The 115,343-nt window shown below is 68.7% G+C and carries 112 protein-coding genes (2 of these 112 only partly in view); 44 read left to right on the forward strand and 68 right to left on the reverse strand.

Annotated elements, in window-relative coordinates; genetic code table 11:
- Together glgP and LX88_RS37570 are read right to left on the reverse strand one after the other, a co-directional pair.
- Positions 1–633, reverse strand: the start of a protein-coding gene (glgP, locus tag LX88_RS37565; protein WP_258952520.1) for an alpha-glucan family phosphorylase. The gene continues 1,956 nt to the left of window position 1, outside the view; the window shows 633 of its 2,589 coding nt (coding positions 1–633); it begins with the start codon at positions 631–633; its stop codon lies off the left edge, out of view.
- Between the two features lie 120 nt (positions 634–753).
- Entirely contained in the window at positions 754–2,334 is a 1,581-nt protein-coding gene (locus LX88_RS37570; RefSeq protein ID WP_258952521.1) for a serine/threonine-protein kinase, read from the reverse strand.
- 242 nt (positions 2,335–2,576) lie between these two features.
- On the opposite strand from LX88_RS37570, the gene LX88_RS37575 reads away from it, so the two are divergent.
- Genes LX88_RS37575 through glgB form a run of 4 tightly spaced genes read left to right on the forward strand, consistent with a single transcriptional unit; the run spans position 2,577 to position 9,890 of the window.
- Positions 2,577–4,553: an alpha-1,4-glucan--maltose-1-phosphate maltosyltransferase gene (locus LX88_RS37575; RefSeq protein WP_258952522.1), complete on the forward strand. Its 1,977-nt coding sequence runs from the start codon at positions 2,577–2,579 to the stop codon at positions 4,551–4,553.
- Positions 4,554–4,586: 33 nt separating this feature from the next.
- Positions 4,587–6,395, forward strand: coding sequence for a maltose alpha-D-glucosyltransferase (gene treS / locus LX88_RS37580; RefSeq protein WP_090066549.1), 1,809 nt, complete (start codon positions 4,587–4,589; stop codon positions 6,393–6,395).
- 7 nt (positions 6,396–6,402) lie between these two features.
- Positions 6,403–7,713 carry a maltokinase N-terminal cap-like domain-containing protein gene (locus tag LX88_RS37585; RefSeq protein ID WP_258952523.1) on the forward strand — a complete coding sequence of 437 codons (1,311 nt, stop codon included), beginning with the start codon at positions 6,403–6,405 and terminating at the stop codon, positions 7,711–7,713.
- A gap of 2 nt (positions 7,714–7,715) precedes the next feature.
- A complete protein-coding gene (gene glgB, locus LX88_RS37590) occupies positions 7,716–9,890 on the forward strand; it encodes a 1,4-alpha-glucan branching protein GlgB (protein ID WP_258952524.1) in 2,175 nt (724 codons plus the stop codon).
- Here glgB and LX88_RS37595 read toward each other — a convergent pair.
- On the reverse strand, positions 9,813–10,508 hold the full coding sequence (locus LX88_RS37595) for a DUF7850 domain-containing protein (RefSeq protein ID WP_258952525.1): 696 nt from the start codon (positions 10,506–10,508) through the stop codon (positions 9,813–9,815). The genes glgB and LX88_RS37595 overlap by 78 nt on opposite strands.
- A 133-nt stretch (positions 10,509–10,641) precedes the next feature.
- Here LX88_RS37595 and LX88_RS37600 point away from each other — a divergent pair, with 133 nt between their 5' ends.
- The gene (locus LX88_RS37600) at positions 10,642–12,012 is read left to right on the forward strand and encodes a neutral zinc metallopeptidase (protein ID WP_258952526.1); all 1,371 of its coding nucleotides are present in this window, start codon (positions 10,642–10,644) and stop codon (positions 12,010–12,012) included.
- A 51-nt stretch (positions 12,013–12,063) separates the two neighbouring features.
- Here the strand turns inward: LX88_RS37600 and LX88_RS37605 are convergent, their stop codons facing one another.
- From LX88_RS37605 to LX88_RS37615, 3 genes are read right to left on the reverse strand one after another with little or no spacing between them, the layout of a single operon-like run.
- Entirely contained in the window at positions 12,064–12,768 is a 705-nt protein-coding gene (locus LX88_RS37605) for a hypothetical protein (RefSeq protein ID WP_258952527.1), read from the reverse strand.
- Positions 12,765–13,214: a DUF6114 domain-containing protein gene (locus LX88_RS37610; protein WP_258952528.1), complete on the reverse strand. Its 450-nt coding sequence runs from the start codon at positions 13,212–13,214 to the stop codon at positions 12,765–12,767. The genes LX88_RS37605 and LX88_RS37610 overlap by 4 nt, the downstream gene beginning before the upstream one ends.
- The gene (locus LX88_RS37615; RefSeq protein ID WP_258952529.1) at positions 13,205–13,795 is read right to left on the reverse strand and encodes a DUF6230 family protein; all 591 of its coding nucleotides are present in this window, start codon (positions 13,793–13,795) and stop codon (positions 13,205–13,207) included. Before LX88_RS37615 ends, LX88_RS37610 begins: the two co-directional genes overlap by 10 nt.
- 180 nt (positions 13,796–13,975) lie before the next feature.
- Between LX88_RS37615 and LX88_RS37620 the strand changes: the two genes are divergently transcribed.
- Positions 13,976–15,418: a neutral zinc metallopeptidase gene (locus tag LX88_RS37620; RefSeq protein ID WP_258952530.1), complete on the forward strand. Its 1,443-nt coding sequence runs from the start codon at positions 13,976–13,978 to the stop codon at positions 15,416–15,418.
- A gap of 32 nt (positions 15,419–15,450) precedes the next feature.
- A complete protein-coding gene (locus tag LX88_RS37625; RefSeq protein WP_258952531.1) occupies positions 15,451–16,245 on the forward strand; it encodes a helix-turn-helix domain-containing GNAT family N-acetyltransferase in 795 nt (264 codons plus the stop codon).
- Between the two features lie 335 nt (positions 16,246–16,580).
- Here LX88_RS37625 and LX88_RS37630 read toward each other — a convergent pair whose 3' ends face one another.
- From LX88_RS37630 to LX88_RS37640, 3 genes are all read right to left on the reverse strand, one after another.
- The gene (locus tag LX88_RS37630) at positions 16,581–17,555 is read right to left on the reverse strand and encodes a tetratricopeptide repeat protein (RefSeq protein WP_258952532.1); all 975 of its coding nucleotides are present in this window, start codon (positions 17,553–17,555) and stop codon (positions 16,581–16,583) included.
- Positions 17,552–18,376 (reverse strand): SCO6745 family protein, encoded by an 825-nt coding sequence (locus LX88_RS37635; RefSeq protein WP_258952533.1) that lies wholly within the window; start codon positions 18,374–18,376, stop codon positions 17,552–17,554. The genes LX88_RS37630 and LX88_RS37635 overlap by 4 nt, the downstream gene beginning before the upstream one ends.
- Positions 18,377–18,533: 157 nt before the next feature.
- Positions 18,534–18,839 carry an MTH1187 family thiamine-binding protein gene (locus tag LX88_RS37640; RefSeq protein WP_258952534.1) on the reverse strand — a complete coding sequence of 102 codons (306 nt, stop codon included), beginning with the start codon at positions 18,837–18,839 and terminating at the stop codon, positions 18,534–18,536.
- 51 nt (positions 18,840–18,890) lie between these two features.
- On the opposite strand from LX88_RS37640, the gene LX88_RS37645 reads away from it, so the two are divergent.
- Positions 18,891–19,388: a MarR family winged helix-turn-helix transcriptional regulator gene (locus LX88_RS37645; protein ID WP_258952535.1), complete on the forward strand. Its 498-nt coding sequence runs from the start codon at positions 18,891–18,893 to the stop codon at positions 19,386–19,388.
- A gap of 41 nt (positions 19,389–19,429) precedes the next feature.
- Positions 19,430–20,485, forward strand: a complete 1,056-nt coding sequence (locus LX88_RS37650; protein WP_258952536.1) for a phosphotransferase — start codon at positions 19,430–19,432, stop codon at positions 20,483–20,485.
- A 44-nt stretch (positions 20,486–20,529) separates the two neighbouring features.
- Here LX88_RS37650 and LX88_RS37655 read toward each other — a convergent pair whose 3' ends face one another.
- The 6 genes from LX88_RS37655 to LX88_RS37680 all read right to left on the reverse strand — a co-directional run bounded on the left by LX88_RS37655 (position 20,530) and on the right by LX88_RS37680 (position 28,275).
- Positions 20,530–20,853, reverse strand: coding sequence for a DUF3817 domain-containing protein (locus LX88_RS37655; RefSeq protein ID WP_258952537.1), 324 nt, complete (start codon positions 20,851–20,853; stop codon positions 20,530–20,532).
- 50 nt (positions 20,854–20,903) lie between these two features.
- Complete coding sequence (locus LX88_RS37660) at positions 20,904–21,947, reverse strand: ABC transporter permease (RefSeq protein WP_258952538.1); 1,044 nt, start codon at positions 21,945–21,947, stop codon at positions 20,904–20,906.
- Positions 21,944–22,855 carry an ABC transporter ATP-binding protein gene (locus LX88_RS37665; RefSeq protein ID WP_258952539.1) on the reverse strand — a complete coding sequence of 304 codons (912 nt, stop codon included), beginning with the start codon at positions 22,853–22,855 and terminating at the stop codon, positions 21,944–21,946. Before LX88_RS37665 ends, LX88_RS37660 begins: the two co-directional genes overlap by 4 nt.
- A gap of 78 nt (positions 22,856–22,933) precedes the next feature.
- Entirely contained in the window at positions 22,934–23,728 is a 795-nt protein-coding gene (locus LX88_RS37670; RefSeq protein ID WP_258952540.1) for a 3-methyl-L-tyrosine peroxygenase-related protein, read from the reverse strand.
- Positions 23,729–23,819: 91 nt separating this feature from the next.
- Positions 23,820–26,039 (reverse strand): helix-turn-helix transcriptional regulator, encoded by a 2,220-nt coding sequence (locus LX88_RS37675; protein ID WP_258952541.1) that lies wholly within the window; start codon positions 26,037–26,039, stop codon positions 23,820–23,822.
- A gap of 28 nt (positions 26,040–26,067) precedes the next feature.
- The gene (locus tag LX88_RS37680) at positions 26,068–28,275 is read right to left on the reverse strand and encodes a GH92 family glycosyl hydrolase (protein WP_258952542.1); all 2,208 of its coding nucleotides are present in this window, start codon (positions 28,273–28,275) and stop codon (positions 26,068–26,070) included.
- 382 nt (positions 28,276–28,657) lie between these two features.
- Here LX88_RS37680 and LX88_RS37685 point away from each other — a divergent pair, with 382 nt between their 5' ends.
- The 8 genes from LX88_RS37685 to LX88_RS37720 all read left to right on the forward strand — a co-directional run bounded on the left by LX88_RS37685 (position 28,658) and on the right by LX88_RS37720 (position 38,221).
- Positions 28,658–29,641 carry a LacI family DNA-binding transcriptional regulator gene (locus LX88_RS37685; RefSeq protein WP_090066570.1) on the forward strand — a complete coding sequence of 328 codons (984 nt, stop codon included), beginning with the start codon at positions 28,658–28,660 and terminating at the stop codon, positions 29,639–29,641.
- A 29-nt stretch (positions 29,642–29,670) separates the two neighbouring features.
- Complete coding sequence (locus tag LX88_RS37690) at positions 29,671–30,669, forward strand: class I mannose-6-phosphate isomerase (RefSeq protein ID WP_258952543.1); 999 nt, start codon at positions 29,671–29,673, stop codon at positions 30,667–30,669.
- Positions 30,666–31,430: an ATP-binding cassette domain-containing protein gene (locus LX88_RS37695; RefSeq protein WP_258952544.1), complete on the forward strand. Its 765-nt coding sequence runs from the start codon at positions 30,666–30,668 to the stop codon at positions 31,428–31,430. Before LX88_RS37690 ends, LX88_RS37695 begins: the two co-directional genes overlap by 4 nt.
- Positions 31,430–32,461 carry an ABC transporter permease gene (locus LX88_RS37700; RefSeq protein WP_258952545.1) on the forward strand — a complete coding sequence of 344 codons (1,032 nt, stop codon included), beginning with the start codon at positions 31,430–31,432 and terminating at the stop codon, positions 32,459–32,461. Before LX88_RS37695 ends, LX88_RS37700 begins: the two co-directional genes overlap by 1 nt.
- Positions 32,462–32,476: 15 nt before the next feature.
- A complete protein-coding gene (locus LX88_RS37705) occupies positions 32,477–33,451 on the forward strand; it encodes an ABC transporter substrate-binding protein (protein ID WP_258952546.1) in 975 nt (324 codons plus the stop codon).
- 222 nt (positions 33,452–33,673) lie between these two features.
- Positions 33,674–35,164 (forward strand): alpha/beta hydrolase, encoded by a 1,491-nt coding sequence (locus tag LX88_RS37710; RefSeq protein WP_258952547.1) that lies wholly within the window; start codon positions 33,674–33,676, stop codon positions 35,162–35,164.
- A 13-nt stretch (positions 35,165–35,177) separates the two neighbouring features.
- A complete protein-coding gene (locus LX88_RS37715; protein ID WP_258952548.1) occupies positions 35,178–36,692 on the forward strand; it encodes an alpha/beta hydrolase in 1,515 nt (504 codons plus the stop codon).
- A gap of 14 nt (positions 36,693–36,706) precedes the next feature.
- A complete protein-coding gene (locus LX88_RS37720; RefSeq protein ID WP_258952549.1) occupies positions 36,707–38,221 on the forward strand; it encodes an alpha/beta hydrolase in 1,515 nt (504 codons plus the stop codon).
- On the opposite strand, the gene LX88_RS37725 is transcribed toward LX88_RS37720, so the two are convergent.
- Genes LX88_RS37725 through wecB form a run of 3 tightly spaced genes read right to left on the reverse strand, consistent with a single transcriptional unit; the run spans position 38,206 to position 41,870 of the window.
- Complete coding sequence (locus LX88_RS37725; protein WP_258952550.1) at positions 38,206–38,820, reverse strand: hypothetical protein; 615 nt, start codon at positions 38,818–38,820, stop codon at positions 38,206–38,208. The genes LX88_RS37720 and LX88_RS37725 overlap by 16 nt on opposite strands.
- A 12-nt stretch (positions 38,821–38,832) precedes the next feature.
- Entirely contained in the window at positions 38,833–40,617 is a 1,785-nt protein-coding gene (locus LX88_RS37730; protein ID WP_258952551.1) for a DUF2334 domain-containing protein, read from the reverse strand.
- Positions 40,614–41,870, reverse strand: coding sequence for a non-hydrolyzing UDP-N-acetylglucosamine 2-epimerase (wecB, locus tag LX88_RS37735; RefSeq protein ID WP_258952552.1), 1,257 nt, complete (start codon positions 41,868–41,870; stop codon positions 40,614–40,616). Before wecB ends, LX88_RS37730 begins: the two co-directional genes overlap by 4 nt.
- A 374-nt stretch (positions 41,871–42,244) precedes the next feature.
- On the opposite strand from wecB, the gene LX88_RS37740 reads away from it, so the two are divergent.
- Positions 42,245–43,531 carry a glycosyltransferase family 2 protein gene (locus LX88_RS37740; RefSeq protein ID WP_307791868.1) on the forward strand — a complete coding sequence of 429 codons (1,287 nt, stop codon included), beginning with the start codon at positions 42,245–42,247 and terminating at the stop codon, positions 43,529–43,531.
- On the opposite strand, the gene LX88_RS37745 is transcribed toward LX88_RS37740, so the two are convergent.
- From LX88_RS37745 to LX88_RS37765, 5 genes are all read right to left on the reverse strand, one after another.
- Positions 43,528–44,181, reverse strand: coding sequence for a response regulator (locus LX88_RS37745; protein ID WP_090066581.1), 654 nt, complete (start codon positions 44,179–44,181; stop codon positions 43,528–43,530). The genes LX88_RS37740 and LX88_RS37745 overlap by 4 nt on opposite strands.
- Positions 44,172–45,680, reverse strand: a complete 1,509-nt coding sequence (locus LX88_RS37750) for a GAF domain-containing sensor histidine kinase (RefSeq protein WP_258952554.1) — start codon at positions 45,678–45,680, stop codon at positions 44,172–44,174. Before LX88_RS37750 ends, LX88_RS37745 begins: the two co-directional genes overlap by 10 nt.
- 185 nt (positions 45,681–45,865) lie before the next feature.
- Positions 45,866–46,474: a hypothetical protein gene (locus LX88_RS37755; protein ID WP_258952555.1), complete on the reverse strand. Its 609-nt coding sequence runs from the start codon at positions 46,472–46,474 to the stop codon at positions 45,866–45,868.
- Positions 46,471–47,421 carry a methylmalonyl Co-A mutase-associated GTPase MeaB gene (gene meaB, locus LX88_RS37760; protein WP_258952556.1) on the reverse strand — a complete coding sequence of 317 codons (951 nt, stop codon included), beginning with the start codon at positions 47,419–47,421 and terminating at the stop codon, positions 46,471–46,473. Before meaB ends, LX88_RS37755 begins: the two co-directional genes overlap by 4 nt.
- An 11-nt stretch (positions 47,422–47,432) precedes the next feature.
- Positions 47,433–48,623, reverse strand: coding sequence for an acetyl-CoA C-acetyltransferase (locus LX88_RS37765; RefSeq protein WP_090066584.1), 1,191 nt, complete (start codon positions 48,621–48,623; stop codon positions 47,433–47,435).
- A gap of 125 nt (positions 48,624–48,748) precedes the next feature.
- Between LX88_RS37765 and mce the strand changes: the two genes are divergently transcribed.
- The 3 genes from mce to LX88_RS37780 all read left to right on the forward strand — a co-directional run bounded on the left by mce (position 48,749) and on the right by LX88_RS37780 (position 52,148).
- Positions 48,749–49,189: a methylmalonyl-CoA epimerase gene (gene mce / locus LX88_RS37770; protein WP_258952557.1), complete on the forward strand. Its 441-nt coding sequence runs from the start codon at positions 48,749–48,751 to the stop codon at positions 49,187–49,189.
- Positions 49,190–49,352: 163 nt separating this feature from the next.
- Complete coding sequence (gene ccrA, locus LX88_RS37775; protein ID WP_258952558.1) at positions 49,353–50,666, forward strand: crotonyl-CoA carboxylase/reductase; 1,314 nt, start codon at positions 49,353–49,355, stop codon at positions 50,664–50,666.
- Between the two features lie 36 nt (positions 50,667–50,702).
- A complete protein-coding gene (locus LX88_RS37780) occupies positions 50,703–52,148 on the forward strand; it encodes a chromosome segregation protein (protein WP_307791849.1) in 1,446 nt (481 codons plus the stop codon).
- Positions 52,149–52,318: 170 nt separating this feature from the next.
- Here the strand turns inward: LX88_RS37780 and LX88_RS37785 are convergent, their stop codons facing one another.
- Complete coding sequence (locus tag LX88_RS37785; protein ID WP_258952559.1) at positions 52,319–52,528, reverse strand: histidine phosphatase family protein; 210 nt, start codon at positions 52,526–52,528, stop codon at positions 52,319–52,321.
- A complete protein-coding gene (locus LX88_RS37790; RefSeq protein WP_258952560.1) occupies positions 52,495–52,845 on the reverse strand; it encodes a histidine phosphatase family protein in 351 nt (116 codons plus the stop codon). The genes LX88_RS37785 and LX88_RS37790 overlap by 34 nt, the downstream gene beginning before the upstream one ends.
- 24 nt (positions 52,846–52,869) lie before the next feature.
- On the opposite strand from LX88_RS37790, the gene LX88_RS37795 reads away from it, so the two are divergent.
- Complete coding sequence (locus tag LX88_RS37795) at positions 52,870–53,415, forward strand: GNAT family N-acetyltransferase (RefSeq protein ID WP_258952561.1); 546 nt, start codon at positions 52,870–52,872, stop codon at positions 53,413–53,415.
- Positions 53,415–54,107: an alpha/beta fold hydrolase gene (locus tag LX88_RS37800; RefSeq protein ID WP_258952562.1), complete on the forward strand. Its 693-nt coding sequence runs from the start codon at positions 53,415–53,417 to the stop codon at positions 54,105–54,107. The genes LX88_RS37795 and LX88_RS37800 overlap by 1 nt, the downstream gene beginning before the upstream one ends.
- A 3-nt stretch (positions 54,108–54,110) precedes the next feature.
- On the opposite strand, the gene LX88_RS37805 is transcribed toward LX88_RS37800, so the two are convergent.
- The gene (locus tag LX88_RS37805; RefSeq protein WP_090066589.1) at positions 54,111–54,404 is read right to left on the reverse strand and encodes an Rv1322 family protein; all 294 of its coding nucleotides are present in this window, start codon (positions 54,402–54,404) and stop codon (positions 54,111–54,113) included.
- A gap of 32 nt (positions 54,405–54,436) precedes the next feature.
- Between LX88_RS37805 and LX88_RS37810 the strand changes: the two genes are divergently transcribed.
- Complete coding sequence (locus LX88_RS37810; RefSeq protein WP_258952563.1) at positions 54,437–54,643, forward strand: FmdB family zinc ribbon protein; 207 nt, start codon at positions 54,437–54,439, stop codon at positions 54,641–54,643.
- On the opposite strand, the gene LX88_RS37815 is transcribed toward LX88_RS37810, so the two are convergent.
- Positions 54,640–55,011 (reverse strand): hypothetical protein, encoded by a 372-nt coding sequence (locus LX88_RS37815; protein WP_258952564.1) that lies wholly within the window; start codon positions 55,009–55,011, stop codon positions 54,640–54,642. The two genes, LX88_RS37810 and LX88_RS37815, sit on opposite strands and share 4 nt — an antisense overlap.
- Positions 55,012–55,055: 44 nt before the next feature.
- On the opposite strand from LX88_RS37815, the gene sigJ reads away from it, so the two are divergent.
- Positions 55,056–55,958 (forward strand): RNA polymerase sigma factor SigJ, encoded by a 903-nt coding sequence (gene sigJ / locus LX88_RS37820; RefSeq protein WP_258952565.1) that lies wholly within the window; start codon positions 55,056–55,058, stop codon positions 55,956–55,958.
- Here sigJ and LX88_RS37825 read toward each other — a convergent pair.
- The 5 genes from LX88_RS37825 to dhaK form a co-directional block, all read right to left on the reverse strand.
- The gene (locus tag LX88_RS37825; protein ID WP_258952566.1) at positions 55,955–56,548 is read right to left on the reverse strand and encodes a DUF3558 family protein; all 594 of its coding nucleotides are present in this window, start codon (positions 56,546–56,548) and stop codon (positions 55,955–55,957) included. The two genes, sigJ and LX88_RS37825, sit on opposite strands and share 4 nt — an antisense overlap.
- 44 nt (positions 56,549–56,592) lie before the next feature.
- A complete protein-coding gene (locus LX88_RS37830; RefSeq protein ID WP_258952567.1) occupies positions 56,593–58,368 on the reverse strand; it encodes a 3-hydroxyacyl-CoA dehydrogenase family protein in 1,776 nt (591 codons plus the stop codon).
- Between the two features lie 759 nt (positions 58,369–59,127).
- Entirely contained in the window at positions 59,128–59,835 is a 708-nt protein-coding gene (gene dhaM / locus LX88_RS37835) for a dihydroxyacetone kinase phosphoryl donor subunit DhaM (RefSeq protein WP_258952568.1), read from the reverse strand.
- A complete protein-coding gene (dhaL, locus tag LX88_RS37840; RefSeq protein WP_258952569.1) occupies positions 59,832–60,458 on the reverse strand; it encodes a dihydroxyacetone kinase subunit DhaL in 627 nt (208 codons plus the stop codon). The genes dhaM and dhaL overlap by 4 nt, the downstream gene beginning before the upstream one ends.
- Position 60,459: 1 nt before the next feature.
- Entirely contained in the window at positions 60,460–61,452 is a 993-nt protein-coding gene (dhaK, locus tag LX88_RS37845; protein WP_258952570.1) for a dihydroxyacetone kinase subunit DhaK, read from the reverse strand.
- Between the two features lie 144 nt (positions 61,453–61,596).
- Here dhaK and LX88_RS37850 point away from each other — a divergent pair, with 144 nt between their 5' ends.
- Positions 61,597–62,589 (forward strand): ABC transporter substrate-binding protein, encoded by a 993-nt coding sequence (locus LX88_RS37850; protein WP_258952571.1) that lies wholly within the window; start codon positions 61,597–61,599, stop codon positions 62,587–62,589.
- A gap of 28 nt (positions 62,590–62,617) precedes the next feature.
- Here the strand turns inward: LX88_RS37850 and LX88_RS37855 are convergent, their stop codons facing one another.
- From LX88_RS37855 to LX88_RS37870, 4 genes are all read right to left on the reverse strand, one after another.
- Positions 62,618–64,123 carry an aldehyde dehydrogenase family protein gene (locus LX88_RS37855; protein ID WP_258952572.1) on the reverse strand — a complete coding sequence of 502 codons (1,506 nt, stop codon included), beginning with the start codon at positions 64,121–64,123 and terminating at the stop codon, positions 62,618–62,620.
- 88 nt (positions 64,124–64,211) lie between these two features.
- The gene (locus LX88_RS37860; protein WP_258952573.1) at positions 64,212–65,225 is read right to left on the reverse strand and encodes a DUF3558 domain-containing protein; all 1,014 of its coding nucleotides are present in this window, start codon (positions 65,223–65,225) and stop codon (positions 64,212–64,214) included.
- 227 nt (positions 65,226–65,452) lie between these two features.
- Positions 65,453–65,689 (reverse strand): hypothetical protein, encoded by a 237-nt coding sequence (locus LX88_RS37865; protein WP_258952574.1) that lies wholly within the window; start codon positions 65,687–65,689, stop codon positions 65,453–65,455.
- A gap of 11 nt (positions 65,690–65,700) precedes the next feature.
- The gene (locus LX88_RS37870) at positions 65,701–67,392 is read right to left on the reverse strand and encodes a sodium:solute symporter family protein (protein WP_258952575.1); all 1,692 of its coding nucleotides are present in this window, start codon (positions 67,390–67,392) and stop codon (positions 65,701–65,703) included.
- A 192-nt stretch (positions 67,393–67,584) separates the two neighbouring features.
- On the opposite strand from LX88_RS37870, the gene LX88_RS37875 reads away from it, so the two are divergent.
- Positions 67,585–67,935, forward strand: coding sequence for a hypothetical protein (locus LX88_RS37875; protein WP_258952576.1), 351 nt, complete (start codon positions 67,585–67,587; stop codon positions 67,933–67,935).
- 54 nt (positions 67,936–67,989) lie between these two features.
- Here LX88_RS37875 and nucS read toward each other — a convergent pair whose 3' ends face one another.
- The gene (gene nucS / locus LX88_RS37880; protein WP_258952577.1) at positions 67,990–68,649 is read right to left on the reverse strand and encodes an endonuclease NucS; all 660 of its coding nucleotides are present in this window, start codon (positions 68,647–68,649) and stop codon (positions 67,990–67,992) included.
- A gap of 54 nt (positions 68,650–68,703) precedes the next feature.
- On the opposite strand from nucS, the gene LX88_RS37885 reads away from it, so the two are divergent.
- Positions 68,704–69,240: an NUDIX domain-containing protein gene (locus tag LX88_RS37885; RefSeq protein ID WP_211335355.1), complete on the forward strand. Its 537-nt coding sequence runs from the start codon at positions 68,704–68,706 to the stop codon at positions 69,238–69,240.
- Here the strand turns inward: LX88_RS37885 and LX88_RS37890 are convergent.
- On the reverse strand, positions 69,237–70,163 hold the full coding sequence (locus LX88_RS37890; protein WP_258952578.1) for a GlxA family transcriptional regulator: 927 nt from the start codon (positions 70,161–70,163) through the stop codon (positions 69,237–69,239). The two genes, LX88_RS37885 and LX88_RS37890, sit on opposite strands and share 4 nt — an antisense overlap.
- Before the next feature lie 105 nt (positions 70,164–70,268).
- Between LX88_RS37890 and LX88_RS37895 the strand changes: the two genes are divergently transcribed.
- Entirely contained in the window at positions 70,269–70,847 is a 579-nt protein-coding gene (locus LX88_RS37895; RefSeq protein WP_258952579.1) for a DJ-1/PfpI family protein, read from the forward strand.
- The gene (locus tag LX88_RS37900) at positions 70,844–71,251 is read left to right on the forward strand and encodes a hypothetical protein (RefSeq protein WP_258952580.1); all 408 of its coding nucleotides are present in this window, start codon (positions 70,844–70,846) and stop codon (positions 71,249–71,251) included. The genes LX88_RS37895 and LX88_RS37900 overlap by 4 nt, the downstream gene beginning before the upstream one ends.
- Positions 71,252–71,256: 5 nt before the next feature.
- On the opposite strand, the gene LX88_RS37905 is transcribed toward LX88_RS37900, so the two are convergent.
- Positions 71,257–71,958, reverse strand: coding sequence for an SDR family oxidoreductase (locus LX88_RS37905; RefSeq protein WP_258952581.1), 702 nt, complete (start codon positions 71,956–71,958; stop codon positions 71,257–71,259).
- Between the two features lie 102 nt (positions 71,959–72,060).
- On the opposite strand from LX88_RS37905, the gene LX88_RS37910 reads away from it, so the two are divergent.
- Positions 72,061–72,915, forward strand: a complete 855-nt coding sequence (locus tag LX88_RS37910) for a helix-turn-helix transcriptional regulator (RefSeq protein WP_258952582.1) — start codon at positions 72,061–72,063, stop codon at positions 72,913–72,915.
- On the opposite strand, the gene LX88_RS37915 is transcribed toward LX88_RS37910, so the two are convergent.
- Both LX88_RS37915 and LX88_RS37920 read right to left on the reverse strand, forming a co-directional pair.
- Entirely contained in the window at positions 72,830–73,588 is a 759-nt protein-coding gene (locus LX88_RS37915) for an enoyl-CoA hydratase-related protein (protein ID WP_258952583.1), read from the reverse strand. The two genes, LX88_RS37910 and LX88_RS37915, sit on opposite strands and share 86 nt — an antisense overlap.
- 17 nt (positions 73,589–73,605) lie before the next feature.
- The gene (locus LX88_RS37920; RefSeq protein ID WP_258952584.1) at positions 73,606–75,600 is read right to left on the reverse strand and encodes an ethylmalonyl-CoA mutase; all 1,995 of its coding nucleotides are present in this window, start codon (positions 75,598–75,600) and stop codon (positions 73,606–73,608) included.
- A 103-nt stretch (positions 75,601–75,703) separates the two neighbouring features.
- On the opposite strand from LX88_RS37920, the gene LX88_RS37925 reads away from it, so the two are divergent.
- Positions 75,704–75,991, forward strand: a complete 288-nt coding sequence (locus LX88_RS37925) for a hypothetical protein (RefSeq protein ID WP_258952585.1) — start codon at positions 75,704–75,706, stop codon at positions 75,989–75,991.
- Positions 75,992–76,109: 118 nt separating this feature from the next.
- Here LX88_RS37925 and murA read toward each other — a convergent pair whose 3' ends face one another.
- Positions 76,110–77,375 carry a UDP-N-acetylglucosamine 1-carboxyvinyltransferase gene (murA, locus tag LX88_RS37930; RefSeq protein WP_258952586.1) on the reverse strand — a complete coding sequence of 422 codons (1,266 nt, stop codon included), beginning with the start codon at positions 77,373–77,375 and terminating at the stop codon, positions 76,110–76,112.
- A 35-nt stretch (positions 77,376–77,410) separates the two neighbouring features.
- Between murA and LX88_RS37935 the strand changes: the two genes are divergently transcribed.
- A complete protein-coding gene (locus LX88_RS37935) occupies positions 77,411–77,983 on the forward strand; it encodes a cob(I)yrinic acid a,c-diamide adenosyltransferase (protein WP_090066611.1) in 573 nt (190 codons plus the stop codon).
- 247 nt (positions 77,984–78,230) lie between these two features.
- Here LX88_RS37935 and LX88_RS37940 read toward each other — a convergent pair whose 3' ends face one another.
- From LX88_RS37940 to LX88_RS38010, 15 genes are all read right to left on the reverse strand, one after another.
- Positions 78,231–78,662: a DUF2550 domain-containing protein gene (locus LX88_RS37940; protein WP_258952587.1), complete on the reverse strand. Its 432-nt coding sequence runs from the start codon at positions 78,660–78,662 to the stop codon at positions 78,231–78,233.
- A gap of 22 nt (positions 78,663–78,684) precedes the next feature.
- Entirely contained in the window at positions 78,685–79,050 is a 366-nt protein-coding gene (locus LX88_RS37945) for a F0F1 ATP synthase subunit epsilon (protein WP_090008738.1), read from the reverse strand.
- Positions 79,051–79,456: 406 nt separating this feature from the next.
- Positions 79,457–81,187, reverse strand: coding sequence for an ABC transporter ATP-binding protein (locus tag LX88_RS37950; RefSeq protein ID WP_258952588.1), 1,731 nt, complete (start codon positions 81,185–81,187; stop codon positions 79,457–79,459).
- Positions 81,184–82,689 (reverse strand): ABC transporter transmembrane domain-containing protein, encoded by a 1,506-nt coding sequence (locus tag LX88_RS37955; protein WP_258952589.1) that lies wholly within the window; start codon positions 82,687–82,689, stop codon positions 81,184–81,186. The genes LX88_RS37950 and LX88_RS37955 overlap by 4 nt, the downstream gene beginning before the upstream one ends.
- Positions 82,690–82,705: 16 nt before the next feature.
- Positions 82,706–83,914: an MFS transporter gene (locus LX88_RS37960; RefSeq protein ID WP_258952590.1), complete on the reverse strand. Its 1,209-nt coding sequence runs from the start codon at positions 83,912–83,914 to the stop codon at positions 82,706–82,708.
- 126 nt (positions 83,915–84,040) lie between these two features.
- Positions 84,041–85,477 (reverse strand): F0F1 ATP synthase subunit beta, encoded by a 1,437-nt coding sequence (gene atpD, locus LX88_RS37965; protein WP_090066617.1) that lies wholly within the window; start codon positions 85,475–85,477, stop codon positions 84,041–84,043.
- The gene (locus LX88_RS37970; RefSeq protein WP_258952591.1) at positions 85,470–86,384 is read right to left on the reverse strand and encodes a F0F1 ATP synthase subunit gamma; all 915 of its coding nucleotides are present in this window, start codon (positions 86,382–86,384) and stop codon (positions 85,470–85,472) included. Before LX88_RS37970 ends, atpD begins: the two co-directional genes overlap by 8 nt.
- 8 nt (positions 86,385–86,392) lie before the next feature.
- Complete coding sequence (atpA, locus tag LX88_RS37975; RefSeq protein ID WP_258952592.1) at positions 86,393–88,039, reverse strand: F0F1 ATP synthase subunit alpha; 1,647 nt, start codon at positions 88,037–88,039, stop codon at positions 86,393–86,395.
- A gap of 46 nt (positions 88,040–88,085) precedes the next feature.
- Positions 88,086–88,919 carry a F0F1 ATP synthase subunit delta gene (locus LX88_RS37980; protein WP_258952624.1) on the reverse strand — a complete coding sequence of 278 codons (834 nt, stop codon included), beginning with the start codon at positions 88,917–88,919 and terminating at the stop codon, positions 88,086–88,088.
- 3 nt (positions 88,920–88,922) lie between these two features.
- On the reverse strand, positions 88,923–89,468 hold the full coding sequence (locus LX88_RS37985) for a F0F1 ATP synthase subunit B (protein ID WP_090066621.1): 546 nt from the start codon (positions 89,466–89,468) through the stop codon (positions 88,923–88,925).
- 31 nt (positions 89,469–89,499) lie between these two features.
- A complete protein-coding gene (locus tag LX88_RS37990) occupies positions 89,500–89,745 on the reverse strand; it encodes an ATP synthase subunit C-like protein (RefSeq protein WP_090008758.1) in 246 nt (81 codons plus the stop codon).
- 61 nt (positions 89,746–89,806) lie between these two features.
- Positions 89,807–90,583, reverse strand: coding sequence for a F0F1 ATP synthase subunit A (gene atpB / locus LX88_RS37995; protein ID WP_258952593.1), 777 nt, complete (start codon positions 90,581–90,583; stop codon positions 89,807–89,809).
- A gap of 148 nt (positions 90,584–90,731) precedes the next feature.
- Positions 90,732–91,178: a Cg1360 family ATP-synthase-associated protein gene (locus LX88_RS38000; protein ID WP_258952594.1), complete on the reverse strand. Its 447-nt coding sequence runs from the start codon at positions 91,176–91,178 to the stop codon at positions 90,732–90,734.
- 104 nt (positions 91,179–91,282) lie between these two features.
- Positions 91,283–92,425 carry a glycosyltransferase family 4 protein gene (locus tag LX88_RS38005; RefSeq protein WP_090066624.1) on the reverse strand — a complete coding sequence of 381 codons (1,143 nt, stop codon included), beginning with the start codon at positions 92,423–92,425 and terminating at the stop codon, positions 91,283–91,285.
- Between the two features lie 78 nt (positions 92,426–92,503).
- A complete protein-coding gene (locus tag LX88_RS38010) occupies positions 92,504–93,154 on the reverse strand; it encodes an L-threonylcarbamoyladenylate synthase (protein ID WP_258952595.1) in 651 nt (216 codons plus the stop codon).
- A gap of 242 nt (positions 93,155–93,396) precedes the next feature.
- Between LX88_RS38010 and LX88_RS38015 the strand changes: the two genes are divergently transcribed.
- The 10 genes from LX88_RS38015 to LX88_RS38060 all read left to right on the forward strand — a co-directional run bounded on the left by LX88_RS38015 (position 93,397) and on the right by LX88_RS38060 (position 101,394).
- Positions 93,397–93,843, forward strand: coding sequence for a type VII secretion target (locus LX88_RS38015; protein ID WP_258952596.1), 447 nt, complete (start codon positions 93,397–93,399; stop codon positions 93,841–93,843).
- Positions 93,843–94,376 carry a DUF3558 family protein gene (locus LX88_RS38020; protein WP_258952597.1) on the forward strand — a complete coding sequence of 178 codons (534 nt, stop codon included), beginning with the start codon at positions 93,843–93,845 and terminating at the stop codon, positions 94,374–94,376. The genes LX88_RS38015 and LX88_RS38020 overlap by 1 nt, the downstream gene beginning before the upstream one ends.
- 21 nt (positions 94,377–94,397) lie before the next feature.
- Positions 94,398–95,648, forward strand: a complete 1,251-nt coding sequence (locus LX88_RS38025; protein ID WP_258952598.1) for a hypothetical protein — start codon at positions 94,398–94,400, stop codon at positions 95,646–95,648.
- Positions 95,645–96,397, forward strand: coding sequence for an ESX secretion-associated protein EspG (locus LX88_RS38030; RefSeq protein WP_258952599.1), 753 nt, complete (start codon positions 95,645–95,647; stop codon positions 96,395–96,397). The genes LX88_RS38025 and LX88_RS38030 overlap by 4 nt, the downstream gene beginning before the upstream one ends.
- Positions 96,394–96,873, forward strand: a complete 480-nt coding sequence (locus LX88_RS38035; protein ID WP_258952600.1) for a YbaB/EbfC family nucleoid-associated protein — start codon at positions 96,394–96,396, stop codon at positions 96,871–96,873. Before LX88_RS38030 ends, LX88_RS38035 begins: the two co-directional genes overlap by 4 nt.
- Entirely contained in the window at positions 96,870–97,178 is a 309-nt protein-coding gene (locus tag LX88_RS38040) for a hypothetical protein (protein WP_258952601.1), read from the forward strand. Before LX88_RS38035 ends, LX88_RS38040 begins: the two co-directional genes overlap by 4 nt.
- Positions 97,175–98,407, forward strand: coding sequence for a hypothetical protein (locus LX88_RS38045; protein WP_258952602.1), 1,233 nt, complete (start codon positions 97,175–97,177; stop codon positions 98,405–98,407). Before LX88_RS38040 ends, LX88_RS38045 begins: the two co-directional genes overlap by 4 nt.
- Positions 98,404–99,003 (forward strand): hypothetical protein, encoded by a 600-nt coding sequence (locus LX88_RS38050; protein ID WP_258952603.1) that lies wholly within the window; start codon positions 98,404–98,406, stop codon positions 99,001–99,003. The genes LX88_RS38045 and LX88_RS38050 overlap by 4 nt, the downstream gene beginning before the upstream one ends.
- A gap of 400 nt (positions 99,004–99,403) precedes the next feature.
- The gene (locus LX88_RS38055; RefSeq protein ID WP_258952604.1) at positions 99,404–101,074 is read left to right on the forward strand and encodes an AbeC-like domain-containing protein; all 1,671 of its coding nucleotides are present in this window, start codon (positions 99,404–99,406) and stop codon (positions 101,072–101,074) included.
- Entirely contained in the window at positions 101,071–101,394 is a 324-nt protein-coding gene (locus LX88_RS38060; RefSeq protein WP_258952605.1) for a hypothetical protein, read from the forward strand. The genes LX88_RS38055 and LX88_RS38060 overlap by 4 nt, the downstream gene beginning before the upstream one ends.
- Before the next feature lie 4 nt (positions 101,395–101,398).
- On the opposite strand, the gene prmC is transcribed toward LX88_RS38060, so the two are convergent.
- From prmC to rpmE, 5 genes are all read right to left on the reverse strand, one after another.
- On the reverse strand, positions 101,399–102,265 hold the full coding sequence (gene prmC, locus LX88_RS38065) for a peptide chain release factor N(5)-glutamine methyltransferase (RefSeq protein ID WP_258952606.1): 867 nt from the start codon (positions 102,263–102,265) through the stop codon (positions 101,399–101,401).
- 20 nt (positions 102,266–102,285) lie between these two features.
- Positions 102,286–103,671: a dihydrolipoyl dehydrogenase gene (lpdA, locus tag LX88_RS38070; protein WP_258952607.1), complete on the reverse strand. Its 1,386-nt coding sequence runs from the start codon at positions 103,669–103,671 to the stop codon at positions 102,286–102,288.
- An 11-nt stretch (positions 103,672–103,682) separates the two neighbouring features.
- Positions 103,683–104,891 carry an acyl-CoA thioester hydrolase/BAAT C-terminal domain-containing protein gene (locus LX88_RS38075; RefSeq protein WP_258952608.1) on the reverse strand — a complete coding sequence of 403 codons (1,209 nt, stop codon included), beginning with the start codon at positions 104,889–104,891 and terminating at the stop codon, positions 103,683–103,685.
- 22 nt (positions 104,892–104,913) lie between these two features.
- Positions 104,914–105,978, reverse strand: coding sequence for a peptide chain release factor 1 (gene prfA / locus LX88_RS38080; protein ID WP_258952609.1), 1,065 nt, complete (start codon positions 105,976–105,978; stop codon positions 104,914–104,916).
- Positions 105,979–106,062: 84 nt separating this feature from the next.
- Positions 106,063–106,272, reverse strand: coding sequence for a 50S ribosomal protein L31 (rpmE, locus tag LX88_RS38085; RefSeq protein ID WP_258952610.1), 210 nt, complete (start codon positions 106,270–106,272; stop codon positions 106,063–106,065).
- Between the two features lie 243 nt (positions 106,273–106,515).
- Between rpmE and LX88_RS38090 the strand changes: the two genes are divergently transcribed.
- A complete protein-coding gene (locus LX88_RS38090) occupies positions 106,516–106,902 on the forward strand; it encodes a hypothetical protein (protein WP_258952611.1) in 387 nt (128 codons plus the stop codon).
- Between the two features lie 90 nt (positions 106,903–106,992).
- Here LX88_RS38090 and rho read toward each other — a convergent pair whose 3' ends face one another.
- The 6 genes from rho to argS form a co-directional block, all read right to left on the reverse strand.
- Positions 106,993–109,065, reverse strand: coding sequence for a transcription termination factor Rho (gene rho / locus LX88_RS38095; RefSeq protein ID WP_258952612.1), 2,073 nt, complete (start codon positions 109,063–109,065; stop codon positions 106,993–106,995).
- 318 nt (positions 109,066–109,383) lie between these two features.
- Positions 109,384–110,238, reverse strand: coding sequence for a homoserine kinase (thrB, locus tag LX88_RS38100; RefSeq protein WP_258952613.1), 855 nt, complete (start codon positions 110,236–110,238; stop codon positions 109,384–109,386).
- Complete coding sequence (thrC, locus tag LX88_RS38105; protein ID WP_258952614.1) at positions 110,235–111,302, reverse strand: threonine synthase; 1,068 nt, start codon at positions 111,300–111,302, stop codon at positions 110,235–110,237. Before thrC ends, thrB begins: the two co-directional genes overlap by 4 nt.
- Positions 111,299–112,600: a homoserine dehydrogenase gene (locus LX88_RS38110; RefSeq protein ID WP_258952615.1), complete on the reverse strand. Its 1,302-nt coding sequence runs from the start codon at positions 112,598–112,600 to the stop codon at positions 111,299–111,301. The genes thrC and LX88_RS38110 overlap by 4 nt, the downstream gene beginning before the upstream one ends.
- Positions 112,597–114,015 carry a diaminopimelate decarboxylase gene (gene lysA / locus LX88_RS38115; RefSeq protein ID WP_258952616.1) on the reverse strand — a complete coding sequence of 473 codons (1,419 nt, stop codon included), beginning with the start codon at positions 114,013–114,015 and terminating at the stop codon, positions 112,597–112,599. Before lysA ends, LX88_RS38110 begins: the two co-directional genes overlap by 4 nt.
- Positions 114,015–115,343: the 3' portion of an arginine--tRNA ligase gene (argS, locus tag LX88_RS38120; protein WP_258952617.1), read on the reverse strand. 300 nt of this gene lie beyond the right edge of the window; only the last 1,329 of its 1,629 coding nucleotides appear in the window; its start codon lies off the right edge, out of view — the gene reads right to left on this strand; the stop codon is at positions 114,015–114,017. Before argS ends, lysA begins: the two co-directional genes overlap by 1 nt.

Raw genomic sequence — 115,343 nt, forward strand, 5'->3', positions numbered from 1 at the left:
CATGGCCACGTGCACCAGCAGCGGCAGCCCGGACGGCTCGGTCAGCAGCTCCAGCGGCAACCCGCGCGGGTCGAGCGTCGGGTAGTGCTCGATCTGCCAGCCGTCGAGCGACAGCGACTGCCGGAAGTACCCGGACCGGTAGAGCAGGCCGACCGCGATCAGTGGAACGCCCAGGTCGGAGGCCGCCTTGAGGTGGTCGCCGGCGAGGATGCCGAGACCGCCCGAGTAGTTCGGCAGCGCCTCGTGCACGCCGAACTCCATCGAGAAGTACGCGACGCTCGTGGGCAGCGGTGTGTCAGGTGCCCCGTGCTCGCGGCGCTGGGCGATCTCGTCCTGCCTGCGCTGGTACCAGCGCGGGCCCTGGACGTACCGCTCCAGATCGCTCGCGAGGGCGTGGAGCTTGAGCAGGAACTGCTCGTCTCTGGCCAGCGACTCCAGTGTGCCCGCGTCGATGACGGAGAGCAGACGCAACGGGTCGCCACCGACCTCGGACCAGACGCGGGGGTCGATCGAGGAGAAGAGGTCCTGCGTGGGCGGGTGCCACGTCCAGCGCAGGTTGGTGGCGAGCGTGCTCAGCGCGGACAGGGGCTCCGGCAGGCTGGCTCGGACGGTGAACCGGCGAAGTGCTCGCATGACGAGCGAACTTACCTGCCACCCCTGAGTGCCTGACAACGTTCCCGGCCAGACCTGCAACGACTTGCAGAACCGGTCAAGACGTGGACGCCCGTGAGCAGCGGATACTTCGGCGCCCGATCAACCCCGCTGCTCGTTCGTGATCAGCAGCCTGTCCCCCTTGCCGGAGATCTTGAGCGTGTGCTCCTCGGTCGTCGCCTTGTCGGTGTCCTTCTCGGTCAGCTCCAGCGCCGTCGTGACGGTGAACGTGCCGTCCTCGTTCGCGTCGACGAGCGGGCCTTCCCTGACCGCGAGCTTGCTGTACTGGCCCCAGAACTGCTTCTCCGAGGCCAGGCCGGGTGCCCGGTCGGGGTCCCAGTCGCCACGGGCGGCCTCGACGTTCACCGGCAGTTTCGCGTAGTGCTGCTTCACGAAGGTGGTGACCTGGGCCGGGGTGAACTTGGTGGCCGGCGGCTTCGACGACGGCGGCGGGCTCGGCTTGGTCTGAGACGGCGTCTGCTTCTCGGTCGTCTTGGCCGGGGGGTTGGTCGTCGGCTTGTCGTAGGTGGGCTGCTGCTGGGTCTGCGACGTGGCCGTCGGCGTCGAACTGAGCCCGGTGCCGGTCGAGCCGCCGTCCCCGAGGTTCGAGATGATCGCGTAGGCGGCGCCCGAGATCAGGAGCACGCCGAGGACCGCGGCCGCGACCGCGAGGCCCCGGTTGCTCTTCTTCGGTTCGGGCTCGGGCTCGTAGTCGTCGTAGGTCGCGGGCAACGGCGCGGGCGGCCGGGTGCGCGGCGCCTGCGGGGGCATCGTGCGCGGCGGGCCCTGCATGGTGCCCGGACCGGCGGCCCCCATCACGGCGGTGCCGGTCGGCGGCGTCATCGGGCGCGGCGGGATCACGCGGGTGACCGGGACCGGGGCACCGGACGCGATCGCCTTCAGCTCCTCGGCGGCCTGGGCCGCGGTGGGGCGCTGCGACGGCTCGTTCGCGAGCAGCCGGGTCAGCAGGCCGGTGAGCGGGCCCGAGCGCGTCGGCGGGCGGGTCTCGCCGCGCGCGACCTTGTAGAGCAGGCCCAGGTCGTTCGTGCTCTTGCCGAACGGCGGCTCGCCCTCGGTCATCGCGTAGATCGTCGCGCCGAGCGAGAACACGTCCGAGGGCGGTGCGGGGTCGGAACCGCGGGCCAGTTCCGGCGCCAGGTACGCGGGCGTGCCCGCGAGCATGCCGGTCTTCGTCACGGCCACATCGCCCAAAGCGCGCGAAATGCCGAAGTCGGTGATCTTCACCGTGCCGTCGCGTCCAATGAGGACGTTTCCGGGCTTGATGTCGCGGTGCACGATGCCGGCGCTGTGCGCGGCGGCCAGCGCGCCGGCGGCCAGTGAACCGATCCGCGCCGCCTCCTGCGCGGGCATCGGGCCGCGTTCCAGCACCGAGGAGAGGTTGCGGGACGGCAAATACTCCATGACAAGACAAGGCTTGCCGTCCTCGACCACGACGTCGTACACGGCGATCGCGTTAGGGTGCTGCAATCGGGCCGCGATGCGGCCTTCACGCATGGCGCGCTGCACGGCCTCGTGGAACTCGTTCGACTCCACGTCGTTGAGAAGCAGCTGCTTGACCGCTACGTCACGGTGCAGGAACTCGTCGCGTGCTCGCCACACGACACCCATGGCACCGGCGCCGAGCTGATCGAGCAGGACGTAACGACCTCCAAGCTTGTTCACGCGCGCACGGTACCTGTAGCGCTCTCTTAACACGGTGAGTTGTACGGGAAGTGTCCAATGAGAAAGGCACCAAGCGCTGGGAACGTGGACGAGAGACCCTGGACACGATCAGCGCTTGAGGTGTGCGATCGACGGTGGCGGGGTACGGATCTAGATGGGGTAACCCGCTGTCAGACGGCTTGATCGAGCAAGGCAGGATTTGACGCATCAACGCGAAGCGATACGGCGGAAGGGCGCTGCCGATGAGCGGACGGCTCGGTATCGACGAGGTATCCCCGGTGGTGTCGGCTGGCAGGTATCCAGCCAAAGCCGTTGTGGGAGAACACATTCCGGTTGCGGCCACGGTGTGGCGCGAGGGGCACGACAAACTCGCGGCCACGGTCAGCTGGCGCGGACCGAACGACCGAGTCGCTCGTCAGACGCGCATGCACGAGGTCGGAGTCGGCCTCGACAGGTGGGGCGCGACGGTGGTTCCGGACGCCGAAGGCGCCTGGACGTTCCGGATCGATGCGTGGAGTGACCCCTGGGGCACCTGGAACCACGCCGTTGAGGTGAAGATCGCCGCCGGACAGGGTCCCGGTGATCTCGCAAACGATCTTGAGATCGGTGCCGGACTACTCGATCGGGTGGCAAGGCGACCCGATAGGCGACAAGAGCGAGCACTCCTCACGTCTGCCGCGGCGGCGTTGCGGGACGAGGACCGGCCGCTCGCCGAACGCGTCGCGCCGGCCTTCGCGGCCGACGTGCAGAAGGTGATGTTCGAGCACCCCGTGCGCGAGCTGATCACCAAGGGCAAGACGCACAAGATCTGGTGCGACCGCAAGAAGGCCGCCTACGGCTCCTGGTACGAGTTCTTCCCGCGCAGCACCGGCGGGATCGACGAGACCGGCCAGGCGGTGCACGGCACGTTCGCCACGGCGACCAAGGAGCTCGACCGGGTCGCGGCGATGGGCTTCGACGTCGTCTACTTCCCGCCGATCCACCCCATCGGCCGGGTCAACCGCAAGGGTCCCAACAACACGCTCGTCGCGACGCCGGAGGACACGGGATCGCCGTGGGCCATCGGCGCGGACGAGGGCGGGCACGACGCGATCCACCCGCAGCTCGGCACGATCGAGGACTTCGACGCGCTCGTCGCACGCGCCAAGGACCTCGGGCTCGAGGTGGCGCTCGACTTCGCGCTGCAGTGCGCGCCCGACCACCCGTGGGTGCTCAAGCACCCGGAGTGGTTCACGACGCAGCCCGACGGCACGATCGCGTACGCCGAGAACCCGCCCAAGAAGTACCAGGACATCTACCCGATCAACTTCGACCTCGACCCGCAGGGCCTCTACCACGAGGTGCTGCGCGTGGTCCTCTTCTGGGCCGAGCACGGGGTGCGGATCTTCCGGGTCGACAACCCCCACACCAAGCCACCGGACTTCTGGCAGTGGCTGATCTGGAAGGTGAAGGAGGTCTACCCGGACACGCTGTTCCTGGCGGAGGCCTTCACCCGGCCCGCTCGCCTCTACGGCCTGGCCAAGCTCGGCTTCACCCAGTCCTACACGTACTTCACGTGGCGGACGAGCAAGCAGGAGCTGATCGAGTTCGGCGAGGACGTCCGCGACCACTGGGACGAGGCGCGGCCGAACCTCTTCGTGAACACCCCGGACATCCTGCACGAGTCACTGCAGCACGGCGGTCCCGGAATGTTCGGGCTCCGTGCGGCGCTCGCGGCCACGCTCTCCCCCACGTGGGGTGTGTACAGCGGCTACGAGCTGTTCGAGCACGAGGCCGTGAAGCCCGGAAGCGAGGAGTACCTCAATTCCGAGAAGTACCAGTTGCGGCCTCGCGACTACGCCCGTGCACTGGCGGACGGTCGCAGTCTCGAACCGTGGCTGCGCAAGCTCAACCACATCCGCAAGGCGCATCCCGCGCTCCAGCAGATGCGCACGCTGAAGTTCCAGAGCATCGAGAACGACGCGCTGGTCGCCTACTCCAAGCGTGACCCGGAAACGGGCGACACCGTCGTTGTCGTCGTCAGCCTCGACCCGCACAACACGCAGGAGGGGACCTTGTACCTCGACCTGCCCGAGCTCGGGTTCGACTGGCACGAGCGGGTGATCGCGCACGACGAGGTCACCGGCGAGACGTGGGACTGGGGACAGGCCAACTACGTCCGCCTCGAGCCGTGGCGTGCGACCGCGCACGTCGTGAGCTTGCAGCGCCGCTTCAGCTGATCAACCCGCACAACCCCCGACGAGGTGGGAACCATGGCCGACGACTCCCGTCCCGATGCTGCGCTCGGGCTGGAAGGAACACCGCACACCGGAGAGGCCATCGACGACGACGGCTTCCTGGTAGAACCTCAGGCTGAGGACTTCAAGTCGGCAAAACCGGCATCGGCCAACCCGAGCTGGTTCAAGGGCGCTGTCTTCTACGAGGTGCTGGTCCGCGCCTTCAGCGACTCCAACGGCGACGGCACGGGCGACCTCCGCGGTCTCGCGTCGCGCCTCGACTACCTGGAGTGGCTCGGCGTCGACTGCCTCTGGCTGCCGCCGTTCTACGCGTCGCCACTGCGCGACGGCGGGTACGACATCAGCGACTTCCGGGCGGTGCTGCCGGAGTTCGGCACCGTCGAGGACTTCGTGTACCTCCTGGAGGAGGCGCACCGGCGCGGGATCCGCGTGATCACCGACCTGGTGCTCAACCACACCTCCGACGCGCACCCGTGGTTCCAGCAGTCCCGTCAGGACCCGACCGGTCCGTACGGCGACTACTACGTGTGGAGCGACGACGACTCGCGCTACTCCGACGCGCGGATCATCTTCGTCGACACGGAGTCGTCGAACTGGACGTACGACCCGGTGCGCGGGCAGTTCTTCTGGCACCGCTTCTTCAGCCACCAGCCGGACCTCAACTACGAGAACCCGGAAGTGCAGGAGGCGATGCTCGACATCCTGCGGTTCTGGCTCGACCTCGGCATCGACGGGTTCCGCCTCGACGCCGTGCCGTACCTCTTCGAAGAGGAGGGCACGATCTGCGAGAACCTGCCGCGCACGCACGAGTTCCTGAAGAAGTGCCGCAAGGTCGTCGACGACGAGTTCCCCGGCCGGGTGCTGCTCGCCGAGGCGAACCAGTGGCCGTCGGACGTGGTCGAGTACTTCGGTGACCCGGAGATCGGCGGCGACGAGTGCCACATGGCGTTCCACTTCCCGCTGATGCCGCGGATCTTCATGGCGGTGCGGCGCGAGTCGCGGTTCCCGATCTCGGAGATCCTCGCGCAGACGCCGTCGATCCCCGAGAACGCCCAGTGGGGCATCTTCCTGCGCAACCACGACGAGCTCACGCTCGAGATGGTCAGCGACGAAGAGCGCGACTACATGTACTCGGAGTATGCCAAGGACCCGCGGATGAAGGCGAACATCGGCATCCGCCGCCGCCTCGCCCCGCTGCTGGAGAACGACCGCAACCAGCACGAGCTGTTCACCGCGCTGCTGTTGTCGCTGCCCGGCTCTCCCGTCCTGTACTACGGCGACGAGATCGGCATGGGCGACAACATCTGGCTGCAGGACCGTGACGCGGTGCGCACGCCGATGCAGTGGACCCCGGACCGCAACGCGGGCTTCTCGAGCTGCGACCCCGGCCGGATCTACCTGCCGGTGATCATGGACCCGGTCTACGGCTACCAGGGCCTGAACGTCGAGGCGCAGCTCAACAGTTCGACGTCGCTGCTGAACTGGACGCGGCACATGATCGAGGTGCGCAAGCAGCACCACGCGTTCGCCGAGGGCGACTTCACCGAGCTCGGCGGCTCGAACCCGAGCGTGCTCGCGTACAAGCGGCAGTGGAAGCGCCCGGACGGCCGCGAGGACATCGTGCTCTGCGTGAACAACCTGTCGCGCTTCCCGCAACCCGTCGAGCTGGACCTCTCCGAGCACCGCGACTACGCGCCGATGGAGCTCACCGGAGGTGTCAAATTCCCCGCGATCGGGGAACTCCCCTACCTGCTGACCCTCCCGGGTCACGGTTTCTACTGGTTCCAGCTGGTAGAGGCGGGCGACGACAGCGAGATGAGGTGAATCACGCGTGACCGATCCCCACGAACTGGTCGAGAAGCTGGCCGCCTCGCTACCCGATCTGCTCCCGGCCGCCAGGTGGTTCGGCGGCAAGGACAGGCCCATCACGGCCGTCCGTCCACTGAGGACGACGGTCGTGGACGGCGACCTGGTGCACGTGGTCTTCGAGGTCGAACAGCCCGGTCGAACGGAGAACTACCAGGGCGCGCTGAGCCTGAGCACCGGCGCCTGGGACGTGCTGCTCGACCCCGAGCACAACGGTGTGCTGCTCGACCGGATCGCGTCCGGGCACACCGCCGACGGCATCACGTTCGCGCACGAGCCCGGCACCGAGGTGCGGTCGGGCCTGCGCGGGCGGCCGATCGGCGTCGAGCAGTCCAACACGTCGCTGATCTACGGCCAGCAGTACATCCTGAAGATCTTCCGCAAGCTCGCGAACGGCGAGAACCGCGACCTGACGATGCACCGCGCGTTGCGGTCGGTCGGCTGCGAGCACATCGCGCAGCCGCTGGGCTCGATCTCGACGACGCTGAACGACCAGCAGATCACGCTCGCGATGCTGCAGGAGTTCCTGCCGGACGCGGTCGAGGGCTGGGACATGGCCAAGACCTCGGTGCGCGACCTGATGGCCGAGGCCGACCTGCACGCGTTCGAGGTCGGCGGCGACTTCGCGGGCGAGGCACAACGCCTCGGCCACGCCGTCGCGAAGGTGCACGCCGATCTCGCCGAGGCCCTGGGCACGCGGATCGCGGACGAGGACGCCATCGACCGCGCCATCGAGGGCATGAAGCGACGCCTGAGCGTCGTGCTGGAGGCGGTGCCGGAACTGGGCCGCCACGAGGAGCCCTTGCGCGCCGCGTTCGAGGAGGCGCGCCACCACATCGGCGCGATCCCGATCCAGCACATCCACGGCGACCTGCACCTCGGCCAGGTGCTGCGGACCGTGCACGGCTGGCTGCTGATCGACTTCGAGGGCGAGCCCGCGGCGAAGGTCGAGGACCGCCTCGCGTTGCGGTCGCCGTTGCGCGACGTGGCGGGGATGCTGAGGTCGTTCGACTACGCGGCCAGGCAGCTGCTCATCGGCCAGCCCGACGACGACCAGCTCGCCTACCGCGCGATGGAGTGGACGAAGCGCAACCGGGCCGCGTTCTGCGACGGCTACGCCGAGGTGGCGGGCGACCCGCGGGACCACGCGCACCTGCTGCGCGCTTTCGAGCTGGACAAGGCGGTCTACGAGGTCGCTTACGAGCACGCCAACAGGCCGGAGTGGTTGACGGTTCCGCTGTCGTCGATCGCCCGGATGACTTCTGGAGGGAACTGAGCGTGAAGGCCGACCTGGACCGACTCCTGTCAGGTGCGCACCACGACCCGCACTCGGTGCTGGGTGTGCACTCCGTCGGCGACCAGGTGATCGCGCGGGCTCTTCGCCCAGGTGCGACGTCGGTCGCGGTGGCCTGGGGCGACAAGCAGGTCGAGCTGCCGCGCATCGCCGACGCGCTGTTCGAGGGCGAGCTGCCGGAGCTGCCCGGCGACTACCGGTTGCTGGTCAAGTACGACGGCGGCCCGGCCATCGAGGTCGACGACCCGTACCGCTGGCTGCCGACCGTGGGCGAGCTGGACCTGCACCTCATCGGCGAAGGCCGGCACGAGCGGCTGTGGGACGTGCTCGGCGCTCATGTCCGTTGCTACGAAACGGCTTCCGGTGACGTCACCGGCGTCTCGTTCGCGGTGTGGGCACCGAACGCGCGCGGTGTGCGCGTGACGGGTGACTTCGACGGCTGGGACGGGCGCGCGAACCCGTTGCGCTCCATGGGTTCCAGCGGCGTGTGGGAGGTGTTCCTGCCGAACGTCGTGGTGGGCTCGCGGTACAAGTTCCGCATCCTCGGCCAGGACGGCATCTGGCACGAGAAGGCCGACCCGATGGCGTTCGCCACGGAGGTCCCGCCGCAGACGGCCTCGGTCGTCACGCGGTCCGAGTACCAGTGGGGCGACGCGGAGTGGGAGGCCCGGCGCGGGGCCACGCAGTGGGCGAACGCGCCGATGTCGACCTACGAGGTGCACCTCGGCTCCTGGAAGCCCGGTCTCAGCTACCGGGAACTGGCCGTCGAGCTCGCGGACTACTGCGAGGACATGGGCTTCACGCACATCGAGATGCTGCCCGTGGCCGAGCACCCGTTCGGCGGTTCGTGGGGCTACCAGGTCACCTCGTACTACGCGCCGACCTCGCGTTTCGGGTCGCCGGACGACTTCCGGTACTTCGTGGACACGCTGCACCAGCGCGGCATCGGAGTGCTGGTCGACTGGGTGCCCGCGCACTTCCCGAAGGACGCCTGGGCGCTCGCGAAGTTCGACGGCACGGCGCTGTACGAGCACGCCGACCCGCGTCGTGGCGAGCAGCTCGACTGGGGCACGTACGTCTTCGACTTCGGGCGCAACGAGGTCCGCAACTTCCTCGTGGCGAACGCGCTGTACTGGATCGAGGAGTTCCACCTCGACGGCCTGCGCGTGGACGCCGTCGCGTCGATGCTCTACCTCGACTACTCGCGGCCGGCGGACCAGTGGCTGCCCAACGAGTTCGGCGGCCGGGAGAACCTCGACGCGGTGCGGTTCCTGCAGGAGCTGAACGCGACCGTCTACAAGCGGCACCCCGGCGTGGTCATGATCGCCGAGGAGTCGACGGCGTGGCCGGGCGTCACGCGGCCGACGCACCTCGGCGGACTCGGGTTCGGCTTCAAGTGGAACATGGGCTGGATGCACGACACGCTGCACTACCTGTCGCGCGAGCCGGTGCACCGCTCGTTCCACCACAACGAGATGACGTTCTCGCTGGTGTACGCGTGGAGCGAGAACTTCGTGCTGCCGCTCTCGCACGACGAGGTGGTGCACGGCAAGGGTTCGCTGTGGACCCGGATGCCGGGCGACGACTGGAACAAGGCCGCCGGTGTGCGGTCGCTGCTGGCGTTCATGTGGGCGCATCCGGGCAAGCAGCTGCTGTTCATGGGCGGCGAGTTCGGGCAGCGGCAGGAGTGGTCGGAGTCGCGGTCGCTCGACTGGCACCTCGTCGAGCAGGACCCGCTGCACCAGGGCATCCAGTCGCTGACGCGCGACCTGAACTCGGTGTACAAGACCGCCGCGGCGCTGTTCTCGAACGACGTCACGCCGGAGGGGTTCCAGTGGATCGACGCGAACGACTCGGGCGGCAACGTCCTGTCGTTCCTGCGGATCGGTGAGGACGGCTCGACGCTCGCCTGCGTGGCGAACTTCTCCGGGTCGCCGCACCACGACTACCGCGTCGGCCTGCCGTCGTCCGGACGCTGGAAGGAGCTCGTGAACACCGACGCCGCGCACTACGGCGGTTCGGGCGTGGGCAACCTCGGTGGCGTCGAGGCCGAGGCCAGGCCGTGGCACGGGAGGCCGTACTCAGCCATCCTGCAGCTGCCGCCGTCCGGCGTGTTGTGGCTGGTCCCCGACCCGGTGACCGAGATCGAGACTCTCTGAGACGTCCGGCAGCGCTCCGTTCCAGTAGAGCGCACCGGACACCTGCGCGGGACCGGTGCCCGCGCAGGTGCGGACGACCTGGTCCTCCAGGTCGAACGGCGGGAAGTCCGCGCAGCCGGTGACGGTGAGCTCCAGGCCGGTCAGCGGCTCGCTGCCGGTGTTGGTGACGGTGATCTTCAGGGTGTCCTGCCCGGCTTCGAGCGCGACGTCGTAGGCGGACACCCTGAGGAACACGCAGTCCCAGTGGACCTCGGTACTGGTGGTGGCGAAGAACTGGACGGTGGCGGCGTCACGCGGCGCGACCATGCCGTAACTGTTCTGGCGCTTCGTCTTGCGGCCCGGCCGGAGCGCGTAGGTGCGTCCGGTCTGGGCGCCGGCGCGGTCGTGGAACCGCAGTCCGGTCGCCGTCGCGGGTCCGGGCGCCTGGCTGCCTGCCCAGACCGACAGGTCGTAGACACCTCCCGGGACGACGTCCAGCACCGACTGGGCCGTGCCTGGCCCGACGATCACGCCCGCGCGCGGCTCCGGCGCGATTCCCCCGGTGCAACCGGGCATGGTCGGATCGGCCCCCGGCGGAGGGCCCAGAAGCAGCAACGCGGCGCACAACACTTCGCGCACGAATGGAAATGTAAGTCGATCGGGCGACTCCGGCCCGGTGAACCTGATCAGTCCGCCGCACGTTGCCCCTTGTATGCGCCTGACTTGGACGACTAGGACGCCCCGGGAGCCGGCCGGCAGGCACAATGGTTCCATGCGGCACCGGAGCATCGCGCTGATCGTCGTCACCGCCCTGCTTGCCGCAGGGTGCACAGCCCAGATCCCAGGGACGCCCCGCGCCGCCAAGGTGGTGAAGAAGGAGGCGTCCACCACCACCGTCCAGGTGCGCGGATCGGACAACGGCCCGATCGACAAACTGGCCGCCACCGCGCTCACGGACATCGAGGAGTTCTGGACCGAGTCGTTCCAGACGACCTTCAACAAGCCGTGGAAGCCGCTGGGCGGCGGTTACTTCTCGGTCGACACGGCCGACGCCACCGCGAAGCCGCCGCCGTGCACGCAGAAGGCCGCGGACGTGGAGGGCAACGCGTTCTACTGCCCGGCCGCCGACGCGATCGCCTGGGACCGCGCGTCCCTGCTGCCGGTGCTGCAGGACCGCTTCGGCGAGGCGGCCGTGGTCGTCGTCCTCGCGCACGAGATCGGCCACGCCGTGCAGAACCGCATGGGCATCACGCCTGAGGCCGAGCGCCGCGAGCCGGAGAAGTACCCGACGATCCTCACCGAGGCCCAGGCCGACTGCTTCGCGGGCGCGTTCGTGCGCAACGTGGCGGACGGCAAGTCGCAGCGCCTCGACATCAACGCCGACGCCCTGGACAAGGCCCTGGGCGCCCTCATCACGTTCCGCGACCCGGTCGGCACCTCCCCGGAGGACGAGCAGGCGCACGGCAGCGCGTTCGACCGCGTGGCGGCCTTCCAGGACGGCTACGAGCAGGGCACGAAGTTCTGCGGCGCGATGACGGTCAAGAACCGCCAGTTCACGCAGCGCGCGTTCACCAGCGTCAAGGACCGCGCGAACGGCGGCAACCTGCCGTTCGACGACATGCTCGAAGCCGTCACCCCGGACCTCGACGGCTTCTTCAAGAACCTCGCCACGACCGCGGGCAAGACCTGGCCCTCGCCGCGCGCGGAGGCCTCCCAGACCGAGCCGGACTGCTCCGGTGACCAGGGCCCCGTCGCGTACTGCCCGGCGGACAAGACCATCAAGATCGACACCAAGGACGAGCTGCCGGCCCTGCACAAGGAGTTCGGCGACTACGCGACGGGCACGCTGATCGCGACCAGGTACGCGATGGCCGAACTGGCCGTGCTCGGCAAGCCGACCGAGGGCGAGGACGCCTCCGCGGCGGCGTTGTGCCTGGCCGGCGCGTACACCGGCGCGGTGTTCCAGCGACAGGACGGGTTCGGCCTCTCGCCGGGCGACTTCGACGAGGCCGTGACGGTGCTGCTGCAGTTCGACTACGCGGCCCGCGACACCAAGGGCTCGAACCCCGTGGATCCCGGGTTCGAGCGGGTGAAGAAGTTCCGCGAGGGCGTGTTCGAGGGCGCGAAGAAGTGCGGCGTCTGACGACCTGAGAACAAGCGGAAGCCCGCACCGGCTCGAGGCCTGGTGCGGGCTTCAGCGTCGGGCGACCGGAGCCTGGTCGGACACCACGGAGATCCGCGCGCCCGGGATCTTCAGCGTTCCGCCGATCAGGTCCGTGTTGCGCACCGTGACCTCGGTGAAGGTCACGAACGGCACGTTCAGCGGCGGTGGGTGTGCCGCCGTGTAGTCCACCGGGATCTTGATCCCGAGGATGTCCAGGTTGCCCTTGAGCTGCACCGTGAACAGCTCGATCCGGCCTGGCGAGACCGTGGACGTGCTGCCCGGTCGTGCCGCCGTCACCAGCTTGACGCCCGGTGAGACTTCAGCCGACTGCACCAGGTCCTTGATCTTCATTTCCGACGCGGTGAACTTCAGGACCTTGACGACCTGCCCGTTCAGCAGCGTGTCGACGATCCCGACGAAGTCGAGTCCGCCCAGGTCGAGCCTGGACGCCGTCAGCGTCCACTCCCGCCCTCCCGCCGCCACCGGGGCAGGGGCCGGTGGCGGGGGTGCCGGCGCCGGAGGTCCTGTGCTGGGCGGCGGGGCAGGCACGGAGGACGACGCCGGCGGTGGGGTGGCACTGGTGCTCGACGCGGGTGGTGGCTCCGACGTGGTGCTGGTCGGGACCGGTGAGCTGCTGCCGGGGGTGGACGACGGCGGCGGCTCGGTGCTCGACGGCGGTTGCAGCGCCAGCACCGCGACCATCGCCACGGCGGCCAGCGGCTGTGTTCGCATCATGTGGGCTGAACCCTCTGGGTCGTCTCCGGCTCCGCGTTCTCGAGCCGCGCCTCTTTCGACCCTTTCGCCTCCTTCGGCTTCTTGGGTTCGTCCGTCCACGCGACGGCGAGCGCGCCGCCGAGGAGGCTCAGAACGGTTCCGGCCAGGAAGCCGCCGAGGTTGGTCACGACGAGCGCGACCAGGGACAGCAGCACCGCGACGAGGCCGGACGCCAGCCGGAACTTGGGTTGCAGCCACAACGCGGCCGCGCAGATCGCCAGCAACGCGCCGATCAGCAGCGCGGAGACGCCGCCGATCGTCTTGATCGAGATGACCATGTCGCCGAGCTTCACGCCGACGAACGGCGGGAACAGGATGATGAGTGCGCCTCCGGCCACGAACAGGCCGGCCCAGAAGGGCCGGCCACGTCGCCACGCGGTGAATCCGCGCCAGATGCTCAGAAGCACTCTTGCTTCCCCTGGCGAATGGTCAGGTTCATGCCCTTGAACCTGATGGTCTGGGCCGTGGTGGCCCAGGCGGTCTGCTGCAGCGACGTGATGTTGGCCGTGTCCGCCTGCAGGCCGAACGACCCCGGCAGACCCCTGAGGTTGTCCGGTCCCTTCGTCACCTTGTTCGCGTCGATGCCGATCTCGGGGTTGCCGAGGACGAGGTCGCCGTTGAGGTCCGTGAGGTTGACGACCAGGTTGTCGGCGGACATGCCGCCCACGCTGTCCGCGGTGATGCGCATCGTCACGTCACCGACGATCGGCATGCCCGGCACGAACACCGACTGGCAGAACTTGTCGAGCCTCGCCGTCTTGAACCCGCTGACCGCGACGACGTGCACCTTGCCCGCGCCCGCGTCCACACCGCCGAACTGGACGAATCCCTGGCCCGTCAAGTTGTCGGCGGAGACCTTGAAATTGGTGCCGGACACCGCGAACGAGGCGGCCAGCGCTCCCTGGGACATGCCGAACAGGAGGGCACCGGCACCGACGGCACCGATACCCAGCACCCCGGCGAACCGTGCCCAGCGCGTTCTACCCATATCCCGAACTCCTTCCACGCTGAAGGCTTGCGGAGGGGACTGTGCGCCCCCAAACGTCAGCCGTACAACGAAAACGAGCCCGCGCAGTTTTGAAATCACCCCGAGGGGTGAGGAGTTTTCACGTTTGGCCGAAGGTACGTGCCGAATGGCCTCAGAACGCGCTTAGTAGGGTCTGACCTCATGGGATTCGGACGAATCGCCGTCGCGCTGGTCGTGACCGCCGCCTTGACCGCTTGTGCTTCCGTGGTCGACGGCGAACCGAAGGGCGAGCGCCCCGACCCCACGAAGGTCGCGGGCCTGGAGATCTCCAACGGCCCGTCCGGCCCGAAGAAGGGTGTGCCGGACGCGGACCTGAGCGTGGAGAACGGTGACGGCGGCGACATGGACCGCCTGGCCATCAACACCCTCGCCGACGTGCAGGAGTTCTGGAAGGCGGAGTTCCCCGCCTCGTTCGCGGGCAAGACGTTCGAGCCGGTGAAGCGCCTCATCTCCTACGACTCCAACGGCAAGGGCGTCGAGGTCTGCAAGCTCGACACCACCGGCATCGCGAACGCCTTCTACTGCGCCCTCGACGACAGCATCACCTGGGACCGCGGCGAGCTCCTGCCGATGCTCAAGGACTCCTTCGGCCCGATGGCCGTCGTCACCGTCCTGGCCCACGAGATGGGTCACGCCGTCCAGTACAAGCTCGGCCCCGCCTCCAACATCGGCGCCAACACCCCGTCGATCGTCAAGGAGCAGCAGGCCGACTGCTACACCGGCGTCTTCATGCGCTGGATCGCCGAGAACAAGTCGAAGCACTTCGAACTCTCCACCGGCGAGGGCCTCAACCAGGTCCTGCAGACGATGTTCTTCATCCGCGACAGCGCCGGCACGTCCTTCGAGAAGCAGGGCGCCCACGGCAGCGCGTTCGACCGCGTCTCCGCCTTCCAGTTCGGCTTCACCCGAGGCTCCGCCCGCTGCGCCGAGATCAACGAGGCCGAGATCGGCAAGCGCATCACCGAGCGCCCGTTCGACCTCTCCGACACCGACCAGGGCCAGGGCCGCGGCAACGCCCAGGTGAACGAGGACAAGTACCTCAGGGCCCTGGAGGAGTCACTCCGCGACGCCTACAAGTCGAGCGGCGCGGCCTTCCCGGCCTTCGACAAGGCAGGCATCAAACCCTGCGCCAACGCCCAGACCACGTCCCCCGCCTCCTACTGCCCAGCGGTCAACCAGCTGCAACTCGACCTCCCGCAACTGGTCAAGATCGGCACACCCCCGAAGAAGGGCTCGAAGGGCGGCATCGGCGACTTCGCCGCGTTCGCGGTCATCGCGTCCCGCTTCTCGCTCTCCATCCAGCACGCGACGGGCTTCAAACTCGACGACGACGCAGCAGGCCAGCGCACCGCCTGCCTGACAGGAGCCTGGGCGGGCCTCACCAACCGCCCCAACGCGGCAGCGGGCCTGCGCCTCTCCCCAGGCGACCTGGACGAGGCAGTGGCAGAACTCCTGGCAGACGACAGCCTCATCGCGGCAGACGTCAACGGCAAAGCAGTGCCCTCGGGCTTCGCCAGGGTGGAAGCGTTCGGCGACGGCTTCTTCCGAGGCCTCTCGTTCTGCGTGAAGAAGTACTCGGTTTGACCCTTTAATCGACCAACGTCGATACTCAAGCCGTGCTAACCGACGAAGCCACGACCTACGCCTCCTGGTTCGCGACGCTCTCCGACCCCACGAGAGTCCGCCTGCTGCACCACGTGGCCTCGTCTCCGACCCCGGTCACCGTGGGCGAACTGACCACCCTGCTGGGCGTGAGCCAGTCCACCTGCTCACACCACGTCCGCAAACTGGCAGAGGTCGGCTTCCTCCACATCCAGCGCGAGGGCACAACAACCCTCGTAACGGTCAACCCGGCCTGCTGCACGGGCCTCCCCCACGCAGCAGACGCGGTGATGGGCGCCCTCTCCACAGGCACCGTGAACCCAGTACCAAGCGTCACGATCCGCACCATGACGGCAGCAGACTGGCCAGACGTCCGCCGCATCTACGGCGAAGGCATAGCGTCAGGCAACGCAACGTTCGAGACCGAAGTCCCGTCCCGCAGAACCCTGGAATCCAAGTGGCTACCGGACCACCGCTGGATAGCCGTGGTGGACGGCAAAACCGCAGGCTGGGCAGCAGCCACCCCGGTATCGCCCCGCGAGTGCTACGCCGGGGTGGTAGAAACCTCGATCTACGTGGCCGACGCCTCCCAGGGCAGGGGCGTGGGCAAAACCCTGCTGCACCACCAGGTCTCAGCCGCAGACGCCGACGACATGTGGACCCTGCAAGCAGTCATCTTCCCGGAGAACCGAGCCAGCATCGCCCTGCACCACAAAGCGGGCTTCCGCACAGTGGGCCTACGCGAACGAATCGCCAAGCACCACGGCGAATGGCGAGACACAGTCCTTTTGGAACGCAGACGCCCTTAGCAGCCACCCCACCCGCGAAGCCGAAGGCGAGCCGTCCTCCCACAGCGATGCCGCAGGCGAGCCGTTCTTACCAAGCGGGCCCGGCGGTGGGGTCCCGTCACGAGTCGCGCCACAGCTCTTGCTGCATGCGAGAAGGGGTGTCTCGTGACGGGACCCCACCTCCAAAACGCACTCTCTAAGCAACAGGCAGCCGCCCAACGCAACAGGCGTGCCATCTACCCACTCGTGGCGCCCTCCCCCGATCAGATTGCCGGGGGTCTGGGGGCAGAGCCCCCAGGAAACGCACGCAACCCAACCAGGCCGCCCGCAAGGCAACCACCAGCCCATTCGCGACCTCAGTACAAAGCAGAAGCCAGCTTCCGCCGAGCCGAAGCAACCCGAGGATCATCGGCCGGGAACAGCTCGAACAGCCCGACCAAGTGCTGCCGAACCCGATCCCGATCCTCCCCGAACACCCGCCGAACAGTCTCAACCAACCTCGAAAACGCCTCATCGACCATCTGCCCGGCAACCTCAGCATCAGCAGCGGCAAGCTGAGCATCGATGTCCTCAGGCGCCGAATCAGCCTTGGCGATCACAGCAGGGTCAACAGCCTCAGCCCGCTCAGCGAACCGAGCCTGCGCAAGACCTTCCTTGGCCAACTCGTTCCCAGGCTCAGAGGCAAGAATCTCCGAGTAGAACCCCTGAGCAGCAACATAATCACCACGCTCAAAGGCTTCCTCAGCAGCAACGATCCGAGGATCCTCGACAACCTCTTCCTCAACGACAGGAACAGACCCAGCCCGAGCCTCACCGGCCCGAATCCCGGGCAACCGCTCCCGCAAAGCATCCAGCAACCGAGCGATCCACTGCGACAACTCGGCGTCCGCAATAGGCCCGGCGAAAGCGTCAATGGGCTGACCGGCGGCAACGGCGACGGTCGTGGGCACGGACTGCACCCCGAACGCCTGCCCGATCCGGGGCGAGGCCTCCAGGTCGACGCGGGCGAGGATCCAGGCCCCGCCGGACGCCGTGGCGAAGCGGGTCAGCGAAGCAGCGAGTTGCTGCGACTCGGGGCTGTAGGAGGCACCCAGCAGCACCACGACGGGCACCTGCAGGGACTGCTCGACCACGGCCTGGAAGGAGGCCTCGGTGACGTCCACGATCCACGGCGCGGAACCGTTGTCGGGTGCGGGGGCACCACCGGCGGGGGCCGGCGTGGCAGCGGCGGTGCGGGCAGCATCGGCTCGGGCCCTCAGGGCGCCCAGGTCGACGGCGCCGGAGAGTGCGGCGGACAGTGCGGCGGTCTTGCGAGGATCAGGCCTTGTCACGTGTTCCATCCTGGCACGGCTAGTTCCCGGACCGGGTCCAGGGCCATCGGGTTGACGCGCATCGCCTCGTTGGCTGAGGCGATGCGTAGAGCGAGCGGTGTCATCAGGTCGATGAACCGCTTTGTACCAACTGCACCCAGCGCTTCCCACGGTGCGAGAGCGGCCATGTCGGTCGCACGCTCGACTGCGGCAAGGTCGCCGGGCAGATCAGAAACTGCTTCCCATTCTTCGACACTCCAACCACGCGCGGTGCGCATGTATGCCGGATCGAGGGAATGCTCACGCGCGTAGAGCGCAAGCGCTTGGCACGGGCCTATGCCCGCGGCGACGAGGGCTGCGATGTGGCCGTCGCCGCGCGCCTCGCGCAAGATCGTGCAGGCGTGCCACAGGGCCAGGTGAGGCTCGATGGGCCACGGCAGCGAACGGTTCGCGGCGGCCAGCGGACGCCCGGCGATGGGAGCAGCCATAGCCGCCTTCCTGGCCAGCGACGCCGCCTCGGCGATCTCGGCCGTGTCGACCGAGCCCAGCAGGCGCCGCAACGCTCCGTCCGCACCCTCCAGCCGCACCCTCAGGTACGTGGAGGGCGAGGCGACCGCCCACGCGTCCGGTAGCGCGCGGGAGACCATGCGCGGTGCGAAGTTGTAGAAGACCGCCGTCGCCAGCTCCGGCGACGCGGCGCCCAGCGGTGCGGCGCGCATGCCGAAGTAGCCCATCCAGCCGCCCTTGCAGCCCAGCGCGTCCGTCGCCGCCCGGGATTCGGGCGTGAAGTACGTGACGTCGTGGTAGGGCTCGAACCTCAGCCACAGCTGTCTCGCGTCCACGCCCGACACGCTAACCCAGTGAACGGCGGCGCACGGATGCACTCACCGTCACGGCGTAGAACGTTCGGCCATCCGAGGAGATGCCCGAATCCTGCCCGTCACACTCGACTCCCGGCCCACGGAACGCGGGCCACGAACGGCGACCCGAAGTGCCGGCTCACGGGGTGTCGGAGAGGTGCTCCTCGACGCGTTCGACCTTGGCCCTCAGTTGACCGGAGTAGCCGGGCCGGATGTCCGCCTTGAGCACGAGCGACACGCGTGAGGCACTGGCCTGCACCGCTTCCGTCGCGCGCTTGACCACGTCCATCACCTCGTCCCACTCCCCCTCGACCAAGGTGAACATCGCATTGGTCTCGTTGGGCAGGCCGGACTCCCGCACGATCCGGACCGCCTCGGCGACCGCTTTCGCGACGCTTCCTGATTCGTCCGAACCGGACGGAGCAACGCTGAACGCGACAAGCACACGTGCCTCCTGCTGATCCACGAGTGGTACTGACTGGTAGCTTCCGTGCCCATGACACCGCTGCCGTTCGATCCGATCGCCCGCGCGGCCGAACTGTGGGACGACCGGGTGGGTTCCGCCACGGCGATGGCCGCCGTCACGAGCGTCATGCGTGTCCAGCAAATCATCCAGTCCGCGGTGGACGCAGCCCTCAAGCCGCACGGGCTCACGTTCGCGCGCTACGAGGCCTTGGTGCTCCTCTACTTCTCCCGCAAGGGCGCGCTGCCGATGCGGGTCATGGGCGAGCGCCTGCAGCTGCACCCGACGAGCGTCACCAACATCGTCGACCGGCTGGAGAGCGACGGCCTCGTCCGCCGCACGCCGCACCCGACCGACCGCCGCACGACGCTGGTCGAGATCACCGACGCCGGCCTGCAGCGCCGTGAGAGCGCGACCGCGGCCGTCGTCGACGTCAACCTGGGTCTCAAGGGCCTCACGGACCGCCAGACCGAGCAGCTCACGGACCTGCTCGCGAAGGTCCGCCGGGCCAGCGGCGACTTCGACGATTAATTCGGTTGGGCGGTCTGGCCGGCCTGTGGCCTGATGGGCACATGTGGGATCGACCGGACCGTTCCATCGTCGCGCTCGTCAGCACACCCAGCGGGTTCACCGGGCGCACCAGAACGATCCCGGTCGAGACACCGAACTGGAACCACGTCGAGCCGATCAACACGGCCCTGCGCGACCTGCTCGGCGTGGAGACCAGCGTGCTGCGCCTGATCTCGGTCGAAGGCGGCAAGGTGCCGTTCGGCGGGGTCGTCACGTACCACGTCGAAGCGCACGGCGAACCGGATCGAGCCCACCTCGAACCCGCCGGCGCGCCTGAACCGGACGCCGAGCACAGGCTGCCGTGGGCACGGCTCGGCGGACCGTCCGAACTCGTCGCGTGGGCGGACTCGGTGATCACCCGCACCGGTCCGGCGGTCCAGGGGCGGACCTGGAACCTCTCCAGCGTGCACCGGCTTCCCACCGCGCGGGGACCGGTCTGGCTCAAGGCCGTGCCGCCGTTCTTCGCCGACGAGGGCACGGTGATCAAGATGGTCGCCGCCCACGACCCCACCCTGGTGCCCGAGGTGCTGGCCAGCGCGCCGAACCGCGTGCTGCTCAGCCAGGCCGAGGGCGCCAACTGCTGGCGGGTGACCCCGGAGCAGATCGAGGACGTCGTACCGCGCTGGGTCGCCGTCCAGCACGCGCTGGCGGGCGAGCCGCAACTGCGGTCGTCCGCAGTGCCGATGCCGGACTTCGGCCTGCCCGACACGCTCACGCACGGCGACTTCCACCCCGGCAACTGGCGCAGCAGCGGAGTCGTCATCGACTGGTCCGACGCGGTCTGGGGTCACCCGGCGCTCGACGCGTGCCGGCTCATGGAGTACGCCAAGCCCGAACTGCACGACCTGATCCGCCGCGTGTGGAGCGAGGCGTGGCTCTCGCACCGCCCGGACAGCCGGCCGCTGGAAGCTTTGAAGGTCGCACCCCGCGCGTCCCGGCTGCACAACGCGGTGAAGTACCAGCAGTTCCTGGACAACATCGAGGCCTCGGAACGGATCTACCACGAGGGCGACCCGCAGACCGAGCTCCGCGAGGCCCTGCGCCTGGTGCACCCGTGAGCGAACGGTCGATCATCGCCCTGGTCACCCCCGGACGGGAGAACTCAGAGCTGTTCTGCGGCAGGCTCGCTGAGACGGCCGGTCCTCGAGGCCCAGCGCTCGAAGATCACCGTGCCGAACGGCGGGATGCTCGACAGCAGGCCGAGGACCAGCGTGCGGGCGTTCCACTTCAGCGGTTCCTTCGTCATCAGCGTGACGAGGATGAAGGCGACGAAGACGAAGCCGTGGATCGGGCCGAAGATCTTGACGCCGATCTCGTTCTGCACGACGACGTACTTGAAGAACATCCCGAGCAGCAGGCCCGCCCAGGAGATGGCCTCGGCCAGGGCGAGGATGCGGAACCGTCCGACCACGCTGGAGAACGTCATGGCTCCCCATCATGAACCGTGACGGGGAGCACATACCCACCGGGCCTGTCCTATTCCTCCCATTTGAAGACGCGGGAGGCGACGAACCCGACCACCAGCGAGAACCCGATCAGGATCGCCCCCGGCACCACCAGCGCCTCGATTCCCTTTCCCCGCACCAGCACGTCGAGCATGCCGTCGTTCATGTGCCGCAACGGGAAGATCTTCGAAACGGTCTGCAGCCACGCGGGCGCCTGGTCGACGGGGAAGAACGTGCCGGACAGGAACGCCATCGGCAGCACCACGATGTTCGCGGCCGCCGACGCCGCCTCCTCGGTTTTCGCGAACGCGCCGACCAGCATGCCGAGCGCGAAGAACGCGATGGTTCCCAGCAGCAGCAACGGAATCGCGAGCCACCACTGCCCGGAGAGCTGGAGCCCGAACACCGGCAGCGAGGCGACGCCGATGAAGGTCGCGCCCTGGACGAGCGCGACGCCGGTGCTGACCAGGATCCGCGACGACAGCACGGAGGCCGTCGAGATCGGTGCGAGCCGGATGCGCCGCAGCACCTGCTTGCGCCGCCACGACACGAGAGTCAGTGCCGAACCGAACACCGCCGACACCGCCACACCCCACGACAGGATGCCCGGCGTCAGGAACTGGATCGGCTTGAGCGAGGCGTCCTCGACCTTCTCCGCGGCGAACGTGAAGGTCGGCGGCTGACCGGTAGCGGCGAGGTTCGCCCTGTCCACGAACCCGTTGATGATCCCGAGCACGGTCGCCGACTGCACCTGGTCGCTCTGCGCGAACCGCACGTCGACCTGCTGCCCGCGGATGATCAGAGCGGCCGGCAGGTCGCCGTCCTTCACCTTCTGCACAGCGGCGTCGACGTCGTTGTACGACTCGAACTCCAGCGCGCCGCTGTCCCGCAGAGCACTGACGATCGGGCCGTCGCCGACGAGCGCGATCCTGGTCTTGTCCGCGCCGGCGTCGCGCAGGACGAGGCCGAAGATCACGAGGAACATCAGCGGGAACAGGAAGGTGAAGAACAGCGTCACCTTGTCCCGGACGAAGCCCTTGAGCATCGCCACCGAAAGCGTCTTGAACGCGGTCATGCCCGGTACTCCCGGCCTGTCAGGTTGAGGAAGACGTCTTCGAGGGTGGCCGTGCGGACCTGCAGGCCGTCGAGTGCACCACGTTCGGCCAGCGCCGACAGCACGGGCGCGGGGCGGCGCGTGGAGAGCGTCAGCGACACCTCGTCCTCGTGGGCCTCGTCGACGCCGTCGAGCTCCGAAGCGTCCACAACGGACAGAACGCCCTTCTGCAACGTCACGTGGGTCGGCGCGTCGAGGCCGCGCACCAGCACCGCCGGCCGGTCGAGCGCGAGGATCTTGCCGGTGTCCATGATGGCCACCCGGTCGCAGAGGATCTCGGCCTCGTCGAGGTAGTGCGTGGTGTAGACGATGGTCTTGCCGCGTTCCTTGATGGCGCGCAGCACGTCCCAGAGGTTGCGTCGGGCCTGCGGGTCGAGCGCGGCGGTCGGTTCGTCGAGGAACACGATGTCCGGGTCGTGCACCAGCGCGCACGCGATCGAGAGCCGCTGGCGCTGACCGCCGGAGAGCTTGCTCTCCTGCTCGTTCGCCTTGTCCGCGAGGCCGACCAGCTCCAGCATGTCCGCGGCCGTGCCGGCGCTCACGCCGTAGAGCGCGCCGAACGTCTGCAGCTGTTCCTTCGCCGTCAGCTTGTCGAAGAACGCCGTCGCCTGCAGCTGGACACCGATGCGCGGCAACAACTTCACGTTGCGCGGCCACGGGCTCTCACCGAGCAGCCGCACCTCGCCGCTGTCGGGCTCGCGCAGGCCCTCGACGATCTCCAGCGTGGTGGTCTTCCCGGCGCCGTTGGGCCCCAGGATGCCGAAGAACTCGCCCTCCGCCACGGTGAACGAGATCCCGTCCACCGCTTTCAGATCGCCGTAGCTCTTGCGGACGTCCCGCACCACGACCGCCGACCGTTCCTCCGTCATGGGCGAGACGGTAGGTCAGCACCTGTCGCACCACGTCACGAAACGACGAAAGTCGCCGCGAAGTCGAGACGAACGAGGTCAGCCGCCCGAAACGAGCAACGGGCAAGCGGTGTACACGTCGTTCAACCCTCGTAGCGCCGCGGCGAACTGCTCGAAGCGGGCGCGGGGAACGGCCGCGCGGACCTCGCTGATCACCTGCCACAGGTAGCGGTGCTCGGCGATCTCGAAAACGGGCTGCGGCGCGTGGCCGGGAACGTCGGCGGCGAACGCGAGCGCCACCGCCGCGGCACGCAGGCACGCGGTCGCGAGCGTCACGCAGTCCTCGGCCAACGGGCCGTCGTCCTGCGCTCGCACGACACCGCTGACGGCGAACCGGACGGCCTGCATCAGCGCGAGGTAGAGGCGCTGGCCGGCCTGGGTGCGTTCGAACGGGAGGTTCTCGGTGCCGCAGCCGGGCGTCACGACGGTCATGCCGACCTGGGGGCGGCGCAGCACGTGGTCGAAGAGCGCGGTCGGCGCCCAGAGCAGGGTGCGCCAGGAGTCCTCGGGGATCGAGGTGCCCATCCTGGCCGCGTTCTCCAGCACGTCGAGGTAGGCGATGAGGACGCCGGAGAGGAAGACACCGCCGCGGTCGCCGCCGACCCGCACGACGCCGAAGCGTTCGTCGAGTTCGGGGTCCTGGACCCAGTAGCCGGGCGTCCACTCGATGACGCCGCTGCTCGCGAGGACCACGCGCGCGAGACGCTGGTGCACGGGCGACGCCGAGAGCACCGTGTCGTCCAGCCCCATCTGGACGAGCATGGACGCGGCGTGCTGCAGCGACTCGCGCCGCTGCGGCACGAGGTCGGGGTGCAGCAGGCGGAACGGTTCCACGTCGCCCCCCTCCGTTGTCGTACACACGATGAACGGGAGGGGGCCGGAAGTCATCCGGATGAACCGCAGCGTTACGTCTCAGTTGGACGCGTCAACGCGACTTGGCCCAGGCCGCGAGCTGCGCGCGAGTCGAAAGATCGAGCGTGGTCTTCACGTTGTGCACGTGGGATTCCACGGTGCGGTGCGAGATGCCGAGCTTGGCCGCGACCTGCGCGTTCGTCAAACCCCGCGCCACCAGTTCGACGACCATCCGCTGCCGGTCGCTGAGCACCGGGTGCCGCACCACCTCCTTGTCCAGCGCGGTTTCCAGGGCGTGCCGCGCGTCCATCGCCCTGCCCGCGCCGAGCGCTCGCTGAAATGCCGGAGGAGAAAGGGATTCCCGCGCGAGGTCCAGTGCGGCGGCCGTCTTCCGCCGCCACCACCCTTCCGGCGGAACAACCCACGTCGTGCGCATCTGCTGACACGCGACCAGAAGCCGCACGCCGAGCTCGTGCCGTCCGGACGCCATCGCGACCAGGCCGCGGCCCTCGACCGACTCCAGCGCGGCCCGCGGGCTGTCCGCCGCCATGCGCGCGCCCTCCGCGAACCGGGCGCCCGCCGTCACCAAGTTCCCGCGCTCCAACGCGATGCAGCCGGCCGTGTGCACCGCGATGGCCACGACGTCCTGCCGTGCATGGACTCTGAGCACCGGCAACGCGGCTTCGACCAGTTCGGCGGCCGCGTCCACGGCACCGTCGGCGAGCAGCCGCCAGCCGAGGTTGTGGCTTGACACAGCGACACTCACATCGTTGCCGTTGCGTACGCCGTACTCGATCGATCGACGCAACGCCTTTGCGGCATTCGACACGTCACCCATGCCGTCGTAAGCGCCCGCCAACGTCCGGAACAGACGGCACATGATCAGGTCCTGCCCGCCGGACTCGGCCGTCTCGATCGCCTCGGCGGCGCACCGCACCGCCTCGTCGTGCCGTTCCTCGTGGCTCGCCAGCAGAGACGCGTACTCCAGCGCGAGGATCCGGTAACGAGCGTCGGCGGGCGACTGGTGCAGCACCTGCACCAGCACCGCGCCGGCCTGGGCGAAGTACCCGCGGTCGAAGCACACCCTGAGCAGCATCGTGGCGAGCATCAGCCGCCTGTCGTCCTGCGGCGCGACCAGATGGGCGAACGCGTACGTCACGTTGTCGTATTCCTGGTGCTGCGTCCTCACCTGCTCCGACGTGAGGATCGACGACGAGACACCGGGTTCGCCCTTCTCGCACAGCCACGCGATGATCCGTTCCGCCGTCACCCCGTGCTCTCCGTGCTCCGCAAGCCGTTCCCCGGCGTAGAGGCGAACGGATTCGAGCATCCGGAACCGGCCGCCGGCCTCCCGCACCACCAACGACTTCGCCTGCAACGCCGTGAGCAGCCCGATCACCTCGCCGCCGTGGACGACCTGGGTGATGTCCAGTCCGAACCCGCCGGGCAGCAACGCGAGCCGCCGGAACAGCTCCTGCTCACCCGCGGTCAGCAGGTCGTGGCTCCACGCGATGGCCGCACGCAGGCCACCGAGCAGGTCGAGCCGGTGGTCGAGGCGGTCCGCGAGCTCGGGCAGCGGCACGGACGCGGAGAGCTTCGCGGCCAGTTCCACGGCCAGCGGCACACCGTCCAGCCGCGCGCAGATCGCCGCGATCACGGCGGGATCGCCGCTGGTCCCGGCGCGTTCGACGAACAACTTCGCCGCGCCGGCCTCCATGCCGTGCACCGGGTAGACGACCTCGCCGACGGACCGCAGCGCCTCCCGGCTGGTCGCGAGGACCTGCACGTGCGGACATCGCGACAACAGCGCGTCCACGAGGGCACAACACTCCTCGACGAGGTGCTCGCAGTTGTCGACGAGCAGCAGGATCCGCCGGTTGTCCAGTTCCTGAAGCAACGTCGTGCGCAATGCGACACCCACGCGTTGGTACACGCCAACGGCTTGCGCGAACGCTTCCACCACCTGCTCGGGCCGGCTCAGCCTGCCCAGCTCGACCGTGCGGACCTCGACGCGTCTGGCCCGCCGGGCGAGCTCGACCGCGAGCCGCGTCTTCCCGATCCCGGCCGACCCCACGAGCGTGAGCATCCTGTGCTTGCGCAGCAACGGAAGCAGCTCCGCCAGCTCGCGCTCCCTGCCGACGAACGCGTCGTCGTGGCCGGGCAGCTCGGCGACCACTGTGGACGTCCCTGCGGAACGCAGACGGTAGGCGCGCTGACGGCACGCGTTGGAGCAGTACCGCGCCCGCGACGGCAGGGGCGCGAAGTCCGTGCCACAGCTCGCGCAAACGCCCATCGCACGAGCGTACGACCGTTCCGGCGTCTCAGTTGGAAAGGGTGCGGAGGTCGACCACGAGCGTGGTGCCCGAGAACAGTTCCGCGAGCTCGATCCGATCTTTCGCCTTCGACCGCCAGCCGCTGCGGATCCGCTGCACCACCTGCGTCTTCGCGACGTCCGCCGCCTCCGCCTCGATCACGACGTCCTTGCCGTTCTCCAGGTGGATCACGGCCCTCGTGAACTTCGGGGCGTGCGGCACGAACTCACCGGTTCCCGGCACCGCCGGGTACATCCCGAGCGCGCTGAACACGTACCAGGCCGACATCGTGCCGAGGTCGTCGTTGCCCGTGACGCCCGCCGGCCCGTTGACGAACAACGTCTGCGCCGCCCGCACGACCACCGACGTCTTCTCCGGCTTGCCGATGAGCGCGTACATCCACGGCACGTGCAGATCGGGTTCGTTGTTCGGGTTGTACCTGAACTGGTTGTAGTAGTCGTACGGCCCGACCACCCACTTCTCGCGGACCGTCCGCTTCGGGTCGGCGAGCAGGTCCTCGTACGCGAAGAAGTCGTCCAGCCGCGCCTCGGCCGCCGCCCTGCCGCCGAGCGCCGTGACCAGCCCAGTGATGTCGTGCTGGCACAGCCACTGGTACTGCCACGCCGTGCCCTCGTGGAACCCCTCCGGCCCCTGCGGCGTGAACGGGGTGAGCCACGCGCCGTTCTGCAGCTTGGGCCGCGGGAACCCGGTGAAGCCCCGGTCCGTGACGCTGTTGTCCCAAAGAGCGCGGTGGTTGAGGCCCCGCGCGCGCAGTCGTTCCGCGTCCTCGGTGTGACCCAGCGCCTCGGCCATGATCGCGAGCGTGGCGTCGGCCAGCGCGTACTCCAGGGTCGCCGACGCGCCGTGGTGCGGATCGGTGTCCTGTCCCTTCTTCGGGAAGCGCTTGTCGTACTGGACGAACCCCTTGGCGAGGTAGTTCGGGTTGCCGGACCTGCCCTGGAAGCGCGAACTCTGCGGCGGCACGCCGTCGGCGTTCTGCAGCAACGCCCGGTACGCCTGCTCCTCGAAGCCCGCGAGGTGCCCGAAGCGCCACAGGTCGACCAGGAACGGCGTGACCGGGTCGCCGGTCATGCAGTTGGTCTCCTGGTTCGCGTACGCCCAGCGCGGCAGCCAGCCGCCCTGCTCGTGGATCGCCAGGACGCTCCGCGCGATGTCCTTGCTCCTCGTCGTGCGGATCAGCGCGAGGAGCTGGTTGTGGGCCCGGTAGGTGTCCCACAGCGAGTAGTACTCGTAGTAGGTCCAGCCGTCGGCCTGGTGGATCTCGTCGTCGAAGCCGCGGTACCGGCCATCCGCGTCGCTGCCGGTCAGCGGCTGGAGCAGCACGTGGTAGAGCGCGGTGTAGAAGACCGCGCGCTCGTCCCAGTCCTCAGTTTCGATCTCGATGCACCCGAGTTCCGCGCGCCAGGCGTCCTGCGCCTCGTTGCGGACGTCGTCGAAGGTCTTGCCGGCGGTCTCGGTCTCCAGGTTGTTCGCGGCGCCTTGCTCGTCCACTTGGGACAGTGCGGTCGTGGCCGTGACCGGGCCCGGTCCGAAGGTGACCCAGGCGCCCCGGAGCCCGGCGCCTCCCGCGGACTCCCGCCGCCCCGGCCTGGACCCGGACGGGCCCCAGGTGCCGAACTCCTCGAACGGGCGGTCGAACCTGGTGGTGAAGTACGTGACGTACGGGCGGCCGCCGCAGAACGCCTGCGTCTCCACGGTTCCGGTGATCGTGCGGTCGTCCAGGACCCTGACCGAGCTGGCGCTGACGGGTTCCTTGTCGTTGGCCTGCCCGACGTTGACGAGCAGCGTGCCCCGGACGCCACCGGGGAACGTGTACCGCTCGACGCCGGCCCTCGTGGTCGCGGTGCACTCGACGGTGATGTCGCGGTCCAGCTTCACCTTGTAGTAGCCGGGTTTGCCGATCTCGCCGTCGTGCGTGTACGCGCTGGCGTACCGCTTGTGGTCGAAGGTCTGCGGCAGCGCGGTGACCGGCAGGATCGGCACCAGCCCGCCCTGCTCCCAGCAGCCCGCACCGGACAGGAAGAAGTGCCCGAAGCCGCGGATCTGCTGGTCGTCGTAGCGGTAGCCCGCGTAGTGCGAGCCGATCGGGCTGGAGTGGGCCTTGCCGAACGGCATGGACGCGCCGGGGAAGGTGTTTCCCTCGTCCTTCGTGCCGATGAAGGTGTTGACCGACTCGATGGGATCCAGTGCGTCCACGACATTCACCCTAGTTGCGATTCCGGGGCCGGGCGGGACGGCGGAGTGGTCCAGTCGGGTGGCAAGGGACGGGCAAGGGACCGGGCCGGGGTGCGCCGCCGCCGCACGCGCACCCCGGCCCGGGGGTCTTCTCGCCGGACTCGTGGGCACTCAGGGCCACCGACGCTGTCCGTCACCAGATCATCGCTGAGCGCACACGGTCAAGGTCAAGACCATCGCGATCACTTGTCCTGTTCCGGACATTCGACAACGTGATGAGGGCGCCCTTGAACGGTCCGGAAGTGTTGACAAGGCCGTAAAGCCGGGGTGAGATACGCCCACTATGACAACGTTGTCCCCCAGCGGGCCCGTAGCCGGTCAGCGCAAGGTACGTCGTGCGACGATGAACGACGTCGCGCGGCTCGCGGGCGTGAGCATCAAGACCGTCTCACGCGTGGTCAACGACGAACCGGGCGTGCACCCGTCCACCGCCGAGCGCGTGCTCGCGGCCATCGACCAGCTCGGGTTCCGGCGGAACCTGAGTGCCCGCAACCTGCGCCGGGGCTCGTCCACCGGCACGATCGGGCTGGTGCTGGAGGACGTCGGCAACCCGTTCTACTCCGGCGTGACCCGCGCTGTCGAGGAAATCGCCCGGCTGCGCGGCAGACAGGTGATCTCGGGGTCGTCCGACGAGGATCCCGGGCGTGAACGCGAGCTGGCGCTGGAGTTCTGCAGCAGGCGCGTCGACGGGCTGCTGATCGTGCCCGCCGGCCTGCAGCACAGCTACCTGGTACCGGAGATGCGCGCGGGCACGCCCGTGGTGTTCCTGGACCGGCCCGCGGGTGACGTCGTCGCCGACACCGTGCTGGTGGACAACATCGGCGGCACCGTCGAGGCGGTCACGCACCTCGCCTCGCACGGGCACCGCCGCATCGCGTTCCTCGGGGACGCGCCGGACATCTTCACGGCCAACGAGCGCCTGCGCGGTTATCGCGAAGGGTGCGTGCGGGCGGGCATCGGCTACCACGAGGAGCTCGTGGCGATGGGCCCGCACGACGAAAGCAGCGTCAGGACCACGTTGCAGCGCCTGCACAGCATGCGGGAGCCCGCGACGGCGATCGTGGCCGGCAACAACCGCATCACCGTCTACATCCTGCGCGCGCTCGCCGGCGTCGCCGAAAGGCCCGCGCTGGTGGGCTTCGACGACTTCGAACTCGCTGACCTGTTGTCGCCGCCGGTGACCGTGATCGCGCACGACGCGAGCGCGCTCGGCAAGGCGGCCACCGATTTGTTGTTCGCCCGACTGGATGGCGACAACTCACCACCGCGCCGCGTCGTGCTGCCGGTGCGCTTGGTGCCACGAGGATCCGGGGAGGTCCACGCGTGAGTTCTGGTGTTCTCCACCAGCCTGTCAACTTGCCCGCCAACCAGCCGAAGCAGTTCTACCGCGGCGGTGAGGCGATCGCCGCGTTGCGCGGCGGGACCAGCGGCGACTTCGGCCCCGAGGACTGGGTGGCGTCGACGACGACGCTCTACGGACGCGACGACGCCGGGTTGACAACGTTGCCGGACGGCGTTCTCCTGCGCGACGCGGTGAAGGCGGACCCGACCGGCTGGCTCGGCGCGGACCACGCGGCGAAGTTCGGCGGCGACACGGCGTTGCTGGTGAAGCTGCTCGACGCGGGCCAGCGCCTGCCGGTGCACTGCCACCCGTCGAACGCTTTCGCGTCCTCGCACCTGAACTGCCGCCACGGCAAGACGGAGGCGTGGATCGTCGTCGGCACCACCGGCGCGAACCCGACCGTCTACATCGGATTCCGCGACGACGTGCCCGCGGACACCGTCGCCGGCTGGGTCGCCACGCAGGACACGAAGGCGATGCTCGACGCGCTGAACCCGGTCTGCGTCCGGCCCGGCGACACGGTCTTCGTGCCCGCCGGCGTGCCGCACGCGATCGGCGAGGGCGTGTTCATCGTCGAACTGCAGCAGCCCACGGACTTCTCGGTCACGCTGGAGTGGCAGGGCTTCCTCGCCAACGCCGACGTCGGCCACCTCGGCCTCGGCTACGACGTCGCGCTCGACTGCGTCGACCGGCGGGGCTGGAGCGGGAAGCTCGAGGAACTGGTCCACCAGACGTCCGACAGGTGGGCGCCGTCGGTCGACCTCCTCGGCCACGACGCGGACCCGTTCTTCCAGGCCGACCGCCTGCACGTCGAGGGTTCCTTCACGCTGGAGCCGTCGTTCGCCGTGCTGGTGGTGCTGGAGGGCGCGGGCAAGCTCGGTGAGCTGGAGGTGCACAAGGGCAGCACGCTCGTCGTGCCGCACGCGGCGGGCGAGCTCGGCCTGACCGGTGACCTGGTGGCGATCCGCTGCCGCCCACCTGTTCTGTCCACAGTGGAGGATGTGATGCAGTGAGCCAGCCGTTGCTGGAGGCTCGTGATCTCACGAAGAACTACGGCACCGTGGAAGCTCTCCGCGGTGCCTCGTTCACCGCTCACCCCGGTGAGGTCGTATCGCTGATCGGCGACAACGGCGCGGGCAAGTCCACCCTGGTGAAGTGCCTGTCCGGGGTGGAGCAGCCGACCGGTGGCACGCTGCTGTTCGACGGCGAGCCGCTCGTGCTGGGCTCCCCCAACGATGCCCGCGACCTGGGCATCGAGACGGTGTTCCAGGACCTCGCGGTCGCGCCCGACCTCGACCCGGCCGCGAACATGTTCCTGGGCAGGGAGATCCTCAAGCCCGGCTTGCTCGGGTTCCTGGGCGTGCTCGACAAGAAGGCCATGCGCAAGCAGGCCACCGAGCACTTCACCCGGTTCGGCGCGACGCTGCAGAGCATCGACGTGCCGATCGCGGCGCTCTCCGGTGGCCAGCGCCAGTCCGTCGCGGTCGCGCGGTCGGTGGCGTGGGCGTCGAAGCTCGTGTTCATGGACGAGCCGACGGCCGCACTCGGTGTCGTGCAACGGGAACGCGTGCTCGACGTGATCAAGCGCGTGCGCGACGAGGGCGTCGCCGTCGTGCTGATCTCGCACAACATGCCCGAGGTGCTGTCGGTCTCCGACCGCGTCGAGGTGCTGCGCCTCGGCCGTCGCGTGGCCCGTTTCAAGGCTTCCGAGACCAGTGTGGAAGAGCTCGTCGGCGCGATGACCGGCGCGCTGACCCAGGAGGACGCGGCCTGATGACCGAGAAGACAACGATGTCATCTCTACCGGACGAGCACCGCACGTCGTTCCTCAAGCGGGTGGCCGGCGCCAACACGCTCTGGATCGGCCTGGTGCTCCTGGTCCTGGTCGCCACGTTCGGCGCGATCCGGCCGGACGCGGTCTTCCAGGTGACCACCCTGCAGTTCCTGCTGGCGGAAACGGCCGTGCTGCTGGTGCTCTCGGTCGGCATGACGTTCGTGATCATCACGTCCGGCATCGACCTGTCCGTCGGTTCGGTGCTGGTGTTCGCGTCGGTGGCCTCCGCCATGGCGATGAACGCCGTGTCCGGCGGTGACGCGACGAACGCCGGCTGGGGCGTGATCGCGTTCGGGCTGCTCGTCGCGGTGGTCAGCGGTGCGGTCTGGGGCCTGCTCAACGGCCTGCTGATCTCGCGCGCGAAGATCCCGGCGCTGATCGTGACGCTGGGGTCGTTCGGCGCGGCGCAGGGCGCGGCCCTGTTGCTGAACAACGGTTCCAACGTGTCCGGCATCCCGGACAGGCTGAACCGCACCTTCGGTTCCGGCACGTACCTCGGCATCCCGAACATCGTGATCGTGGCCGCGGTCGTCACCGCTCTGGGCGCGCTGCTGCTGTCGACCACGCGGTTCGGCCGCTACACGTACGCGGTCGGCTCGAACGAGGAAGCGGCACGGCGCGTGGGCATCTCGGTGCGCGGCCACCTGACGAAGGTGTACCTGCTCGCGGGCACCCTGGCCGGTCTCGCGGGGTTCATGGGCAACGCGTTCTTCCGCGTCGCGGTCGTTACCGGCCACGAGACGGACAACCTGAACGCGATCGCCGCCGTCGTCCTGGGTGGCACGAGCATCTTCGGCGGCACGGGTTCGGTGCTGGGCACGGTCTTCGGCGTGTTCATCCCCGCGGTGCTGGAGAAGGGCCTCGTGATCATCGGGGTCAAGGAGTTCTGGCAGCCGATCGCCGTGGCGATCGTGCTGGTGGCCGCCGTGTGGCTGGACCAGACACGGCGCCGGGCGCGCAACCAACGTTAGGAAGGTGCTGGACCAATGAAGATCCGCTCCGCTCTGGCAGTCTCAGCCGCTCTCCTGCTCGCCGCGTGTGGCGGGGGCGGGCAGATCGGCGACTCGAACTCGGGCGACACCGCCACGAACAAGAAGCTGGTGCTGATCCCCGGCATCACGGCGGAGCCGTTCTACATCTCGATGCAGTGCGGTTTCGAGGAGGCGGCGAAGGCCGCGGGCTACGAGTTCGACACCCAGGCCCCCGCGAAGTTCGACGCGGCCCAGCAGACCCCGATCGTCACGGGCATCCTCGCGTCGAAGCCCGCCGCCGTCCTGATCGCGCCGACCGACGACAAGGCCATGGCCGGCCCGATGAAGCAGCTCAAGGACGCGGGCATCAAGGTCGTCGAGGTCGACACCAAGCTCCAGGACACCTCGATCGGCGTCTCCTCCATCTCGTCCGACAACGAGCAGGGCGGCAAGCTCGCGGCCGAGACGCTGAACAAGCTCTCCGCCGGCAAGTCCGGCTCGGTGCTCGTGCTCAACACCAAGGCCGGCACGTCCACCACGGACGCGCGCGCCAAGGGTTTCGAGGAGGCCGTCAAAGCCTTCCCGAACCTCAAGTACATCGGCCAGCAGTACACCGACAACGAGCCCGCCACCGCGGCCTCGAAGGTGACCGCGACCCTGGCCGCGAACCCGGACCTGATCGGGGTGTTCGCGACCAACCTCAACACCGGTGAGGGCGCGGCGACCGGCCTGCGCAACGCGGGCAAGACCGGCACGGTGAACCTCGTCGGCTTCGACGCCTCGCCGAACCAGGTGAAGGACCTGCAGGGCGGCACCGTGCAGGCCCTGATCGCCCAGGACCCCGCCACGATCGGCAGGCAGGGCGTCGAGCAGGCCCTGGCCGCGATCGACGGCAAGGAGAACAAGCGCGACATCGAGACGGACCTCGTCGCCATCACGAAGGACGACGCGTCGGCCAACTCGAAGTACTTCTACAAGGAGTCCTGCTGACTTCTGCGTCCCGGAGGGCCGTTCCCGACCAGGGGACGGCCCTCCGGCCTGCCAGGGCCTGATGACGCATGTCATGGCTGTGTGGCCGGGTGGGCTAAGACCCAAGTCGTACGAACCCGTCATCCTTCAGCCGATGCCCAGCACCCCCGGAACCGATGAGCTGGAAGCACAGTGGAGGGGGCTCGAATGCTACGAAGGAAGACCGCGACGGTGTTGGCCGTCGTGACCGCGACATCCCTGCTCATCGCACCACAGGCGCAGGCGGCACCGACGCAGAAGATCGAGTGGCAGAAGTGCTTCGACACGCCACCGCCGGGACTGCCGCCGGGCGGCGAGCGGCTGGAGTGCGGCAGCTTCACCGCGCCGATGGACTGGAACAACCCGCGCAACGGCAAGACCATCACCATCGCGGTCAGCCGCCTCACGCCGAAGAGCGGCAAGGCCGGGCAGACCATCTTCACCAACCCCGGCGGGCCGGGCGGGCCCGGTCTCACCCTCCCGCTCGTCTACCTCGACCGGCCCAAGCTGAGCGAGAACGCCGAGATCATCGGCATCGACGTGCGCGGCACCGGTGCCAGCAGCAACGTCACCTGCGGCAGCTTCGACTCGACGGGGCTGACCGATCCGCGCGACCGCAGCAAGGCCAACCTCGACCTGATCTACGGCGCCATGAAGCTGCACGCGCAGTTCTGCCAGGCCAAGTCCGGTGAGTTCGGCAAGTACGTCACCACCGACCAGACGGTGAAGGACCTGGACCTGTTGCGGCAGGTGCTGGGCAAGAAGAAGGTCAGCTGGCTCGGTTACTCCGGCGGCAGCTGGATGGGCGCCTACTACGCCACGTACTTCCCCAAGACGCTGGACAAGATCGTCCTCGACTCCAACGTCGACTTCACCGCGCCGTGGCAGGACGCGTTCGACGACTGGGGCATGGGCTTCGAGCGCCGCTTCCGCGTCGACTACCTGCCGTGGGTGGCCAAGTACGACAGCGTCTACCACCTCGGCAAGACCGCCGAGGAGGTGCGCCAGTCCTACGAACGCACTCGTGCCAAGCTCGCCGAGCAACCCGTGACACGGCCGGAAGGCGTGTACAACGGCGTGCAGTTCGACCTCCTGCTGCGCGGCACGCTCTACGTGAAGGACACCTTCGCTCAGGGCACGCAGATCTTCGCGGAGCTCGCCGGCACCGTGCCCGCGCAGCTCGGAACGCTGGCCACCTACCCGGACGCGCAGCTCGCCACGGCCTACTCGATCCTGTGCAACGACACGAAGTTCCGCGGCGACCGGAAGTTCCTCGAACGCGAGGCCGCGGTGAACGGCGCGAAGTGGCCGCTCGTCGGCTACACGCAGGTCGCCGGCCCGTGCGCGTTCTGGAACCGGCCGGACGTGAACCTCAGGAAGCCCACCGGCATCGGCGTGCCGACGACGTTGATGGTGCAGTCGGTGCGCGACCCGGCGACGCCGCTCGAAGGCGCGCAGCGAGCGCATCGCAACTTCAACAACTCGGTGCTGCTGACCGTTGAAGACGAGGGTGACCACGGCATCTACGGGTTCGGCAACGACTGCGTGAACGACGTCGTCGAGCGCTACCTCGTCGACGGCATCACGCCGGCGAAGGACCTGACGTGCCAGGGGGTTCCGCTTCCCGCCCCAGGTGAGACCAGGCAGAACTCGCTGGAGAACGCACGCCGGCTGGCCGCCCACCTCGGCAAGTAGAAGGGGGAAACGCATGCACCGCAGGAAGATCGCGGCGGCACTCGCCGCCGTCACCGCGACATCGCTCCTGATCGCTCCGCAGGCTCACGCGGCCGGACTGGCCGACCAGCGGATCGAGTGGCAGAAGTGCGGTGACGAGCCAGGCTTCGAACGACTGGAGTGCGGCAGCTTCACCGCACCGATGGACTGGAACAACCCGCGCGACGGCAAGACCATCACCATCGCGGTCAGCCGCACCGTTCCGTTGAACGGCAAGGCGAAGACCGCCGTCTTCACCAACCCGGGCGGACCGGGCGGCGCGGGCCGCACGCTGCCGCTGATCTACCTGAACCGGCCGAAGCTCAGCGAGAACGCCGAGATCTACGGCATCGACGTGCGCGGCACCGGTGCCAGCAGCAACGTCACCTGTGGCGGGTTCGACACCCTCGGCTCGACGGACCCGCGAGACCGCAGCAAGGCCAACCTCGACCTGATCTACAGCGGCATGGAGCTGCAGGCGAAGTTCTGCCAGACCAAGTCCGGCGAGCTCGGCCGGTACATCACCACCGACCAGACCGTCCGCGACCTCGACCTGCTCCGCCAGGTGCTGGGCCGCAAGAAGGTCGACTGGCTCGGTTACTCCGGCGGCAGCTGGATGGGCGCGTACTACGCCACGTACTTCCCGAAGACGCTCGACAAGATCGTCCTCGACTCCAACACCGAGTTCACCGCGCCGTGGCAGACGGTGTTCGGCGACTTCGGCATGGGCTTCGAGCGGCGGTTTCGCGTCGACTTCGCGCCCTGGGTCGCCCAGCACGACGACGTCTACCACCTCGGCAAGACCGGTGAAGAGGTGCGCCAGGCCTACGAGCGCACGCGTGCGAAGCTCGCACAGCAGCCCGTCACCCTGCCCGAGGGCACGTACTACCCGGTCACGCTGGACCTGGTGCTCGTCCAGGGCCAGTACAGCAAGTACGCGTTCGACGGTGCCGCGCGCAAGCTGGCCGAACTGGCCGGCACGGTGCCGGCGCCGCTGACGGCGCAGGCGAGCTACCCGGACGCGGCGAACGCCACGCTGCACTCGATCGTCTGCAACGACACCAAGTTCCGCGGTGACCGCAGGTACCTCGAACGCGACGCGGCCCAGGATGGCGCGAAATGGCCGCTGCTGGGCTACTACCAGATCATGGGCCCCTGCGCGTACTGGGACCGGCCGGACGTCACCCTGAAGCGCCCCAACGGGATCGGCGTCACGCCGACGCTGATGGTGCAGTCCGAACGCGATGCGCCGACGCCGATCGAGGGCGCCCGCAAGGCGCACGCCGGGTTCGCCGGATCGCGGATGCTGACCGTCAAGGACGAGGGTGACCACGGCATCTACGGCTTCGACAACGGCTGTGTGAACGACGTCGTCGAGCGCTATCTCGTGGACCGCGTGACGCCGGCCGGAGACCTGTCCTGCCCCGGCGTGCCGTTGCCCGAACCGGGCCAGCAGCAGGCCGGTCCGCTGGAGCAGGCCCGCGAGCTCGCAGTTCGGCTCGGCTGGTGAAGGGGCGACGCCCGATGAGAAGGCAACTGGCGGCCGTGGCCGCCGCGACCGTGGTCACGACGCTGTTCGTGGTGCCGCAGGCGTCCGCGAGCACGACCTTCGCGAACCAGGAGATCGCGTGGGAGCAGTGTTCCGGCGCTCCCGGGTTCGAACGGCTGCAGTGCGGCTGGTTCACCGCTCCGATGGACTGGAACAACGCTGACAACGGCAAGACCATCACCATCGCGATCAGCCGCACGGTTCCGTTGAACGGCAAGGCGAAGACCACCGTCTTCACCAACCCCGGCGGGCCCGGAGGTGAGGGCCGCACCCTGCCGCTCGTCTACCTGAACCGGCCGAAGCTCAGCGAGAACGCCGAGATCTACGGCATCGACGTGCGCGGCACGGGTGGCAGCGACAACGTCACGTGCGGCAACTACCAGCACCGGCTCGCCACCGACTGGCGCGACCGGAGCAAACCGAACCTCGACCTGACCTACGGCGGCATGGAGCTGCAGGCGAAGTTCTGCCAGACCAAGTCCGGCGAGCTCGGCCGGTACATCACGACCGAGCAGACGGTGCGCGACCTGGACCTGCTCCGGCAGGTGCTGGGCAGGAAGAAGGTCAGCTGGCTCGGCTACTCCGGCGGCAGCTGGATGGGCGCCTACTACGCCACCTACTTCCCCAAGACGCTCGACAAGATCGTCCTCGACTCCAACACCGAGTTCACCGAGTCGTGGCAGGAGGTCTTCGACAACCTCCCGGCGGGCGCCGAGCTCCGGTTCCGCGTCGACTTCCTGCCGTGGGTGGCGAAGTACGACACCGTGTTCCACCTCGGCAAGACCGCGGAGGAGGTGCGCCAGGCCTACGAGACCACGCGCGCGAGGCTGGCCGAGCAGCCCGTCACGTTGCCGGACGGCACCGTCGTGACGCCGGTGCTGCTGGACGCCCTGATCTTCACGGGCCTGTACAGCAAGGACTCGTTCGAAGGCACCGCCCAGCTGTTCGCACAACTCGCGCACCCCGTTTCGCTGGCCCAGGCTCCGAAGCAGTACCCGGACGCGCTGATGGGCACGCAGATGTCGATCCTGTGCAACGACACCCCGTTCCGCGGTGATCGGAAGTCGCTGGAGCGCGAAGGGAACAAGAGCGTCAAGCGGTACTCGCTCGTCGGCGGTTACCAGGTGACCGGACCGTGCGCGTGGTGGGACCGCCCGAACGTGAACCTCAAACGTCCCAACGGCAAGGGCATGGACTCCGCGCTGATGGTGCAGTCGGTGCGCGATCCCGCGACGCCGCTGGCAGGCGCGCAACGGGCTCACGCGAAGTTCGCCAATTCGCGCCTGCTGACCGTGCGGGACGAGGGTGACCACGGCATCTACGGGTTCGGCAACGACTGCGTCGGCGACGTGGTGGAGAGCTACCTCGTCGACGGCGTGGTGCCGAAGAAGGACCTGAGCTGTCCGGGGGTGCCGCTGCCGGCGCCCGGCGAGAGCACGGGCAACCCGCTCACCGAGGCGCAGCGGCTGGCGGCTCAGCTCGGCTGGTGAACCTCCAGCACGGCCTGGGAGAACGTCGTGTACCAGGAGCTCTCGGTGAACCCCGGACCGGTCTCCTCGCCGAGGTAGAGGTCGATGTGCCTCTCCCCGCCGAGGCCGGGGGTGAACTCGTCGGTGATCTGCCACGACGAGGACGCGAGCTTCTGGCACACGGCGGCGTCGACGTTGCCGCCTTCGGGGGTCTGTCCACACGAGACGAGCTTGATCCGTGAGCCCGTCCTCACCCCGTCCGCGGCAGCCGAGACGAAGGGCCGCAACGGCTTGCCGAACGAGTCACGCGGCGCGGTGTCGAGCCAGTAGCCCTTGTCGTAGGACCAGTTGAGGTACCGGCCGTCCGCCGTGCGGCCGGTACCCTCGTCCTCCACCGCCTTCGCGAACGACTGCGGGAAGGTACCGAGCACGTCGTCACCGTGCTCGCAGTCGATGTGCGGGCACCCCCGCACGGGCGCCGCCGGTCCACTGTGGAACGACTCGACGGCGGTGTAGTAGACGGTGACCTCCCAGCCCTCGTCGATGGCGCCGGCCGAGGGCGGCCCGGCCTGGCCGGCAGAGCACCCGGCCAGCACCAGAACCGCCCACAGCCAGCGCACCCAGACCTCCTGTCACCCCGCCATGACGGTGCCGACGGACACGAACTGGTAGCCCGCGTTCCTCAGCCCCGAGACGGTCTGCTGCAGGTACCCGGTACCGAGGTACGGGTGGTAGAAGAAGCTCGCGACACCATCATCGACCACCTTGAGCTGGTTCGCCGTCTTGACCAGGTCGGACGGCAGGCGAGCCGGGTGGTTGTTGAACGGCTCGGGCTCGACGTTGCCCACCGCCTCCGGCGCCACGATCGAGCCGTAGACGTCGCGGACCAGGTACGGGAAGTACTGGCCGTAGATCTTGTCGTACTGCGGTGTGCCGGTGCCGCACGCGCCACCGGGGCAGTACCCGGCGAAGTACAGGCCGCGGTCGTAGCGCTTGCCGAAGTTCTGCTGGATGACCTGGTAGTCCACGGCGGACGCGGCGTAGTGCGGCGGCTCGAAGATGGCGGGCTTCGGGAAACCGGCCTGCGCGAGCGCGGTCGTCGCCGAGTTGATCCGGCCCTGCATCCACGCCGCCGAGTCACCGGGGACCGGGCCGTCGTAGATCACGCTGTCGTTCTCGTTGACGTGGGCCGTGTAGAACTCGAAGTCGTTGCCGCTGCGGCCGTCGTACGGGTTGACCAGCTTCCCGAACTGGTGCGTGTAGCCGTGCATCAGGATCGTGCCACCGCGCTGTGTCATGTACTGCAGTGCCTTGATGACCTGCGGCTTCTGCGCCAGGTTCGCCGCCTCCGGCACGCCGTTGTTGTCGGCGCCCAGCGGGTTCTCGAAGCGCGGGTAGACCGCGATGGTGAACGGCACGTTCTGCGACTTCAGGTAGTCGGCGATCGCGCGCAGCTCGTTCGGGTCGGCGTCGGGGCCGACGTCCTCGATGCGCACGAGGGCCCGCTTGCGATCGGCCATGGCCGGGTTCGAGACCTTGCTGATCAGGTCCGCCGCGGCCAGGTAGCGGTCGCCGTGGTCGACGTAGCTGAACGGGACCTCGCCGATGTAGGTCAGGTTCTTGGCCTTGGTGGCCCAGTTGATCGGGCCCGCGGCCGAACCGGTGGCGACGGCAGGCGCCGACGCGATCACCGGGTCGGTGATCGAGGTGATCATCAGACCGGACGGCGTCGCGAGCGGGTTGCGGCCCAGGTCGGTGTTCTCGTACCGGACGGTGGTCGCCGCACCGGTGTCGTACTGCACCCAGTTCCAGCCGTACGTGGCCTGGAAGCCCGGCGCACGGGCGGTGAGCTGCCAGATGTTGTGCGCCATCCACAGCACCGGCTTGCTGCCCGCGAGCACGTCGTCGAGGAACGCCACCGGGAGCGGCTCGTCGTAGGTCGAGCCGATGTAGATCACGCCGGTGTAGCCGGACATCTCGCCGGCGGCGTACGAGCCGACCGGGTGCATGACGTACGCGCTGCCGTGCGACGCGAGGTTGCCCGCCTGCACCGCGTAGGCCTCGCCCAGCCACGCCCAGGGACCCGTGTTGTCGTAGAGGACCAGCGTCTTCTGCGACGCCTTCGCGCCGGGTGCCCCTCCGCCGTTCGTGCCGGCCGCGACGGCCTGCGCGGAGGCCAGTCCGAGCGTCCCCAGAGCGGTCGAGACGACACCGGGCTGCGTGGTGCGCTTGGTGATGCGCGTGCTGGTCGTGGACGGCTTCGTGGTCGTCAGGGGCGGCGCGGGCAGCGCGTTCTCGACGAGCTCACCGACTCCGTCCAGCTCGAGCGAGAGGGGCGCGGCCTGGACGGCGGGCGCGGGCACCATCGCGACCGCGAGCGCAACCCCGGCAGCGACCTTGAGCAGTCGGCTTCTCATGCCACATCAACCTCTCCGGACATGCGCACGGTCGCGCTGCCCGCGTAAGGAGCGAACTCGGCGGGTCGCTGCTGTTGCAGGCCCAGCAGCCAGGCCAGGGCCTGTTCGGTGCGCACGGACGCGAGGCCGTCGCCGAACGGGTTGCCGTCGGCGGTCATTGCCTCGCGTGCCGAGGGACTGTCGAGCAGGTGGAACGTCAGCGCCGTGATGCGCTCGCGGTCGGTGCCGACGAGCACGGCACAGCCCGAGTTGACGGCCTCCATGCGTTCGGTCGCGTCCCGCAACACCAGCGCCGGGACACCGAACGACGGCGCCTCCTCCTGGATGCCGCCCGAGTCGGACAGCACCAGCGTGCACTGCGCGAGCAGCCGGGCCATCTGCGCGTACGGCAGCGGATCGGTGATCGTGACGCGGGCGACGCCGCCCAGCACGTCCACCACCTGCTCGCGCACAGCGGGGTTCGGGTGTGCGGGCAGCACGACCTCGACGTCGGGCCGTTCCCGCACGATGTCCGCCACGGCGTGCAACACCTGGTCGAGGGGCTCACCCCACGACTCGCGGCGGTGCGCGGTGACCAGCACGAGACGCGACTGTCCGCCGTGGACCCGGTTCTCGAGCTCCTGGAGGCGGTTGTCGCCGTAGGGCGCACGGCGGGCGGCGACGTCGAGCACGGCGTCCACCACGGTGTTGCCGATGGTCAGGACGTTGTTGCCCTGCAACGCCTCCGCGGCGAGGTGTGCGGCCGAGTCGGCGGTCGGCGTGAGGTGCAGTGACGCGAGCTGGCCGACCATCTTGCGGTTCCCCTCCTCGGGGAACGGCGAGGTGAGGTCGTGCGAGCGCAGCCCGGCTTCCAGGTGCACGACGGGGATCTGCTGCCAGAACGCGGCGAGCGCGCCCGCCAGCGTCGTCGTCGTGTCGCCCTGCACGAGCACCGCCCCCGGCGCGCGTTCGGTGAACAGCCGGTCGAGCTCCTCGATCAGCTGACCGGTCAGCTCGGCCTGGCCGCCCGTGACGCGGTTCAGCTTGAGTCTGACGTCGGCCGTGAAGCCGAACGACTCCAGCGCCTGGTCGACCATCTCCGGGTGCTGCCCGGAGTTCACGAGCACGGGCCGGATGCGGCCGCAAGCGAACATCGCGGCGGCCACGGGGGCCATCTTCACGGCTTCCGGGCGCGTTCCCGCGACCAGGAAAACCTCGGGAACCTCGCCCCGGTAGAACTGCCGAGGGCCGGGCACCAGGGCACTTAGTCCCATCTTCTACCTCTTTGTACGTCCAGGCACGCGCGGCGAAGCGTGCGCCATCATCGCGGTGGTAGAGCACCGCTGACAATCAATCGGTACCCCGTCTCGCGGGGGTACCGCCACATCGGTGATCGACTTTTCGAACCTCGCGTAACGAATGTCTATTCGTCCCCGATATGGCCGGTTGACGCCTTACTCGGCTAGCCCTAGTCTCGCGACGAACACCTGCTCCTGGACTTGCTGTCTGGTATCTCGCACCAGCCCAGCGCTTCGTTACCAGGAGCCAGAATGACTCAACTTCACCTCTCGTCCGTTGTTGTTGTTCCTGCAACTGCTTTTGTGAGCAGGTTTGTGTCATGACGGACACGACACAATTCGCGGCGTTCATGCTCGTCCTGCTGGTGTTTTGGCCCAGTTACAACCTGGCGCTCGCACTCTTTGTCTGGTGGCGCCCGAAACCGGGTGGACCGGACATTCCCTCACGGCATCCGTTGCAGTACTGGATCATCATTCCGGCGTTGAACGAGGAACGTGTCGTGGCGAACACCGTGCGTTCCGCACTCGCTTTGGACGGGGCGCGCACACCGGTTCAGGTCGTCGTCGTCGACGACGGCTCGGACGACGGCACCCCGCGCGTGCTGGCCGAGATCGACGACCACCGGCTGCACGTGCTCAGACGCAACCCGCCGGAAGCCCGCAAGGGCAAAGGCGAAGCGCTGAACCACGCCTTCGCCTACATCCGCGACATCGCGGAGGAGGCCGGCACGGTCCACCGCACGATCGTCGGCGTGATCGACGGCGACGGCCGCGGCGAGCCCGGCATGCTGTCCGAGATCTCCGCGTACTTCACGCACCGCGCCGTCGGTGCCGTGCAGTGCCGTGTCCGGATCCACAACCGCACCAACCTGCTGGCGTTCCTGCAGGACCTGGAGTTCAGCTGCGTCGTGGACGCCTCGCAGTCGTTGCGGGACGTCGTCGGCACGGTCGGACTCGGTGGCAACGGCCAGTTCGTGCGCCTCAGGACGTTGATGGGGCTGGGTGAGGCGCCGTGGTCGGCGTGCCTGGTCGAGGACCTGGAACTGGGGCTGCGCGTGCACCTGACCGGCCAGCGCGTCCGGTACGCCACGCACGCGACGATCACCCAGCAGGGCCTGGTCGACGTGCACCGGCTGCTGCGGCAGCGCACCCGGTGGGGGCAGGGCAACCTGCAGTGCCTCGGGTACGTGCCGAAGCTGATCAGGGCCAAGCACGTGGGTTCCGTCGCGCTGATGGAGTTCCTGCAGTACCTGCTGACGCCGTGGCTGGTCGCGCCGATGACGTTGCTCGTCACCGCGCTGGTGGGCGTCAACTTCTACGCGCAGTTCACCGGTCTGGAGATCGCCGGCTTCACCGCGAGCGGCTCGAACACCCTGCTGGCGCTGGGGATCTGGCTGGTCGCGCTGCTCCTGCCCGGACTGATCTGGGGCCTGGTGCACCGGCTCAAGCACGGCGACGAACCGTTGTGGAGATGCCTGCTCGTCAGCCTCGTCTATCCGCTGTTCCTGATCCTGGGCTCGGTGTCGACGTTGCGCGCGCTGTACCGGCACTTCGCCGGGCGCAACACGTGGGCCAAGACGGAACGCCTGGCGGAGAGGGAAGCTCCGGCGGCGAAGCCGGTGCCGAAGATCGCCTAGAAGGTGCCGGGGTGGGCGCGTCTGCGCCGGGCCGCGTAGACACCCGCCTCGGTGCGGCGGTCGAAGCCGAGCTTGTGCAGGAGCGACGACACGTAGTTCTTGACGGTCTTCTCGGCGAGGAACAGGCGGTTCGCGATCTGCCGGTTCGTCATGCCCTCGGCGATGAGGTCGAGGATGCGGCGTTCCTGCGGACTCAGCGCGGCGTAGCGCGGGTCTTCCTCGGGCCCGCCGCGGAGCCGTTGCAGAACGGTGGCCGTGACGCCGGCGTGCAGGAGCGACCCGCCCGCGGCGAGGGTGCGGACGGCGGCCACGAGATCGTTGCCCGACACCTCTTTCAGCATGTAGCCGGACGCGCCGGCCATGATCGCGCCGAACAGCGCCTCGTCGTCCGAATAGGACGTGAGCATCAGGCACGCGGGCGGAGGCTGCACGAGACTCCTGATCTCCCGGCACACCGTGACGCCGTCGCCGTCGGGCAACCGCACGTCGATGATCGCGACGTCGGGTCTGAGCCGCGTCGCCTGCGCGATCGCGGCCGTGGCGCTGTCCGCCTGGCCGACGACCTTGATGTCGTCCGCCTGCGCCAGCAACTGCACGAGCCCGCGCCGCACGATCTCGTGGTCGTCCACGAGCAGCACCGCTATCGCCATCTCGCCTCCTGCAGCACCAGTGGGACGAACCAGGTGATGCTCACCCCCGCGCCGGGGATCGAGTCGACCGCGCAGTCGCCGTGGTGACGCCGCGCCCGAGCCGCCATGTTCGCCAGTCCACCGGCGTGGTGGGGCACACCGCCTGAATCGTCAGCCAACGGCAAGCCTCTGCCGTCGTCCTTGACCATGAGTTCAAGACTCGTCACGGTGCGATCGACGCTCACGGCTACAGCTACGTGCTTTGCTCTCGCGTGACGCACCACGTTCGTTAGCGCTTCCCGGAGCGTGGCGAGCAGATCGGGTCGAACCTGGTCCGGCACAACGCTGTCCAACGGCCCTTCGAGCGACACGTCCGGCTCGAACCCGAGCAGTTGCGCGGACTCGTGCACCGCGTTGAGCAACTGGCCGCGCAGGCTCGTGCCCCCGGACGGCGGTTCCTGCAGGGAGAAGATGGTGCGGCGGATCTCGCGGATCGTGTGGTCGACCTCCTCCACGAACCCGCTGATCCGCTCGACGACCTGAGGCTTGCTCGTCCCGGTCAGCCCTTGCAGCCCGAGCCCGAGCCCGAACAGCCGCTGGATGACCAGGTCGTGCAGGTCCCGCGCGATGCGGTCGCGATCCTCCAGCACCGCGAGCCGCTCGGTGTCACCCCGCGCCCGCGTGAACTCCAGCACCAGCGCGGCCTGCGCGGCGAAGGCCTCGATGAGCTCGGGGTCGTCGAAGCTGGGCTCACCAGGCGGCCGCGCGACGATGAGGACACCGATCGTCCGTTCCCCGACCCTGAGCGGCACGATCGCGGACGCCCCCGGCACCGCGGCCAGCCTGCCCTCGTCGTGGCACTCCCCCTGGCCCGACCCGAAGACCCGGTAGGTGGCGGTGCCCTCCTTCGGCACCCGCACGCCCTCCGCGTCGTACCGACCGCCGTCGGTCACCTCGATGACGAGCTCACCGTTCTGGTCGGGAAGCACCACCGCCGCGAAGTCGGCGTTCGCCGTCCTGCGCGCCGTCCGCGCCACGAGGTAGAGCGCGTCACGGCCGTTCGTGCCCATCAGCAGGTCAGTGGTCACCTCGGCGGCGGCCCGGAGCCACACCTCACGCTTGCGCGCCTGTTCATAGCGGTCCAAGTGGCCAACAGCGCTCCCTGCGGCCGTCGACAGCGCGGAGAGGATGTAGCGGTCCTGGGCGGTGAACTCCGGCTTGCCCGCGAGGAAGAGGTTGCCGAACGTCTCGTCGTGCACCTTGATCGGCGCCCCCAGGAAGTCCGCTACGCCGATCGAGCGCGGATCACCGGACGTGATCTGGACCTGCCCGTCGTGATGACTGCCGAACTCGGTGAGCTCCTTGTGACCGTTGATCACCGCCAACGCGCCGTAAGGGGCCTCGATCAGCTCGCAGGCGGATTCGACGACGTGACGAAGCAGCTCGGGCAGGGTGTCGTCTTCGGCGAACGACAGCACGACATCCAGCACCCGCTGTTCCGTGCTCACGTTGACGCCCACGGCTTCACCCCTTTTGGGGGATAGAAGTGACACCGCACGAACGACTGAGGGTAACTCCCCAGCGTAGTCAAGGGGGAGACCATCACTGCCAACAGTGAACTTTGGGACTACTGAGAGTAGAGGTGCGTCTTGGTTGACTCAGAAGCGTGACGGACGGGGGTCGGCTCGCGTGGGCGGGCGGTTGCTCAGTGCAGGCCGACGGTGAAGCCCTCGTCGATCACTCCGCGGTAGATCTGCGGGGCGAACGTCCGCAGTCCGTGGTCGATCGGCCCGATGAACCCGGCCGAGTCGCCCAGCGGCAGCCGGTAGCCGTTCTGCACCCGGTGGAACTCCCACAGGGGTTCCATCGTCGGGTGCGCGGGCCGGAACTGCTGCGGGTCGCGCGGGTGCAGGTCGACGCGCACCAGGGTTCGGGGCACCAGGGCGTCGGCGAGCTGAACGGCGCGTTCCTGGGTCCGGGAGATCGAGATCGCGCCCAGTTCCTGCCAGGCCACCGCCCACGGCATGCTCTGCGGGTCGTCGAGGCGGATGCCCTGCTGCTCGATGACGAGTTTGCGGGGGCGGGAGATGGTCTTCCACTTGACGACGGCCATGACGCCGATGCCGGTGAACGCGATGCCGATGACGGCCGCGATGCTGCCGCCCACCGGTTCGCCGTCCACGAAGGCGGTGACGGCACCCACCAGGGCGAGGACGCCCAGGATTCCGGCTACCGAGCCGCCGATCAGCACCTTGCGGGTGTCGCTCTTGCCGAGGTCGACGATGACGGGTGGAGGTGCTCCCCAAGCGGTCATGGCCGCAGATTACCGCTGATCAACAGCTCGGCCGCGGCGAACGGGTCCAGTTCGCCGGAAACCACGCGCTTCGCGAGCTGGTCGACCGGGCCGAAGCGGGTGCGGACCCGGTCCACGGCGATCGCCTCGATCTCGGCGCCCGCCCTGCGGAGGCGGCGTTCCTGGAGTTCGCCGTGCGCCGCCATCCACGACTGGTGTTCGGCGATCGCCTCGACGACGCGGTCGAGGCCCTCCATGCGGGCGGCCACCGTTTTCACGACCGGTGGGCGCCAGACCGGGCCGGAGCGGTCGCGGCGGCCCAGGGAGATCATGTACTTGAGGTCGCGCGCTGTCTGGTCTGCGCCGTCGCGGTCGGCCTTGTTGACGACGAAGACGTCCGCGATCTCCAGGATGCCCGCCTTCGCGGCCTGGATGCCGTCGCCCATGCCCGGTGCCAGCAGCACGATGGTCGTGTCGGCGAGGGCGACGATCTCCACCTCGGACTGACCGACGCCGACCGTCTCCACGAGGACCACGTCGAAGCCGGCGGCGTCGAGCACGCGCAACGCCTGCGGGGTGGCCCAGGACAGGCCGCCGAGGTGGCCACGGGTGGCCATCGAGCGGATGAAGACGCCGGGATCGGTGGCGTGGTCGCCCATGCGCACGCGATCTCCCAGCAGGGCGCCGCCGGAGAACGGGCTGGACGGGTCGACGGCGATCACGGCCACGCGCTTGCCCTCGGCGCGGAAGGCGCGCACGAGGGCGTTGGTGGAGGTCGACTTGCCCACGCCGGGGGCGCCGGTCAGGCCGATGACCTGGGCGTTGCCGGTGTGCGGGGCGAGTGCCGCAGCCACCTCCGGGAGGGCCGAGCTCGCCTGTTCCACCAGCGAGATCAGCCTGGCGACCGCGCGCGGCTCGCCGTCACGCGCGCGGTCGACCAGTCCTGCTACGTCAACAGCTGTGGCCACGGCCGAGGACACTAGGCCTTGGCGGGCACGCGGATGATCAGGGCGTCACCCTGACCACCACCACCGCACAGCGCCGCGGCGCCCACGCCGCCGCCTCGGCGCTGCAGCTCGAGCGCGAGGTGCAGGGCGATGCGGGCACCGGACATGCCGATCGGGTGGCCCAGCGCGATGGCGCCGCCGTTGACGTTGACCTTGTCCTCGGAGATCCCGAGCTGACGGGACGAGACGATGCCGACCGCCGCGAACGCCTCGTTGATCTCGATCAGGTCGAGGTCGGCGGGGTCGATGCCCTCCTTGGCGCACGCGGCCTTGATCGCGTTGGACGGCTGTTCGTGCAGCGAGGCGTCGGGACCCGCGACGACGCCGTGGGCGCCGATCTCCGCGATCCACTCCAGGCCCAGTTCCTCGGCCTTCGCCTTGCTCATCACGACCACGGCGGCCGCACCGTCGGAGATCTGCGACGCCGAGCCCGCGGTGATGGTGCCGTCCGCGGCGAACGCCGGGCGCAGCTTGCCGAGCGAGTCGGCGGTCGTGTCGGCGCGGACGCCCTCGTCCGTGCTGAACAGGACCGGGTCGCCCTTGCGCTGCGGGATCGCGACCGGCGCGATCTCGGCGTCGAACACGCCGTTCCCGGCGGCCTTCGCGGCGAGCTGGTGCGACCGCGCGGAGAACGCGTCCTGCTCCTCCCGCGTGACGCCGTAGCGCTCGTTGTACTTCTCGGTCGAGACGCCCATCGCGACCTGGTCGAACGCGCAGAACAGACCGTCGTGCGCCATGTGGTCCTGCAGCGTCACGTCGCCGTACTTGAACCCGCCGCGCGACTTCGGCAGCAGGTGCGGCGCCTGCGTCATCGACTCCTGGCCACCGGCCACGACGACGTCGAACTCGCCGGCGCGGATCAGCTGGTCGGCCAGCGCGATCGCGTCGATGCCGGACAGGCACACCTTGTTGATGGTCAGCGCGGGCACGCTCATCGGGATGCCCGCGGCCACAGCGGCCTGGCGGGCGGGAATCTGACCCGCGCCGGCGGTGAGCACCTGACCCATGATCACGTACTGCACCTGCTCGGGGGCCACGCCCGCGCGCTCCAGCGCCGCCTTGATCGCGACGCCACCCAGCTGGGCGCCCGAGAAGTCCTTGAGCGATCCCAGCAGTCGGCCCATCGGGGTACGCGCACCGGCGACGATCACGGAACCGGACACAACTGCCTCCATTGGAAGAGCGAACGGTCGTTAACTAGGCACCATACCTGGGGCTACTGGGCGGTAATCGTGTGAGACCTCGCACATGAGCACCTGCACCGATCAGGTGGATACCCTTCCCCGCTATGAACGCAGACCTCGCTCGATTCGTGACCGCGATCGACCACGTGGGCATCGCCGTGCCCGACCTCGACGCCGCCATCGCGTTCTACCGCGACAACTTCGGCCTCGAAGTCGCTCACGAGGAAGTCAACGAGGAGCAGGGCGTGCGCGAGGCCATGCTGCACGCGCCCGGCGACCACGCGGGCACCGCGATCCAGCTGCTGGCCCCGCTGAACGAGGCCTCGACGATCGCCAAGTTCATCGGCCGCTCCGGCCCCGGCCTGCAGCAGCTCGCCTACCGGGTGTCCGATGTGGACGTCGCGGCGGACGCGCTGCGGGCGAAGGGCCTGCGCCTGCTCTACGACGCGGCCAAGCGCGGCACGGCCGGCAGCCGGGTCAACTTCGTGCACCCGAAGGACGCGGGCGGCGTGCTCATCGAACTGGTCGAGCCCGCGAAGCACTAGCGGCGAACGCCTGTTCGCGTCCGCAGGGCGCACGCCCCTCGATCACTCCGACGCCCGGTGGACATTTCGGGTGGGATCCCTCACACGCGTGATTCTGAATCGGTTACTGGTGAGTAACCTCCGGCAACCTGCGACTATCCCTCAATCGGGAAGGAATGCCGCCGTGCAGAAGATCCTTGACGCGATCCTGGCCGATGAGCTGGGCGCGATCGGTTCCTTGGACGTTCCGGACAGCTATCGGGGCGTGACGGTGCACGCGGACGAGGCCGACATGTTCTCGGGCCTCGAGACGCGGGACAAGGACCCGCGCAAGTCGCTGCACGTCGACGAAGTCGCCACGCCGGAGCTCGGTCCGGGCGAGGCGCTGGTCGCCGTCATGGCGTCCGCGATCAACTACAACACCGTGTGGACCTCGATCTTCGAGCCGGTGTCCACGTTCGGCTTCCTGCGCAAGCTGGGCGGCCGCCACGACCTGCCGTACCACGTCGTGGGATCGGACCTGGCCGGCGTTGTCGTGCGCACCGGTCCCGGTGTCACCGCGTGGAAGCCGGGCGACCGCGTCGTGGCGCACTGCCTGGACGTGCCGCTGGAGGCACCGGACGGCCACAACGACACGATGCTCGACCCGCAGCAGCGGATCTGGGGCTTCGAGACGAACTTCGGTGGTCTCGCGGACCTCGCGCTGGTGAAGTCGAACCAGCTGATGCCGATGCCGAAGCACCTCACGTGGGAAGAGGCGGCGTCACCGGGTCTGGTGAACTCCACCGCGTACCGCCAGCTCGTGTCGACCAACGGTGCGAACATGAAGCAGGGCGACACCGTGCTGATCTGGGGTGCGTCCGGCGGCCTGGGCTCGTACGCCACGCAGTTCGCGCTGAACGGTGGCGCCACGCCCATCTGCGTCGTCTCCTCGCCGGAGAAGGCGGAGATCGTTCGTTCCATGGGCGCCGAACTGATCATCGATCGTTCCGCCGAGGGCTACAAGTTCTGGAAGAACGAGCACGAGCAGGACCCGCGCGAGTGGAAGCGGTTCGGCGCTCGCATCCGTGAGCTGACCGGCGGCGAGGACCCGGACATCGTGTTCGAGCACCCCGGCCGCGAGACGTTCGGCGCGTCGGTGTTCGTGGCGCGCAAGGGCGGCAAGATCGTCACGTGCGCGTCGACCTCCGGGTACATGCACCAGTACGACAACCGTTACCTGTGGATGAACCTGAAGAGCATCATCTCCTCGCACTTCGCGAACTACCGCGAGGCGTGGGAGGCGAACCGGTTGATCGCAAAGGGAAAGATCCACCCGACGGTGTCCAAGGTGTACTCAATGGACGAAACGGGCCAGGCCGCGCACGACGTGCACCGCAACGCGCACCAGGGCAAGGTCGGCGTGCTCTGCCTTGCGCCGGAAGAAGGTCTTGGTGTGCTGGATCACGAACTGCGCGCGAAGCACCTCACAGCTATCAATCGATTCCGGGGTGTGTGACCTTCTGGGGTTACCCGAACGGGTAGCGTGAGGGGCATGGGCCTCGCCGACGACCGTGACCTCGTCCCACTGGGATCCGGCTTCGACATCGTCAAGCGCGGTTACGACCGCGCTCAGGTCGAGGATCATCTCGAACGCCTCGACTCGGACCTGCGGCTGCTCGCCGCGGACCGCGATGCCGCCGTCTCCCAGACGTCCGACCTGGCGCGCCAGCTGGAAGCCGCACGCTCGGAGATCACCGAGATGCGCAACCAGGTGGAGCGCCTGTCGCTGCCGCCGACGACGCTGGAGGGGCTCTCCGAGCGCCTCCAGCGCATGCTGCGGCTGGCCCAGGACGAGGCCAACGAGATCAAGGCCCGCGCCGAAGCGGAAGGCGGGCACATCCGCGCCAAGGCGGAAGCCGACGCGGGTGTGCTGCGCCAGCGCTACGAAACGCTGATCGCCGAACTGGACGAACGCCGCGCGGCCATGGAGGCCGAGCACAAGAACGTGCTGGAAACCGCGCGCAACGAGGCCGAGAAGATCGTCTCCGAGGCCGAGAGCGCCGCACGCAAGATCGCCGACGAGTCCGAGCAGCGCCGCGTGACCGTCGAAGAGGACTTCGAGATCGCGATGGCCGCCCGCCGCTCCGAGGCGATGGCGACGCTGGCAGCCCAGGAAGCCGCCTCCAAGAACGAAGCTGACCGCCGCATGCGCGAGGCGGCTGAGGAAGCCGCCCGCGTCCGCGCCGCGATCACACAGGAACAGACCACCTCGAAGGCCGACGCCGAACGCCGCGTCCGCGAGGCCACCGAAGAGGCCAACCGCCGCCGCCACGCCGCGGTCACCGAGGCCACCGCGCGCATCCAGGAAGCGACCGACGAGTCGAACCGCCGCGTCCGCGAGGCCACCGAGGAAGCCAACCGCCGCACCACCGCCGCCGCCCAGCGCGTGGAACAGCTCCGCAACCTGCGCAACCGCCTGTCGCACCAGCTCCACAACGTGCGGACGGCGCTGCAGGACGTCGTGCCGCTGCTCGACCCGGTGGAAGAGGAGAAGCCGGCCGCGCCCGCTCCCGCGCCGCAGGGTCCGGGTACTCCGGCACAGGGCTCCGGCGCCCCGTCTCAGGGGCCTAGCGCTCCGGCTCAGGGTCAGAGTGCCCCGGCGCAGGGTTCCGGTGCCCAGGCACCGAGTGCTCCCGCGCAGGGTTCAGGTGCTCCGGCACAGGTTGCGGGTGCTCCGGCGCAGGCTGGTGCCGCGAAGGGTTCGGGTTCTCCGGCCCAGCCCGCCCAGCCCCAGCCCGCCCAGGCCCCGGCTCCCGCGAAGCAGGCCTCTCCTGCTCAGCAGGCCGCGCCCGCCGCGCCGAACAAGCCGGCTCAGGCTCCCCAGCAGAAGACACCGCAGCCCAAGGCACCGCAGCCGAAGGCGCCCCAGGCCCAGTCATCTCAGGTCGACGGCCCCACGGCGCAGCTCGCACGTCCGCAGACCGCCAAGAAGTCCTGACGCCACAAGCTCGCGCGGCAGCCGGCCAGAGACTCCTGCCGTCGCGAGCCCACCCGCGCGCAGCCGGCTGAAAATCTTCGCGCCGCAAGCTCACGCAGGGGTCCCCCGCCTAGGGGGACCCCTGATTTCAATCATCCCATCCGGCACCGACAATTTCGGGTTCGCGCAGGTCAGACCACGACCTCGTGGACCGCCGGCATCGGCATCGCACGCCAGAACGCCCGATCCACAGCACGTCCCGACGCGATCAACGCACGCGTCAGGAACGTCCCGTGCGACCCCACCAGCACAGTCACGTCCGGGTACTCCACGGCCATGCGCGCCAACGCTTTCCCGGCCCGCGACGTCAGCGCGTCGAGGCTCTCCCCCGCCCCGTGCACGGATCCCGGCTGAGCCCAGCTGTGGCGTACCGGGCCTCCCAGTCCGCACTCGGCAGCAGTCCCGACTCCCACTCCCGCAGCTCGGGCCACGTCGTCACCGCGAGCCCCAGCGCGTCGGCGGCCGGCGTGACGGTCTGCACCGCGCGCAGCTGCGGGCTCGACAGCACCGCGGCGGGCTCGTACGCGGCAAGGCGCCCGGCCAACGACTTCGCCGCCTCCACGCCCGCGGGCGTCAGCGGGCGCCGGTCGTCGTCGGGCACGCCGAAGCGCGGCGGCACGGACTGCGTGTGGCGCACCAATACGATTCGCGTCGTCACAACACACCATCTTGGGGGAACAGGATGTTCGTGAAACCGCTGGGCACAGAGGGTGCCGAGCTCAGGCCGCTGGAACCGTGGCAGGCCGAGGAGTTCTTCGCGCACATGGAGCGCGGCCGGGAGTTCATCGGGCAGCACATCGGGTTCGCGGACAAGGCGAAGGACCTGGAGAGCACGCGCGAGCTCCTGCAGGGCTACGCGGACAAGGCGGCGGCCGACACCGGGCGGATCTTCGGGATCTGGCTGGACGACAAGCTGGTCGGCGGCGTGCTGCTGCGCGTGATGGACGTCCCGCAGGGCCGCGCCGAGGTCGGGTGCTGGCTGGAGCCCGCCGCGACCGGCAAGGGGCTGGTCACGCGGGCGGCGACGATCCTGATCGACTGGGTGGTTCGCGAACGCGGCGTGCATCGGGTTGAGTGGCTGGTGTCGTCGGCGAACGCGCCCAGCATCGCGGTCGCGCGGCGGCTCGGGATGAGCAGGGACGGCGTGCTGCGCTCGTACTTCCTGCACCGCGGGGTTCGTCAGGACGTCGAGGTGTGGTCGGTGCTGGCGCCGGAGTGGGAGAGCTGATGGACGACCTGGTGCTGCTGCACGCCTTTCCGCTCGACGCGCGGATGTGGGACGTGCCGGGCGCGCTGACGCCGTCGTTGCGCGGAAACGGTGAACCCGATCTCGACACCGTCGCCGCCCAGGTGCTCGGCGTGCTCGACGAGCGGAAGCTGGGCAGCGTCGTGCTCGGCGGCTGCTCGATGGGCGGCTACGTGGCGATGGCGTTGCTCAGGCGTGCGCCGGAGCGGGTCAAGGGCCTGGTCTTCGTCGACACCAAGCACACCGCGGACGCTCCGGACGCAGCCGCGAACCGGCACGCGATGGCGGACCGCGTCGAACGCGAGGGCGTCGGCGAGTGGCTGGCGGACGCGATGCTGCCGAACCTGCTCGGCCCGGACGCCTCGGACACGGCGCGGGCGGCGGTGCGCACCATGATCCTCGATCAGCAGGCCGAGGACGTGGCGTGGTGGCAGCGTGCGATGGCGAAGCGGCCGGACTCGACGAACGTGCTGGAGTCGCTGAACGTCCCGTCCCTGGTGCTCGTGGGCGAACACGACAAGCTCACGCCGCCCGACGTGGCCGCGAAGCTCGCCGTGACGCTGATGCACTCCACGAGCGAACGCATCGAGGGCGCGGGCCACCTGCCGCCCGTCGAGCAGCCGGAAGAGTTCCGCTTCCGGCTCGAACGGTGGCGTGCGCAGGTCGGGGTCTAGCAGCTACCAGCGGCGCGCGGCCGGCCAGCGCCGGCCGCGCGAGTCCCAGCACGCCTGGTGCCAGTGGCGGCGTTCCTCCACCGAGCCCGTCTCCTGGGCGGGCCACGCCACGACGTGTGCGACGCCGGGGCGGATCTCGTGGTCGCAGCCGGGGCAGCGGTAGGTCTTCTGCGCCTGCGCGCCCGAGATGGCGCGGACCAGCCAGTCCCCGTCCGGACCCGACTCGGTGCGCGCCCAGCCGACACCACCACCGAGGGGTCGGGGGTCGTGTGGCTTGGGGCTGTTGCGACGTGGCACGACAACACGTTAACCGCTCGTAGAATCAGGGCGTGCCGACCTACGAGTTCCGTTGCCGAACCTGCGACGACGCCTTCGACGTGCAGCGCCCGATGAGCGAGTCGTCCTCGCCGGCGAGCTGTCCCGAGGGCCATCCCGACACGGTGAAGCTGCTGTCCATGGCCGGTATCGGCGGCACGCAGCAGGCCGCGCCCGGTGGTGGCGGCGGTGGGTGCTGCGGCGGAGGTTGCTGCAGCTAGCGCCGGATCTTGAAGAGGTAGACCACGCTGGCGACGAGCAGTGCCGCGGCGAGGGGAACGTGCAGCGCCGTGAGGTGGAAGAGGCCGCTGAAGACCTGAGCGGTGATCAGCGCCAGGAAGCCGGCCGCGAACCAGATGGGCTGAGGTGAGCCGCCGCCCGGCCGCCACGCGAGAACCGCGGCGACGACGTGGACGACCGTGACGACCCACAACGTGTACGAGCCGGCGCTGTGCAGGACGTGCCCGTACGGGAGGGTCATCATCAACCCCGCGGTGACGGACTGGAGGAAGACGGCTCCGGTCTGCAGCACGACGGTGGCGTGCAGAAGCTTGAAGTTGGCGGGTCTTGCCGTGGTCTGCGTGGTCATGACAGTCCGACGACGCAGCATCCGGAAATGTGAGGCGGGGGACCTTGGCTGATCCTGGTGTGCACGCGATCGTGAGCGAACAGCGGCACCTGCTGAACCTCGCCTACCGCCTGCTGGGTTCGCTGGCCGACGCCGAGGACGTGCTGCAGGAGACCTACGCGCGGTGGTACGCGCTGTCACCGGACCAGCGGGACACCATCGAGTCCCCGGGAGCGTGGCTGACGAGGGTCGCCGGCCGCATCTGCCTGGACGTGCTGGGGTCGGCCAGGGCCAGGCGGGAGCGCTACGTCGGTGAGTGGATTCCGGAGCCTCTCCCGGACCGGGAGGAATGGGGCGGCGGGCCCGATCCGGCGGACCGCGTCACCCTCGACGAGTCGGTCACCATGGCGTTCCTGGTGGTGCTGGAGCAGATGACTCCGGCGGAACGGGTCAGCTTCGTGCTGCACGACGTCTACCGGTTCCCGTTCGCGGAGGTCGCGGACATCGTCGGCAGGAGCCCCGCGGCGTGCCGGCAACTGGCCACGTCCGCGCGACGGCGGATTCGCGCGTCGCGGCGCGACGAGATCCCGGCCGCGCGGCAGGCGGACGTGGTGCGAGATTTCAAACAAGCCTGGGAAGCGCAGGACATCCAGGCCCTGATCGCCCTACTGGACCCGGCCGCCATCATGATCGCCGACGGCGGCGGCCAGGTCGGCACGGTGCTGAAGCCGGTGGCAGGCCGCGAGCAGATCGCCCGCTACGTCATCGGCATCGCGAAGATCGCGCCGGATCTGACGATCCTCGCCAGGACGGTCAACGGCAGGCCGGGCCTGGTGGCGACTCGTGACGATGTCGCGGTGACGGTGGCGGCCTTCGAGGTGGAGAACGACCAGATCACCAGGATCTGGGCGATGCGGAACCCGGAGAAGCTGAAGCCGTGGCGCACTGCGGGACAGGACCAGGACTAGGCGGTCTCGCGGTCGATCATGACCTCGGCGATCTTGCGGCCCTGCTCGCAGACGTCGCCGAACTTGCCGCTCGAGTCGATGACGATGATGCCGAGCCCGCCACCGTTGTAGGGCAGGGCGAGCACGCACGACGGTTCGACGTCCTGCTCGCCCGAGCGGTCGAGGTACGCGATCTTGTGGTCCTTCACGTCCCACTCGCCGGTGGTGCGCTCGATCTTGATCTGCTTGCTGTCGCGATACCGCAGGGAGACACCGACTTCGACGCCGTCGATCTTCGTCGTCCAGCGGCACGACTCCTCGAACGTCGAGTCGTAGTTGATCTGCGTGGGCGGCGTTTCGGCCTTGGCACCGGGGTAGGGCAGGTCCGTCCACTTCAGCTTGGCGCAGTTGGGCGTGATCTCGCCGTCGATCGGCGCGCTCTCCGGGTCCTCGGACTCACTGGGCTCGGTGCTCGGGTCCGTGGACCCTTCCTCGCCGAACGGTGAGGTCACGTCGAGAGGGGCCTGCGCGACCGGACTGCCCTCGACGATCGCACGCGCACAGCCGGACGCGAGCACGAGGACAGCCAACAGGAGCACCAGTCGCCGCATGGCTCCCACCATGCCAGACGCGACATGGTGCCCCTGTGAGCGGCTCACGAGTAGTCGCGGAACCCCTTGCCCGTCTTGCGACCGAGACGACCGGCCGTGACCAGGTGCTCCAGCAACGGCGCCGGCGCGAAACCGGGCTCGCGGAACTCGTTGTAGAGCGTGCGCTGGATGGCCAGCGACACGTCCAGACCCACGACGTCGAGCAGCGCGAACGGTCCCATCGGCAGGCCACAGCCGACCTTCATCGCGTTGTCGATGTCGTCGGCCTCCGCGTAGTGGGCCTCCAGCATCCTCACCGCGTCGTTCAGGTACGGGAAGAGCAGCGCGTTGACGATGAAGCCGGCCACGTCGCCGCAGTGCACCGGGTGCTTGCCGAGGTCGAGGCAGATCTTGCGGGCCGTCGCGACCACGTCGGCGCCCGTGGAGATCGTCTCCACGACCTCCACCAGCTTCATGACCTGCGCGGGGTTGAAGAAGTGCAGGCCCACGACGTCCGCCGGCCTGCCGGTGGCCGCCGCGATCTCGATGACCGGCAGCGACGACGTGGTCGTCGCGAGCACCGCGCCGGGCTTGCACACCTCGTCGAGCGCCGCGAAGACCTCCTTCTTGATCCCGATCTCCTCGGCCACCGCCTCGACGACCAGGTCGCAGTCCGCCAGTTCCACGAACTCCACGGCGGGCGAGATGCGGCCGAGCACCGCGTCGCGGTCCTGTTCGGTCAGCTTGCCCTTGCTGACCGCGCGGTCGAGCGACTTGCGCACCGCGCCGATCGCCTTCTCCGCCTTGTCCAGACCGCGCGCCCGCAACACCACGTCGTACCCGCGCTTGGCGAACACCTCGGCGATGCCCGTGGCCATCGTGCCGGTACCGATGACACCGACCCGCTGGACCTCACGCGCCTGCGTAGCACTGTCCACTTCGGACGGTGTGTGCACGTCCTTCACGACAACCGGCGAATCGGGCCCGTCGTAGGTGTAGAAACCGCGCCCGGTCTTCCTGCCGAGCAGCCCGGCCGTGATCATCTGCTTCAGCAGCGGCGCCGGCGAGTGCAACCGGTTGCGCGACTGGTGGTACATCGTGTCGAGGATCTCGTACGCGGTGTCGAGACCGATGAGGTCCAGCAGCGCCAACGGTCCCATCGGGTAACCGCACCCGTACCGCATGGCGGCGTCGAGGTCCTCGCGCGTCGCGTACTTGGACTCCAGCATCTTGACGGCGTGGTTCAGGTACGGGAAGAGGAGGGCGTTCGCGATGAAGCCCGCCCGGTCCCCGATCACGACCGGTGACTTGCCCAGCCGCTCGGTGAACGCGACCACGTCGGTGATCACGTCCGGCTCCGTGACGACCGTGCGCACGACCTCGACCAGCTTGAGGACCTGCGTGGGGTTGAAGAAGTGCAGACCCACGACCTTGCCGGGCCTCTTCGTGACGACGCCGATCTCGGTGATCGACAGCGACGACGTGTTGGACGCGATGATCGCCTCGGGCTTCAGGACCTCGTCGAGCTCCTTGAAGATCCGCGACTTGAGCTCGATGCTCTCCGGCACCGCCTCGACGACGAGGTCGCAGTCCGCGAGGCTGCTCAGGTCGAGGCTCGTGGTGACCCTGCCGTGCAGCGCCGCACTCTCGTCCGCGGTGAGCTTCTCGCGCTTCACGGCCCGCTGCGTCGAGTGCTCGAGGTGCCCGAGACCGCGCTCGACGCCGGCGGCGTCGACTTCCACCACCTTCACCGCGAGCCCGGTGCGCGCGAGTACCTCCACAATGCCCGCGCCCATGGTTCCGAAGCCGACGACTCCGACGGTGTTGATTTCGCGCGCCACTGCAGACCTCCCTGCCGGGGTAAATCGTGGGCTACCAAGGAGTAACTTGCGGGCGACTATGCCACTCCCAGCGCCGGCGGGCGTCGTGAGCTTCGCCATCGGGATCGAAACAGTTATCGGTCTAGCGAACGCCCGCGGCCGGACTTTTGCCTGATGAACCCATGTGGGGGAACGGGGGCTTGCGCTATCTGAGGGGTGGCGGGCTGGTCGGGCTGCGTTGGGGGCGGAGGGCCGGACGCGCGGTGTGAGGGGCGGAGCTGCGAGGGGACCGCAGCGGGTAGGGCCTCGGCCGCGCGGGCTCGGGAGGTCAGGGCGCGGGAGTGTGGAGCGCAGAAGGGCGGGGGCGGAAGGTCGGGCGCGGCAAAGCGGGCTGCAAGAGGGCGGTGGCGGGGGCGAGTAGTGGGCGGGGAGGCGGGGGCCTGGAGGCGGGGCTTCGCCGACGCGGGCCCGCGAGGGTCGGTGGCCTCGGCGAGACTGGATCGCGACAAACCGAGGCGGCATGCCTCGAGCTGAGGTGGCCTGCGGACTGAGGCGGCCGAATCGCGGTGCCCGATGTGGCGAGCCGGCCACCCCAATGTGCGCTGCGCATCTGGGACGGCAGCGGCTATCCGCAGCTTCGTCGCGCGACTGCGGCATCGCGACAGCAACTTGCCACGCGGCAGCCTCCCGCCGCGCAAACTCCCCACGACGCCACCGGCCACAGTCAAGCCGCCAACGACCGCGCGGCCTGATCGTCACGCCCGCGTCCGGCGTGCGGTGTCAGTCGTCGAACCCCCTCTTCGCCAGCTCCTCGATGCGCCGCACCGCCTCCTCCGCGTCCTTGCCCGTCGCGACGACGGTGATCGACTTGCCGCCTGGCGCGCTCAGGCCCATCAGGGCCAGCACGCTTGCCGCGTTCGCCTCCTCGGCGCCGTAGCGGACCACCACGTCGGCGTCGAGTTCTGCGACGGTGCGGGCCAGCAGGGCCGCCGGGCGGGCGTGAAGGCCCACCGCGTTGGTCAGCAGCACTTCGGCCGAGACGGCGTCCGGCACCAGGTGCAGTGCTGGACGGGTGGGTGCGGACACCGGGGCCTCGCCCGAGGCGCCCTCGGCTGCGCTCGCCACGTCGGGCAGCGGGGCTCCTCCCTGGGCGGCTACGGCTGCCGCTACCGCGCCTTCCACCAAGGGGGCGTCCACCACGGCGTAGCGGGAGGGGTCGTCCGCTGACTCGACGGCCATTTCCGCAGTCATCTTGGCGCTGCCCAGGTCGTAGAGCACGACCACGCCCGCACCCGCGTCCGCGTCGGCCAGTGCTTCGACCACCGCGCCGTAGTCGGTGCCCAGGCCGCCTTCCTCGGTGCCGCCCACCGGGAGCACCACGACGTCCGGGGCCATCTGCAAGGCCAGTTCCGCCACTCCGTTGGCCAGCATGGCGCTGTGCGAGACGACCACCAGGCCCACTCGGCTCACCGACGCCGCCGCCGTCATGCCTTGGCCGCCGCGTCCGCGAAGGCGCGCAACAGCAACGCCGTCGACCTCGCGCCCGGATCCATGTGGCCGGCGCTGCGCTCACCGAGGTAGGAGGCGCGGCCCTTGCGCGCCACCATGGGCACGGTCGAGGAAGCGCCTTCTTCCGCTGCGTCGGCGGCTGCGGAGAGGGTGGCGGCCACCGTGCCTTCCGCGGACGCCGCAGCCGTCACGGCCGGGGTGAGGGCGTCGACCATCGTCTTGTCGCCCACCACGGCCTTGCCGCGGGCGAACACGCCTTCGAGCGCGGCCTGCAGGGCTCGGGCCACCGTGTCGCGGTCCAGCTCCGCCGCGTCGCCCACCGCGGCCGACGCGCGCAGGAAAGCGGTGCCGTACAACGGGCCTGCCGCACCGCCGACCGTCGAGATCAACGTCGTGGCGACCAGCTTCAGCACCTTGCCGGGTGTGTCGGGCGGCTCGGTGTCCAAACGGGACAGCACGGCGGTGAAGCCGCGCTTCATGTTCTCGCCGTGGTCGGCGTCGCCGATCGCCTGGTCCAGGCGCACCAGTTCGTCGCGGTGGTCCTGGACGACGGCCGCGGCGGCACGCACGGCCGCCACGACGTCCGCTGCCGTGCAACCCACCTCAGACTCCCCACCGCAGCGCGGGCGTGTGGACCGGCGCGTCCCACAGCTCGACCATCTCGTCGTCGAGGCGGAGCAGCGTGAGACTCATGCCCTGCATCTCCAGGCTCGTGATGTACGGACCGACCAGCCGCCGTTCCACCGTGATCCCCCGATCAGCCAGCAACTGCTCGGCGATGCCGTGCGCCAGGTACAGCTCGAGCAGAGGTGTCCCGCCCATCCCGTTCGTGAAGAGCAGCACCCGGTCACCTGACGCGAACGGCAGGTCTTCCAGGATCGGCTCGAGCAACGCCGAGACCATCTCCGCGGCGGTACCGGCGTGCACCTTCTGCCGGCCCGGTTCGCCGTGGATGCCGACGCCGAGCTCCATCTCGTCGTCGGCCAGCTCGAACGACGGCGAACCCACGTGCGGCACCGTGCACGCGGTCAGCGCGAGGCCCATCGACCGCACCGACGCGATCACGCGCAACGACAGCGCTTCACAAGCAGCCAGGTCGGCACCGCGCTCAGCGGCCGCGCCCACGATCTTCTCCAGCAGCACCGTGCCGCCGACGCCGCGACGCCCGGCCGTGTACAGCGAGTCCTTCACCGCCACGTCGTCGTCGATCACGACGGACCTGACCTCCGACTCCGCGAGCTCGGCGGCCATCTCGAAGTTCAGCACGTCGCCGGTGTAGTTCTTCACGATCAGCAACGCGCCCGCGCCACCGTCCGTCCGCGACACGGCGTCGACCACTTGGTCCGACGTCGGCGACGTGAACACCGGGCCAGGACAGGCCGCGTCGAGCATGCCGCGCCCGACGAACCCGCCGTGCAACGGTTCGTGGCCCGACCCTCCACCCGAGATGATCGCGACCTTGCCCCGCACCGGCGCGTCGGCGCGCACGACGACGGCTGGGTCGTAGTGCACGGTCAGCAGGTCGGAATGGGCTGCCTGCATTCCCCGCAGTGCGTCCTGCACCACGGTTTCCGGATCATTGATGATCTTCTTCATCGAACAGCCCTCCCGAGAAGTCGGTGCCGTGTTCCTTCTTACTCCGGGGGTCTGACACTCGGAACTGGCAAAGGACCCGCGTACCGTTAGGCCGCCCTAAGAAATGCAGGTCAACATCACGTTCCGTAGTGGAGGAACAACGTCGTGTCGAAGAGAGCAGCGCTGCTCGTCGCAGTCGCCCTGACCCTGACCGCCTGCTCCAGCACGCCGGACAAGCCGACCGTCGCCCAAGGTGGCGAGGACTTCGGCAAGGCGTACGAACTGAGCGGCGGTTTCGGCACGACGCAGAAGCGCGGCGAGTTCCCCCGCACGATCAAGCACGCGATGGGTGAGACCAAGCTCGAGAAGAAACCCGAACGGGTGATCGTGCTCGACACCGGCGAGCTCGACAACGTCGTCGCACTGGGCATCAAGCCGGTCGGCATCGCCTACACCGACGGCTCGCCCACCATGCCGTCCTACATCGGCGACAAGGGCGGCACACCGGAGAACGTCGGCACGACCAACAACCTCAACCTCGAAGCGATCACCAAGCTGAACCCGGACCTCATCCTGGGCTCGCAGCTGCGCGCGGAGGCCCTCTACCCGAAGCTCGCGGCGATCGCACCGACTGTGTTCAGCGTGCGCCCCGGCTACGTGTGGAAGGAGAACTTCCTGCTCAACGCGGCCGCGCTCGACCGCCAGGCCGACGCCGCGAAGATGCTCGAGGACTACACGAAGAAGGCCACCGAGACCGGTGACGCCATCGAGAAGAAGCTCGGCGTGCGCCCGACGGTGACGGCCCTGCGCTTCATGCCGGGCCGCATCCGCCTCTACGCCAAGAAGTCGTTCATCGGCACGATCCTGATCGACGCCAAGATCGGCCAGCCGACCTCGTCCCAGGTGGACGACCTGGCCGCCGAGGTCAGCGCGGAGCAGATCAGCAAGGCCGACGGCGACTTCATCCTCTACTCCACCTACGGCGACCCGGCCAAGACCGCGCAGGCGTCGGTGCTCGGCGGCCCGTTGTGGACCGGCCTGAACGCCGTCAAGGCGGGCAAGGCCAAGCCGGTCCTCGACGAGACCTACTTCCTCGGCCTCGGCGTGCTCGCCGCGGACGTCGTCCTGGACGACATGAAGAAGCAGCTCGGCCTCTGACAGACCGGAGCGGATGCTCTTCGGCGCCTCAGCGGCCGAAGAGCGTCCGCGCCAGGCGCAACATCTGCTTGCCCGCCATGGACGGCCTGTCGAACGTCGCCATGTTGATCAGCGACTTGAACTTCAGCTTCGTCACGGCCTTGGCGTAGGCGAACTCGCGCAGCCCGTCCTCACCGTGGATGCGCCCGAACCCGGAGTCGCCGACACCACCGAACGGCAGCCCGGGAATGGCCGCGTAGGTCAGCACGGAGTTGACCGACACCATTCCGACCCGCAGCTCGGCGGCCAGTTCCTCACCACGCGACTTCGAGAACACGGCGGCGCCCAGCCCGTACTTCGACTGGTTCGCGAGCCGCACGCCCTCCAGCGCGTTCGGCACCCGGTTGATCACCACGGTCGGCCCGAAGGTCTCCTCCGTGACCGCCAGCGAGTCCTCCGGCACGTCGACCAGCACCACCGGCTCGACGTACGGCGGCCTGATCGAGTCCGGCCCGCCCACCAGCGCCTTGCCGCCGCGGTCCAGCGCGTCCTGCACGTGCTCGCGGATGATCTCCACCTGCGACGGCATCGTGATCGGCCCGAGGTTCGCGTTCGGCTCGCCGCCCGGCTTGAGCTTCTTCGCCCGCTTCACCACGATCTCGGTGAACTCGTCGGCGACCTCTTCGGCCACGTAGATCCGTTCCACGCCCGCGCAGGTCTGGCCGGCGTTGGACACCGCTCCCCAGATCGCGGCCTCGGCGGCGGCGTTCAGGTCGGCGTCCGAGTCGACGATCAGCGCGTCCTTGCCACCGCACTCGACCAGCACCGGCGTCAGCGACGCCGCGGCCGCGGCCATGACCTTCTTGCCGGTCCGGGTGGACCCCGTGAACGCGATCTTGTCGACACCCGAGGCGACCAGTGCCGCGCCCGTCTCGCCGAAGCCCGTGACGACCTGGAACACCGGGTACTCCGGCACGGCCTCGGTGAACGTCGACGCGAGGAACGTGCCGACGCCCGGCGTGAACTCCGACGGCTTGAACACCACGGTGTTGCCCGCGGAGAGCGCGTACGAGATGGAACCCATCGGCGTGTGCGCGGGGTAGTTCCACGGTCCGATGACGCCGATGACGCCCAACGGCCGGTACTCCAGCGTCGCGCTGTGGTTGAACATCAGCATGCCCGAGGACACCCGGCGCTTGCCCAGCACACGACCGGCTTGCCGCGAGGCCCAGTGCAGGTGGTCCATCACCAGCGCGACCTCCACGCGGGAGTCGTCCGCGGGCTTGCCCGTCTCCGAGCTGATCAACGCGATGAACTCGTCCGAGCGCTGCGAGAGGATCCTGCGCCACGCGTCGAGCTTGGTCTTGCGGCCCTCGAAGCCGAGGCCCGCCCACCACGCGGCGGCCTCGCGCGCCGAGGACACGGCGTCCTCGACCTCGGCGGCCGTGTGGATCGGGTGGTGCGCCACGACCTCACCGGTGCGCGGGTCCAGCGATGCGAACCGCCGCTGCTCGCCATCGGCCGACAGCGCGCTGTCCGAAGCGGTCTGCGTCATGAGGACTCCTCCCGGTACTCGCCAGTAACTTCGACACTAACGCGTACTCGGGGAACTTTCAGCCCCCGCCTGGTCCCGCACGGGACGGTCAGGCCTGGGGCAGTGAAGGAAGAACCGCCTTGGCGAACGCCTGCGCCGCCTGGCAGCGATCCAGTTCCTTCTCCTTCGAGCCCGCGACGATGAACTCCACGATCTCACCCGCGTCGGCCTGATCCCTCGTGCGGATCAGCACCAGCTCGCAGGTGGGGTACGCGCCGTCCCTGAACGACTGGTACCCCTTCAGCCCGCCACCGAGATCGGTCTCGACGGACCTGCTGTCGAACTTGCCGTCCTTCGGGATGCGCGCCGTCTTGAACTCGATCTGCATCTGCGCGCTCTGCCCCGTCCACGAGCACTGGTGCAGACCGTACGGCAGCGCCCGCGGTGAGGCACCGAGCACCGGCGCGAGCACCGACTTCTCCACGATCGCGCACGGGTCGACCTCGACCGGCGAGCCCTTCGGGGGGCTGTACTTCTGCGGGTTGCCCTTGAGCTTGCGCACGGCGCCTTCGAGCACCTTGCGCCCCGGCTCGCACGCCTCGTTGCCGTCGGTGCCGGTGTTCACCTGCAGTCGCACGGCCTGCGCCGGGCTCTCCTGCGTCACGGCCGAGATGAAGCACGAGGTGTTGCTCAGCTTCTGCTCCGCGCTCTTGAGGCCCGCGATCTGCTTGGTGGCCCTCTTCAGCTCGGTGGACGTCAGCGAGTAGCCGATGTCCAGCGTGAAGTTCAGCGTCTTGCCGGTCTTGTCCTTCATGTAGTTGGAGCAGCGCGTGTAGGAGCTGCTCGAGTACCTCGACGGCGTGCCGACCGTCTGCAGCAGGTCCTTCTCGATCAACGCACACGGGTTGACCAGGCGCAGCCGCTCCGCCGAGAACGCCGGATCGACCGGTTTGTTCGGCGGAGCGGACTGCTTGACCGACGGGTCGGTCGACGTCGACGTGTCCGCACCCGCCTGCACGGTGCGGCGCGGCGAGTTGGTCTTGGCGAGACCCGGCCCGGTCGCACAGCCGGCCATCAGCAACGCGGCGGCGGCGACCACAGCGGTGGCACGAAAACGAGGCACGACGTGCACGGTAGCGACCTTTGCGCGCCTTCGTGGGCGGTACCCCGAGTTACCCCGTGGCACATGTCACCCACAGCTACGGGAACGATTCAGAAGATCCACGCGCTGTACTGGGTGAAGACCCCGACAGAAGGAGAGACGTGCGAAACCGAATCCGCCGCGCATTCAACTGGCTCGACGCGTGGACGATCGAGGCCTTCAACCCTGTTTACCCTGGTCGTCCGCAGTCATAGCTCCTTGATCGGCTGCTTGTCCGTGTCCGCGAACTGAGGGCGCAACATCGCCCACGCCGCGAACACCGCCGACAGCGCCACCATGGCGATGCCGGCCCACAGGTTGATGTTGACCCCTTCGGCCTTCTTCAGGTCCTCGTCGGTCGTGAACCCGAGCCCGATGACGACCAGTACAACGCCGTACAGGCCGAAGAGGAAAGCGATGATCAGTCGCAGGTCGAACAACCTCATGGCAGCCTCCCTCAGCCGAAGATGAAGTAGAGAACGGTCGTCAGGGCCAGCACTCCGCCACCCAGCAGGGCGGGCGAGCGGTACCAGCCCGCGTCCTCACCGGTGGTGGCGTGCGCCCTGTCCTTCTTGGGCGTGAGGCTGTAGACCAGCCCGACGAGCTCGCTGTCCGGCTTGGGCCTCGTGACCATGGTGACCGCGACGCTCACGACGATGTCGACCACGAACGCGAGACCCGCGCCGAGGAAGCTCGCGCCCTGACCGGGCAGTTCCAGCAGCTCGATGCCGAACGACGGCTCCGAGATCGCGTAGATGAAGATCGCGGTGAACGTGCCCGCGAGCAGACCGACCCACCCGGCGGTTGGCGTCATCCGCTTCCAGAACATGCCGAGGATGAACGTCGCGAACAGCGGCGCGTTGAAGAACGAGAACAGCGCCTGGATGTAGTCCATGATGTTGGACCCGCCGAGCGCCGCCGCGATGAACGCCGTGCCGATCGCGAGGACGCACGCACCGACCGTGGCGAGACGCCCGATGCGCAGGTAGTACTCGTCCGGCTTGTCCTTCTTGATGTAGTCCTGCCACAGGTCGTACGTGAAGACGGTGTTGAACGAGCTGACGTTCGCCGCCACACCGGCCATGAAGCTCGCCAGCAGACCCGTGATCGCGATGCCGAGGATGCCGTTGGGCAGCAGGTCGCGCATCAGCAACGGCAGCACGTCGTTGTAGGCCACCCCACTGCTCGTGTCGCCGGCCTTGAGCTGCGCCATCTCCGGCACGATCAACGCGGCGATGATGCCGGGAATGATGATGATCGCCGGGATCAACGCCTTCGGGTACGCGCCGATGATCGGCGTGCGCTTGGCCGCGGACATCGACTTCGCGCTCATCGCGCGCTGCACCTCGGCGAAGTTCGTCGTCCAGTAACCGAACGACAGCACGAAGCCGAGACCGAACACCAGACCGATGACACTCCACACCGGATGGTCGATGCCGGTGAGTTCGGTCGCGGGCCAGGCGGACAGCTGCTCCTTGTCGGTCACCTTCTCGACGATGCCCTGCCAGCCGCCGACCTTGATCAGTCCGACGATCGTCAACGGCGCCAGCGCGGCCACGATGACGAAGAACTGCAGCACCTCGTTGTAGATGGCCGCACTCAGACCACCGAGCGTCGTGTACGCGAGCACCACCAGCGCCGCGACGCAGATGGACACCGGCAGCGGCCACCCGAGCAGCGCGTCGATGATCACCGCGAGCGCGAACAGGTTGATGCCCGCGATCAGGATCTGCGCGACGGCGAAGCTGATGGCGTTGACCAGGTGGGCCGGCTTGCCGAACCGGCGGCGCATGAACTCGGGGACACTGCGCACTTTCGAGCCGTAGTAGAACGGCATCATCACCAGACCGAGGAACACCATCGCGGGGATGGCGCCGATCCAGTAGTAGTGCACGGTCGCCATGCCGTACTGCGCGCCGTTCGCCGTCATGCCCATCAGCTCGAGCGCGCCGAGGTTCGCGGAGATGAACGCGAGCCCGGTGACCCACGCCGGGAGCGATCGCCCGGACAGCAGGAAGTCGAGACTGGTGGAAACGGATCGTCGTGCCATCACGCCGATGCCGAGAACCACCGCGAAGTAGATGACGAGCAACGCGTAGTCGATCGGTCCCGCGTCAAGCCGCAGGTCCGCCTCGGCCAGCACCGACATCGACACTGCCCACCTCCAACACTTTCAACAAAGTCGAACACAACCGACCAGGAGAGGACAGTACTCCAGGTGAGCGAGTTCCTACCCCGTGTGGATGATCACCAAACCACGAGGTCTCGCGGGACGCTCGCTGAAAGCGGAAGGCAGGGAAATCGGGTGCGCGGGCATGCCGCCGAAGCCGAGACTGATCACGTGACCGAACCGAGCCTCGTCTGCCACTTCTGCGGCGGAATGCCGGCATCGCCCAGGGACGACCATGCGTTCTACGTGCTGTGCGACCACTGCTCGCTGAAGTACATGACCTGGCCGTGCCCAGGCTGCGGCGAGATGAGGCACGGCGTGCGCGCACACGAAAGTCAACCCTGCGGGACATGCGAGACCGCACGACAGTGGGCTGCGTTTCCGCAGACCGTGCGTGACGAGATCGACCTCGCGATCGCCGAGCGGCCCGCAATCCGGGCGATCATGCGGATTCGCGAGCTGACCGAGATCGGGCTCCAGGAAGCGATGCAGCTCCTGCACTACCGCAGCTCAAGGAGCTGAGATGCCTCTCCCGTACTCCGCGGCGATCGCCACGATCGGCCTCTTCCACGGGCCCTAGAACAGCCGGAACTCGTCCGGCTCGATCCCGCGCAACGCGTCGTAGTCCAGCACCACGCACCGAATCCCGCGGTCTTCGGCCAGCACTCGCGCCTGAGGCTTGATCTGCTGCGCCGCGAAGATGCCGCGCACCGGCGCGAGCAGCGGGTCGCGGTTGAGCAGTTCCAGGTACCGGGTGAGCTGCTCGACGCCGTCGATGTCACCGCGCCGCTTGATCTCCACGGCGACCGACTTGCCGCCGGAGTCGCGGCACATCAGGTCGACCGGGCCGATCGGGGTCGGGAACTCGCGGCGCACCAGGGACCAGCCGTCGCCCAGGGTCGTGACGTGCTCGGCGAGGAGCTTCTGCAGGTCGGCTTCGACGCCGTCCTTCTGCAGGCCCGGTTCGGGGCCCAGCTCGTGCTTGGAGTCGTGCATGACCTCTTCGAGGGTGATGATCAGCTTCTCCCCCGCCTTGTTCTGCACGGTCCAGATGTCCGGGTCCTCGATCAGCCAGCAGGGCGGGCTCATCCAGTTCAACGGCTTGTACGCGCGGTCGTCGGAGTGGATCGACACCGAGCCGTCGGCCTTGATGAGCAGCAAGCGCTGCGCCATGGGCAGATGGGCGGTGAGTCGGCCTACGTAGTCGACCTTGCAGCGAGCGATGACGAGACGCACCGCGACAGGCTACGGGGTGTGTCCAACCACCGGGCGTTAGGTACGGTCCGTGCCGTGGAAAGCCTCGGCACCCGTCAGGTGTACGCAAACCCGTGGATGACCGTTCGCGAGGACGAGATCAAACGCGCGGACGGTTCGAACGGCATCTACGGCGTGGTCGACAAGCCCGACTTCGCGCTGATCATCCCGCTCGACGGCGAACGCGTGCGGCTCGTCGAGCAGTTCCGGTACCCGATCGGCCTGCGCCGCTGGGAGTTCCCGCAGGGCACCGCGCCGGACCGCGCCGCCTCCGACCCGCTGGAGCTGGCCCGTCGCGAGCTCCGCGAGGAGACGGGGCTGCGCGCCGGCCGGATGATCGAGCTCGGCGTGCTCGACGTCGCGCCCGGCATGTCCTCACAGCGAGGTCGCGTGTTCCTCGCGACCAACCTGTCCGAGGGCTTCCACGAGCGGGAGCACGAGGAGCAGGACATGCGGTCCGCGTGGTTTCCGCGCGCCGACTTCGAGTCGATGATCTCCAAAGGCGAGATCAGCGACGCCCAGTCGATCGCCGCCTACACGCTCCTGCTGCTGCACGAGCACTCCCAGCCCTAGTTGTGGCTGCCTTGGAAAGCCGCGCGGTAGCTCTGCGGTGAGGTTCCGGCGATCCGCTTGAACCTGTCGCGGAACGCCGTGGCCGATCCGAAGCCCACGCGGCTCGCGATCAGCTCCACCGGGTCCCTGGTCGTCTCCAGCAGGTGCTGCGCCTGGCGGACCCGCGCGCGGTGCAGCCACTGGAGCGGCGTCGTGCCGGTCTGCTCGCGGAAGCGCCGGTTCAACGTCCGCGTGCTCATGCCCGCCTGCTTCGCCAGGTCCTCCAGCGTCAGCTCCCGCGGCGCGTTGGCCTCCATCCACAACAGCAGGGGTTCGAGCTCCGCGCCTTGAGGCGCCGTGGGCGGTGTCACGATGAACTGCGCCTGCCCGCCTTCTCTCTCCAAAGGCATCACGGCGAACCGCGCCGCGTCGGCCGCCACCGCCGAGCCGTGATCGCGCCGGATCATGTGCAGGCACAGGTCCAGCCCCGCCGCGGCGCCCGCGGACGTGAGGAACTGCCCGTTGTCGACGTAGAGCACGTCCGGGTCGACCTCCAGCGCCGGAAACCGCGCCGCCAGCTCCTCGGCTCCCAGCCAGTGCGTGGTCACCCGCAACCCGTCGAGCAGACCGGTCGCCGCGAACACGAACGCCCCGGTGCAGATCGACGCGATCCGCGCGCCCCTCGCCGCCGCCTGCCGCAGCGCGTCGACCAACGGCTTCGGGACGACCATGTCCGGGTCGTGGCCGGGAAGGACGATCGTGTCCACTTCGGACAGCAACTCCAAGCCGTACGGGAGCTTGATCTCGAAACAGCCCGCGTCGACAGTCCTCTTCGGACCGCAGACCCGCACGCGGTACCGCCCGACCCAGTTGAACGCGTCGACCGGCGTCGCGAAGTCGAACGGGACGACGCTGTCCATCGCTACCACTGCCACCTGGTGCACGTCCTCCACCGTAGCTGGCGAGAATCCGTTGGAACATGGCATTCCAGCCAGTTCTCGACGGGTTCCGGCCCTCCTACGGTTTGATCACCGACGCGAGGAGACGCAGTGAAGGCCCAAGTGGTGTTGTTCGACGGTTTCGACCCGCTGGACGTGATCAGCCCGTACGAAACGCTGATCGCGGGCGGGATCCCGGCCGAACTGGTGGCGGTGGAGGGACCGCGCAAGGTTCCCGCCGGGATGAACCTGCTGTCCCTCGACGCGACCGCCCGGCTCGATCCCGGCGCCGGCATCATCGTCGTGCCCGGTGCGGCGGCCATGCAGGAGGACGAGGTGTTCGCCCTGCTCAGTGCGGCGGCAGCCACACTCGGGCCCGTGCTCAGAGACTCGAAGGCGATCATCGCCACCGTGTGCGGAGGATCGCTGCTGCTGGGCATCGCCGGCCTGATCAAAGGCCGCAACGCCACCACGAACCACCTCGGTCTGCACGCGCTGGAGTCGATGGGGGTGAACGCCGTCCGCGCCCGCATCGTCGACGACGGCGACCTGGTCACCGCCGCCGGTGTCACCTCCGGCGTCGACCTGGGTCTCTACCTCGTCGAACGCGAGGTCGGCGCCCAGCAGGCCCTGGAGGTCGAGACGCTGTTCGCCCACGAACGCCGTGGCACGGTGTGGAGCGCGGCGTGAGCAAGTTCTTCCTCTCGCTGCACGTCCTGGCCGCCATCATCGCGATCGGCCCGGTCACCGTCGCCGCCAGCATGTTCCCGAAGGCCGTGACCACGGCCGGCAATCCCGAACTGCTGCACCGGATCTGCCGCGTCTACGCGCTCATCGGCATCTCGGTGCCGGTCTTCGGCTTCGCGACGGCCGGCGTGATGGGCGTGACCGGCCACCCCTGGGTGATCGTGTCGATCGCGCTCACCACCGCCGCCGCGTTCGTGCTCGCCCTGAAAATCCTTCCCGGCCAGGAGAAGGCCATCAGGACCAAGGACGTCAGGCACCTGGCCATGTACACGGGCGTCTTCAACCTGTTGTGGGCGACCGTGACGGTGCTGATGATCCTCCGGCCGGGCTCGACGACCGGTGCCTAGACGCCCTAGCGCTGCGAGACCGGCCGCACGACGATCTCGTTGACGTCGACCTCCGCCGGCTGCGAGATCGCGTACGCGATGGCGTCACCGATGGCGGACGCCGGCAGCGCGAGCTTGCGGAAGTCCTCCATCAGCGAGGCCGCGAAGTCCTCGGTGATGGTGTCCGCCAGCTCGGACTCCGTGACACCGGGCGAGATCACGGTGACGCGCAGGTCGTCGCGCTCCTGCCGCAGCCCCTCGGACAACGCCCACACCGCGTACTTCGTCGCGCAGTACACGGCGGCGGTCGGCATGACCATGTGCGCGCCGATCGAGGCGACGTTCACGACGTGCCCACCGCCCGTGAACCGGGGCAGCACCGCGGCGATGCCGTTCAGCACGCCCTTGATGTTCACGTCCACCATGCGGTCCCACTCGTCGACCTTCAGCGACTCCATCAGGGACAACGGCATCACGCCCGCGTTGTTCACCAGCACGTCGACTCGCCCGTACCGTTCCACAGCGGCATCCACGAAGGACTGGAAGGACTCGCGGGACGTCACGTCGAGCGGCGCGTACGCACCGCCGATCTCGTCCGCCAGCGCCGCCAGCCGGTCCTCCCGCCGTGCCCCCAGGAACACCTGGTGCCCGGCCTTGGCGAGGACCCGGGCCGTCGCCTCGCCGATACCGCTGGAAGCTCCGCTGATCACCACGACTTTTTCGCTCATGGCACCAACGATCGGCGCCTGGCGCGGCCCCTACCAGGACACCTTCTCCCTAGGAGTGGCACACCCAGGCAGAAACCGAGGCCGCGTAATAGCCTCGACACCGTGCTCGGAGAGTTCCTGAAAGCCCATCGTGCCCGCGTCGACCCCCAGGACGCGGGCCTGCCGAGCCACACCCAGCGCAAGGTCAAGGGCCTGCGCAGGGAAGAGGTCGCGGTGCTGGCCGGCGTGAGCGCGGACTACTACGCCCGTCTCGAACAGGGCCGTGAGACCAACCCGTCCGCTCAGGTCCTCGACGCCCTGAGCCGCGCCCTCCAGCTCGACACCGACGCGCGGGCACACATGCACCGCCTCGCCGGGGTCGTCGCGGACGAAGGTCATTCGACCGACAAGGTCAGCCCGGAACTGATGCGGCTCATCGGCGGCATGCACGACATGCCCGCGTTCGTGATGAACTCGCTGCTCGACATCCTCGCGGTGAACCCGCTGGCCGAGGCCCTCTACGAGCCGTTCACGCCCGCCGACAACGCCGCCAGGATGACGTTCCTCGACCCCGCCGCCGCGAGCTTCTACCCGCGCTGGAACTGGGTCGCGCAGAGCACCGTCGGACACCTGCGCCAGACCGCCGACCCGAAGTCCCCGCGCCTGCGGCAGATGGTGGAGGCGCTCAGCGAGAGCGCGACGTTCCGCGAGCTCTGGGACCAGCACGAGGTGCGCGGGAAGACTCAGGACGCCAAGGAGTTCGTGCATCCGGCCGTCGGCGCGCTGAAGCTGAACTACCACTCGTTCGACGTCCGCGAGGCGCCCGGCCAGTTCCTGGTGGTCTACCAGGCGGAGCCGGGCCCGAACGCCGACGCGCTGCGGCTCCTCGCGACTAGTCGGGCCACACGGGCGGCCGCTTCTCCAGGAACGACGCACGTCCCTCTTTGGCTGACGGGGACTGCGAAGTCTCGGCCATGACGGACAGCGCGATCTCGTACCCGTCGATCTCAGGCCGGTCCAGCTGCGCGTAGATCGTTCGCTTGCCGATCGCCTTCGACGACCTGCTGCCCCGCGTGGCTCGCGCCAGCAGGTCGTCCGTCGCGGCGTCCAGCTCGTCCGCGGGCACCGCGCGGTTGATCAGCCCCCACTCGACCGCGGTCGCCGCGTCGATCACGTCGCCGGTGAGCACGAGTTCCATCAACCGCTTGCGCCCGATCGAGCGCGCCACCGGCACCGCGGGCGTGTGGCAGAACCACCCGGCCTTGCCGCCAGGCAACGAGAACCCTGCCGTGTCCGCCGCGACCGCCAGATCGCACGAAGCCACGAGCTGACATCCGGCCGCCGTCGCCAGCCCTTGCACGCGAGCGATGACCACTTGCGGCGCGGACTGGATCGTCTTCATCAGCACGGTGCACAGCTCCAGCAGCAGCCGCACGCCTTCCTCGTCACGGGCGTGCACGTCCGCGAAGTCGTGCCCGGCGGAGAAGACAGGCCCGTCGGCGGCCAGCACGATCCCGGCCGCGTCCGACGTGCCTGCCTCGCGGAACGCGTCCAGCAGCTCCGTGAGGTGCTCGGCGGACAGCGCGTTGCGCTTGGCCGCACGGTTCATCGTGATCCGGACGACGGACCCGTCCCGCGAAACGTCAACCATTCCGCGACACTAAGGCCCTACGAGAGGGAGCGCACTTCTCGAATCACGGTGACGATCTCGTCCATGATCTCGGTCAGCTCGTAGTCCTTGGGCGTGAACACCCGCGCCACGCCACGCTCGCGCAGCTTGGCGGCGTCGCCCGGCGGGATGATGCCGCCGACGATGACGGGAATGTCCCCGGCACCGGCCGCGCGCAGGCCGTCGACCACGGCGGGCACGACCTCCAGGTGCGAGCCGGAGAGGATCGAGAGGCCCACGACGTGCACGTCCTCCTGCACGGCGGCCGAGACGATCTGCGACGGCGTGAGGCGGATGCCCTGGTAGACGACCTCGAAACCGACGTCGCGGGCGCGCACGGCGACCTGCTCGGCACCGTTGGAGTGGCCGTCGAGGCCCGGCTTGCCGACGAGCATGCGCAGGCGCTCGCCCATCTCCTCGCCGGTCGACCGCACCCGCTCGCGCACACGCGCGATCTCCGAGCCCGCCTCGCCGGAAGCCGACGCACCGGAAACGCCTGTGGGAGCACGGTATTCGCCGAACGTCTCCCGCAGTGCCTGCGACCACTCGCCGGTCGTCACTCCGGCCCGCGCGCACGCCAGCGTCACCTCGACGAGGTTCCGGTCGGTTTTCGCGGCCTCGCGCAGAGCGTCCAGGGACGCCTCGACCGCGGCGTTGTCGCGGTCGGCACGCCACTGCTTGATCGCCTCTACGGCCTGCGCCTCGACGACCGGGTCGATGGTCTCGATCGAGTTCGCGCCCTCGGCCTGCAGCGGCGACGGCTCGGTCGTGTCGAACTTGTTGACGCCCACCACGACGTCCTCGCCCGCCTCGACGCGGCGGCGGCGATCCGCCAGTGAGGACACGAGGTTCGACTTCATGTAGCCGGACTCGACGGCCGCGACGGCGCCGCCCATCGCCTGCACGCGGTCGATCTCCTCGCGCGCACCGGCCAGGATGTCGTTGACCTTCGCCTCGATGACCGGTGAGCCGTCGAAGATGTCCTCGTACTCCAGCAGGTCCGTCTCGTAGGCGAGCACCTGCTGCATGCGCAACGCCCACTGCTGGTCCCACGGGCGCGGCAGGCCGAGTGCCTCGTTCCACGCGGGGAGCTGGATGGCGCGCGCACGGGCGTTGCGGGACAACGAGACCGCGAGCATCTCCAACACGATGCGCTGGACGTTGTTCTCCGGCTGCGCCTCGGTGAGGCCGAGGGAGTTGACCTGCACGCCGTAGCGGAACCGGCGGTGCTTCGGGTTCTCGACGCCGTAGCGCTCCAGCGTGATCTCGTCCCACAACTGGGCGAACGCGCGCATCTTGCACATCTCCTCGATGAACCGCACACCGGCGTTCACGAAGAAGGAGATGCGGGCGACGACCTCACCGAACTTCTCCTGCGGCACCTGACCGGAGTCACGCACCGAGTCGAGGACGGCGATCGCCGTGCACATCGCGTACGCGACCTCCTGCGCCGGCGTCGCGCCGACCTCCTGGAGGTGGTAGCTGCAGATGTTGATCGGGTTCCACTTCGGCACGTTCGACACGGTCCACGCGACCATGTCGGTGATCAGCCGCAGCGACGGTCCCGGCGGGAACACGTAGGTGCCGCGGGACAGGTACTCCTTGATGATGTCGTTCTGCGTCGTGCCGGCGAGCGCCGACGGGTCCGCGCCCTGCTCCTCGGCCACGGTGACGTACATGGCGAGCAGCCACATGGCCGTCGCGTTGATCGTCATCGACGTGTTGGCGCCGGCGAGCGGGATCTGGTCGAAGAGCTGCCGCATGTCGCCGATGTGGCTGACGGGCACGCCGACCTTGCCGACCTCGCCCTTCGCGAGCTCGTCGTCCGGGTCGTAGCCGGTCTGCGTCGGCAGGTCGAACGCCACCGACAGCCCGGTCTGGCCCTTCGACAGGTTGCGGCGGTAGAGCGCGTTGGAAGCGGTGGCCGAGGAGTGACCCGCGTACGTGCGCATCACCCAGGGCCGGTCACGCTCACGGTCAGCTGGGTACGGCACAGCAACCTCCCACATCGTCGTTGACCGGAGCGTACTGGCCGGTAACAGTCGTCGCGCGTGCGATTGCTCACTGAATCGTGACCACTGGGAGCATGATGAAGAGGTGACGGGCTTCTACCAGACCGGGATCGTCTTCGCGGTTCTCGGCTTGCTGGCTCTGGTGCTGAGGTACTTCGCGGGCAACGACAAACGCCCCGTGCCGGATCTGGACGGCACGGACTTCGGGTTGCTGAGCGAGGTCGCGGTCGTGCCCACAGAGGAGGCCGCAAACGTTCTCGTGCAGAAGCTGAAGCAGAACGGGGTGCGTGCCACGCGTTCGCGACACGCGCCTTACCAGGTGATGGTGTTCCCGGCGGACGTCCCGAACGCGCGGCTGGTGCTCAAGACGTGAGTTCGCGTCGGTCGTCCGAGTGCCTCTTTCCGCCAACCGCCGGAGGCGATTCGGGGGAAAGCGGCGGTCGGATGACCGACTTCCCGGCGAATCTCACCGCGCGAGCGGGCGAGCGCAATCAGACACTGACTCGCTCCACGTTCGCACCCAGCTTGCGGAGGTTCTCCACGAAGCCGGGGTACCCGCGCTCGATGTGGAAGATCTCGTAGACCTCGGTGGCCCCGTCCGCGCACAGGCCGGCGAGGACGAGTCCCGCGCCGGCGCGGATGTCCGACGCCCACACCGGCGCGCTGGACAGCTTCTCAATGCCGCGGATCACGGCGTGATGGCCGTCCGTGCGCGCGTCGGCCCCGAGCCTGATCATCTCGTCGATGAACCGGAACCGTGACTCGAACAGGTTCTCGGTGATCATCGAGGTGCCCTCGGAGACCGTGGACAGCGCGATCGCGAACGGCTGGTTGTCCGTGGCGAAGCCGGGGTACGGCAGCGTCACGAAGTCGACCGCCTTGGGCCGCCCCTCCATGACGACGCGGAACCCCTCGTCCTCACCCTCGTAGACGGTGACCTCGGCGCCCGCCATGCGCAGCTTCTCCAGCACCAGGTCGAGGTGGTGCGGGTTCACACCGCGCACCCGCACGTCGCCACGCGTCATGACGGCGGCGAAACCCCAGGTGGCGCCCACGATCCGGTCACCGATGACGCGGTGCTCGGTCGGCTTGAGCTCGGTCACGCCGTGGACGGTGAGGGTGGACGTGCCGGCGCCCTCGACCTTCGCACCCATCTGGTTGAGCATCAGGCAGAGGTCGACGATCTCGGGCTCGCGGGCGGCGTTGTCGATGACCGTGGTCCCGGTGGCGAGCACGGCCGCCATCAGGATGTTCTCTGTCGCGCCCATGCTCGGGAAGTCGAGCCAGATCTGCGTGCCGTGCAGCCCCTCGGCCTCGGCGACGATGCAACCGTGCTCGATCCACGTCCTCGCACCGAGCTTCTCGAGCCCGCTCTGGTGCATGTCCAACGGCCGCGACCCGATCGCGTCACCGCCGGGCAACGCCACGACCGCGCGCTTGCACCGCCCGACCAGCGGCCCGAGCACGCAGATGCTCGCGCGCAGCTTGCCCATGGCCTCGGAGTCAGCCCGATGACTCAGCTCCGCGGGCGTCGTGATCCTCGCCACGTCACCTTCGAGCAGGACCTCGCACCCGAGACTCCGCAGCGCGTCCGCCATCAGCGGCACGTCGAGGATGTCCGGGCAGTTGGTGATGGTCGTGGTGCCCTCGGCCAGCAGGGCTGCGGCCATCAGTTTGAGCACGCTGTTCTTGGCGCCGACGACGTCAACGTCGCCGACCAGCCTTGCGCCACCGTGTACCCGGAAATGCTCGCTCACGCGGCAATCCTACGTACGGCTCTAAAGTGCCAGCCATGGCGGTACATCTCACCAAGATCTACACGCGGGTCGGCGACGACGGCACGACCGGACTGGGCGACTTCTCCCGCGTCCCCAAGACCTCGGCACGCATCGAGGCCTACGCGGACGTGGACGAAACGAACGCGTCCCTCGGCGTGGCCCTGGCACTGGGCCAGCTGGCACCAGACGTCTTCGACGTGGTGCGCAAGGTCCAGAACGACCTCTTCGACGTCGGAGCGGACCTCTGCACCCCGATCACCCCGGACCCGAAGTACCCACCCCTGCGCGTGACCCAGGCCTACGTGGACCGCCTGGAGACCTACTGCGACACGTTCAACGAACGCCTGGGCAAGCTCGACTCGTTCATCCTGAACGGCGGCACGCCGGGAGCGGCCCTGCTGCACCAGGCACGCACCATCGCCCGCCGCGCGGAACGGCGCACGTGGTCGCTGATCGAAGAGGACGCCGAGCACACCAACGTCCTCACGGCCAAGTACCTGAACCGGCTCTCGGACCTGCTGTTCATCCTGGCTCGGGTGGCGAACCCGGACGGCGACGTCCTGTGGCAGCCGGGCGAGAACGCCTGACGCACGCAAGGCACCGCGCGGTGCCGCCAGGCGCACGCCTTCGCACGGCGATCGCGTACGAGTCCTGGCGTGGAGATGCTGAGCGAGCGGTCTGACCTAGTGCGCCGAGTGGCGGTCGGGTCCGCTCGCGCGGTCACATCTGGCGCGGCAGGCGGTCACCCCCGCTGGAACCGGCGTCAGCCAACGCAACCCGACCCGCACGCAAAACGACCCGCCGGGAAACCCCCGACGGGTCGTTCGCACAATCTCAAGAAGCCCAGGGAATCGATCGCCCCGGAGGCGAAGACTCGAGCCAGGACAAGAACCCGGTGAGAGCGTCCGGCCCCATGGCGATCTCGACCTCACCAGAGGCAGACCTGCATCGCAGCACGATCGCCCCCACCGGCATGGCGTAGGCCTCAGGCCCGGTCGGCTCGCGGCGGGCGTCGATCTCGAGCCCGTCCCGGGAGATCAGCTCGTTCGGCCCTGACCCGAGCGACAGCACCCGGAACCAGGCGAACGAGTCGCCCCGGTAGTGCCCCACGCCCAGGTGCCAGCCACGCCCGCGATCGTCGAACTTGCTGCGCAGGGCGACGTGCACACCGCCCTCGCGCAGCAGCCGGATGCGGCGCCAGGCGAAGCAGGTGATGATGATCGCCACCCCAAGAAGGATCAGGCCGGCAATCTCGGTGATCCCCACGGCTGCGGCCTCGTGCCCGGTCTCAGGCCGACTGTTCCACGGCCCGCACGCGCGCTGCCGCACGTGCGCGCTCTGCGTCGTCCGCGTCCTGCAGAGCAGTGCGCGCCGCGTTCACGTCGATCTCGCCCGCGAGCTCGGCGTCCTCGGCGAGAATCGATACGCCGGTGCCGGTCACGGAGAGGAAGCCACCGTGCACGGCGGCGGTGACAAGGCCACCGTCGGTCGTGCGCACCCGCACCACGCCACCCTCGACCAGCTGGCCGAGCACGGGCTCGTGACCGGGCAGGATGCCGATCTCGCCCTCGGTGGTCTGCGCCGAAACAGAGGTGGCCTTGCCGGACCACAAACGGCGTTCAACGGCGACCAGTTCAACGGTCATCTCGGCCACGCGTATCTCCCTCGTCGTCTGGAGTCGAACTGAGTCTAAACGGTCGCCTGACGACCTTGCCGCCCCGCCCGGTGTCAGCACCTTCGACGACCGCCGAAGGGGAGACGTGCAGGACTTCGAGGGCTTCGCGGCGTTGCGGTCGCAGGCCCTGTCGCGCGCCGCCTGCTTGCTGTGCGGCGGCGACAAAAGCGACGCTGAGGACATTCTGCATGACGTCCTCAAGACCATGTACGGCAAGTGCCGCCGAATCAGCTCCTCACCTCAAGCGTACGCACGCGCAAGCTGGCCAACGCGGCCGCGAACCGCCGGCGCCGACGATGCGGAGTTCCTCGGAACGTGCTGGCACCTGTGGGACGAGGCGGAGCCGGATGAGCCCGTGACCGAAGTCTCATCGATGCCGACTCCCCTAGGTGCCGTGCCAGGAGCGCCAGAGCGTGGCGTAGGCGCCGTCTCTGGCGACCAGTTCGTCGTGGGAACCCAACTCCACGACACGACCCGCGTCGACGACCGCGATCCGGTCGGCGTCGCGCGCGGTCTGCAGGCGGTGCGCGATCGCGATCACCGTTCGTCTTTCGCGCACGGCCGCGATCGCACGCTCCGCGTGCCTGGCCGTGGCCGGGTCGAGCGAGGACGTCGCCTCGTCCAGCACCAACGTGTGCGGATCGGCGACCTCGACGCGGGCGAGCGCCAGCTGCTGGGCCTGCGCGGGGTCCAGTTCGAGTCCGCCCGCACCGAGCAGCGTGTCCAGGCCTTCCGGTAACTCCTCGAACCACCCCGCGCCGACGGTGCGCAACGCTTCGAGCAACCGGGCGTCCGGAGCGTCCGGGGCCGCCATCGCGAGGTTTTCCCTGACCGTGCCGATGAACACGTGGTGTTCCTGCGTGACCAGCACGATCCGCTGCTGCCCGGCTGCCGCGAGGTCGGCGACGGGCACTCCGCCGACGAGCACCGACCCCTCCCCCGGCCGGTCGACGCCCGCGATCAAGCGGCCCAGCGTCGACTTGCCCGCGCCGGAGACGCCCACGATCGCCAGCCGTTCTCCCTGCTGCACCACGAGATCGACGCCGTGCAGGACCTCGTGGCCGTCCACATAGGAGTAGTGGACCCCGCTGACCTCGATGCGGTCGCCGTCCGGTTCGCGGACGGCGGGCGCGGGTTCGACGTGGGCACCGATCCCCTCGATCCGCGCGAACGACGCGCCGCCGCGCTGCAGGAACTCGACCCAGAACAGGATGCGGTCCATCGGCTCGACCAGCCGCCACACCCACAACACCGCCGTGACGACGACCTCGATCCGCACACCGTCGGCCGCGTAGAAGAAGCCACCGACGAGCAGCACCAGCGCGGCCGGCAGGGTGTTCACGAAGGTGGTCACCGGGAACAGCACGTTCCTGAGCGCGAGCGTCCGCAGCCGCGCCCGGTACGACCGCGCGATGGTGTCGTCCGCCGCCGCCACCATCCGGGCCCTCAGCCCGTACGTCTCGATCGTCCGGCTGCCCTCACCGACCGCCGCGGACATCTCCGCGACGTCGCCGTTGGCCTCGCTCTCCGCGAGGTACGCGTCGCGCGCACGGGCGAGGTACCAGCGCACCACCCACACCACGAACGGCATGCCCGCCAGCGAGACGAGACCGAGCACCGGGTCGAGCCAGAACACCGCCACGAACACGACCACGAGGTGCACGGCGCCCGCGAGCACCTCGGGCACGCTGTCCCGCAACGCCTGGCCGACCGTGCCGACGTCGCTCGTCACGCGGGTCAGCAGGTCGCCCGTGCTCAGCCGATCGACCACTCGCGCGGGCAGTGCCAGCGTGCGCGTCACCGCCTCCTCCCGCAGCGAGGCCAGGAACCGCTCGCCGAGCCTCGCCGCCCGCAACGCGCTGTACCGCACCAGCACCAGGTGCAGCACGGCCGCACCGAGCACCGCGAGAGCGAGCTGGTCCACAGTGGACAGCGTTAGGGAACCAGCCTCCACCCCACCGACGATCTTGCCGAGCAGGTACGGCCCGACGAGCCCCGACAACGCCGAGAGCGCGGTGAGCACGAGCACCCCGGCCAGCGCACGCCGTTCGCCCCGCAGCAGCCGCGCCGCCGCCTGCCGCACCTCACGGCGGTCCGCGATCGGCAGCCTGGTCATCGGCTTCCCTCCAGGTGCACGACCTGATCCGCCTGGCCCGCCCACAACGGTGACGACGACACGACCACCGTGGTCCGGCCCGTCCGCGTCTCCCGCACCCTCTTCGCCACCGCCGCCTCGGTCACCGCGTCGAGCGCGGACGTCGGCTCCACCAGCACCAGCAGTTCCGGTTCGCTCAGCAACGCCCGCACGAGCCGCAGCCGTTGCCGTTGGCCGCCGGAAACGTTGCGCCCCTGCGATTCCAGGTGTGAGTCGAGGCCGTCCGGCAACGCCTCCACGACGTCCACGGCGGCCGCCGCGTACAAGGCCTCGTCCAGCTCGTGGTCGCCGTGCACCGCCACTGACACCGCCTCGCGCACGGTGCCCGCGAACAGGTAGTCGTCGTTGTCCGCCAACACTCCCGGCAGCCGTTCGACGGCGGCCCTCGCCAGCGTCGCGTTCGCCGAGAAGACCACGGTCAACGCACCGGTCTTCACGTCCAGCGGCTCGGCGTCACCGCTGTTCTCCTCACGCTGCAACCGCAGAACGTCGATGACGCGCCGCGCCGACACCAGCGCACGCGGAATCGCGTCCGCCCCTTCCATGAAGAAGGCGACCGGCACGGTCAGCGTGGTGACGTACAGGTAGACCGCGACCATCTGCTCGATCGAGATGGCACCGGTCACCACCATGCGCGCCACGATCCACGTGACCACGGCGAGGAACAACGCGGGCAGTCCCCACGTCAGCGCCTGCACCCAGCTCAGCCACGCCGACACCCGGTAGCCGTCTTCGAGGACCTCTCGTGACTGAGTCCGGAACCGCGCCTCGAACGCCGGCTTCCCGCCGATGCCGGACAGCACCCGCAGCCCGCCCACGATGTCGCCGGCCCGCGAACTCAGCTCACCCTGCCGCTGCCGGTACCCGGCCTCCACGGCGTGCAGCCGGCTCAGGACGGGCCCGGTCACCACGGCGAGCACCGGCACCCCGAGCAACACCACCACGGCGACCAGCGGCGAGATCCGCACCAGCAACACCGCCGTGGCCACGTACGCGACCACGGCACCCACTCCGGGCCCGGTACTGGTCAACGCGTGCGCGATCCGTGCCGTGTCACCGTTCTGCAGGTACGTGAGCTCCCCTGCGGACAGCTTCCGCCGCACCACCCCGCCGAGACGGGTGACGTGCCGGACGACGATCTGCGCCGTGCGCAACGAGGCATCGGTCCGCACCAACGTCATCGTGCGGTGCCGGGCGATGAAGACCAGGGCCAGCCCCACCGCCGTCGTGAGCAGAGCACCGCACCACCACAGCAACGCGACCCGGTCGCCACCGCGCACACCGTCCTCGACGGCCCTCGAGATGAGGTACGGCGGCAGGATCAGCCCGCACATCGACAGCGAGCCCCACCACGCCCCGGCGAGCACCCGCCCACGCTGCACGAGCACGAGCCACCACAGGTACCGCCAGGGCGAGCGGACGTCCGGCGTCCCCGGGTCGTCGTACGGAACGTGTCGGGCCATGCACCCGACCTTGCCATCACCCGGCGGGCGCCACGACCGTTTTCGCCTTCAGCCCAATTGCACCAACGGCCGTTGCGCCCAACGCCGCTATGAACGCGAACGCGTAGAAGCCCCACGGGTGCGCCAGTCCTGCCGTGAGCAACGCACCGCCGAGGAGCGGCCCACTGATGGCACCCAGCCGTCCGATCCCAGCGGCCCAGCCGATCCCGGTGGCCCGGTTCTCCTCGTAAACCCGCCCCGCATAGGCGTAAACGAGCACCTGCGCGCTGAACACGAAGCACCCGGCCAGCAACACGGCCACGTACACGCCGACACCCGGCAGCTTGATGCTCAGCAAGGCCAGGAACACCACGGCAGCCGCGAACCACCCGATGGCCGCGGGCCTGATCCCGATCCGGTCGGCGACCGCTCCGGCGATCAGGAGTCCCACCACCGCACCGATGTTGAGCGTGAGCAGCAACGCCAGGGCCGTCCCGAGCTCGTATCCGGCGCTGCGCATGATCTGCGGCAGCCAGGTGTTCAGCCCGTACACGAGCAACAGCCCCATGAACGACGCCACCCAGAACGCGATCGTCGCCCTCCGCAGGCCCGGCTTGAACAGCGATCCGACCGCCTCCAGCGCGGGAGCCCTGCGCGTCACCGTCTCCGGCAAGTGCTTGACCATCAACGGAATCAGCACCAACGCCGGCAGCGCCCCCACCACGAACAGCGACCGCCAACCCAGCTGCGGGATGAGCACGATCCCCAGCAGCGCCGTGATGACCGCGCCGACGTGGTACCCGGTCATGATGAGCGTGGTGGCCCGCCCGCCCTGCTGCGGCCGAGCCTCGTTGACCAGCGCGATCGCCGTGGGCAGACAGCCACCGAGGCCGAGCCCCGCGAGGAACCTGAGGATCCCGAACGTCGTCGCGTCCGGCGCGAACGCACAGGCGAGCGTGAACAGGGAGAACCCGGCCACCGCGTAGATCATCACCTTGCGCCGCCCGATGACGTCGGTGATGGTCCCGATGATCAACGCGCCGAGCATCATCCCGACGAGACCCGCCGTGGACACCGCGCTGGCGCTCGCCGTCGTGAGCAGCTTCTCCTGCAACAGCACAGGAATCACCGTGCCGAGCACCACGAGGTCAAAGCCGTCGAGCAGGACAGCGGTCCAGCACAGCGGCAACACCCATTTGTTCACGCGCTCCTCCTCCTCGTCGAGGCGCCTGGTGATGCCGAGCATCGTGCGACGTCAGGGCCCGCGATCGGGAGTGCGATTTCCATCCACCGGAAACGTCAAGTGCTCCGGACATGACGAAGGGCCGCCCCTCCACAAAGGAGGGACGGCCCTTCGAGAAGTCAGCGAGCCTCAGTTACCGGCAAGCTTCTTGGCGTTGGCCTCGACGTCGTCCAGCCCGCCGCAGGAGAAGAACGCCTGCTCCGGGTAGTGGTCGAACTCGCCCTTGCACACGCGGTCGAACGCCTCGATCGTGTCCTTGATGGGCACGAAGGAGCCGGGCTGACCGGTGAACTTCTCGGCCACGATGAAGTTCTGGCCGAGGAAGCGCTCGAGGCGACGCGCGCGACCGACGAGGACCTTGTCCTCCTCGGAGAGCTCGTCCATACCGAGGATGGCGATGATGTCCTGCAGCTCCTTGTACTTCTGCAGGATTCGCTTCACCTCCTGGGCGACCCGGTAGTGCTCCTCGCCGACGATCGACGGCTCGAGGATTCGAGACGACGACGACAGCGGGTCGACGGCCGGGTAGATGCCCTTCTGGGAGATCGGACGGGAAAGCTCCGTCGTCGCGTCCAGGTGGGCGAAGGTCGTCGCCGGGGCGGGGTCGGTGTAGTCGTCCGCGGGCACGTAGATGGCCTGCAGCGACGTGATCGACCGACCGCGCGTCGAGGTGATGCGCTCCTGGAGCTCACCCATCTCGTCGGCCAGCGTCGGCTGGTAACCCACGGCCGAAGGCATGCGGCCCAGCAGGGTCGACACCTCGGAACCGGCCTGGGTGAACCGGAAGATGTTGTCGATGAAGAGCAGCACGTCCTGGTTCTGCACGTCGCGGAAGTACTCCGCCATCGTGAGAGCGGACAGCGCGACGCGCATACGCGTGCCGGGCGGCTCGTCCATCTGACCGAAGACCAGGGCGGTGTCGCTGAGAACGCCCATCTCCTCCATTTCGAGGAGGAGGTCGGTGCCCTCACGGGTGCGCTCACCGACGCCGGCGAACACCGACGTACCGGAGAACTCACGCGCGATACGCGTGATCATCTCCTGGATGAGCACGGTCTTGCCGACACCCGCGCCGCCGAACAGGCCGATCTTGCCACCCTTGACGTACGGGGTGAGCAGGTCGATGACCTTGATGCCGGTCTCGAGGATCTCGGTCTTGCCCTCGAGCTGGTCGAAGGCGGGCGCCTTGCGGTGGATGCCCCACTGCTCGCCGTCGCGGCCGAGGCCGGGCACGTCGAGGCAGTCACCGAGGGCGTTGAAGACGTGGCCCTTGACGACGTCACCGACGGGGACCGAGATGGCCTTGCCGGTGTCGGTCACGGTCGCACCGCGCACCAGACCGTCGGTCGGCTGCATCGAGATGGTGCGGACGAGGTTGTCGCCGAGGTGCTGAGCGACCTCGAGGGTCAGCGTCTTGGCGACGGCCTCGAAGGTGATCTCGGCGTGGCAGGCGTTGAACAGCTCTGGCACGGCGCCGCGCGGGAACTCCACGTCGACGACCGCACCGATCACCCGGACCACACGGCCGGTGCGGGTGGTGGTGGCAGTAGCACTCATGTCAGTCATCACTTCCTGCGCCACCGGTAAGCGCGGAGGCGCCACCGACGATCTCGCTGATCTCCTGGGTGATCTGGGCCTGACGGGCCGAGTTCGCCGCCCGGCTGAGGTTGCGCACGAGCTCCGTCGCGTTGTCCGTCGCCGCCTTCATGGCCGTACGACGAGCCGCCGACTCCGAAGCCGCCGCCTCCAGCATGGCCGAGAACAGCCGCGTCTTCACGTACTTGGGCAGCATCGCTCCGAGCAGCGCTTCCGCACTGGGCTCGAAGTCGTACACCGCGCGGGGGCCCTTGGGGGTCTCACCGGTGTACTCGACGTCCATCGGCGCGATCCGCCTGGCGGTCGGCGTCTGGCTCAGCATGGACTTGAACTCGGTGTACACGACGTGGATCTCGTCCACGCCCTGCGCGCCGTTCTCCGTGCCCTCCAGGAACGCCTCCACCAGCGCGTCACCGGCCTCGACGGCGTTGACGTAGTGCGGGGTCTGGGAGAACCCGCTCCACGACGCGGTGACCTCGCGACGGCGGAAGTTGAAGTACCCGATCGCCTTGCGGCCGGTCGCGTACAGCACCGGCTCCTTGCCCTCGGACTTGAGCAGCTGGATCAGCTGCTCAGCGGCCTTGAGCACGTTCGCGTTGTAACCACCGCACATGCCCTTGTCACTGGTCACGACCAGGACGGCGGCACGCTTGGGGTTCTCCCGTTCCGACAGCAGCGGGTGGTCGAGGTTCGCCGAGGCCTCGGCCAACGCGGAGAGCACGTTCGTGATCTCGTCCGCGTAGGGGCGCGAGGCCGCGACCCTGGTCTGCGCCTTGGCGAGGCGAGACGTGGCGATGAGCTCGTACGCCTTCGTGATCTTCTTGGTCGAGTTGACCGTTCGGATCCGCTGGCGGAGCTCCCGAATCTGTGCGCCCATGGCTCAGATCACTTCTTGGTGGGCTCGGGCTTGTGGACCTTCACCGACTCCTGGGCGACCTTGTCGGCGTCCATCGCCTTCTCGGAAGCCTCGTTGACGATCGTCGTGCCGTCCGAAGCGGTGAACTGCTTCTTGAACTCGGACACGGCGGCGGCAACGCGCTTCTGCGAGTCCTCGGGGAACTTCTTGGTCTCGACGATGCTGCTCAGCACGTCCGCGTGGTTGCGGCGCAGCGAGTCCTTGAAGTCCGCGACGAACCGGCGGATGTCGGCGACGGGGACGTCGTCCAGGTGACCCTTGGTCGCGGCGAAGATCTCGACGACCTGCTCCTCGACGGGCACCGGGGAGTACTGGCCCTGCTTGAGCAGCTCGACCAGACGGGCACCGCGGTCCAGCTGGGCGCGCGACGCGGCGTCGAGGTCGGACGCGAACGCGGAGAAGGCCTCCAGCTCGCGGAACTGCGACAGGTCGAGGCGCAGCGAACCCGCGACGTCCTTCATCGCCTTGATCTGCGCGGCACCACCGACGCGGGAAACGGAGATACCCACGTTGACGGCCGGGCGGACACCGGCGTTGAACAGGTCGGACTCGAGGAAGCACTGACCGTCGGTGATCGAGATGACGTTGGTCGGGATGTACGCCGACACGTCGTTCGCCTTGGTCTCGATGATCGGGAGACCCGTCATCGAACCGCCGCCGAGCTCGTCCGAGAGCTTCGCGCAACGCTCGAGGAGACGCGAGTGCAAGTAGAAGACGTCGCCGGGGTAGGCCTCGCGGCCCGGCGGGCGGCGCAGCAGCAGCGAGATCGCGCGGTACGCCTCGGCCTGCTTGGTCAGGTCGTCGAAGATGATCAGGACGTGCTTGCCCTGGTACATCCAGTGCTGGCCGATGGCGGAGCCGGTGTACGGCGCCAGCCACTTGAAGCCGGCGGAGTCAGAAGCGGGGGCGGCGACGATCGTCGTGTACTCGAGTGCGCCCGCCTCCTCCAGCGCGGCCTTGACGCCCGCGATGGTGGAGCCCTTCTGGCCGATGGCGACGTAGACGCAGCGGACCTGCTGCTTCGGGTCGCCCGACTCCCAGGCCTTCTTCTGGTTGATGATCGTGTCGATGCAGACCGCGGTCTTGCCGGTCTTGCGGTCACCGATGATCAGCTGACGCTGACCGCGACCGATCGGCGTCATCGCGTCGATGGCCTTGATGCCGGTCTGCATCGGCTCGGACACCGGCTGGCGCTGCAGCACGGAAGCCGCCTGCAGCTCCAGGGCGCGGGTGTCGTCGGCGACGATGTCACCGAGACCGTCGATCGGCGTGCCCAGCGGGTTGACGACGCGACCGAGGAAGCCGTCGCCGACCGGCACGGACAGGACCTTGCCCGTCCGGCGGACCTCCTGGCCCTCTTCGATCTTGTCGAAGTCACCGAGGATGACCGCACCGATGTTGCGGACCTCGAGGTTCAGGGCAACGCCGAGGACGCCACCGGGGAACTCGAGCAGCTCGTTCGTCATCGTGCCCGGGAGGCCCTCGACGATGGCGATGCCGTCGTAGGTCTCGGCGACGGTACCGACCTCTTCCCGGCTGACCTCCGGGGAGTAGCTCGAGACGTACTTCTCGATCGCACTGCGGATCTCGTCCGACGAGATCGTCAGCTCCGCCATGTCGTTCCTGCTCTCACTTCTTCGTACTTGGGAAAGGGCTCGGGGGCTAGCTGGCGAGATTGCGGCGCAGTGCCGCCAACCGGCCGGCGACGCTTCCGTCGATGATCTCGTCGCCGATCTTGATCGTGAGGCCGCCGCCGAGCGAGGAGTCGACCTCGACGTGCAGCGCGATCGGGCGCGAGTAGATCGTGGTCAGCGTCGCGGTCAAGCGGTCGACCTGCTCCGCGGTCAGCGCCACCGCGGACCGGACGTGCGCGACGGAACGCTGACGGCGCTTGGCCGCCAGGTCGGCGAGCTCGGAGAGCCCGTCCGCCACGCGCACTCCGCGCGGGTTGCGAACCAGCTGGTCCACCAGCGTCTTGGTGACCGGGCTGACCTTGCCCTGGATCAGGGAGTCGACCAGCGCGACCTTGCCGGAGACGTCACCGGCGGGGTCCGCCAGCAGCAGCTCGAGCTCGTTCGAACCAGCCACGATGCGGCCGAGCCGGAACAGCTCGTCCTCAGTCGAGTCCAGCTGGCCGTCGCGCTCGGCACGCACCAGCAGCGTGGTGCGGGCGAGCGACTCGACACCGTCCACGAGCTCGCGCGGGCTGGACCAGCGCGCGGTCACGACGGCGACCAGGATCTGCAGGGTCGCTTCGCCCACCTTGCCCGCGAACAGGCCGCGAACCAGCTGCTCACGACCAGCGGCCTCGGACGAGGCGTCGGCGAGCGCGCCGCGCAGCGAGCGCTGACCGATCAGCACGTCGAGCACGGCGAAGAGCTCCTCGCCGAGCTTGGCGAGGTCGGCCGTCGACGTGGTGGCGTCGGCCAGCTCCAGCAGCCGCAGTTCCGCGGCTGCCAGAGCTTCACGACTTGCGGCATGCAACGTCATCGGCAGCCTCTACTTGCTCGCGGGCGCCGCGACGGCGTCCAGCTCGTTGAGGAAGCGGTCGACGGTGCCACGGCGGCGGGAGTCGTCCTCGAGGGACTCGCCCACGACCTTGCTCGCCAGTTCGACAGCGGTGCGGCCGAGGTCGGCACGCAGCTCCGCGACGATCTGGGCGCGCTGAGCGTCCAGCTGGTGCTGGCCCTGCGCGACGATGCGCGCGGATTCGGCCTGCGCCTGCTCACGCATCTCCTCGACGATCTGCAGGCCCTCGGCCCGTGCGTCGTCGCGGATGCGTGCGGCCTCGGCGCGAGCCTCGGCCAGCTGCTCCTTGTACTGCTCGAGAGCACGCTGAGCCTCGGCCTGAGCCTGCTCGGCCTTCTCGATGCCACCCTCGATCTTGGCCGTTCGCTCCTCGTACAACGCCTCGAAGCGCGGTGAGACGAACTTCTTGATGACGAAGAGGAGGAGCAGGAACGCGACGAGACCGAGGATGATCTCCGAGGTATGCGGAATGACCGGGTTGACCGGACCCTCCGCAGCCAGGATGAGGGTGTCCATCACCGTTTCTCCTAACGCGATCAGAGGTCGGTCAGGCAGTCGCGATGAAGTACACGACGAAGCCGATCAGCGCGAGGACCTCGACGATGGCGAAGGTGGTCCACGCCAGGCCGAGCAGCACGCCGCGGGCCTCGGGCTGACGGGCGGTGCCGCTGATGACCGAGGAGAAGATCAGACCCACGCCGATGCCCGGGCCGATGGCCGCAAGGCCGTAGCCGATGGCCGCGAGACCCTGGTTCAGGTTGACGGCGTCCTGGGCGATCTGGATAGCGCTCACTGTTGCTGTTCCCTTTCCAACTCGGTCCGCGAGATTTCGCGGATCGGAGGCTTTGCGTTTCTCAGTGCTCTTCTGCCAGCGCCATGCCGATGTAGCTGGCAGACAGCAGCGCGAAGATGTAGGCCTGCAGGCACATGATCAGCGCCTCCAGGAAGGTCAGCGCGATGGCGAAGGCGAAGGACACCGGCGCCACGATGACGGTCAGGCCGCCATTCAGCAGCAGGAACTCACCGGCCAGGGTGAACACCAGCAGCAGGAGGTGACCCGCGAACATGGCAGCGAAAACTCGGATCGCCAGCGTGAGCGGGTTCAGGATGAACTTCTGGAAGAACTCGATCGGGATCAGCAGCGGGAGCACGAACCACGGCGCGCCCGGCGGAATCGTCTGGTGCTTCAAGTAGCCCACGAAGCCGTGCCGCTTGAACCCGACGAAGTGGTACACCGGGTAAACGACGAGCAACGAAACGGCGAGCGGGAATCCGATGTGCGACATCGTGGGGAACTGGACGATCGGGATGAGCCCGAACAGGTTGTTCACCAGGATGAAGGTGAAGATCGTGAGGATCAGCGGGATGAAGGGCTTGAAGTCCTTCGAGCCGATCTGCTCCCTGGCGATGTTGTTGCGCCCGAAGTCGTAAAGCGACTCGGCGGCGAACTGGAACTTGCCGGGAACGACCTTGAGGTTGCGGGTCGCCGCAATGAAGAAGACGGCGATGATCACGATCGACAGCACCAGCAGGACCATCGGCTTCGTGACCGAGCCGAAGATCGGCGGGAGGAAGAAGTCCTTCACACCGGGAGCGACGAACTCGCCCCCCGAAGCCAGCAACTTGGTCACTGTGTTCCTTCCGGTTCTCCCGGCCGGCGTTCACTCCGCCGGGGGAATCGTCACGATCTGGACTTAACGTACCTTACGGTTCGCAAGCGACTGCCAGAGGCACCCTGCTATCGGGTGTCCCTGGTCTGCGCGGACCATATCAGCAGGTCTAGGCGCCTTCGGAGGCGGGCACGACCATCTGGCTACGGCTGCGCCTGGAGGCTCTGGCCTCCAGGAACGACGTGACGAGCACTGTCGCCACCAGGGTGATTCCCAGTGCCTTGGGTTCGAGCCACGACTGGTTGCGCAGCAGGATCACCGCGAGCAGCAACACGATCAGCTTGCCCATGAATCCGCCGAGTGCGGCGACCATCACGAACATCGGATCGAGCGCCGCGGTCTTGCGCATCAACAACAGCGTGGCAAGGCTCGAACCGATGGCGATCGCACCACCGATCAATGATCCGAAGAGACCAGCGGTCCCCCAGATCACCGTTGACACGACGACGCCGAGGACAAACGTGCCGAGCGCGGCCCACGCGGCCTCGCGGAACATTTCCCCGGCGAGTCGCTGGACGGTCAGCTCGTGCGTGACGGCCTTGTCCGCGTCGCTCATGTCCCGAAGTCTAGGAACCCGCATTCCAGCACCTGCGGGCAGCCCCTCGTTAACGGTGGTTAAGCGGCCCCAAACAAGATGGCGCACCAATTCGCGGTGAACTTTCAGGACTTGCTGCGAGCGTCCCTGAGCCGGGGGATCACCGAGACCACGAACGTCACGATCAGCCCGATGACGAAGCACGTGGCCACGATGATCGGGTCGAACAGCGTGAGCGCGACCGCGCCGAACGCCAGTACGCCGGCCCACAAGTAGATGAGGAGCACGGCACGGCGCTGCGAATGCCCGATCTCCAGCAACCGGTGGTGCAGGTGCATCTTGTCCGGGGAGAACGGGCTCTCGCCGCGCCGGGTGCGGCGGATGATCGCCATCAGCAGGTCGAGCAGCGGCACGAACAGCACCGCGGCGACCACGATCAGCGGCGAGAGCAGACCGAGCAGGTCGGCCGCGCTGCCGGTGGCCTGGTTGATCTTGCCCGACGCGCTGGTGGTGGCGGCGGCGAGCATGAGGCCGATGAGCATGGAGCCCGAGTCGCCCATGAAGATGCGCGCGGGGTTGAAGTTGTGCGGCAGGAAGCCCAGGCACGCACCCGCCAGCACCGCGGCGATCAGGGCCGGCGGGTAGGCCTCGACGGCACCCTGGCGTTCGACCAGCAGACCGATCGAGAACGCGGCCGTCGCGGCGGCGGCGATGAGGCCGATGCCGGCGGCGAGTCCGTCGAGGCCGTCGACGAAGTTCATCGCGTTGATCATGGTGACCGCGAGCAGCACGGTCAGCAACGCGCCCTGGTTCTGGTCGAGGGAGATGGTCGCGCCGCCGTCCCACGGCACCCACGCGATCATCCACTGGAGACCGAACAGCACGAGGATGCCCGCCGCGGTGACCTGGCCGGCGAGCTTGGTGAGCGAGTCGAGCTCGAACCTGTCGTCGATCGCGCCCACGAGCACGATGACGCCGCCCGCGACCATGACGCCCCACGGGTCGTTGGAGAAGTCGAACGCCGCCCGCAGCACCGGCAACTGGTGCGCCACGAACATGCCGGCCAGCACGCCGCCGTAGATGGCGACGCCACCCATGCGCGGCATCGGCTGCACGTGCACGTCGCGCTGCCGTGGGTAGGCCACCGCCCCGAGCCGGAACGCCATCGCGCGCACCAGACCCACGAGCAGGAACGTCACGACGGCAGCGATCAACGCGACGAGCAGGTACTCGCGCACGGGAAGGATGAACGAGGATGCGGGCCCCACGGGCCTACCAATCAATCGGGAGTCGGGGTGCTCGCCACGGTACCCGCGGCGACCATGATCAATTCTGGCAGCAACTCACTACCGCGCGACCTCGACCTCGATGCCGAGCACCTCGTTGACGTCTTCCTTGGTGACCGCACCCTCGCGGAGGATCAGCGCGTCGGGCCCGGTGAGGTCGACGATGGTCGAGGCGATGTTCTCGCCACTCAGCCCACCGTCGAGGTACACGGGCACCGCGTCCCCGAGCTGGTCACGAGCCTTCTGCGCACTGGACGCGGGCGCGTGCCCGGTCTTGTTCGCGCTGGACACGGCCATCGGCCCGACATCGCGCAACAGTTCCAGGGCAACAGGATGCAACGGCATGCGCAGCATGACCGTGCCGCGCGTCTGCCCCAGATCCCAAGCCAGGCTGGGCGCGTGCGGCAACACGATGCTCAGCCCACCGGGCCAGAACGCCTCGATGAGCGCCCGCGCCTGCCGCGACACGCTGAGAACCAGCCCGTCGATGGTGGTCCAGGACCCGACCAGCACGGGCACGGGCATGTCAGGCCCACGCCCCTTGGCGTCGAGAAGACTCCGGACGGCTTCGGCGTCGAACGCGTCGCAGCCGATCCCGTAGACGGTGTCGGTGGGAAGGACGACGAGGCGCCCGCTCCGCACCGCTCCGGCGGCGGCGGCAAGTCCCGCCGTGCGGTTGCCCGGTTCGCTGCAGTCGTAGACCGTGCTCACCTCAGTGAGCCTAGCCAGCCTCCACGGCAGGGTGACGCAAGGCCCGGCTAACTACCTGCGGGTGCACCCCAAACACCTAAAACCTGCGCCTTCGTTCTCACTTAGAGCGTTCGCAACTTTCCTGACCAGGGCAAGGTTTCGCCCCAAACAGGGCTAAGTAGTTCAACGCATCCCCCAAACGGACGCGCAACTGTAAGGTCATGGGTCGACCACAGAGCGCAATCGGGGAGGGTCGAGCTTCTGTGTCTGAAGAAGCAGTGACGAGCGGCAAGGTCGGCAGCTTCGCCGACAGGGCCTCGGGGAGTACTTGGGACGGCATCTTCGGCAGTGGCCTGAGTGCCGTCATGGATGCCGGTAGAGCCATCGCGGTAGCTGTGGAGACCCAGCAGCTGTCCGTCGACCCGCAACTGGTCGACGCCATGATCAAAAAGCTGACCGGCATGAAGGACGCGATCGACGAGGTCCAGCAGAGTGCTGCGGACCTCAGCATCGACGCCAAGCTCGGCGGCGGGTACGCCGAGCAGATCAGCCAGAACAACAGGACCTTCGGTCGAGCTGCACAGCAGACGCTCAAGGACCTGGCCAAGGCGATCGACGATCTGAAGACTCAGATCGAGAAGAGCCGCGCCACCTACGCGGCAGTCGATCAGGGCTCAGCCGACTCGCTCAAGAAAATCGACGGGAAATGATGAAGCGCATCCTCATCGCCACGATCGGCCTGGCCGCCCTCACCGCTGGATGTACCGGCAACGCGATCGGCGGCGATCCGGCTCCGACGAGTGGCGGCTCCGCACCCACCAGTAGTTCCGGCTCAGCGTCGGGACTGGAGGCGGTCAAGCCGTGTGATCTGCTCACCGAGACCGAGGTTTCGGGGCTAGGTCTCACCTACCCGGGCAAGGCATCGCAGGTGGGAACCTCCGACGGTTGTGCCTGGAACATCAGCGGCAACGGCGGCCTTCGCGCCGGCATCCGCACCGAGTCCGGGCTCAAGGACCTGAACCTCGACGGCGACAAGATCACGCAGACCAAGATCGGCAAGTACGACGCGACCAAGGTCGAGGCACAGGACGGTGCCAAGAACATCTGCACCTTCGCGATCGGTGTGAGCGAGTCGTCCTCGGTAGTGGTGATCGGGAACCTCACCGCTACCTCAGAAGACACCGCTGCCGCCTGCGAACGGTCCTCGAAGGCCGCCGAACTGATCGCACCGAAACTGCCGTAACGCCGCCCGAGGGGGAATCTCATGGCACCCGTCAAGCCCGCCGTCCCACATCCGAACGCGAACTATCCCGGCCAGCAGCACGAAGAGATGAAGAAGCTGGTCACGGAGAAGTACGACCCCAGCTCCGCGAACCAGGTGATCGATGCCTGGGGAGCGCTTGGGTCACGGTTCAAGGAACTGGCCACCGACTTCAGCATTCTGGTCAACGGCTCGCAGTCGGCGTGGACGGGCAAGGCCGCCGAGGGGGTTCGGGCCGCGCTCAACAAGGTGGGGACATTCGCGGACAACACCGGTGAGGGCTTCGTGCGCACCTCCGACGCCATCGCGCAGCAACGGGATGCGGCGGTGCAGGCGAACCGCAGCATGCCCGAACCGGTCAACTTCAGTCCGATGGACATTATGAAGAAGTACGCCGCCCCCTCGGTCCTCTTCCCGCCTGCCATGGTGGGCGCACCGTTCGAGATGCTGTCCAAGCACAACGAACAGCAAGAGGCGAAGGCCGAAGCCGTTCAGGTCATGCAGACGCGTGACAACACGATGATGTCAGCGGCGATGTCCATGCCCACCATGGAATCCGCTCCGCAGGTCACGCAGGACCAGGGCGTCACGCAGAAGAGCAGCACCAACAGCTCGCACAGCCTGAGCAACGTCAACGCCAACCAGCAGTTCGGCAACAACAGCAACGCGGGCATGCCCTCGATGCCGCCGGGCTCCAACAACGGCACGACCAACGCCGCGTGGGCCGCACCTCAGGTCAAGGACCCGTCCCTGCAGCCCGGAAACAACCAGAACATCCCCGGCGGCCAGAACCGGCCGCCGTTCGCCCCGCCCGGAATGCTGCCGCCTCCCGGAATGCGGCCGCCCGGCGGCGGTCTGCAAGGACGACCTCCCGGCGGCGTTCCAGGCATGCGTCCTGGAGGCCCCGGCGGCGGTCCCGGTGGCGGTGCGGGCGGCCGCGGCGCCGGCGCGGGCGGTATGGGTCCGGGCGGCATGGGTGGTGCCGGTTCCGGGCGTGGCATGGGCAGCTTCGGCCCCGCCACCCCTGGCGGCAGCGCCGGGGTCATGGGCAACGGCCCAGCCGGAGCAGGCGCGGGTGCTGGTGGCGGTGCCGCGGGACGTGGCGGCGCGGGTGCCGGCGGTATGGGTGCCGGAGGTGGCGCCGGTGCGGGTCAGGGCGAGGAGGACAAGGAGCACAAGTCCAACTACCTGCTCCCGACCGACGACTTCTTCGACGACGATCGCATGGTGGCGCCGCCGGTGATCGGCGGATGAAGCAGATCGCGCAGCTCTCCCTGCCCGCGTTCGAGGTCCTCTGGGAGGACCTGCGGGCGGGGAGCGTCCCGTACCCCTTCGACGTCAGCCAGCACGGCGAGACGCTCGACGAGCGTGCCCGCATCAAGGCCGCGGTGCACGCGGATCTCGAACGGCGGAACCTGGCTCGGCGGGGCAGGCCGGAGCCTGACCTCGAGGACGCGCTGAACCTGTTGGCACGGCCCGAACTCCGTGTCATCGCACTCTGCATACCGGACATGAACCAGCAGAAGCTCGTTCGTGCGAGCGTGGTGGCTCGCGGTGGTTACGCGGTGCTGGTGACTCAGGAGGACACGAGCATCACGCTGAAGTCGCTGCAGCCCAACGAGATCGCGACGAGCCTCGCCAACGCCATGCCGCCGGGCAGGCCGGGTCCCGGCAAGCTCGTGACCGTGCCGGCCCAGGCGTTCGAAAACCAGCCGCAGCAGCAGGAAGGCTTCCGGCAGGCGGTTCGCTCGGCGGAGAACGACGACGTCCGCATCGCCAAGCAGATGCTGACCGGCCCTGCCATCGGCAACGGCCACTTCCTCGTGCAGCTGGGGCAGGGCCGCACCAAGCGCGACTTCCCGCCGGTCACGTGGATCGACACGAACCAGGGCCGATACTCCAACATCGAGACCCGCAGCGGCTGGTTCACGATCAGCCCCGCCGACAACATGGGCCTGGCGCGGCACCTCGGGCAGGTTCTGGCGATGACGAGCGAGCGATGAACCCCGGACAGATGATCGCGGACCTGGAGTCCAAGGCCCAGCAGCTCCAGCAACGCTCGCAGCAGATGCAGGAGCAGATCCAGCACGCCAGCAGCACCGTCACCTCGCCCAACGAGGCGGTGACGGTCCAGGTCGCACCGAACGGCGCGTTGCAGCACATCGAGTTCTCGCCCACCGCGATGCGCCTGACGCACGTGCAACTGAGCCAGCTCGTGATGCAGACCGTGCAGAAGGCCCAGATCCAGGCCGCCGAGCAGGTCGCGTCCATCGTGGAGCCCGAGTTCGGCGGCACCGAGGCGATGGACTTCCTGCGCAGCTTCATCCCGCAGCCGGAGGAAGAGGAAGCGCCGCCACCGCCTGCGGAGGGTCAGGTCATGCGTGAGGTCTCGTGGAACGAGCCCGCGCAGAAGCCCCGACCGAAGCCGCAACGTCCGGCGGATGACGACGAGGACGGCTTCGGGAGCGTGCTCCGATGACCGGCCCGGGCTTCGGAGTCGATCCGGTCGAGCTGCTCAAGTTCGCCAAGGGTCAGCGAACGCGGGAAGACGCGCTGGACGCCGTGGGCAACAAAGCGGCTGTGGTCGACCTGGGTGGCGACACGTTCGGCCAGTTGCTGTCCTTCTTCGCCTCGAGCGCACAGGAGTGGGCACAGGGCACCACTGCCGCGATCAGGGAGCTCGCCACCGCTGTCGGCAAAGCCTCCGAAGACACGGTGGCCACGGCGGAGACCTACGAGTCCTATGAAGACGTGAACCGCGACAGGTTCGGAGGCCCCCGATGAGTTGGACCGGATTCAGCAGCGACAGTGCGGCGAATCCTGACAACTTCGCGGGTGGCGGGCTCGCCGAGTCCCTGATGCAGACCATCGACTCTGCCAGCCGCCTTGGCGAAGGCGACTTCGCCGAGTTTGGGATGAACCTCGCCGCAACGGGCCTGGATGTCCTGGGAATGTGGATGGACCCGGTCGGTGCGCTGGCCACCGCGGGGATCGGCTGGCTGATCGAACATCTCAGCTTCCTGCGCGAACCGCTCGACTGGCTGGCCGGAAACGGCGACAAGATCAAGGCAGCCGTCACCACCTGGAACCAGGTCTCCGCCGATCTCCAGAACATCGGCGACCGGCAGGGCAAGGCGGTGAAGAGCGAGCTCCCGTGCTGGGAGCAGGGCACCGCGGCCGAGAAGTTCCGGCAGAGTCAGCGCGAGCTGGCCGCTGAGATCGCGATGGTGTCGAAGATGAGCGCGTACGTCGCGTCCGAGATCGCCACCGCCGGCACCATCACCGCGGCGATCCGCGGCATGATCCGTGATCTCATCGCACTGTTCGTCTGGGAAGTCATCCGCAACGCGGTCATCGCGCTCGCGTCCTCGGTGGTGTCGCTGGGCAGCTCGATCGCGGCGTTCTCGGCGTGGGCTGTCGGGCGCGGTGCGGTGGTGCTCGGCAAGATCACGCAACAGCTCGCCAAGCTGGTCAAGCTCGTCATGCGCATCATGAGCCGCGTCAAGGGGCTCTTCGGACAACTGGGCGACGCACTCAAGCGCCTCGGCAGGTTCGGCAGAGGCGGCGGCATGAGCGCGCCGCACGCTCCGCGCACCCCGTCGACTCGGGGAGACGGTCTCGCGGACGCGGGCAAACGGCTGGAGGACTGGGGCAACACGCGCCCGTCGCTCAGCGACGCCGGCGACAAGCTCAAGCAGGCCGGTCGCGAGTTCAAGGACGGCTACGGAGACGCGGGCGACGTCTGGAAGAACAAGTACGAGGAACCCTGGAGCAACAGCGACAAGGTCAGCAAGATTCCTCGACCCCTGCAGGACGCGGTCGGGGCTTACACGCCCTACAAGCCGCGCACGCGTCCAGACGGCACGGTGACGCCGCACTCGATGCCCAACGTCGAGGACGGGGGCTGGGTCGCGAAAGCTACGGCTGACCATCTCCGCGAGTGGGCGAAGTACGACGAGCTGGAGAGTCAGGGCAGAACGTTCCCCAGGCAGCAAGGGTCGTTGGACGAGTGAACCGCACCAGACCCGAGTTCCAGCCGAAGAGGCTTGTCCGCTTCAGCCTGCTCACTCTGGGAATCATCGCGGGCAGCTTCTTGATCATGACGGTGGGCAACGCCGTCATCGTCGTGGCATTCGCCCTCGCCATCCTCTGGCTCGGCTATGTGTTCACGGTGACGGGCTTCCGACCGAAAACATCGAGGTGGGAGCTCTTTCCCGCCATGGCGCTCGCGATCGTCACCATCTTCCCCGCCAACATCGGCAGTCACTCCCTCTGGCTCACCGCCTACGGGGAAACACTGCACTGCAAGGTCACCAGCATCGAGACGCACGTGCACCGGCGCAGTCCGAACACCTACAGCAACGAGTTGCAGTGCGGTGACCGAAAGGTGACGTATCTGCCCAGCATGTACCGCGAGGTGCACGAAGTCGGCGCGGAGATGGACATCGTCGTCGACGAGACGGGAGTCGTCCCCAACCTCGAACCCGACAAGGTCGGGCTGGGGCACAGCCTGCTGTTGCTGGTCGCCTTGCTCATGAACGCGGCGTTCATCTTCCTCGTCGCCTGGCTCCCGGTCCGCTCACCCGTGCCGGCCGAAGAGCAGGAGTAGGCGCACACGCGGTCACGCGCGAGGCGGCGGTTCCTCGTAGCGCGTGACCGCGTGCCCTCCCCGCGGAGAACATACGACCGTTCGGCCGCACGGTGACCAAACGTCGTGTTATTGGCCAGGATTTGGCCACTCCGCCCTCAAGCCAGCCACGAGCGGATCGGTGGCGCGTCCGGCAAGCTGGTCGTTGCCCTCGTTCGGCGCATTGACAATGTGCATTTCTGCCGTCTTCGCCCCATTCCGATCAGGAACGACTATTGTTCCACCCGCAGAGTTCAATTAGGTGTCTTGTTGTCTCACCATGTCCCTGACCAGCACAAACACAGAGTGCTCGATTCAATGACAGAAAGTGGACAGGACGATGTCAACTCCCGCCGCGGCGACGGGAAACGATTCTCCGAAGTTGCGCGACGACACTACCCGCTTCCTCTGCGGAGCCGCTCACCGCGACGAGGAGTTCGCGGATTCCGCCATTCGCGAGTACCTCGTGGAGGCCACCCGGTCGATTCCGCGTTCGCCGGGCGTCAACTCCGGCGCGGTGTTGCGGGAGGCGGTGGCGGCGCGTACGCGGCGCAAGGTGCGCGACGGGGTGTTGCTGGTGCTGGCGCTGGTGGTGCTGTTCGCCGCCAGCGGGACGTTGCTCACGGCGTGGCTGGTGGTCGCGTCGATCGTGGCGGTCGGGACCGGGGCGCGCGTGGGGTTCACGCGGTCTCGGCGGGTGGTCTCGCAGCGCGGGCCGGCCGTGCTCGGCTCGATCGCCAGCGTGATCGCGCTCTTGTTCGTGCTGTACAAGCTCATGGACGAGCTCGCCGCCTCCAGCGAGTACTGCAGGCCCAGGTACGAGGAGTGCGGGACGGAGAGCAGCGGCGGCGCGCTCGCGGCGTTGATCATCGCGATCGCGCTGGTCTTCGCGGTGCTGTTCGCGGATCGGGTCGTGACGTGGCTGCTGGTCACGAAGAGCTTCCGGCGCGCCGGTTTCCGCACCAGCAAGGGCGCGCAGGAGCTGTGGCGCAACGAGTGGGCGTTCCGGGGGCTTGGGCACGCGAACTACGCCGAAGCGCTCGCGCTCTACCCGGTCGAGGAGAACGACGAGCCTGACGACGGGGACGGCGCGCAGGTGATCGTCTACCACGGCTATCGGCCGTTCGTCGGCTCCGGCACGATGTTCGAGCCGTGGTCCATGGCGCTGCCCCTCAAGCCCGCCGCCGACGAGCTCGACGCGCCGCTGCCCGGGTTCGCCCTCCAGGAGCTGTACGAACGCATCACGAGCGAACTGGTCAAGACGGGCCGTTCGCCGTCGCTCTCGCCGGGGCATCGGCTGAGCGGCCTCAGGACCGGCGACCGCGTCGTCATCTCCTCGGTCGAGCTGATCGACCACATCGACGACGACGAAGCCCGGATCGTGTTGCCCGACAAGGACTACTCGCCAGAGGACACCGTCAGCAGGTCCGTTGTGGACGACCTGATCGCCAGGCCGATGGAGTGGATGCGCTACTTCCGCTCGTTCCAGGTCGAGACGTGGGACCGGGATGTCGTGATCTCCGCGTACCTGACGTTCGGGCTCGACGAAGAAATGCTCTACGTCGAGTGGACGCCGTGCATCCTGCACCCGATCAGCGCCGAGCACCGGACGATCGACGTGCTGCCGGAGCAGTCGCTGCGGCCGCTCGGCGACGCGATCTTGGACCTGTTGAAGTTCCCGGCGTCGATACCCAGGCGGTTCGCCTCGGCGCTCGGCTGGATGAACCCGATCCGCCAGGCCGAGGGCACGTACGTCGCGGAACGCTACGGCGCCAGCAACAGCCTGCGCGAACTCGCGAGCAGGAGCCAGGTCGACAACTACTTCCAGCTCACCGACGTCGAGCGCTACGTCAAGGTGCTGGAGTCACGGCTGCTGCGCACGCTCGGGGAGTTCCTGGAGAGCAAGGGCATCTCGGTCACCGAGTTCATGGAGCAGGCCATGCAGGTGACGAGCAACAACGTGCACATCACCGGCCCGGTGATCTCCAGCAACATCGGCACGTCGGGCAAGGCACGCACCGGGAAGACGAACGTCGGCAAGGGAAGCTCATGAACGAACGCAACTTCGAGGTCCAGGGACCGGTGATCGGCAGCAACATCGGCACCAGCGGCCGCGCCAGGACCGGTGACGTCCACATCGGACACATCAAGGACGTGAGCACCGTGCTGCGGCTGCTCGACGAGCTGCGCGAGGACCTGAACGAGGCGCAGGCGCCCACGTCCACCATCGAGGCGGTGGACGACCTCCGCGCCGAAGCGCGCAAACCCAAGCCCAGCAAGGACGTCGCGGACCACCTGATGGACAAGCTGGCGGACCGCGGCCTGGGCGAGCAGGTGAAGGACCTCTCGAAGGCCTTCGACGCCCTGTTCTGAGCTGCTACCCGACCTTGCGGGCGGTCGCGAACCTGGGCCGTCCCGCGAGGTCGGCGTGGCCGGTCACCTCGGTGAGCACCCGGCGCGCGGCCAGCAGCGCCGGCACGGACTCGCCCTGCGTGTCGTCGTGCTCGATCCCGACGGACCCACCGGGCTTCAGCCACCGCGCGGCAGCCCGCACGACGTGCCGGATCACGTCCAGCCCGTCGGCACCCGAGAACACCGCGTGGTGCGGGTCGTGCACGCCCACCTCGGGCTGCACCGGAGTTCCCTCCGGCACGTAGGGCGGGTTGCACACCACGAGATCCACCACACCGTCCAGATCGGACAGCAGCGACGGGTCGGTGGCGTCACCGGAGTGCAGCCGGATCGGTGTGTCCCCGGCGGCCACGCGCGCGTCGGCGTTGCGGCGCGTCCACGACAGCGCCTGCGGGTCGATCTCCACCGCGTGCACCACCGCGTCCGGACGGGCGGCCGCGATCGACAACGCCAGCGCGCCCGTTCCCGTGCAGAGGTCCACGACCACCGGCGAGGAAACGCCGGCGAGCGCCTTGAGGCCCCACTCCATCAGCAGCTCGGTCTCGGGCCGCGGCACGAACACCCCCGGTCCGACCTCGACGGAGATGGTGCCCATGGGCGCCCAGCCGAGGATGTGCTGCAACGGGATGCGGGAGGCGCGAACCAGGACGAGCTTGTGCAGCTGGTCGATCACCGACGGATCGACCAGCGGGATGAGCGGCAACCGCCCGCGCCCGACCCCGAGCACGTGCGCGGCCAGGTACTCCGCGTCGACCCGCGGACTGTCCACACCCGCCTCGGCGAGGATTTTCGCCGCCTCGGAGACGGCGAGGCGGAGCGGTTGCCGGTTCATCATCAGATGCGAAAACTACCTCAGAAGTTGATCATGTGCCCGGCCAGGCCGTGCACCGCTTCCTTGACCGCCTCGGACAGCGTCGGGTGCGCGTGGACGTTGCGCGCGACCTCGTGAACGGTGAGGTCCCACTGCTGCGCCAGCGTGAGCTCGGGCAGCAGCTCGGTCGCCTCGGGGCCGATGATGTGGCCGCCGAGCAGCTCGCCGTGCTTGCCGTCGCTGATCAGCTTCACGAACCCGCCGGGCTCGGCCAGGCCGTGCGCCTTGCCGTTCGCGGTGAACGGGAACTTCGAGACCTGGACGTCGAAGCCCTTCTCGCGCGCCTGCTTCTCCGTGTAGCCGAACGAGGCGATCTGCGGCTGGCAGAACGTCGCCCGCGGGATCATCACGTAGTCGAGCTCCATCGTCTCGGCACCCGCGATGGTCTCCGAGGCGATGATGCCCATGGACTCGGCGGTGTGCGCGAGCATCAGCTTCGCGGTGACGTCACCGATAGCGAAGATGTGCGGCACGTTGGTGCGGCCACGGCCGTCGATGTCGATCGCACCGCGCTCGGTCAGCTTCACGCCGGTCTTCTCGAGGCCGTAGCCCTCGACGCGCGGCACGAACCCGATGGCCTGCATGACCTTGTCTGCCTCGAGGACTTCCTCGGCGCCGTTCTTCGACACGGTGACGCGGACCTTGGGGCCGGACTCGTCGATCGACTCGACGCGGGTGCCGAGGCGCACGTCGACGCCCAGCTTCTTGTAGCGCTTGAAGAGCTCGGCGGACACCTCTTCGTCCTCGAGCGGCACCATGCGGTCGAGGAACTCGACGATGGTGACCTTCACGCCGTAGTTGTGCATGACGTAGGCGAACTCGACGCCGATCGCGCCCGCACCGGCGATGATGATCGACTCGGGCAGGTCCTCGGTCATGATCTGCTCTTCGTAGGTCACGACGCGGTCGGACTTCTGCGTGTTCGGCAGCATCCGGGTCGTGGCGCCCACGGCGATGATCGCGTGGCCGAACGTGATCGTCTCGTCCCCGACGGTCAGCGTGTGGTCGTCGGTGAAGCTGGCCCACCCGTTGTACTCGGTGATGCCGTTCTTCTTCATGAGGAAGTGCACGCCCTTGACGCGCCCGTCGGCGACCTTGCGGCTGCGCTGCCACGCCACGCTGTAGTCGAAGCTGACGGTGCCGTCGACCTTGATGCCGAACGTCTTCTGCTCGTGCGTGAAGAGGTGCGCGAGCTCAGCGTTGCGCAGAAGAGCCTTCGACGGGATGCAGCCCACGTTCAGGCAGACACCGCCCCAGTACTTCTCCTCCACGATGGCGGTCTTCAGCCCGAGCTGAGCCGCACGGATCGCGGCGACGTATCCGCCCGGACCCGCACCCACGACGACGACATCAAAGTGTGCGCTCATAAGCACACAACCTAGCTCCCGAGCTGCTCCCGCAAGAACTCAACCGTCCGTTTCCAGGCGTTCGCGCGGGCATGTGCGGTGGCCTGCGGAGCACCACCACCCGAGAAGGTGACACCGGGTCCCGGATAGGTCACGTCGGTGGCCGGCCGGTGCGGCGGGCCCGCGATCAGGTGTCCTGCCTCGGGATACACGACGTGCTCGTACGGGAACGGGTGGTCGTGGTCCTTCAGCCGCCGCAACGCGACCTCGCTGAGCTCGGCGCTGGGCCACCCGTCGTCCTGTCCGGACGAGATGAGCAACACACCCCCGCCGATCCGCTCGACGGGGATCTCGGTGTCCTCCGGGATGCCGTCCTCGGTGCTGAACGCGAGCCTGAGCGGCACCGGTTCACCGTTGACGATCCGCGCGCGCAGCTCGTCGCCGATCTCGTAGGGCAGGTAGGGCAGCGGCTCGCCCTTGAGGGTCCACGACGCCGCCTCGTACGAGAGCTTCTGCAGCAGGTTGGCGCCCGGTCCGATGCCTTGCGTCACCACACCACTGCCGACCACGCTCACGACCGCGCTGACCTGCGAGTACGTGGAGCCGACGAGCAATGCCAGCTCACCGCCGCGCGATCCGCCGACGACGCCGATCTCGCCCGCGTGCTCGGAGAGGAAGTCGATGGCCTTGCCGAAGTACTCGAGCGGCACGTCGACGAGGTTCTCGGGCAGGCCCTTCAGGCCGAAGTAGCCGAGGGCGAACGTGACGAACCCGTGCGCGGCCAGCAGAGCCGCGTCAGCCTCCTGGAGGCCGCCTTCGGACCCACCCAGCACGATGACGCCCGGTAGGGCGCCACCGTCGTCCTCAGGGGCGAACAGCGTGCCGACCAGACCGTTCTCCCGGACCTCCAGCCGCACGACGCCCTCGGGGACGGACTGCCGGTCGAGCACGCGGTCCCCCACGCCCTCGACCGAGAGGACCGTGGGGCCGGCCTTGCCGCCGGTGCGTTCCAACGACCAGAACAGCCCCATCGGGTCGACGCCGCGATAGCTGCCATCGACTGGTGCGTGCCGCGTGAGGTCTACGACTCCACGGTCGTCTGCCTCGAACACGGCACGAGAGGCGCGATCACCGGTGGAAAGCTGCACGGTGATCGACTGGCCGGGCTTCAGCCCGGCGACGACCACGTCGACCGGGTGGTCGAGGGGCGCTGTCTGCGGACTAACCAGGATCTCGGCCACAACGCGCCCCTCTCACGTCGGATTACCCGCCTGCGAGCCGTTCTGCCCGGTCCGCGGCGGCGAGTGCGTCCACCATCGCGTCCAGGTCACCGTCGAGCACCTGGTCCAGGTTATGCGCTTTGTACCCAACCCGATGGTCGGAGATGCGTGATTCGGGGAAGTTGTAGGTCCTCACCCGTTCACTGCGGTCGACGGTGCGGATCTGGGTGCGCCGCGCGTCCGACTGCTCCTGTGCCTTCTGCTCCTCGGCGAGGGCCACCAGCCGGCTCTGCAGCACCTGCATCGCGCGCGCCTTGTTCTGGAGCTGGCTGCGCTCGTTCTGGCAGGAGGTGACGATGCCGGTCGGCAGGTGCGTGATGCGCACGGCGGAGTCGGTGGTGTTGACCGACTGACCACCCTTGCCGGACGACCGGTAGACGTCGATCCGCAGGTCCTTCTCGTCGATCTCGACCGCGGCGGTCTCCTCGGCCTCCGGGAAGACGAGGACACCGGCGGCGGAGGTGTGGATGCGCCCCTGCGACTCGGTGACGGGCACGCGCTGCACGCGGTGCACGCCGCCCTCCCACTTCAGCCGGCTCCACACCCCGTCCGGAACGGGGCTCTTGGTCTTGATGGAGACGGTGACGTCCTTGAACCCGCCGAGGTCGGAGTCGGTGCCGTCGAGCATCTCGACCTTCCACCCCTGGCGCTCGGCGTACCGGGTGTACATGCGCAGCAGGTCGCCGGCGAACAGCGCGGACTCCTCGCCGCCCTCACCGGACTTGATCTCCAGCAGCACGTCGTCCCCGTCGTGCGGGTCGCGCGGCAGCAGGAGCTCGGTGAGCTTCTCCTCCAGCCTGGCGAGCTGCTCCTCGATCTTGTCGACCTCTTCCTGGAACGACCTGTCCTCGGCGGCGAGTTCCTTGGCCGCCCCCAGGTCGCTCTTGACCGCCTCGATCTCCCGCGCCGTCTGCACGATGGGCCCGAGCGCGGCGTACCGCTTGCCGAGCTTGCGCGCCCCCGCCTGGTCAGCGTGCACGGAGGGATCGGCGAGCTTCTTCTCCAGCTCGTCGTACTCGGCGAGCAAGCTGTCCAGCGACTGCGACACGTCTCCTGCTTTCGTTGTGTTCCCCGGAAACGGCGACGGCGCCCGCCCCGGCCAGAAGGCCGAGGTCAGGCGCCGTGAAAGCAGCTACTTGTTGCGCTTGCCGTAACGCGCCTCGAAGCGCGCGACGCGACCGCCGGTGTCCAGGATGCGCTGCTTGCCCGTGTAGAACGGGTGGCAGTTGGAGCACATCTCGACGCGAACCTCGGCAGCCGAGGTGCTGCGCGTCATGAACGTGTTCCCGCAGCTGCAGGTCACTTCGGTGGGGGTGTACTCGGGGTGGATGCCAGTCTTCAAGATCTTGTCCCTTTCAAGGATGGCCGCCGGGTCCCAGTTGGTGAACGGGTGAACCGGAGCCGGACTCGACCATTTAGTTTGCCAGACCGTTCAACACGTGCAAAAACGCGGTTGTTCCCGAAGCCGATCGGTGGCTTATGTCACAACCGCTTAACCTCCGCGATACGCCGTTCGGCGCAAGGTGTCGCCGTTCGACCAGATACGGCTCCATGTTGTTGGACGGCGTCCATCAGACTGTGTGCCGTGTTCTGCACCGCTGAGCGGCCGATGAACCAGCCCGTGTGGCTGGCACTGCCGTTCCTCTTCTCCGCCGCCGTGTTCGGCCTGATGGGGTCGGCAGGGCTGCTCACTGCTTCCTGGACCACGGTGCCGCTGTCACCGGTCGTGTCGGGAGCCGGGGTGGCCGTGGCCGCCGCCGTCTCCGGCGGGGTGCGGTGGAGGCGGGGGTGGCAACGGGCCTGGCTGCGGTGGCCGTACCTGGCCGCGGTGCTGGCGCTGGGAGTCCTGGTGGGCGCGGTGGAGGTACCCGCGCTGGCCGCGACGGTGGTGGGGGTGCCGGTGCTGCTGGCGCTGGTGTTCCAGCTGCTCGTGCAGAACGACGAGAACCGTCAGGCCGCCGGCTGCCGTTGAGGTGCCCAGGACCGGCATTCGAGTGAAGAGCGATGAAAAAGCCCCCGCTGACCTGCAGCGGGGGCTTTTTCACGTGAAACTCACACGGCGTCAGTCCTGCTCGGCGCCGGGCGTCGTCTTCGCGACCTGCATCAGGAACTCGATGTTGGTGCGCGACTTCCGCAGCCGGTCCAGCAGCAGGTCGATCGCCTGCTGACCGTCGAGCGCGTGCAGCACCCGGCGCAGCTTGTGCGTGACGGCCATCTCGTCCGGCGAGAGCAGCAGCTCTTCCTTGCGGGTGCCCGACGAGTCGACGTCCACAGCTGGGAACGTCCGCTTGTCCGCGATCTTCCGGTCGAGCTTGAGCTCGGCGTTACCCGTGCCCTTGAACTCCTCGAAGATCACCGAGTCGCCGGCGGAGCCGGTCTCGACCAGCGCGGTGGCGATGACGGTCAGCGAGCCGCCGCCCTCGATGTTGCGCGCCGCACCGAGGAAGCGCTTCGGCGGGTAGAGCGCGGTCGAGTCGACACCACCGGACAGGATGCGGCCGGAGGCCGGTGCCGCCAGGTTGTACGCACGACCCAGACGCGTGATCGAGTCGAGCAGCACGACGACGTCGTGGCCCATCTCGACCAGGCGCTTCGCCCGCTCGATCGCGAGCTCGGAGATGGTCGTGTGGTCCGACGGCGGCCGGTCGAAGGTGGAGGCGATGACCTCACCCTTCACCGAGCGCTGCATGTCGGTGACCTCTTCCGGACGCTCGTCCACCAGCACCACCATCAGGTGGCACTCGGGGTTGTTCGTCGTGATCGCGTTGGCGATCGACTGCAGCACCGAGGTCTTGCCGGCCTTCGGAGGCGACACGACCAGGGCGCGCTGGCCCTTGCCGATCGGCATCACCAGGTCGATGACACGGGTGGTGAGGATGTGCGGCTCGGTCTCCAGGCGCAGACGCTCGTTCGGGTAGAGCGGCGTCAGCTTGGTGAAGTCCGGGCGGTTGCGCGCCTCGTCCGGGTCCAGGCCGTTGATCTTGTCGACGCGGACCAGCGGGTTGAACTTCTGGCGCTGCTGCTCCCCGTCGCGCGGCTGGCGGACGGCGCCGGTGAGGGCGTCGCCACGGCGCAGGCCGTACTTGCGGACGAGCGAGAGCGAGACGTAGACGTCGTTCGAGCCGGCGAGGTAGCCGGAGGTGCGGACGAACGCGTAGTTCTCCAGCACGTCCAGGATGCCCGCGACCGGGAGCAGGACGTCGTCGTCGCGAACCTCGGTCTCGCGGTCGACACGACCGCCGCCACCCTGCTCGTCGCCACGGCCACCACGACGGCGGCGGTCGCGGAAGCGGCCACGGCGGCCACCGTCGTCGTCACCGTCGGGCTGGCCGCCACCCTGGCGGTCGCCTCCGCGGTCACCGCGGTCGGAACGCTCGCCGCGGTCGCGGTTGCGGTCACGGCCGCCGCGCTCGTTGCGGTCACCGCGGTCGGAACGGTCACCGCGGTCGGAACGCTCGTTGCGTTCGCCCCGGTCCTGACGTTCTCCCCGGTCCTGGCGCTCGCCGCGCTCGGAGCGCTCAGCACGCTCCGGCCGGTCGGTGCGCTCGGCACGGTCGGTCCGCTCGGGACGCTCGGTGCGCTCGGTGCGCTCGGGACGGTCGGCCCGCTCAGCACGCTCGGAACGCTGCTCCTGCTGCGGCTGGCTCTCGCCCTCGGCGTTGCCGCCGCCACGGCCGGAACGGCGGCGACGGTTTCCACGGCGCCCCCCGTCCTCGGACGAGCGGGAGTCGTCAGACGCGCCGGACTCGGCGGCAGCGGGCTTCTCCGCTACCTCGAGCTGCTGCTGAACAGGCTTCTCGACGACCTTTTCGGTCACCTTCGCGGCGGGCTTTTCGGCGGGCGCCTCGGCCTTCGCGGCGACCTTCTCGGTCTTCGCGGGCTTCTCGGCTTTCGCCGGGGCTCCGGAGCCCTGCTTCTCCTTGATGGCCGCGATCAGGTCGCCCTTGCGCAGGCCTGCGGTTCCGGTGATGCCCATTTGGCCGGCGAGCTCGCGCAACTCAGCGAGCACCATGCCGGACAGACCCGCGCGGCGGCGCGGCGTCGTGCCGTTCGATGGGGTGGACAGAGCGTTCTCCTCGGCTCCAGAACCAGCGGCAGCTGCGACTTCGCTGCTCAGCAAATCGGTGTTGGTCACACAAGTCCTTCCTGACCAGGCCCCGCCTCCTACGTGGCCCAGCGGACCCGCCTTCCCACTTCAGCGGGGAACGGCGGTCAAGTCCGATGAAGACGGAAGCACGACGGCTTCCCTCGAGCACGGGACTTTCTCAGATCACACGGCGATCGGGTGCCTTTTCGCGTCCGCCCCGCCCGCACGGCACAGAGCCGGAACACAAAAGGATTGCGACCCGGAACGAATGTCCGAGCGCGACACCGGCGCCCGTGCGCGCAGTGACTGATCGCCCCCGAGGGTAGACGCAGGTCCTCCGGCATGCAACAACCGGGGTCGGGTGTGTCAGTCCAATGGACGAACGCGCACGCCGGCGGCGTCGACGTCGAGTCTGCGCACGTCGAAGCCGTGCGTGTCGACCTCGGCCGGAAGATCACCGAAGGCGATCACGGTGGGTCCCGCTCCGCTCACGCAGGCGGGAACTCCCAGCTTGCGAAGATCGTTGATCACCCGAACGGTGTCCGGCCATGCGGGCTCGCGGTAGTTCTGGTGGAGTCGATCCTCAGTAGCCGCAAGGAGGACCGTCGGATCGGACGTCAGCGCGTGCACCGCGAGGGCGGCCCGCCCCGCGGCGTGCGCGGCGTCGGCGTGCGGCACTTCGGCCGGGAGGAGGCCGCGCGTGGTCTTGGTGGACGACTCCTGCGAGGGGATCAGCACGACCGGACGCACGCGTGCGTCCGCATCCATCCGGACAGCGCGGTACCGCTCTCCCTCGGACCAGGCAACGACGACGCCGCCGAACAGGGAGGCCGCCGCGTTGTCCGCGTGCCCCTCGAACTCGGCGGCGATTTGCAACGCCGTCGTGTCCAACTCGCGACCCTGCAGGGTGAACCCGGCTACGACACCCGCCACGATCGCGGCGGCCGACGAGCCCAGCCCCCGTGCGTGCGGAATGGTGTTGCGGCACCTCAGAGCCAGGCCGCCGGTGTAGCCGGTGGCGCGAACGGCCCGCACGACGAGATGGGTCTCGTCGAGCGGGACATCGCCTGATCCGGCACCGTCCACGGTGACCGAGAGGCCGTCGACGCCTTCGCCGCCGGCCACCTCCACGTCGTCGTACATGCCGAGCGCCATGCCCAGCGCGTCGAACCCCGAGCCGAGGTTCGCGGTCGACGCGGGAACGGAGACGAGGAACTTCACGCCAGCTCCAGCGCGTGCGCGACGGCACCGGGGTCGACCGGGACCGGCTCGACCTCGGTGGTGCCGAGCAGAGCCGTGTCGGGGTCTTTCAGACCGTGACCCGTGACGGTGCACACAACGGTGGAGCCCTTCGGCAGCCTGCCGTCCTCGGCGGTCCTCAGCAGACCGGCGATGGACGCGGCCGACGCGGGCTCGACGAAGATGCCCTCGGACGAGGCCAGCAGCCGGTACGCGCTGAGGATCTGCTCGTCGGTGACGGCGTCGATGAGGCCGCCGGACTCGTCACGGGCGTTGACCGCGCCCGTCCACGACGCCGGCGAACCGATCCGGATCGCGGTCGCGATGGTCTCCGGGTTCGGCACCGGCTGGCCGCTGACCAGTGGAGCGGCGCCCGCGGCCTGGAAGCCGAACATGCGCGGCAGGCCCTTGTCGTACGACGTGTAGCCCTTCCAGTACGCGGTGATGTTGCCCGCGTTGCCGACCGGCAGGCAGTGCACGTCCGGCGCCTGGCCGAGCACGTCGCAGACCTCCCACGCGGCGGTCTGCTGACCGACGAGGCGCACCGGGTTGACCGAGTTCACCAGGGTGACCGGGTACTCGGCCGCTGTCTTCGACGCCAGCTCCAGGCAGTCGTCGAAGTTGCCGTCGATCTGCAGGATCTTCGCGCCGTGCATGACGGCCTGCGCCAGCTTGCCCATCGCGATCTTGCCGCTGGGCACCAGCACGGCCGCCGTCAGGCCCGCCTTGGCCGCGTAGGCCGCGGCGGACGCCGACGTGTTGCCGGTGGAGGCGCAGATGACCGCCTTCAGGCCGGAGGCGAGCGCGTACGTCATGGCCACGGTCATGCCGCGGTCCTTGAACGAGCCGGTCGGGTTCGCGCCCTCGACCTTGACCCAGACGTCGGACCCGGTGGCGGCGGAGAGGCGCTTCGCGTGCACCAGCGGCGTGCCGCCCTCGTGCAGCGTCACGACCTCGGCATCGGAACCATCACTCAGGCGCGGGATCTCGATGCGGTCCCGGTAGGCGTTGATGAGACCGGGCCAGCCAGCTCTCGAAGCACTCACTCTTCGCCCTCCACCCGCATCACGCTGACGACGTCCCGCACCACGGGGAGGCCACCGATTTTGTCCACAGTGGACCGCAGCGCGGCGTCGGTCGCCGCGTGCGTGACGATCACCAGGCTGGCGTCCTCGACGCGGCCTTCCTGGCGCACCGCGGCGATGCTCACGTCGTGCTCGGCGAACACCGCGGCGACCTGCGAGAGGACACCGGGCTTGTCCGCCACGTCGAGGCTGATGTGGTAGCGGGTCGGCGTGTTCCCCATGGGCTGCGGGGTGAGCGCGGCGTAGGCCGACTCGCGCGGACCGTGCCCGCTCGCGACCATGTTGCGCGCCACGGCGACCAGGTCGCCGACGACCGCGCTCGCCGTGGGGGCGCCACCGGCGCCCTGCCCGTAGAACATCATCTCCCCCGCCGCGTCGGCCTCGACGAACACCGCGTTGAACGCGCCGTTGACGCTCGCCAGCGGATGCGTCCTGGGGATCATCGCCGGGTGCACTCGAACGGCGACTGATTCCTGACCGGACGGACTGGTGACGCGCTCGCAGATCGCGAGCAGCTTCACCGTGCGGCCGAGGCCCTTGGCCGCCGCGATGTCCGCCGCGGACACCGCGCGGATACCCTCGCGGTACACGTCCGACGCCGTCACGCGCGTGTGGAACGCAAGGGACGCAAGGATCGCGGCCTTCGACGCGGCGTCGAACCCGTCGACGTCCGCGGTCGGGTCGGCCTCGGCGTAACCGAGGCGCGAGGCCTCTTCGAGCGTCTCGCTGTACCCGGCGCCCGTGGCGTCCATCGCGGACAGGATGAAGTTCGTCGTGCCGTTCACGATGCCCATGACGCGCGTGATCCGGTCTCCCGCAAGGGATTCCCGCAACGGGCGCAGCAACGGGATCGCGCCGGCGACGGCGGCCTCGAAGTAGAGGTCGGCACCGGACGCGTCGGCCGCCTCGAACAGGTCGGGGCCGTGCTCGGCGAGCAGCGCCTTGTTCGCCGTCACGACGGACTTGCCCGCCCGCAGCGCTTCGAGCAACAGCCCGCGCGTGGGGTCGATACCGCCGATGACCTCGACGATGACGTCCACGTCGGCGCGCTTCACGAGCGCCTCGGCGTCCGTGGTCAGGAGGTGCTCCGGCACTTCACGGTGTTTGTTCGGCCTGCGCACGGCGATGCCCGCGAGCTCAACCGGCGCACCGATGCGCTGGGTGAGGTCCTCGGCCTGGTCCGTCAGCAGCCGGACTACCTCCGTGCCCACCGTGCCACATCCCAGCAAGGCGACCCGAATCGGTTTCACGGCTTTCATACCTCCAGACGGAACAGATCGTCCTCGGTCTCACGACGCAGCAGGAGCCGCGCCTCTCCATCGGCCACCGCGGCTAGCGCGGGCCGTGGAAGTCGGTTGTACCCGCTCGCCATCGAGTAGCAGTAGGCCCCTGTGGCAGCGATCGCAACCAGGTCGCCCGGCGCCAGGTCGTCGGGCAGCCAGCAGTCGCGCACCACGATGTCGCCGGACTCGCAGTGCTTGCCCACGACACGGCACAACACGGCCCTCGACTCGGGCTCGGCGGCGCGCGACACGAGCTTGCAGTCGTAGACCGCGTCGTAGAGAGCAGTGCGGATGTTGTCGCTCATGCCGCCGTCGACGCTGACGTACCGGCGCCGCGCGCCACCGTCGAGCTCGATGTCCTTGATCGTGCCGACCTCGTACACGGTGACCGTGCCGGGGCCTACGATCGCGCGGCCGGGCTCGACCGCGATGCGAGGCATGCTCAAGCCGTTGTGCTCGCACTCCTTCTGCACGATGTTGTGCAGCTGCCGCGCGAGCTCGGCGGGCGGGGGCGGGTCGTCGTCCGGCGTGTAGGCGATGCCGAGACCGCCGCCGAGGTCGACGACGTTCAGCGACGGGACCTCGCCGTGCTCGGCGCGGATCTCCGCGAGCAGGCCGATCACGCGGCGCGCGGCGACCTCGAAGCCGGAGGCGTCGAAGATCTGCGAGCCGATGTGGCTGTGCAGGCCGACGAGCTCGAGCCCACTGGCCTTCAGCACGCGGCGCACCGCCTCGGCCGCGTCGCCGGAGGACAGCGAGAAGCCGAACTTCTGGTCCTCGTGCGCGGTCGCGATGAACTCGTGCGTGTGGGCCTCGACGCCGACCGTCACGCGGATCAGCACCTTCTGCACCACACCGCGGTCGCGCGCGATCTGGTCGAGGCGCGCGATCTCGTGGTACGAGTCGAGCACGACCCCGCCGACGCCCGCCTCGACGGCCGCGATCAGTTCGGGAACGCTCTTGTTGTTGCCGTGCAACGCGATGCGCTCGGCCGGGAACTCGGCGCGCAACGCGATGGCGAGCTCGCCGCCGCTGCAGACGTCGATGGAGAGGCCTTCCTCGGCCACCCACTTCGCGACCTGCACGCTCAGGAACGCCTTGGAGGCGTAGTGCACGAGCGTCGGGTCGCCGAACGCCTCGGCGTGCTCACGGCAGCGCGCGCGGAAGTCCTGCTCGTCCATGACGAACAACGGCGTGCCGTACTGCTCGGCGAGCCCGCGCACGTCCACGCCCGCGAGCTCCACGACGCCCGCGTCGTTGCGCCGCGCGTTGCGCGGCCACACGTTCGGGTGCAGGAAGTCGAGCTGTTCGGCGGTGGAAGGGCGGTCGCCGGCGGTGGTGCCGGATGCCATGACGTCGGCGTGCCGGGGTCCGGCCGGATGCGCGCGCATCACATGCGCTCCGGGGCGGTCACGCCGAGCAGGCCGAGGCCCGCGGCGAACACGCGCCTGGTCGCGTTGACGAGCTGAAGCCTGACCTGGTGCAACGGAGTCGTCTCCTCATCGCCGCGCGGAAGGACGCGGCAGTCCTGCTGGAAGCGGTGGTACGTGCCCGCGAGCTCTTCGAGGTAGCGGGCGACGCGGTGCGGTTCACGCAGCTCGGCGGCGGTGGCCACCACTCGCGGGAACTCGCCGATGGTGCGGATGAGGTCGCCCTCGCGCTCGTGGGTGAGCAGCGCGAAGTCCTCATCTGGGGTGATGCCGAGATCAGCGGCGTTGCGCAGGATCGACGACGTGCGCGCGTGGGCGTACTGCACGTAGTAGACCGGGTTCTCGTTGCTGTGTTTGCGCAGCAGGTCGAGGTCGATGTCGAGGCCGGAGTCGACGCTCGAGCGGATCATGGCGTAGCGGGCGGCGTCGACACCGACCGCGTCGACCAGGTCCTCCATCGTGATGACGGTGCCCGCGCGCTTGCTCATCCGGACGGGCTGGCCGTCGCTGACGAGGTTCACGAGCTGGCCGATGAGCACCTCGACGCTCGCGGGGTCGTCGCCCAGTGCGGACGCGGCGGCCTTGAGGCGCGCGATGTAGCCGTGGTGGTCCGCACCGAGCATGTAGATGCAGAGGTCGAAGCCGCGGCCGCGCTTGTCGACGAGGTACGCGATGTCGCCCGCGATGTACGCCGGGTTCCCGTCGCTCTTGATGACCACGCGGTCCTTGTCGTCACCGAAGTCCGTGGACCGCAGCCACCAGGCGCCGTCCTTCTCGTACAGCGAGCCGTTCGCCTTCAGCTTGGCGATCGCCTCCTCCACACGGCCGCTCTGGTGCAGCGAGTCCTCGTGGAAGTAGACGTCGAAGTCGGTGCCGAAGTCGTGCAGGCTGCTCTTGATCTCCTCGAACATGAGCCCGACACCGATCCTGCGCACCGTCTCCGGGTCGCTCAGCGCCCCCGGCTCGCGGCGCAGCACCTCGGCGGCGATGTCGCTGACGTACGTGCCCGCGTAGCCGTCCTCGGGGGCGGGCTCGCCCTTCGCGGCGGCGATCAGCGACCGGACGAACCTGTCGATCTGCGCGCCGGCGTCGTTGAAGTAGTACTCGCGCGTGACCTCGGCGCCGCGGGCCTGCAGGACCTTGCCCAGCGCGTCGCCGACGGCCGCCCAGCGCGCGCCACCGAGGTGGATGGGGCCGGTGGGGTTCGCGGAGACGAACTCCAGGTTGATCCGCTCGCCGCCGAGCTCGGCGCCGGTGCCGTAGCCGGGCTGCAGCGCCGCACGAACGAT

It is taken from the genome of Lentzea californiensis (assembly GCF_024648825.1).
GTDB lineage: Bacteria > Actinomycetota > Actinomycetes > Mycobacteriales > Pseudonocardiaceae > Lentzea > Lentzea californiensis.

Excerpts from the sequence above, each read along its gene's own strand:
- LX88_RS37645 (WP_258952535.1), top strand. The coding sequence starts at position 18,891 with ATGACACCGCTGCCGTTCGATCCGATCGCCCGCGCGGCCGAACTGTGG.
- LX88_RS37935 (WP_090066611.1), top strand. The coding sequence starts at position 77,411 with ATGGCGGTACATCTCACCAAGATCTACACGCGGGTCGGCGACGACGGC.
- LX88_RS37615 (WP_258952529.1), bottom strand. The coding sequence starts at position 13,795 with ATGGGTAGAACGCGCTGGGCACGGTTCGCCGGGGTGCTGGGTATCGGT.
- LX88_RS37950 (WP_258952588.1), bottom strand. The coding sequence starts at position 81,187 with ATGACCAGGCTGCCGATCGCGGACCGCCGTGAGGTGCGGCAGGCGGCG.
- LX88_RS37955 (WP_258952589.1), bottom strand. The coding sequence starts at position 82,689 with ATGGCCCGACACGTTCCGTACGACGACCCGGGGACGCCGGACGTCCGC.
- LX88_RS37715 (WP_258952548.1), top strand. The coding sequence starts at position 35,178 with ATGCACCGCAGGAAGATCGCGGCGGCACTCGCCGCCGTCACCGCGACA.
- LX88_RS37605 (WP_258952527.1), bottom strand. The coding sequence starts at position 12,768 with ATGATGCGAACACAGCCGCTGGCCGCCGTGGCGATGGTCGCGGTGCTG.
- LX88_RS37730 (WP_258952551.1), bottom strand. The coding sequence starts at position 40,617 with ATGAGAAGCCGACTGCTCAAGGTCGCTGCCGGGGTTGCGCTCGCGGTC.
- LX88_RS37705 (WP_258952546.1), top strand. The coding sequence starts at position 32,477 with ATGAAGATCCGCTCCGCTCTGGCAGTCTCAGCCGCTCTCCTGCTCGCC.
- dhaK (WP_258952570.1), bottom strand. The coding sequence starts at position 61,452 with ATGAAGAAGATCATCAATGATCCGGAAACCGTGGTGCAGGACGCACTG.
- dhaM (WP_258952568.1), bottom strand. The coding sequence starts at position 59,835 with ATGACGGCGGCGGCGTCGGTGAGCCGAGTGGGCCTGGTGGTCGTCTCG.
- LX88_RS37815 (WP_258952564.1), bottom strand. The coding sequence starts at position 55,011 with ATGACCACGCAGACCACGGCAAGACCCGCCAACTTCAAGCTTCTGCAC.
- LX88_RS37745 (WP_090066581.1), bottom strand. The coding sequence starts at position 44,181 with ATGGCGATAGCGGTGCTGCTCGTGGACGACCACGAGATCGTGCGGCGC.
- treS (WP_090066549.1), top strand. The coding sequence starts at position 4,587 with ATGGCCGACGACTCCCGTCCCGATGCTGCGCTCGGGCTGGAAGGAACA.
- LX88_RS38045 (WP_258952602.1), top strand. The coding sequence starts at position 97,175 with ATGAGTTGGACCGGATTCAGCAGCGACAGTGCGGCGAATCCTGACAAC.
- LX88_RS37660 (WP_258952538.1), bottom strand. The coding sequence starts at position 21,947 with ATGACCGCGTTCAAGACGCTTTCGGTGGCGATGCTCAAGGGCTTCGTC.
- LX88_RS37675 (WP_258952541.1), bottom strand. The coding sequence starts at position 26,039 with ATGGGCGTTTGCGCGAGCTGTGGCACGGACTTCGCGCCCCTGCCGTCG.
- LX88_RS37720 (WP_258952549.1), top strand. The coding sequence starts at position 36,707 with ATGAGAAGGCAACTGGCGGCCGTGGCCGCCGCGACCGTGGTCACGACG.
- LX88_RS37620 (WP_258952530.1), top strand. The coding sequence starts at position 13,976 with ATGGGATTCGGACGAATCGCCGTCGCGCTGGTCGTGACCGCCGCCTTG.
- LX88_RS37915 (WP_258952583.1), bottom strand. The coding sequence starts at position 73,588 with ATGGTTGACGTTTCGCGGGACGGGTCCGTCGTCCGGATCACGATGAAC.
- LX88_RS37600 (WP_258952526.1), top strand. The coding sequence starts at position 10,642 with ATGCGGCACCGGAGCATCGCGCTGATCGTCGTCACCGCCCTGCTTGCC.
- LX88_RS37870 (WP_258952575.1), bottom strand. The coding sequence starts at position 67,392 with ATGTCGGTGCTGGCCGAGGCGGACCTGCGGCTTGACGCGGGACCGATC.
- LX88_RS37960 (WP_258952590.1), bottom strand. The coding sequence starts at position 83,914 with ATGCTCGGCATCACCAGGCGCCTCGACGAGGAGGAGGAGCGCGTGAAC.
- LX88_RS38020 (WP_258952597.1), top strand. The coding sequence starts at position 93,843 with ATGAAGCGCATCCTCATCGCCACGATCGGCCTGGCCGCCCTCACCGCT.
- LX88_RS37650 (WP_258952536.1), top strand. The coding sequence starts at position 19,430 with ATGTGGGATCGACCGGACCGTTCCATCGTCGCGCTCGTCAGCACACCC.
- LX88_RS38030 (WP_258952599.1), top strand. The coding sequence starts at position 95,645 with ATGAAGCAGATCGCGCAGCTCTCCCTGCCCGCGTTCGAGGTCCTCTGG.
- mce (WP_258952557.1), top strand. The coding sequence starts at position 48,749 with ATGAACGCAGACCTCGCTCGATTCGTGACCGCGATCGACCACGTGGGC.
- LX88_RS37575 (WP_258952522.1), top strand. The coding sequence starts at position 2,577 with ATGAGCGGACGGCTCGGTATCGACGAGGTATCCCCGGTGGTGTCGGCT.
- atpD (WP_090066617.1), bottom strand. The coding sequence starts at position 85,477 with ATGACTGACATGAGTGCTACTGCCACCACCACCCGCACCGGCCGTGTG.
- LX88_RS37825 (WP_258952566.1), bottom strand. The coding sequence starts at position 56,548 with ATGCGGCGACTGGTGCTCCTGTTGGCTGTCCTCGTGCTCGCGTCCGGC.
- wecB (WP_258952552.1), bottom strand. The coding sequence starts at position 41,870 with ATGGGACTAAGTGCCCTGGTGCCCGGCCCTCGGCAGTTCTACCGGGGC.
- LX88_RS37800 (WP_258952562.1), top strand. The coding sequence starts at position 53,415 with ATGGACGACCTGGTGCTGCTGCACGCCTTTCCGCTCGACGCGCGGATG.
- LX88_RS37665 (WP_258952539.1), bottom strand. The coding sequence starts at position 22,855 with ATGACGGAGGAACGGTCGGCGGTCGTGGTGCGGGACGTCCGCAAGAGC.
- LX88_RS37795 (WP_258952561.1), top strand. The coding sequence starts at position 52,870 with ATGTTCGTGAAACCGCTGGGCACAGAGGGTGCCGAGCTCAGGCCGCTG.
- LX88_RS37685 (WP_090066570.1), top strand. The coding sequence starts at position 28,658 with ATGAACGACGTCGCGCGGCTCGCGGGCGTGAGCATCAAGACCGTCTCA.
- LX88_RS38000 (WP_258952594.1), bottom strand. The coding sequence starts at position 91,178 with ATGAGCGACGCGGACAAGGCCGTCACGCACGAGCTGACCGTCCAGCGA.
- prmC (WP_258952606.1), bottom strand. The coding sequence starts at position 102,265 with ATGAACCGGCAACCGCTCCGCCTCGCCGTCTCCGAGGCGGCGAAAATC.
- LX88_RS38060 (WP_258952605.1), top strand. The coding sequence starts at position 101,071 with ATGAACGAACGCAACTTCGAGGTCCAGGGACCGGTGATCGGCAGCAAC.
- LX88_RS37700 (WP_258952545.1), top strand. The coding sequence starts at position 31,430 with ATGACCGAGAAGACAACGATGTCATCTCTACCGGACGAGCACCGCACG.
- LX88_RS38110 (WP_258952615.1), bottom strand. The coding sequence starts at position 112,600 with ATGAAAGCCGTGAAACCGATTCGGGTCGCCTTGCTGGGATGTGGCACG.
- LX88_RS37740 (WP_307791868.1), top strand. The coding sequence starts at position 42,245 with ATGCTCGTCCTGCTGGTGTTTTGGCCCAGTTACAACCTGGCGCTCGCA.
- lysA (WP_258952616.1), bottom strand. The coding sequence starts at position 114,015 with ATGCGCGCGCATCCGGCCGGACCCCGGCACGCCGACGTCATGGCATCC.
- LX88_RS37855 (WP_258952572.1), bottom strand. The coding sequence starts at position 64,123 with ATGACGCAGACCGCTTCGGACAGCGCGCTGTCGGCCGATGGCGAGCAG.
- lpdA (WP_258952607.1), bottom strand. The coding sequence starts at position 103,671 with ATGAGCGCACACTTTGATGTCGTCGTCGTGGGTGCGGGTCCGGGCGGA.
- LX88_RS37780 (WP_307791849.1), top strand. The coding sequence starts at position 50,703 with ATGGGCCTCGCCGACGACCGTGACCTCGTCCCACTGGGATCCGGCTTC.
- LX88_RS38035 (WP_258952600.1), top strand. The coding sequence starts at position 96,394 with ATGAACCCCGGACAGATGATCGCGGACCTGGAGTCCAAGGCCCAGCAG.
- LX88_RS37970 (WP_258952591.1), bottom strand. The coding sequence starts at position 86,384 with ATGGGCGCACAGATTCGGGAGCTCCGCCAGCGGATCCGAACGGTCAAC.
- LX88_RS38040 (WP_258952601.1), top strand. The coding sequence starts at position 96,870 with ATGACCGGCCCGGGCTTCGGAGTCGATCCGGTCGAGCTGCTCAAGTTC.
- LX88_RS37905 (WP_258952581.1), bottom strand. The coding sequence starts at position 71,958 with ATGAGCGAAAAAGTCGTGGTGATCAGCGGAGCTTCCAGCGGTATCGGC.
- LX88_RS37655 (WP_258952537.1), bottom strand. The coding sequence starts at position 20,853 with ATGACGTTCTCCAGCGTGGTCGGACGGTTCCGCATCCTCGCCCTGGCC.
- atpA (WP_258952592.1), bottom strand. The coding sequence starts at position 88,039 with ATGGCGGAGCTGACGATCTCGTCGGACGAGATCCGCAGTGCGATCGAG.
- LX88_RS37755 (WP_258952555.1), bottom strand. The coding sequence starts at position 46,474 with ATGACCGCTTGGGGAGCACCTCCACCCGTCATCGTCGACCTCGGCAAG.
- LX88_RS37865 (WP_258952574.1), bottom strand. The coding sequence starts at position 65,689 with ATGAGGTTGTTCGACCTGCGACTGATCATCGCTTTCCTCTTCGGCCTG.
- LX88_RS38025 (WP_258952598.1), top strand. The coding sequence starts at position 94,398 with ATGGCACCCGTCAAGCCCGCCGTCCCACATCCGAACGCGAACTATCCC.
- LX88_RS37985 (WP_090066621.1), bottom strand. The coding sequence starts at position 89,468 with ATGGACACCCTCATCCTGGCTGCGGAGGGTCCGGTCAACCCGGTCATT.